This window comes from Undibacterium sp. Ji22W (assembly GCF_049340305.1).
GTDB lineage: Bacteria > Pseudomonadota > Gammaproteobacteria > Burkholderiales > Burkholderiaceae_D > Undibacterium.
The window spans coordinates 1,095,619-1,210,961 of sequence record NZ_JBMPOU010000001.1 but is presented as its reverse complement, the minus strand read 5'-3'; the positions used below and the strand labels follow the sequence as shown (position 1 = coordinate 1,210,961).

Here is a 115,343-nt window from a genome sequence, read left to right as displayed (position 1 = left end):
CCTGCACCAGTCTCTGCAATCACGCGTGGCTTACCCATACGTTTTGCCAACAAAGCCTGACCGATGACATTATTGATTTTGTGCGCGCCAGTGTGATTGAGGTCTTCACGCTTAAAATAAATCTGCGCACCGCCCATGATTTCGGACCAGCGTTTTGCATGGTAGATAGGCGATGGACGACCGACGAAATGTTTGAGCTCATAACGAAATTCTTTTAAAAATTCCGGGTCATGCTGGTATTTAGCGTAAGCGTCCTTCAACTCATTCAAAGCATGAGTCAAAGTTTCTGAGACAAATGTCCCGCCATACATACCAAAGTGACCTTTAGCATCGGGAAAATTGTAGGTTGCGGAATGATAAATTGCTGCTGGCGCTTGTGCGCTGACAGATTGACGTTCGAAATGTGCGTCAAGAGAAGATAATTCTTTCATGAGAATTCCTTGGAAAACTAGTTCTGATTGTCTTGCATGCTATCGGCCAAGCGCACTGCTTGCACAAATGCCAGTACCTTAGCTGCATCCTTCACGCCTTTTGACAGCTCGACACCACTACTGGTATCCACTGCAAACGGCCGTACACCCACAACTGCGTCAGTCGCGTTTTGTACGCTCAAGCCACCACTTAAAACGACCCGAGGCGCGAGTTCTTTTGGGATGAGAGACCAATCAAAAACCTTTCCACTACCACCGAAACTATCTACGAAAGTGTCGAGCAACAAGCCCTGAAATAATGGACTCGCTGCTTGATATTCAGCTTCGCATTCTAACAAATCTGCCGCACTTGTGTCAGGTTTTACCCGAAAAGCTCGGATAAAAGGCCGGTTCACTGCACTGGCGAGAAGATGGCACTCTGACGCTGATTCATCACCGTGAAATTGCAATAATTGTATAGGTGCCAGCTTGATGACGGCTTGCAATTCCTCAAGGCTCGCGTTCACAAACAAGCCGACTGAGGTCACGAATGGTGGCATCGCAGCTATCAAGGGAGCAGCAGCTTCAGGCGTCAGGTAACGCGGGCTTGGTGGATAAAATACAAAACCAAGGGCATCAGCGCCTGCATCGACCACAGCAAGCAAATCTTCCAGCAGCGTAATTCCACAGATTTTTGTTCGAGTTTTCTTAGACAAAGGCATAAAGCACATTCTTTAAAAGATTTACTATCAATTATTCTTCAATCGAAATACTAACCTATCAGACCTTTTTTCGCCCCAAAACCCACCATTAATAAAAAAAGCGGTAGCATCTTTCGATGCTACCGCTCTATTTCAAAACAAATGCCAACTAGACTTAAGCCACTTTTTTAGCATCAAAGAACTGTTCATCCTCAGTAGAACCATGCAAAGCCGTCGTTGAAGACTGACCTTGTTGAATCACTTGAGTGACCGCATCAAAGTAGCCAGTGCCGACTTCACGTTGATGTTTAACTGCAGTAAAACCTTTCTCTGCCGCTGCAAATTCTGCTTCTTGCAATTCGACAAAAGCTGACATTTGGCGGCGCGCGTAGCCGTGTGCCAAATTGAACATGCCGTAGTTCAATGCATGGAAACCTGCCAAGGTGATGAATTGGAATTTGTAACCCATTGCACCCAATTCTTTTTGGAATTTTGCGATCGTTGCGTCGTCCAGATTCTTTTTCCAGTTGAAGCTTGGTGAGCAGTTATACGCCAACAATTTGCCTGGGAACTTGGCGTGAATCGCATCGGCAAAGGCTTTGGCAAATGCCAGATCAGGTTTGCCTGTTTCACACCAAATCATGTCCGCGTATTCTGCGTAAGCTAAACCGCGAGAGATAGACTGTTGCAGGCCTGGATGCGTTTTGTAGAAGCCTTCAACTGTGCGCTCGCCCGTCAAGAATGGTTTGTCGTTATCATCAATATCTGAAGTAATCAAATCAGCCGCTTCGGCATCCGTACGCGCCAATAACACTGTGTGTGTGCCCATGACGTCAGCAGCTAAACGTGCTGCGTTCAATTTTTCTACAGCTTCACGCGTTGGGACCAAGACTTTACCACCCATGTGACCGCATTTCTTTACAGATGCCAATTGATCTTCAAAGTGGACGCCTGAAGCACCCGCTTCGATCATGGCTTTCATCAGTTCGAACGCGTTTAAGACGCCACCGAAACCGGCTTCGGCATCGGCAATAATCGGCGCAAAATAATCAATATCCCCTGAGCCTTCTGACCATTGAATTTGATCTGCACGAGTCAACGTGTTGTTAATACGTTTCACGACCAAAGGTACTGAATTGGCTGGATACAAAGATTGATCTGGATACATTTCACCAGCCACGTTCGCATCACCCGCCACTTGCCAGCCGGAGAGGTAAATCGCTTTTAAGCCCGCTTTAACCTGTTGCATCGCCTGATTACCAGTCAAAGCGCCGAGTGCATTGACGAATGGCTCGTTATTGACCAAGTCCCACAATTTCAAAGCGCCCGTTTTAGCAATGGTGTGCTCAACTTGCAAAGAGCCGCGCAAACGAACCACATCTTCTGCGGTGTAGTTGCGCTTAATACCTATCCAACGTGGGTTGGTATCCCAGTCTTTTTGGATTTCTGCAATTTGCTGTTCGCGGGTGAGTTTCTGCGTCATGGTAGTTCTCCTGTTGTGATTGCTGCGGTTTTTAAATAAATGCTTAAAAAAGTGTTCGTCCTTGAGATCTATAGTAGGACAAACCTTGCAGCGCAACAATGTCTTATATAAGACATAGGAGAAATATTTTTTACATTAAAATCATACACTTATACATTACATTCCATGATACGAAATGACTTTCCTTCAAATGAAATAAATATTTGGTGCGGCACACTATAGAATTTCACGATGTGAAATCGTGATTTCACCATGTAGAATTTGCCAAATTAAATAATCTCGAATCGACTTTGACCGAATAATATTAATGATTGAGGAATGCAACGCTTTGCTTTTGCTAAAAGCCCCTCTTCTATCACTGACACTAAGATCAAACGACAAGGTGGAACAGCGTTGAATTAAATTCGAACCATAGCGGCATCAACTCCGTGCAGGGAGTAGCGAATAGGGAGAAGCTGCAGCAGTCCACTAGTTATCCATATTGCATTCTTCGTTCTAAAACGATGGTACCTATAAAGCCACAGTTCTCGCTCGGGCGGGTATAACATGAAGGTGAGATGAATTCAACTGAACGAAATTTATTGGCGAGGTAAAACTTCCAGAGGACAAGTCCTAACGCAATAGAAAATGATCAAACAAACTCTCGGACATACCGTTGCCGATTACACGATGAACTTGTTTTGCTAGTGGAGAATTTGCTTTCGTATCAAATACAAATAATCGATACACATCGGCCAAAGTGAATGCTGCGGGGTTCATGATCAATACCCACCGTTCAGACCCTGCATCGTGCTTATGCCACCAAGAACGTTTCCTAGCGGGGCCATCGTTCGTCAAACGCGCAACCCAACCAGCCTCTAACATTTTCTCTAACAACCCCTCGATTTCATCGACACCAAAACGTGTGTGCTTGCGAACTTGCAATACATCGACCACTGCATTTGCATCCGAATTCCGTGCCATTATCAAAATGCGCAGCACCGCCATCGCATCTTCAAATGCACTACCCGGCTCTGGAACATGCCACCAACGCTCGAATTTGACGACCGGCAGCGAAGCCGCAATCACGGCGCCTACCAAAGTAATTAGCCAGGATAAATAAATCCAAATCAGGAAAATCGGAACCGCCGCTAGCGCGCCATAAATCACTGTATAAGTTGGAAATTGCTTAATAAAGATTGCAAATAGTCGCTTGGCAATTTCAAACGCCACAGCGGCAAAAACCCCACCCCAAGCGGCATCGCGCCAATCAACGGGACGATTCGGCACAGTCAGATACAGCAAGGTGTAAGCACCGGTTGTAAATGCAATCGAGACTGCGGTGTAAAAGATAGTGCCGATTAAGGGCACCGTTTTCATTAAGCCATTCGTAGCAGTAAACAGACTTGAAGTCGCACTCATGGAAATACCAATGAGCAATGGTCCCAAAGTAACGATTGCCCAATAGACGACTATCCTTTGCACGAGGGGCCTTGACCGCTTTACCTGCCAAATTTGATTGAACGTCTTATCGATCATCGCCATCGTAGCGACAGCAGTGAACATCAAGACCACACCACCGACTGCCGATAACCGTGTCGCCTTGGTAGCAAACTGCGTTAGATATCCCATGACGGTAGTCGATATTTGCTTGGGCATTAAACTTTGCGTGAAGTAAGCCTCAAGAGACACTTTAAAATCTGTGAATAAAGGAAAAGCGGTTAATATCGCTAAACCTATCGTCAAAATCGGCACCAAGGCCAATACTGTCGTAAACGTCAAGCTGCCTGCCACTTGCGGCAAGCGTACTTCTTGTAATCGACGAAGAGCAAATTGAATTAAATTCTTTATTTGCGGCCAACTTAATCCACGCATTGATGTCACGTTCCCAAGTGTAAGAAAGCCAAAAACCTAAAAAACCATCTTGGCATAAAGTCCGGTATTTTACTTGGCTAGGATGCCTGTGTGTGCCTATATGTTCCGATAGATGCCTGAATCAGCTCACTTGAGCAAATTCACACGGAAAATCACTCACGGCATGATTGCCAAGTCTTCAAGCACTGATCGGGATCAGGTATCATGCTGCGGCAGCTAGTGTGAACAATAATGCACTTACCTTCTTACATTTTGATAGCTAGATAAACTACCTTGAACAACAATCACAAAACCGCGGTCTTTACCATCGTTTCGCTCAACTACGGTGCATTTGCAAAAACCTTGATGGAGTCGTTGGCGCAAACACATCCAGAGTGGGACAGATTTGTCGGCCTTGCCGACCGTTGCGACGATGTCGACGCATTTGGCGATCAGCTCTTTCAGCCTGTCTTGGTCGAATCTTTACCTCTTCCCAAGATGAATGAATTCCTGTTCCGCTATGGAATTATGGAGCTCAACACAGCGATCAAGCCCTATATGTTTTCGCATTTGAGGAAACTTGGCTATAGCCACATTGTATACATTGATCCAGATATTTTAGTAGTCGATCGTTTGGCGGATGTGGAACAACTACTGCACGAGGGTGCAGCCGCAGTCGTCACGCCGCATTTGACCGCCCCGCTGCATGATCAATTTGCCCCTACCGAATTAGATATCATGCGCGCAGGCTCCTTTAATTTAGGATTCTTGGCACTCGGCAATCAACCGGAGTCAGATGCCTTTATTAAGTGGTGGGAAGAAAAGCTTGAGCATGGCGCAGTATCCGATCCTGCACGTGGTTTATTCACAGATCAAAAATGGGTAGATCTCGCACCAGGTATGTTTGGCAAATTCGCTATCTTGCGCGACCCAGGTTACAACGTTGCCTACTGGAATCTTGCACATCGTCAGTTGAAAAAAGTAGGCGACAATTATCTGGTCAATGATAAACCGTTGCGCTTCTTCCATTTCAGTGGGTTTGATCCATTGCATCCTAAGCCGTTTTCCAAACATCAAAATCGCTTTGATATTGATAGCATCGGCGATGCTAAATCTTTGGCGCTTACTTATGCGCACAAGGTCATTTCACATGGTTTAAGTGAGTTTAGAAAACGTCCTTATACGTTCGGCAAATTCAAGGACGGTACACCGATTCCAAATGCCCTACGCTACCTGTATCGAGAAGATGAAGATGTGCGATTCCAAGCAGGTGAAAATCCTTTTGATGGAGTCGATTTTTTTGTCAATGGCGAAGCTGGTGATTTACCGGTGATCTTGCGTGCCGTTTGGATGGAACATCAGCATCTGCAACGCGCATTTCCACATCCACTCACCAGCCACCGCCAAGCTTACTGTCAATGGTTCGTCGGTGGTGGCGCCGTCGAAATCGGCATTCCTGACGTTTTTATCAGCCCTATACGCAGTATGCTCAAGACTGAAGACGTCATTAACCAAACTGAGCAAGTATTGCAGGTCTACAAAGCCACTATTTGGGCACGTGGTTTGGTATTCCTACATAGGCGCGCAACCGGTGGAAAAATCAGTCATGAACGAATCAGCCAGTACCAAAAAATCAACAATCCACTAGATTTTTGCCGTTTAGGTTATGCACAATTCCGAGCGTCTCGTTGGGCAAACAAATTAGGATTCCCCCCCAATAAATCGGCCAAATTAGATCCGCTTAATTCGGCGCATGTTGCCATTGAATTAAATAAACCTGCGCGCAAAATACGAAGTCGCAAATTAAAACAGAAATTTTCTGGCATTTATTTTGATAATCAACAAACCGCATGGTGGGTAGGTAAGCAAGCCCGATTTTTGATCGATCAAAACGACACGCCTGTATTAAGTCTGCGTGGCATACATCATCCAAAGCTTGTCGAATTAGCGTCAGGTGCCCGCGACTTAACGATCAGCGTGGGCTTCGACGAACTGCCTAAGCAAGAAATTGTGATAAAAGATATTGAGTTCGATTCGTGCATCGATATTGAATTGCAAAACTTACCTACACGTTGGCCCGCAACTTTATATCTGACCCCGTCTTGTAGCTTTGTACCAAAAACCTTAGGTATCAATGAAGATAGCCGTGAACTCTCATTTCAGCTATGTGAGTTAAGCTTGGGATCGCGCACCATTTTCAGTCCAGAACAAATGCAAAGAGATGCTGCGACCGAAGTCGCTGTACCCGGCATCAATTTAATTGGCTATGCCAGATCAGAGCATGGCGTTGGACAATCTTTACGGCAGTTTGCTGGAGCACTTACAGCCAGCGACATACCCTATGTCGTGATCGATTTTAATCGCAATAATCTGAGCCGTACTGACGACAGCACTGTTGAGAAAAAAATCGTGACCGACATTGCGCATGAGGTGAACGTCTTCCATATCAATGCGGATCAAATGCCGGAAGCCGAAATGCAATTACCTAGTCATTTTTTTGGTCGATACAACATTGGTTTTTGGCACTGGGAATTACCAGAAATGCTGGCCGAGCATCGTGCTGGATTTGATCAGCTTGATGAGGTCTGGGTGCCAACTGGTTTTGTGCAAGAATCGATTGCGAAACATTCACCAGTGCCCGTCATTCGCATACCGCATGCAATTCAATTTTCATTGTCCGCGAATGCTCGTCGCGACTATTTCAATTTGCCGGAAGATAAATTCCTATTTTTGATGATGTACGACTTTTCCTCGTATCAAGAGCGAAAAAATCCGCAAGCTAGCTTAGATGCGTTTGAGCAGGCATTCGGCACCGACAATGAGCGAGCGATTTTAGTGATCAAAACTCAAAATGCACAACATCATGTACAGGATATGAAAGTATTGCAAGAACGCCTGCAAGGACGCCGAGACATTATCTGGATCAACCAGACATTAAGCCGACAAGAAGTTTATGATTTGCAGTCTGTTTGCGATGCGCTGATTTCCTTGCACCGCTCTGAAGGTTATGGATTAGGTCCGGCAGAAGCCATGTTTTTAGGGAAACCGGTCATCGCCACAAATTGGTCTGGAAACACCGAGTTTATGCGCCAGGACAATTCACTCCCTGTCAATTTCAAACTGGTAAAAATCCGCAAAGATGTCGGCGTGTATAAGGCAGGGCAAACTTGGGCGGAGCCAGATGCAGCGCATGCTTCGCACCTCATGCTGGAACTGGTAAACGATCGAGCGCTTTATGACAGAATTTCACACGCAGCACGTCAAACGATGTTGGAGGAATACAGTCCTGCAGCGATCGGAAAACGAATTCAACAACGCCTAAGCTTCATCAAGCACCAGATGATGCCTAAATAAGTAGATACAGTACGAACACGCTTTGAGTTTGTTTTAGCCAGAAAAACTTTACATATCTTTGGATACCGTTATGACTCCGATTTTAGTACTTTATTATTCCCGCCATGGCAGCACCAGGCAATTAGCACAACTGATCGCCCAAGGTATTCATAGTGTCGCAGGGTGTGAGGCACGCGTGCGCACTGTACCTGCTATATCAACTGTGACGGAGGCGACAGAATCAGCGATACCGGACAGCGGTGCGCCGTATGTCGAGTTGAATGATTTTAAGGAATGCGCTGGTTTGGCACTCGGTTCGCCAACCCGCTTTGGCAATATGGCTTCAGCAATGAAATATTTTTGGGATGGCACCGCAGCCGATTGGGTGTCGGGTACCTTAAGTGGCAAACCTGCCTGCGTCTTCACCTCCACCGGAAGTTTACATGGAGGGCAGGAATCGACTTTACTATCAATGATGTTACCGCTGCTGCATCACGGTATGTTGATTTTGGGTTTACCTTATAGTCATCCAGAATTAATGGCGACCAAATCGGGTGGAAGCCCATATGGCGCGACGCACTGGTCAGGTTTGGATGGCAAACTACCGATGACTGAAGACTCTCGCACGCTGAGCATCGCACTTGGTAAGCGCCTAGCTGAAACCGCTTTGAAGTTACAAACAAAATGACACAATCACCGACTCTATTTCATCGCCTGGCAAGTACTAGCTTAATTTGCCTGATTTTTCTCTGCATCGCTTGGGAAATGTGGTTAGCACCGTATAAACCCGGTGGTTCAATCTGGGTGTTAAAAGTATTGCCCTTATTGTTTCCCCTTCGCGGAGTATTGCAAAAAAATATTTATACATTACAATGGTCATCGATGTTTATCATGTTCTATTTTATGGAAGGTGTGGTCAGAGCGATGGGAGATGCTGAATTGATTTCACGCGGCTTGGCGGGTTTAGAAATCGTCTTTAGTGTGCTGTTTTTTATCAGCGCCATTTATTACGTGCGACCCTACAAAAAAATCGCTAAAGCCGCTAAGAAAAAAGCAGAAACTAATTCTTCAGCATCGAACTAAAAAAGATAAATAACCTATGCAAAACTTTCTGAACCTTTGCAATGCAGTTATTGGCGAAGACTATGTTTTGCATGAACCTGCAAAACAAGCACCATATCTGCAAGATTGGCGACAACGCGCCACTGGACAATGTTTGGCAGTTCTTAGACCAGCGAATACTGAACAAGTCGCGCAACTGGTGAAGCTATGCGCAGAATACCAAGTGCCAATCGTACCGCAAGGCGGAAACACTGGCTTAGTGTTAGGTAGCATCCCCGACCAGTCGGGTACTGCAGTCGTCATGTCATTACAACGTTTAAACAAAATCCGTGAAATTGACACGGCAAATAGCACCATCACGGTAGATGCCGGATGCTTACTTGAGGCAATTCAAATTGCGGCAGAACAGGCAGATTTTCTTTTTCCATTATCGCTGGCGTCTGAAGGTAGTTGCACAATAGGTGGCAATTTATCTACCAATGCTGGTGGCACAGCAGTACTAAGGTATGGCAACACACGTGAACTGTGTTTGGGACTGGAAGTTGTGACTGCAGATGGCGATATCTGGCATGGTTTGCGTGGCTTACGCAAAGACAATTCTGGTTACGATTTACGCGATTTATTGATCGGTGCTGAAGGCACATTGGGAATCATTACGGGCGCAGTTTTAAAGCTGTATCCGAAACCAATCAGTCAAGGGACGGCCTTCATCGCCATCAATAGCATTGTGCAAGCTGTAGCGCTATTACATTTAGCTAAACAACAATGCCATGCAAATCTGACTGGATTTGAATTAATCAATCAGTTGAGCTTAGAACTGGTTCATCAACACTTCCCGCAATACCAAAGAATTTTTCAGCAAGCCAGACGTTTTTATGTTTTGTTAGAACTATCTACTTATGACAATGAACAAGTGACTAAACAGTTGTTAGAACACTTGATTACAACAGCAATTGAACATGGCTTAGTAGAAGACGCGGTAGTCGCGAACTCAATTGCACAAGCAAAGAATTGCTGGGCGCTTCGTGAATCAATTTCCGCAGCGCAAGCAAAAGAAGGTAAAAATATTAAACACGATATTTCGATACCAATTTCACAAATTCCCAATTTCGTACAAGATACGGATGCCGCGCTACAGCTGGCTTTTCCCGCGAGCCGCATGGTCACTTTTGGCCACCTCGGTGATGGGAATCTACATTACAACGTTTCACCGCCATGCGGCACAGATCAAGATAGCTTCTTAGAACATCACGCTGAAATCAATCGTATCGTGCACGATAAAACAGATCAGTTTGGCGGCTCGATCTCTGCAGAACATGGCATAGGCACACTCAAAAAACAAGAATTACTGCGCTACAAATCGCCAGTGGAAATCAAACTAATGCGTGCGATCAAACAAGCATTAGATCCACACAACATTATGAACCCAGGAAAAATATTATAGGACAACCCATGAAATTTTTTGTGTCGATGATGCTATTTTTGAGCTTGAACTTAAATTTTCGCTCTGCAACTGCGGACACCCCCGCTTATAAATGTCAAGAAAATGGCAAAACAATTTTTAGTCAAATTCCCTGTAGAGGTGGCACTTCGACTGCGATCGACATCAAGACCATTCGTCCCTCAGAACAAGAACAACATGCCGCGCAAAATGCGCACCAACAACGCCTTAAGACATTGAGTAAACTCGAAAAAAAGCGTCATCAAGACGATGCTAAACAAGATGCAATTAATCGCCACCTTGCCAACCAGGCGGCCGGTGCCAGAAAGCGTTGCGAGGCAAAACAATTACAAACGAAATGGGCCAAAGAAGACTTGAAAAATACACAGCCCAAAGCAGAAATGAAAGCCAGACAAAAGCTTAAGCGTGCTGAAGAAAAAGCAGATTTGGTTTGTAAAAACTAGTATCTGCAAGATTGGATGTTCTACACCGTCCAAATCTGGCCCCATCACATGATGAAGCTTAGCAAACACCAACTATTCCATTGACCGAAGACTTTTCTTCAATTGCCACCGCAACAAAGCGAGACTGATACATGCCTGCAAAGTCACGGTCGCCACGGATAAATACCAGACATGGACAATCTTAAATCCAGGCTGATGTGACAACCATAGGGCTGGAATCACGAAGGAAATCATCCGCGTTCCCATACTAATTAATGAAGGCCAAGTATTGCCCAATGCTTGAAACATACCTGAGCAAGCGAAAATAATCCCTGACGCGACAAAATTCCACGATATCAACTGAAGAAATTCAGCTCCTACCACGACGACTGCCTCATCTTGTGAGAAGAAATGCACAAACCAGCGTGGCTCAATTTGGCAAATCAAGGTCAAGCTGACCATCATTACACTCTCGATGCAAATCGCTTTCCAGACGGTGTCGCGGACGCGCTGCGGCAACCTAGCCCCAAAGTTCTGCCCTGCGATTGGCGCTATCGCAAATGAGATCGCCATGATGGGCAAAAAAATTGCTTGCATGACGCGAGAGCCCAAACCAAATCCCGCCTGCGCCGCAGCACCAAAATCTTTGATGATGGAATAAATCACTGCCATAAAAATGAACATGAACAAAAACTCAGCACCGGCAGGTAAGCCAACATTCAACATCCGTTTCCAAATTGCAAAATCAGGACGTAAAGACCCCGCATGGTAGGCGACATAATGTTCAAGTTTAGCGAAATACACCAGCATGATTAAGACACCTACCAGGGACGCAATGGAAGTAGCAAGACCAGCACCCGCAATGCCCATAGCGTGCCCTGTTCCCCATCCTGCAATCAATACAGGCGCTAAAATAATGTTGACTAGGACCGTCAACATCTGCCCCACCATGGCGGGCTTTACAACACCTGTACCACGCAAAGCCCCACCGGCTGCTGCCAACGCAAATTGCAAAGCAAGTCCTGGAACAAGCCATCGAATAAAAGTATTACCTGCTTCGATCGTAGCTTGATTCGCCCCCAGCGATGACATATAAACTGGTCCTAGCAGATAACCAGCGAACAAAGTAAATATGCCACAGATTGTCGACAAGACAATGGTTTGATTGAACACCATATTCGCTTCCGGCTGATCTTTGCGACCAACCGCATGTGAAATTAAGGTGACAGCACCCACACTTAACATCTGCGTTAAAGCCATCACAATGAAGTTCAAAAGACCAGCTGAGCTGACACCAGCCAAAGCGGCATCGCCTAAACCAGCAACAAAATACAGATCCACGAAGAAATAAAGTGTCTGCACCAACATACCAATGCCGATTGGTGCTGCCATTGCCAGAATATGCCTTGGGATGGATCCTTGCGTCAGATCACGCATAGGCTTTCTTTTGTTTTATCATTATTTTTCCATCGCTGTTTTGTATGCTGTCTGCTGACTCAAGTATTTGATTGCGTTCAGAATTGAGCAATGTAAGACAATATTTCTAAGGAAAATCTTAGAAACACTGCCCATATTACGATCGGTTACGACCGATCTAAAGTGATGTTACTACCGCCTTAAATATAAAATGGCGGAGTTACTAATCCGCCACGATCCTGCACCTAACGTTAAAAATATGGACTAATAAATTGAACGCAACTGCGGATCAGCCAACTTCCAATTATTTTCTAAATCAGTCATCACAAGCCGCGCTTCGCTCTTCTTTCCTTGTCCCAGTAATGCAGCGTTCAAACCTTGCAAAGACCAACCACTATGAGGATGCTCACTGAGGTCTTTCTTAAAACTTTGCTCCGCAGCGGCATAAGCTTTGGTTTGTACTTGCATTTGCCCTAACCTGCGCAAGGGTCCGCCAGCTAAAGTCGGCGGCTCTGTACCTTCTGCATCATAGGCTGCATCGGCCGCCTGGGATTGAAACAAGAGAGCATCGTCCCCACGATTTTCAGCCAATGCTAGTTCCGCACGTAATTGGTACTGTGCAGTCTTGATGATACTGCGAATTAATTTAGCAAAATAATCGTTACCCGCGTTCTTTTTGATGAGGTCCTCAGCTGCGGGCTCTAGTCGTGACAACGCTGCCTTAGCCGGCTCAATTTGTCCAGTACGAGCAAAAGCGATTCCGTGTGACATTTCTCCCAATACTGTTGCAACGCCCTTGCCACCCGTCGGCATTGCTTCTTTTTGCAATGCATCCCAGCGCTGTAAATAGAGCAAAGTCAGCATCGGCAAACTACGCGTGTACTCGCCGAAGGTGTGATCACCTTTGGAATGTTGCGCTGCTGCGCGCGCAGTTTCTAAAGCCAAATCACCACGACCTTCCATCAAAGCCCCATACCATTGAAAATGACGATTATGCCCACGCCAGTCAGACGAAACAGAAAAATTTTGCTTCTTCAATTCGACCATCATTGCTTCATCAGCAGATACAGCCAGTTGATTCACTCGCGTTGCGTCGGCGTATCGTCCTACTTGGGAGTAGGTATGCGAAGGCATATGTAAAAGATGTGGTGATTTGGGTGCGAGTTGACCCAGGCGATCAGCTGCAGCAACCGCTCGGCCAGCGACCTGTACAGCATCGACACTGTGAATCATGTAGTGATTGAGGCCAGTGTGATTTGGAAACTTTTGCAAACCTGTCTCTAATCGGTTCGCTAAATCACCGATTTTTCCTGCGGCCTGTCCGGTTTTTCTGTCCCACCAATCAGCGGTGGTTGCCACCATCTCAGCTTCTGCATAAATCGCCAAGACATCGGCATCGTCTGGAAAGCGATCGGCCAGCTGTTGCATACGCTCAGCATAAGCAACATCTAACGGATTTGCGCGCTCTGCGCCCCCGCCGCCAGCAACCGCGCAAACTTCTCCCAATAAGGGGGCTACATCGCGTGCTACGCTGCCATGCGCATAACGCAAGGCCAAAGACTCAATCAAGGCACGATCACGCTCAGAGGCATTTTGACTATGCTTAAGTGCGTATTCAACATAACGTAATGCTTCGGTCAAATCGCCACGTTGAGGATTATTGATATTAGGACCCATTTCATAGGCAACACCCCATGCACACAAGCCACATTGTGGATCTTGCGCCAACGCCGCTTTGAAAGCGCGAATCGCCTCCACACCATTAAACCCATACACCTGACCCATGCCTTGCGCAAACAAAGCACGAGCTGCTTCGTTCGCTTGAGACGGCCAAAGACTATTTCCACCGAAGCCATCCAATTTAGGTGCGCTTGCTTTTTGATCGATCTGAAATGGTATCAAAGTACAAGCACCAACCGCGAACATGGCGGCAGCAATTGTTACTCGCTTGATCAATAGTGAAGGATGACTATTACGCATAAAATTTCCTAACTTCAAGAATGGATGTACAAGTCTGCATCAATTCGCCCAACCATTTGTAATTTACAAAAAGGCAATCAATGGCATTTACAAACTGAATGTGCGAACAAGTGAGGACTTAATCGATAACATCATCGAAATAATTTCTTAGATTACATGAATTACAATTTGCTGAGTCAAACTTTTGTGATTACCTTCGACAAAATGATAAAGTCTTACAACTGCACGCATATTTTTTTTGAAACTTAAAGCTATTTCACCATGAAAAAAACTACCGGCTCACGGAATGACCTCCTCGCCCTAGACAGCCAATTTTGTTTCGCCCTATATTCAGCATCTCATGCTTTGACCAAAACCTATAAACCCTTATTGGATGAACTTGGACTGACTTATCCTCAGTACTTGGTGATGCTGGTACTTTGGAAAAATGACGATATCCTAGTGAAGGACATCGGTGAAGCTCTTTTCCTGGATTCAGGCACGCTGACGCCACTATTAAAGCGGATGGAAGCTAGTCAGTTTATTTCACGCCAACGTAATCCTCTAGATGAGCGTCAAGTGCGTATTCAGTTGACTGCGATAGGACGTGGTTTGAAGAAATCTGCGGAGGAAATACCACAGAAGATCCTTTGCGCGAGCGGACAAGACCCTGATCAACTCTCTGAGCTCCGTAATCAACTTCAACAAATACGCAATGTACTCCACGTCAACGATTAACTTTTGCTTCTCAATTTACGCAATAGATGAGTGTTTAAATTGGCATTTAGTAGACTGCACTGATAATCGAAATCTTAGAAAATCAACTTAATCACAGCCACTTATCCAACACAAAATTCAGCGGAGTTTGGCAATTAATTATTCCTATCACGTCCATAGAAATATAATTAGCATTATAGATTGCGCACAATTAAATTGTGCACTAATATGTAAATTATCGCATTACACAAGTGTTGTGGCGTGAAAATTCAATCTCTAAAACTTAATTTACAAAGGAAATACGATGCAAGTTCTCTATACCGCACGAGCAACAGCAACAGGTGGCCGCGAAGGTCGCGCCGATAGTGACGACCAACGCTTGAGCATCAGCTTGAGTACGCCGAAAGAACTTGGTGGATCTGGCGGCAGTGGCACCAACCCGGAACAATTATTTGCAGCGGGCTATTCAGCCTGTTTTATTGGCGCGATGAAAGTTGTAGCCTCGGCGGCAAAACAAGCCCTACCCGCCGACACTAGCGTGACCGGTGAAGTCGGAATAGGTCCAAACGGACAGGGTGGATTTGGCTTAAAAGTAAGTTTGACAGTTTCACTACCAGGACTTGATCGCAGCGTGGCGGAAACTATCATCAACAAAGCACATGAGGTTTGCCCGTATTCAAACGCCACAAAAGGCAACATCGAAGTTGATTTAAAATTAGCGTAAGTTTGGGTAAGTTCGGACGTTGATAGTATTAGCGGATAGACTTACAAATCTCGATTTTCATCAAATGCGCAATTCGGACGCACTTACAAAAAAAGGATTGCCCGCTTGGCAGGCAATCCTTTTTCTTTAGATTCAATTGGCGCGTCGGGAGGGGTTCGAACCCCCGACCCATGCCTTAGAAGGGCATTGCTCTATCCAACTGAGCTACCGACGCACACACATTTTTAGCCGTTCAATAATTTACCAACGCACTGAAAATGAGAAGGACGCATATTACAGGGTATCGCTGCTAACTTCAAGAATGATTCCTAATTTGCAGAAAAATTAGCTAATGCAACTAGCTAAGCGACGCGCCATTTTTTGAGCAACATCAGCATCCGAAGTCTCTACCATGACTCGAATTAATGGCTCAGTTCCAGAAGCGCGTATCAATACTCGTCCCTGCCCTGCCAATTCCTTTTCGACCTGAGTTTTTTCTGCAACCATTACTGCATTACTTTGCCAATCGAAACCTGGCGTTACACGGACATTGATCAATACCTGTGGGAAGAGCTTTAGATTTTCAAAACATTGATCTAAAGACTTGCCATTACGTTTTAATGCAGACAAAACCTGTAATGCAGAAACAATACCATCCCCTGTCGTGTGCTTATCGAGACAAAGTAAATGACCTGAGCCCTCACCACCCAAGAGCCATCCTTGTTGCTGCATTTGTTCCAACACATAACGATCACCGACCTTGGCGCGAATGAAACCGACGCCTAAGTCTCTAAACGCAAGTTCGACCGCCATATTGGTCATTAAGGTACCAACCGCTCCTGCGACGGGACCAATTGCCATGCGATCCAGCACCATCAGATATAAAAGTTGATCACCGTCATAAATCTTGCCATTCCTATCGACCATTAAAAGGCGATCCGCATCGCCGTCTAATGCGATACCTAAATCAGCATGGTTCGCCCGAACTGCTAAAGATAAAGCTTCTGGTGCGGTTGCGCCGAATTTATCGTTAATATTAAAACCGTTTGGTTGATTACCAATTGCGATAACTTCTGCACCAAGCTCATGAAAAACATGCGGTGCTATATCGTAAGCTGCTCCATGAGCACAATCCACTACAATTTTTAGGCCACGTAAATCGAGTTCATTCGGATAGGTACTCTTGCAAAATTCAATGTATCTGCCATTCGCATCACCGAGGCGCTTTGCCTTACCTAACTTGTCCGAACTGACGCATTGCATTTCTTTGTCGAGCTCGGCTTCGATCGCGAGTTCGACGTCATCAGGTAGTTTAGTGCCTTGAGCGGAGAAAAATTTAATGCCATTGTCATCATAGGGATTGTGCGAAGCCGAAATCACTACACCGGCAGACAAACGCAGGGCGCGAGTCAAATACGCAATAGCTGGTGTCGGCATCGGTCCTGACAACATCACATCTACACCTGCAGCTGCAAAACCAGCTTCCAATGCCGCCTCCAGCATATAGCCAGACACACGGGTGTCTTTTCCGATCAGAACCGTTGGTCTTGCATGGGTGGCCGTATCCAACTGCGCCAGCACCTTACCTGCAGCGTAACCGAGACGCATAACAAAATCAGGGGTGATTGGGCTTACACCAACTTTGCCACGAATACCATCGGTACCAAAATATTTTCGAGACATGTTTTTCCTTTCTTATTTTTTTATTGGGATGACTGCACAGAGTTGATTACTCTTACCTTGCTTTACTAGTATTGACAGCCTGCCAAACACGTATCGCATCGACGGTTTCTGCGACATCATGCACACGTACAATACGGGCACCTTGCGCCATCGCCGCGAGCGCAGCGGCAAGACTTCCAGCCATACGACGTTCTACAGGCTTACCCGTGATGATTCCGATCATGTTCTTACGTGAAATACCGGCCAATAAAGGCAAACCTAATTGTTCTTGTATAAAACTGATATTTTGCATGAGCTCAATATTGTGCTCCAAATTTTTTCCAAAGCCAAAACCGGGATCAATACTTAGGCGATTTTTTTCTACACCTGCAGCAACCAATTGATCACAACGTTCACGTAGAAATGCGATGACTTCTTGCGTTACATTTTGATAGCTTGGTTGCTGTTGCATCACCTCAGGCGACTTTTGCATGTGCATGACACACAAGCCAACATCACTGTCTGCGACAACCACACGCGCTTCTGGCGAAGCAAAACCGCGAATATCGTTAATCATATCGACACCAGCGATAATCGCTTCACGCATCACTTCTGGTTTGTAAGTATCAATCGATATCGGCTTACCACAGTCGCGTAATGCATAGATCAGTGGAATCACGCGCTTTAATTCTTCATCCAAGGGTAAAGGTGTAGCGCCGGGGCGACTTGATTCGCCACCGATATCGATGATATCAACACCATCCTCTATCATTTGCTCAGCGTGAGTGATTGCATGATCTAAGGATTGAAATTTTCCGCCATCTGAAAACGAATCTGGGGTGATATTCAAAATCCCCATCACCAGTGGTTTAAATACCGTTTTAACCGCATTGGTGTTCGCCACTTTCATCGGAAAACGATATCTTCCACATTCAAAATACGGTGTCAGCATCATCATGTCATTAAGCGATCGCTCTAAAAATGAAGGGTGAGGATTTCTCCTCACCCCCGTAGACTAATTCAATTTCTTAAGACTTAGGCAGGTGCCGTTGCATTCGGTGTTACACCGCCTGGTGGCGTATCTGAAGATGACTTAGGCGTTGCTTTAAATGACTTTGGTGGATGCGGTTCTACACCATTCATAATGTCGTTGATCTGCTCAGCATCAATGGTTTCCCATTCAAGCAATGCTTTCGTCATCACTTCAACTTTGTCACGATTTTCCTCAAGTAAGCGTCTTGCAATCGCATATTGAGTATCCAAAATATGACGAATCTCATTATCGACTTTTTGTTGTGTCGCTTCAGAGATAGTTTTCGATGACCCACCGAAATATCCACTCTCTTGCTCGTCTTCGTACACCATAACGCCAAGACTATCCGACATACCAAAGCGAGTGACCATTGCACGCGCCATCTTCGTCGCACGTGCAAAATCATTTGAAGCACCAGTCGACATTTGACCGACAAAAATTTCTTCAGCGATACGGCCACCAAAAAGCATCGCAATTTTATCCAACATCTTATCCTTGTAATCACTTAACTGATCGTGTTCAGGCAATGACCAAGTTAATCCTAACGCGCTTCCGCGAGGCATGATCGTTACTTTATGTACTGGATCACTGGTCGGCAATAATTTTGCCACTACCGCGTGACCTGACTCGTGATAAGCCGTGTTACGACGTTCATCTTCACGCATGACCATAGATTTACGTTCAGGACCCATGTAGATCTTGTCTTTCGCATCTTCGAAATCTTGCATCTCTACCAAACGCTTATTGCGACGTGCAGCGAACAAGGCCGATTCATTGACCAAATTGGCCAAGTCAGCACCAGAGAAACCTGGGGTACCACGAGCCAATATATCCGCTCGGACATCTGGTGCAATAGGTACCTTGCGCATGTGCACATTGAGAATCTGCTCGCGACCGCGAATGTCTGGCAAACTAACAGTCACCTGGCGATCAAAACGACCTGGGCGCAATAAAGCTTTATCCAATACATCTGCTCGATTAGTCGCAGCGACAACAATCACACCGGAGTTAGGTTCAAAACCATCCATCTCCACCAGCATTTGATTCAATGTCTGTTCGCGCTCATCATTGCCGCCACCCATACCAGCACCACGATGACGACCAACCGCATCGATCTCATCGATAAAAATAATACATGGTGAATGTTTCTTTGCATTGTCGAACATATCGCGTACACGAGATGCGCCAACACCGACGAACATTTCAACGAAATCAGAACCAGAAATAGTGAAGAAAGGCACTTTTGCTTCACCCGCAATCGCACGTGCCAACAAAGTTTTACCAGTGCCTGGTGGTCCCACCATCAAAACACCGCGTGGGATACGTCCACCGAGTTTTTGGAATTTGCTTGGGTCTTTCAAGAAATCAACGACTTCACTAACTTCTTCTTTCGCTTCATCGCAACCAGCAACATCCGCAAAAGTGACATGATTATTGGTGTCATCCAACATGCGCGCTTTAGATTTACCGAATGAGAAAGCACCACCTTTACCGCCACCTTGCATTTGGCGCATGAAGAAAATCCACACAGCAATCAAGAGCAACATCGGACCATAAGACATCAAAATCTGACCGATTAATGATGGCTCTTCTGGTGGTTTGCTATCAAATTTAATACCGTTATCAACCAGATCTTTTGCCAGGCCTTTATCAAAGATCGTCAATTGGGACTTGATTTTCTTGTCATCTATGGTAGTCGCGATGACAGTGCGGCTACTGTCATCAATGATGGCTTCTTTAATGCGTTTGGCACGCACTTCATCCAAAAATTGCGAGTAAGGCATGGAGACAGCACCGGCCGCCAAATTCTTACTATCGAATTTATTGAACACCATAAAGAGCACCAAGAGGACTGCGCCCCACATTGCAATTTTGGTTAACATTGAATTATTCACAAAAACTCCTCAGGTGCATATCTTGCACAAAAAGTCGCGGGTAAAATGACGCGCGAAAATACTGGCACTGGTAAATGTTTATTCTACTCGCATTGAATACAGCTTGCTGGACAAGATATGCTGGCGCGATTGACAATTATCAAGAGTAAAACAGGTGAAATATCAATTTATTTCACTTATTTCCTCATCATGTAGGATGTTTCAAGCCTTTTCCTAACAAAAATATCTCAGATGATTTGTCTTTACTGGCTTTTGGTTTTTTATTTGCAACGGTGGTAAATTCATTTTTGAATAAAGTCACTAAGGTATTGTAGCTAGTACCATGAAAGCATTTTACCAACAGAGCGCCGTTGGGTTTTAAATGCGCCTTCGCAAACTCAACTGCCAATTCAATAATGTATTCAACACGTGCACCATCTACGGTTGCATTTCCGGATAGGTTAGGTGCCATATCCGACAACACAACATCGACTTTTTTCCCATGCAACTTAGCTTCTAGCTGGGATAAGACGTCTTCTTCACGGAAGTCGCCCTGAATAAAATTGACGTCAGCGATCGGCTCCATCTCAAGCAAATCCAGCGCATAGATTTCACCAAGAATGCCGCCCCCCTCTTTGCCAGCTAATTTATTTCTGACATATTGCGACCAACTACCCGGTGTTGCGCCCAAATCGACGATAATCTGACCAGATTTGATCAATTTTTCGGTTTCGTCGATTTCTTTGAGCTTATAAACAGCCCGTGAGCGATAGCCCTCTTTTTGTGCTAATTTCACATAAGGATCATTAATATGATCGTGAACCCAATTTTGATTGAATTTATTCTTGGCCATTGGCGTAAAATACTGCTTTTAAAGGAATTTATATGTCAAACGACGCATCAACTGCAAAAATCAAACCAAAATCAAAACTCACACCAGCTGAACGTAGTGAATTACGTGCTGAAGCGCATGGCCTCAAACCTATCGTTATTATCGGTGAAGCTGGGCTCACACCGGCAGTAAAGAAAGAAATTGATGCCAGCCTGAATTCTCACGGATTAATCAAGGTTCGCGTCTTTGGTGATGATCGTGAAGCACGCGTGGCAATGTACGACACAATTTGCGAAGAACTCGATGCCGAACCAGTTCAACACATAGGTAAATTATTGGTAATCTATCGTCCAAAGATCGACGGTATTAAAGAAACAAAATTTGTAAAACGTGGCAAAGGTTTGCGTGAAGTGACTATTGTGAAGCCTAGCGCAAGTGGCACGAAAAAACCATCTGTTTCTAAAGTTTTAGTCAAAGGCAATGAACGCGTAACCCAAGGTGGCACGATCAAACGTGCTAAACCACGTCAAACCAGCGTCAAGAAAACTGGCAGAGACTAAGTTCGACCTCTTTGGCTAGCTTCAACTAGCGCATAAATTAGGTTAGTTATTATCAAAGAGGGGCGCAAACTTGCGCCCCATTTTTTTGACAGTTTTCAGTGTCTGTCAGCACTTCTTGCTGATCATAGACCAACGAACTGCTTTACGAAATTTAGATGTACAACACATCCAAAATTTCATACTCACGCACGCCAGCTGGCGCCTGTACACCTACCACATCACCCGCATACTTACCAATTAAGGCACGAGCGATAGGTGAAGTGATGGATACTTTATTCAATTTCAAATCGGCTTCATCTTCACCGACGATTTGATACTGAACTTTCTGTCCATTTTCTAAATCTTCCAATTGCACGGTTGCCGCAAAGACTACGCGGCCTTCTGCGTCCAATTCGGTAGGATCAATAATTTGTGCTGCGCTCAATTTGCCATCGAGTTCAGCAATACGACCTTCGATAAAACTTTGACGCTCTTTAGCTGCGTCATATTCCGCATTTTCAGACAAATCGCCTTGCGCACGCGCTTCTGCAATCGCGTTAATCACGTCTGGACGTTCTTTGGTCTTTAATTTGTGCAACTCTTGCTTGAGCAATTCTGCACCAAATTTAGTCAGGGGTACTGTACTCATAGCTATCTACAATATTCAAGTAAAAAATACAGGGATAAAATCCCAAGTTAAAAAAACAAGATGGATTGCCATCATGCCTAAAAGTAGAGAGGTCACAAGAACAATGATGACTCATTGTTGATTGTGACCTCTCGGTGTGCGATTTCCTGTTAGCCAGGATTTCGCAGAATTGCGCTTAGTGTAAAGACTTATGCAGACCTTGTAAATCATAGACATGCAATTCATCCAGATGACGCATACCCTCTACTGCAGCTTCCGCACCTGCAATCGTCGTAATGGTCGTTGCACCAGACGCCAAAGCAGACACGCGAATCGAACGAGAATCAGCGATCGCATTGCGTTTTTCTTCAACGGTATTGATGACCATCACTACTTCACGGTTTTTCAACAGATCGACCACGTGTGGACGGCCTTCCGCAACTTTGTTCACGGAAGCACAAGTCACACCTGCAGCCGAAATAGCGGCTGCAGTACCTTTGGTGGCGACCAATTCAAAGCCCATCGCTACCAGATTCTTAGCAATGTTAATTGCACGTGGCTTATCGGCATTTTTCACCGTCAAGAACACTTTACCGGATCTAGGTAATTTAACACCCGCGCCCAATTGAGACTTAACAAAGGCTTCACCGAAAGTCTTGCCAACACCCATGACTTCACCAGTCGATTTCATTTCAGGCCCCAAAATCGTATCGACACCTGGGAACTTCACGAATGGGAATACAGCCTCTTTGACACTGAAATACGATGGAATCACTTCTTTGTAAATGCCTTGAGAATCCAAAGACTGACCGACCATGCAACGCGCTGCGATTTTCGCCAATTGCAAACCGGTGACCTTAGAAACATAAGGTACAGTACGCGATGCACGAGGATTGACTTCCAACACGTACACAACGTCTTCACCATCTTTTTGTTGGATCGCGAACTGCACGTTCATCAAGCCAACCACGTTCAAACCTTTTGCCATCAAGCTGGTTTGACGTTTTAATTCATCAATCGTTGCTTGCTTCAAGGAGTATGGTGGCAATGAACAAGCAGAGTCACCAGAGTGTACGCCAGCTTGTTCAATATGTTCCATCACGCCGCCGATGAAAGTGCGCGTGCCGTCAGACAAACAATCAACGTCGACTTCAATCGCATCATTCAAGAAGCGATCCAACAATACTGGGGAATCGTGTGACACTTTGACCGCTTCACGCATATAGCGCTCCAGATCGCGTTGTTCATGGACGATTTCCATCGCACGACCACCCAAAACATAGGACGGACGAACCACGAGCGGGTAACCGATTTCTTGCGCCAAAGCGATCGCTTCATCTTCAGTACGTGCGGTACGATTTGGTGGCTGACGCAAACCTAATTCATGCAACATTTTCTGGAAGCGTTCACGATCTTCTGCTGCATCGATCATGTCTGGTGATGTACCGATAATTGGTACGCCATTCGCCTCCAACTCCAACGCCAATTTCAATGGGGTTTGTCCGCCGTACTGCACGATCACGCCAACTGGCTTTTCCAGATCAACAATTTCCAGAACATCTTCCAACGTCAGTGGTTCGAAATACAAACGATCGGATGTGTCGTAATCAGTGGAAACGGTTTCTGGATTACAGTTAACCATAATCGTTTCGTAACCATCTTCACGCATCGCGAATGCTGCATGGACGCAGCAGTAATCGAATTCAATACCTTGACCGATACGGTTTGGACCACCACCCAAGACGATGATTTTTTTCTTATCTGTCGGAGCAGATTCACACTCATCTTCATAAGTGGAATACATGTAGGCGGTCTTCGTTGCGAATTCGCCTGCACATGTATCAACACGCTTATAGACTGGACGAACATTCAAAGCGATACGTTTTTCACGAAGTGCTGTGCCAGTCGATTTCAAGAGTTTTGCCAAGCGACGATCAGAGAATCCTTTTTTCTTCAGCTTCAACAACAAGTCTTTATCGATAGCATCTAAGGACTGTGTTTCCAACCACAATTCGATATCAATGATGTCTTTGATTTGCGCCAAGAACCATGGATCAATGCGCGTCAGCTGATGCACTTCTTCCATGGTAAAGCCTTGCGCGAATGCGTCACCGACATACCAGATACGATCTGGACCTGGCGCACCGAGTTCTTTTTCCAAAACTTCGCGGTCGGTGGTTTTTTCATTCATACCATCAACGCCAACTTCCAAACCGCGCAATGCTTTTTGGAAGGACTCTTGGAAAGTACGGCCGATTGCCATCACTTCGCCAACTGATTTCATCTGCGTCGTCAAGCGATTATCCGCTTGCGGGAATTTTTCGAAAGTGAAACGCGGAATTTTGGTCACAACGTAATCGATGGATGGCTCAAACGATGCTGGCGTTTGACCGCCAGTAATTTCGTTACGCAATTCATCGAGTGTAAAACCAACCGCCAGTTTCGCCGCAATCTTCGCGATTGGGAAACCTGTTGCTTTTGACGCCAACGCAGAAGAACGAGACACACGTGGATTCATCTCAATCACGATCATGCGACCATCGGCAGGATTGATAGAGAATTGTACATTGGAACCGCCAGTATCCACACCAATTTCACGCAACACAGCCAGTGAGGCGTTACGCATGATTTGATATTCTTTATCGGTCAAAGTTTGTGCTGGCGCGACTGTGATCGAGTCACCTGTATGCACGCCCATCGGGTCTAAGTTTTCGATCGAGCAAACGATGATGCAGTTATCTGCTTTATCGCGTACGACTTCCATCTCGTACTCTTTCCAACCGATCAAAGATTCTTCAATCAATAGCTCATTGGTTGGTGACGCTTCTAAACCGCGTTTGCAAATCGTTTCAAATTCTTCTTCATTGTAGGCAATACCGCCGCCAGTGCCGCCCATTGTGAAAGATGGACGAATAATGACTGGGAAGCCGACTGTCTTTTGCACAGCCCATGATTCTTCCATGCTGTGAGCCACGCCAGAACGCGCAGAACCCAGACCAATTTTGGTCATCGCATCTTTAAACTTAGAACGATCTTCCGCCTTATCGATCGCTTCAGGGGAAGCACCGATCAATTCACATTTATACTTTTCGAGCACGCCATGCTTATGTAAATCCAAAGCACAGTTCAATGCAGTCTGGCCACCCATGGTCGGCAAGATTGCATCAGGACGTTCTTTGGCGATGATGCGTTCCACCACTTGCCAAGTAATCGGCTCAATGTATGTGACATCGGCCATTTCTGGATCAGTCATGATGGTTGCAGGATTACTGTTCACCAAAATGACTTTGTAGCCTTCTTCGCGCAAAGCTTTACAAGCCTGTGCACCAGAATAATCAAACTCGCAAGCCTGACCAATGATGATAGGACCAGCGCCGATAATCAAAATACTTTTTATGTCTATACGCTTAGGCATTTGTGTTCTTCTCCAACTTTGCGGTCTTCATCAGTGACGTGAAACGGTCAAACAGGTAGGCAATATCATGCGGACCTGGTGAAGCTTCAGGATGACCTTGGAAACAAAATGCTGGCTTATCCGTGCGGGCAAAACCTTGCAAAGAACCGTCGAACAAAGACACATGGGTAACACGGCAGTTATCTGGCAATGATGCAGCATCCACTGCGAAACCGTGATTTTGCGATGTGATCAACACTTGCTTGGTATCGAGATCTTGTACTGGATGGTTCGCACCATGATGGCCAAACTTCATCTTCAAAGTTTTTGCGCCAGACGCCAAAGCCATAATCTGATGGCCCAAGCAAATACCAAAAGTCGGAATACCTTTTCCGATCAATTCTTTAGCCGCTGCGATCGCGTAATCACATGGCTGTGGGTCGCCTGGACCATTAGACAAGAACACACCATCAGGATTTAATGCCAAAACATCTGCCGCCGTCGATTGCGCTGGCAATACGGTAACTTTGCAACCGCGCTCTACCAACATGCGCAAGATATTACGCTTGACGCCGAAATCAAAAGCCACCACGTGGAATTGGGGATTACTTAATTGGCCGTAACCTTGACCGAGCTTCCATTCGGCTTCTGTCCATTCGTAGGACTGGGACACAGAAACCACTTTCGCCAGATCCATACCGGACAAACCTGGAAAAGACTTCGCCAGCTCTAATGCTTTTGCAGCATCTTTACCAACCAAAATCGCACCGCCCTGCGCACCTTTTTCACGCAAGATACGTGTCAATTTGCGCGTATCGATACCCGCGATTGCAACGATGTTTTGTGATTTCAGATAATCAGACAAAGTCTGCTCAGATCGGAAATTCGACACCAGCAAAGGCAAATCTTTGATGATCAAACCAGCGGCATGAATTTTATCAGATTCGACGTCTTCCGCATTCACACCGGTATTGCCGATGTGAGGATAAGTCAAAGTGACGATTTGGGAACTATAACTAGGGTCAGTCAAGATTTCTTGATAACCAGTCATGGAGGTATTGAAAACAACTTCACCGATCGTATGACCGGAGGCGCCAATGGATACGCCCGTAAAAATCGTGCCATCAGCGAGGGCAAGAATAGCGACGGTATCGGGATTGGTACTTAAGGACTGCGGAATGGGCAGCAAGGGCAACTCCTGTAGTGTTACCGCCGTTGCGCGCCCAAACATCGATCGTTACTTGCTGTTCTCAGAACACCGCTTCAATAACAGAGCGCTATCCGGAGAATGAGAAACAATCAAAGTAGAGAGTGATTTTTTGGATATGCGCTACGACGAGATTTGAATAAGCTAAACCCTCGAATTATAGCGCAAACGAGCCCCTCAGGCAATCGCCAAATTATTTCCAAAAAGTACTTTTCGTTTTTTAGCAGCGATTCAATTGCGCAAACTAAGCGAGCAACTAAAGAATTTCGCAAGAAATTTGCCCAGTGTTTATTGTCCGGCCTCGCCTTTGCGCGGATAATGCAGCCTTTCTCGCTTAAAGAACACAAAGCCGTGGCTCTCACTCTCGCTGATCAAATCAATAATTTATTGCCACAAACGCAATGCACCAAATGTGGATACCCCGCTTGCCAAGCATACGCCCATGCGATTGCTGATGGCAGTGCCAACTACAATCAATGTCCGCCGGGCGGGCAAGAAGGCATCAACAGACTCGCAAAGCTATTAGGCAAAACAAGGATTCCATTGAATTCGGCCAATGGCGCGGAAAAGCCTCGTACCGTCGCCTTTATTGAAGAAGCTGCCTGCATAGGCTGCACACTTTGCATACAAGCCTGCCCAGTCGATGCCATCATGGGCGCAAACAAACACATGCATACGGTGATTCCAGAACTATGTACTGGCTGCGATTTATGTGTGGCACCCTGCCCTGTCGACTGCATCACCATGATTCCAACTGCAAGCATGTCGACTGGTTGGCAAGCTTGGTCACAAGAACAAGCCGACGGAGCCAGGCAGCGCTATCAACAAAGAGAACAGCGCTTGATACGGGAAAAGCAAGAAAACGAAAAGCGCTTACTAGCAAAAGCACATGAAAAACTTAAACTCGTGTCACTTGAAACTGCAGAAACTCAAGCCGAGCTAGACGAAAAAGAGCGCAAGAAAGAAGTCATCGCCAATGCCATCCTGCGCGCCACCGCAAAAAAAGAAGTGCAAGCCAATTAATTGATAAAGATTGCTTAATTCTCATGAATGCCAACAAACGCTTAGAAATCTTTACTCGCTTACGAGCACAAAATCCACATCCGACGACGGAACTCGAATACACGACGCCGTTTGAACTATTAATCGCAGTGTTGCTATCAGCCCAAGCAACTGATGTCTCTGTCAACAAAGCGACAAAACGCCTCTACCCCGTCGCCAATACACCGCAAAAGATTTTTGATTTAGGCGTCGACGGGCTGATTCCTTATATTCAAACGATAGGTTTATTTCGCACCAAAGCAAAAAACACGATTGAGACTTGCCGCATCATATTAGAGCAACACAAGGGTGAAGTACCACGCACGCGCGAAGCTTTAGAAGCGTTACCTGGTGTCGGCAGAAAAACTGCAAATGTAGTCCTCAACACCGCATTTGGTGAACCAACTATCGCAGTCGACACCCATATTTTCCGAGTTTCAAATCGCACTGGCATTGCGCCAGGAAAAAACGTTGATATCGTCGAAGAAAAATTATTGAAGTTTGTACCGAATGATTTCAAGCTCGATGCGCATCACTGGCTAATTCTGCACGGTCGCTACACTTGCATTGCCCGTACACCCAAATGTTGGAATTGCATGATCGCTGACTTATGCGAATTCAAACAAAAAACGCCCTTACCAGACAATGTGTAAGAGCGCTCTTTCACTACGACTTGCACCAGTATTTTGTGGAGTCAAACGATTTGGCAAGCCTCATCAAAGTCCAAACGTGGCGAACGAGGGAATAATTTTTCTGCGTCACCGTAACCAATACTGCAAACAAAATTGACTTTCACAGGTGTGTCAGCAAAAAACGCAGCATTGATTTTGTCCGCATCAAAGCCTGACATCGGACCACAATCCAAACCCAATGCACGTGCAGCTATCATCAAGTACGCACCTTGCAAGCTAGAATTTCTGAAGGCAGTTGCTTCAATATTCGCCTGATTTCCTTCGAACCAAGAGCGAGCATCCGGCGCATGAGGGAATAATTTGATCAATTTTTCATAGAACGCCAAATCCATACCGATAATTACTGTCACTGGTGCTTGACGAGTTTTTTCAGCGTTTCCTGGCGACATGCAGTTTACCAATTTCTCTTTTTGCTCCGCAGATTTTACGAATACAAAACGTGCCGGGCATGAATTAGCGGAAGTAGGCGCCCATTTCATGGCATCATAAATTGCATGGATTTGTTCATCACTCACTGGCTTATCCAGCCAAACATTGTGTGTGCGTGCGGAAGAAAATAATAGATCCAACGATTCTTGATTCAACATGGTGAGATCACTTTCAATTAACGAAGTCGCGATCATAACCGAAAATAGATTTCCCTTCAGTGGGCAACGCCCCGTTACAACAAGACGAAGACAACGCCTACATCAAATTCCCAGTAAAATACTGAAATTCAATATAGATCAGATCAAACAAAGCATGTTCAATCCCAGTCAAGACGATGTCCGTCGTTTTTTTTGCGAGACTTTCCGCAAATACCACGCCAAAGAAATTCTCACGCCATTAGAAACCATCGCTGCCGATTGGATTTCTCAACATCCTGAATATGCCGATGATTTTCGCGATGTCGAGGCAGCATTACAAAGAAATTACAGCGTGGATTCGGGCAAAACCAATCCTTTTCTACACTTGTCCATGCATTTGACGATCGCAGAACAAGTGACAATCAATCAACCGCAAGGGGTTCGCATTGCTTATGAAGTGTTAGCGCACAAGAAAAATTCCATCCATGAAGCCCATCACGAAATGATGGATTGTTTGGGCGAAATGATCTGGAATTCACAGCGAAATGGCGCAGCGCCAGATGGCGAAGCGTATTTATCCGCATTGATGCGCAGAGCCGGAAAATAAATGCAACTGCCAGCATTCAAAAAAAAGCAATAAAAAAGCCACGTAAGAACGTGGCTTTTTTTCGAGCGAAATGCCGAAGAATTACTTCTTCAGGATCAAACTACCTTGCAAGCTATTTAAGTACGCCGCAATGTTTTCGATATCCGCATTACTTAACGCCTTGGCTTGCGCCTCCATGATTGCGTTACTGCGTCCAGAAGTACCTACGGCACCACGTTGATAGGATTTTAAGGCTTGAACCAAATAATCTTTATGTTGGCCCGCTAACTTTGGATAACTTGGATCAATAGGCTCATTAAAATTAGCACCGTGGCATGACGCGCAGTTAAACTTAGCAGCAGCAGCCTTACCGGCCTCTACGTTAGCACCAGCAAAAGCGCCGGCAGATATAAACAAAGCCACTACGGCGAAAGCGATTTTTTTCATAATTTCCCCAGCTTATTTTTGTTGTGAGTAGTATGCAGCCAAGTCAGCGATATCTTGATCGCTCAAGCTACCTGCAATACCGCGCATCGATGGATGCTTACGATCACCTTTGCGATAGGCTTTCAATGCACTTTCAATGTATTTTGCAGATTGGCCACCAATCATCGGTACTTGATACACTTCAGGGAAAGTCGCCTTATAACCTGGGATTGCGTGGCAACCAATGCACATTGCCACTTTGTTTTCTGCGGCTTTCGCGTTACCAACAACTTCAGCCGACACAGCAACCTGTGCGACGCTCGCCAAAGCGAGTAGAGCAAATAATTTTTTCATATTAGCTGAGAGAAAATAATCAGGAAAATCAAAACAGCGATTTGATCGAAGTCAGCATTTTAGCCGATAACCATTAATTTTGCGCAAATTTCATGTGCTTTTCAGACACAAATTGCGATTGTTAAAGAGTTTTCATAAGTCATATGCAAACACAATTCTACAATTTTCGTGTTTCGAGGCTTACTACCAGAACAAGCAAGCACAACTTCGCGATGAGTTTTTTTGTTTATACTCACGGCTCGATCTTTCTAAATGCTACAACACCAATTGACCTTCATGAAAAATCCTCTACGTTTTGACGGTGCGGACAATTACGTCGCTACCGATGACTTAAAACTCGCTGTCAATGCAGCGCTCACTTTACAACGACCTCTATTGATTAAAGGCGAGCCTGGCACAGGCAAAACTATGTTAGCCGAAGAAGTTGCTGCAGCATTAAATATGCCGCTACTGCAATGGCACATTAAATCGACTACCAAGGCGCAACAAGGCTTGTATGAGTACGACGCCGTTTCACGCCTACGTGACTCCCAGTTGGGCGATGAGCGCGTCAAAGACATCCATAACTACATCGTCAAAGGCGTTTTATGGCAAGCATTCAATGCAGATGAACCCGTCGTTTTGCTAATCGACGAAATAGACAAAGCTGACATCGAATTCCCGAATGATCTATTACGTGAGCTGGATCGCATGGAATTTTATGTGTATGAAACACGAGAAATGGTGCGGACTAAACATCGGCCATTGGTGATCATCACATCAAACAATGAAAAAGAATTGCCAGACGCTTTCTTGCGTCGTTGCTTCTTCCATTACATTAAATTCCCTGATAAAGAGACTATGCAGGCGATTGTTAATGTACATTTCCCAAATCTAAAGGTCGACTTGTTAGCGAATGCACTAGAAGCTTTCTATCAATTGCGCGAAGTCAATGGCCTGAAAAAGAAACCATCAACGTCTGAATTGATCGATTGGCTAAAATTATTACTGGCAGAAGATATTCCTGCAGAAGCTTTACTTTCAAAAGAAAACAAACATGTCGTCCCACCACTGCATGGAGCGCTTTTAAAGAATGAACAAGATGTGCATCTATTTGAACGACTAATGATGATGTCGCGCAATCATCGCTAGTATCACAAGCTTTAATTAAAAAAGCCGTCATTTCGACGGCTTTCTTACATTGACACTTAATAAAACAAATTAATTTTTCGATTGATCAACCATTTTGTTCTTCGCGATCCAAGGCATCATCGCACGCAATTTTGCGCCGACTTGCTCAATCTGATGCTCAGAATTCAAACGACGACGTGAAATCAACGTTGGCGCGCCAGCTTTGTTTTCCAAGATGAAACTCTTTGCGTATTCGCCAGTCTGAATATCTTTCAAACATTGACGCATCGCTTGTTTTGTATCATCTGTTACGATACGCGGACCTGTGACATATTCACCATATTCCGCATTGTTAGAAATCGAGTAATTCATGTTAGCGATACCGCCTTCATAGATCAAATCGACGATCAATTTCAGCTCGTGCAAGCATTCGAAGTAAGCCATCTCTGGCGCGTAGCCGCCTTCCACCAAAGTTTCAAAACCAGCTTTGATCAGTTCCACTGCGCCACCGCACAAGACGGCTTGCTCACCGAACAAATCGGTTTCAGTTTCTTCACGGAAGTTGGTTTCGATGATACCTGCACGACCGCCGCCATTAGCCATCGCATAAGACAAAGCGATATCACGTGCAGAACCAGATTTATCTTGATATACAGCGATCAAATGTGGCACACCGCCACCTTGAGTGTATGTTGCACGTACAGTGTGACCTGGCGCTTTTGGCGCGATCATGATCACGTCCATGTCTGCACGTGGAACGACTTGACCGTAATGAACGTTGAAACCATGCGCGAACGCCAATACAGCGCCTTGTTTTGCGTGCGGTGCGACGTTCTCGTTATAGACCTGAGCGATATTTTCATCAGGTAACAAGATCATGATGACATCAGCTTCTTTTACCGCATCATTGACTTCAGCGACTGTCAAACCAGCATTTTTTGCTTTATCCCAAGACGCGCCGCCTTTGCGCAATGCAACCGTGATCTGACAACCAGATTCACTCATGTTTAAGGCGTGTGCATGACCTTGTGAACCGTAACCGATGATGGCAACTTTTTTGCCTTTGATCAAAGAGAGGTCGCAATCTTTATCGTAAAAAACTTTCATTTTGATGTCCTATAAATTTAAATAATTCGAAATTGAAAATGCTTGTCTGATTCACTAATCATGCAACAAGCGATAACCTAGACCGCAGAGACACCGAGAGCACGGAGGAAGAATTTTTCAATTCTCTGTATCCTCTGCGCCTTCGCGGTTTTACTTCTTCTGCTAAATCTGATTACACTTTGAGTATGCGTTCACCACGGCCGATACCAGAACCACCGGTACGAACTGTTTCTAGAATTGCGGTACGTTCGATGGAATCGATGAAGGCATCGAGTTTCCCCTTATTACCGGTCAATTCTATGGTGTAGCTTTTTTCTGTGACGTCGATGATGCGTCCACGGAAGATATCCGCGGTACGTTTCATCTCTTCACGCTCCTTACCAACGGCTCGCACCTTAATGAGCATAAGCTCACGTTCAATATGCGCACCTTCAGTTAAGTCGACAACTTTGACCACTTCAATTAGGCGATTCAGATGTTTAGTGATCTGTTCAATCACATCATCAGAACCAGTGGTGACAATCGTCATGCGTGACAATGTTGCGTCTTCGGTAGGCGCAACCGTCAAAGTTTCGATGTTATAACCACGTGCAGAGAATAAACCAACTACACGTGATAATGCGCCCGCTTCGTTTTCGAGCAATACGGAAATAATGTGTCGCATTACAAATCCTCCGAACCAAGCAACATTTCAGTCAGACCTTTACCGGCTTTCACCATAGGCCAAACCTTCTCGTCTTGATCTGTAATGAAATTCATGAAGACTAGCTTGTCTTTCATAGCAAATGCCTCTTGCAAAGCACCGTCCACATCGGCAGGATTTTCGATTTTCATGCCGACATGCCCATAAGCCTCAACCAACTTGGTAAAGTCTGGCAAAGAGTCCATATAGGATTCAGAATAGCGACCAGCATAATCAATTTGCTGCCATTGACGTACCATGCCAAGCGCACGATTATTCAGCAAAATAATTTTTGGCGTCAGATGGTACTGCTTACATGTGGCAAGTTCTTGAATACACATCTGAATTGACGCTTCACCAGTGATACAGGCGACAGTGGCATCTGGATTCGCCATCTGCACACCCATTGCGTACGGTAATCCTACGCCCATGGTGCCCAAGCCACCAGAATTAATCCAGCGACGTGGTTGATTAAATTTGTAATATTGCGCTGCCCACATTTGATGCTGACCGACGTCAGACGTCACAAATGCATCACCCTTAGTGATCTCACACACTTTTTGAATAATCGATTGTGGCTTGATAATCTCAGAAGAATCTGTATAGCCGAGACAATCTTGTTCGCGCCACTTATTAATCTGCTTCCACCAGTCGGCCAAGGGTTGGGCATTTGGTTTTGCGTCTGATGCAGCCAACTGCGAGAGCATTTCAACCAAAACGTCTTTGACGTTACCGACAATAGGAATATCGACCTTAACGCGTTTAGAAATCGACGAAGGATCGATATCCACGTGAATGATTTTACGAGGATGGGAAGCGAAATGTTTAGGATTACCGATCACTCGGTCATCAAAACGGGCACCGATGGCAATCAACACATCGCAGTGTTGCATCGCCATATTGGCTTCGTAAGTACCATGCATCCCTGGCATACCAACGAACTTATCATCAGTGGCGCGATAGCCACCGAGACCCATCAAAGTATTGGTAACTGGAAAGCCCAATTGATCAACTAATTTATTCAGTTCCGGCGCTGCATTCGCCAAGATCACACCACCACCGGTGTAGATCATAGGACGCTCTGCTTGCAGCAGCAATTGAACTGCTTTACGAATTTGTCCTGCGTGACCTTTATCGACAGGGCGATAAGAACGCATTTCAATTTCTTTTGGATAGTGATAAGTGGTTTTGTGATTGCTGATATCTTTCGGAATATCAATCAATACTGGACCAGGACGCCCGGTGGTCGCGATGAAGAAGGCCTTCTTCACGGTATCGGCCAAATCACGCACATCTTTCACTAAAAAATTGTGCTTTACGCAAGGACGAGTAATGCCGACGGTGTCACATTCTTGGAATGCATCTTCGCCAATCGCATGGCTAGGCACTTGTCCGGAAATGACAATCATCGGAATGGAATCCATATAGGCTGTTGCCAACCCTGTCACAGCATTCGTTACGCCAGGGCCCGAAGTCACTAAAGCGACACCGACTTTATTCGACGAACGTGAATACGCATCCGCAGCATGAATCGCGGCTTGCTCGTGACGGACTAAGATATGTTGGAATTTACTTTGATTGAAAATCGCGTCGTAAATATAAAGGACGGCACCACCTGGATAACCGAATACATGCTCAACGCCCTCTTCTGCGAGACACTTAACGAGAATTTCTGCGCCTGTGTACTCAGTGTTGCGGTCTGATTTTCTCTCAGTACCGCGTTCCGATTGACGATCGGACGGTCGTTCTGAACTCATTTTATTTCCTTTCAAGGTCCATTGGAGATTGATCGGATGTTCTTTCCTGACGAAATTCAAATTTCAAAAGCGGTCAGCTGACGTTCCTTTTTGTGCGGTCACTTTCCCCTTCTACTATCCGTTGGACAATATTCCAGGCAAAGCTTAATGGCGACTCGTGCGGTCAGGGTTAAGGCTAAGAAATGACGAACTTCTCACGCTTGTGGCATGGGTTAGAACAAACTGCTACTAACAATTTACTGATAGTGACTTGCTGACAGAGGCATTGTGAGCCAGATCAAACAAGTGTTGGTACTCCGAGATTTTGGAGCGAGCCTCTAGACTACTGCGATGCAACAATTTGGTCAAGTATATTTAGCGCTCAACAATAAAAAACTCAAAGAAATCCGCAAATTCAAATGCTTATCGCGTATTTATCAGACAAATAAGCGAAGATTTTCATGAAATATGAGGACATCAACAGGCTTTTTTGCTAGCATGTGCGCACTTTTGGTACGTCTGCACAAATTGCATCGCACCGAAAATGTGCAAAAGATGTAAACCAATTTCACGACTTGATCGTTAAGGGACTTACGCTTGCATTTCGCTTTTTCTAACATTTTAGAAATTTTACGTTTTCCAAGGCACCATCCCCCGCATGGCAACCACTAAAGAATTATCCAACTTTCTAGAAGGCGTAGAACGCCGCGCATTCAAACACGCAGTCTACATGGTGCGTAACGAAGAATCTGCGTTAGATATTGTACAAGATGCCATGATCAAGTTATCAGAAAAATATGGTGACAAACCGGCTGATGAACTGCCTCTGCTTTTTCAAAGAATTCTACAAAACACGATTTTAGATTTTTTCCGACGAGAAAAAGTTCGCAATAATTGGGTGAGCTTGTTTTCAAATATTACAACGAATAATCAAGACGACGATAATTTTGATATATTAGAAGTACACTCCGCCGAAGAAGGCAGTGAAGCGGCAGAATCGACCGAACAAAAATTAGAAAGAGAACAAGTTTTAAATATTATTGACGATGCGATAAAAAAACTACCTACACGTCAACGAGAAGCCTTCCTCATGCGTTACTGGGAAGACATGGATGTTGCTGAGACTGCAACCGCCATGGGTTGTTCAGAGGGGAGCGTGAAAACGCATTGTTCAAGAGCTACTCACGCACTGGCAGCGTCACTTAAAGCAATAGGGATACATTTATGACTTACGCAAAAGAAAAAGAGGAAATCGACTTCGCTTATAAAGTGCGGCGTGCGATGACCGAATCAAGCGAAAAACTTCCAGAAGCAACATTGGAACGTTTGGCGACCGCGCGTCAATTAGCCTTATCGCGCAAAAAGGAAGCGGAACCTAGCCGTGCCTTGGCTTTTGGCGGAGTCTTGGCTGGTAGCAATGGTGTTTCCTTTTCTCAAAAGACCTGGTTCAATAAATCATGGTTTGCATTAGCTTTGCTTGTCTTGCTGGCTGGCCTTTATGGCCTTTATGAATACGAACAAGAGCAACAAATTAATGATTTGGCAGAAATTGATGCTGCTGTGCTTGTCGATGAATTGCCACCTGATGCTTATCTCGACAGCGGATTCAATGCTTATTTAAATAAAGAAACACCACCTGCGAAAACAGAGGAATAAGAGTGCGCATTAAGAATTCATCGTTCGCTTTAAATCTTCAAGTAATCGCAACACTATTGGTCATTAATATGACCAATAGTGCCTTTGCGTTTCAATCGCCAACTCAAGCCACACCGTCATCGGCACCCGTCGCTGAGAGTAATGAAAATAACCCCGTCCCATCCGCTGCAAAATTAAGTCCTGTCTTAAAATCTGCTCAAAAAGTAAATAGCACAAACGCTGTTTCAGGCAAAACGACATGGGCACAATTGAGTGTGGAACAAAAAACCGCCCTTGCCCCACTCGCCAAAGAGTGGGATCAAATGGATGCGCTGCGTCAAAAAAAATGGCTGGGCGTCGCCAATAAATACACCGGCATGAAGCCTGAGGAGCAACAAAGAGTTCAGGAGCGGGTCGAGACTTGGGGCAAAATGACACCTGAACAGCGTATGGCTGTCCGTGAAAATTTCGCGAATACTAGCAAAAAATCTCCTGAGCAAAAATCAGCGCAATGGCAGCAGTATCAGCAATTGAGCGAATCGGAAAAGCAGAAATTGGCGAATGAAGCGAAAGTAAAAAAAACGATCACCACAATTCAACCAGAATCTAAACGCACGACTCCAGCGTTAGCACCGTTGAAAAAAGGTCCGCCATCCGTTAATCCAGCAAGCAGCAGCGCATCGCAAGCTAGCATGAAGTAATTTGAAGAAAATAGTGCAAGTGACACAGAATAATTCCGCTCTACATTACCCTACTCCAAGTTTAAAACGCCGTCTCGTATGCATGATGATTTACGAAGCGGCATTGGTTTTTGGCGTCATATTTTTTGCCAGTTTTATCTTCGACGTCAGCACTCAAAGCAAGAGTGCGCTCACCATGCGCCTCGCTAGAGAAATATTCCTCTTTTTCGTCATTGGTAGCTATTTTATTTTTTTCTGGCGACGTAGCGGACAGACTTTGGCAATGCAAACTTGGCGAATCAAGTTAGTGAATGATGATTACCAACGAGTACCTCTCATCAAAGCGGTAGTACGTTATTGCCTCGCTTGGATGTGGTTTTTGCCCGGGTTCATTATCGCTTACCAATTTGGACTAAAGAATGGACAACTCGCCATCCCAGTCGCACTTGGTTTTTGCGGCTGGGCAGCGACAGCCGTATTTATCAAAGACGGTCAATTTTTGCACGACAAATTAGCGAAAACACGTCTAATTGAAATACCCAAACCAACTGAGAGAAATTAAACGAAATCAAATTTGATTTCGTTTAATCACATTTTTACACCTGTAAATTTGGGGTATTGCTTGATTCGATGATATTCTATTGCCAAACGATCGCTACTTGCGATGAGACAAAATCAATAGGCATTCAACATGCAAACCAAAACACCAAGACGAACGCGCGACCGCATATTAGACCTATCTCTAAAGTTATTTAATGACTTTGGCGAACCCAATATTACGACGACGATTATTGCTGAAGAAATGAGTATCTCTCCCGGCAACCTGTATTATCACTTCCGAAATAAAGAAGATATCGTCAATTCTTTGTTCCTACAGTTTGAAGAGGAAATTAATAAAAAGCTTGCTTTCCCTGAAGGTAGGAAAGCCAATATTCAAGACATTTGGACCTATTTACATTTAACGTTTGAATTAATTTGGCGTTATCGCTTTTTTTACCGTGACCTCAACGATTTGTTGACACGCAATCGTAAACTTGAACTCACTTTCAAACAAATTCTCAACCACAAAATTAAAGTCGCGACAGAGTTATGCCTTGGCCTGCGTGCCGATGGTGAATTTGAAGCGGATGACATTACGGTGGAGGCGTTAGCAACCAACATGGTCGTCGTCGCGACTTACTGGTTATCGTACGAATATGTGCGCAATCCGCGTAAATATACAGAGTTACAAACGATGTCGGAGTCACTAGCGCGTGGCTGCTATCAAGTCATCGTACAAATCAGCCCTTATCTACGTGGACACACTAAAGAAGTTTTTGAGAAACTCTCTCATGACTATCTCATGAAAATTAAACGAGAGGCCTAAATTATCCTCATGAAATCAATTTGCGTGTACTGTGGATCGGCTAGTGGTAATTCTCCTGCATTTCATCAAGCGGCGTTGGCACTCGCGAAGCAATTAACTGAGCAAAATCTTGAATTAATCTATGGCGGTGGTGATGTAGGATTAATGAAAATTATTGCGGACGAATGTTTGCGACTGGGCGGTCATGTGACAGGCGTGATTCCTCAAGCATTAATGGATCGAGAAGTCGGACATCGCAATTTAGATAAATTGCATGTCGTTGCGAATATGCATGAGCGCAAAGCTTTGATGGCTGAATTGTCAGATGGTTTTATCGCTTTGCCTGGTGGAATTGGCACACTAGAAGAATTATTTGAGATGTTCACTTGGTTGCAACTTGGTTTCCATCACAAACCGTTAGGCTTGTTAAATGTTAACGGCTTCTACGATCACCTGCTTCGTTTTTTAGAGCATGCCGTTTTTTCTGGTTTTTTAAAACCAGAACATAATGCTTTACTGATCAAGGAAACCGATCCTTCACTTCTACTGAATCGTATGCAACATTTTGAGGATGCGATTAAGGCTTGAATTTAATTGAAACGTTGCAAAAAAAATCAAACTAGATGTCAATAGCCGATCAGCGATTTTGATTTCACCTAAAGATTCGCATTCCAGACACATTATTTTCCAGGAATAAGCGCTCGAATCACAGGAAAGCAAACATTTACGAGGTAAAATGCGGGCTTCGACTGAAACTTTCATGAAAATGTTAAAGCAGTCACCGACTTTTACCTTTCGATTGAAAACCCATGAAATTTTCCAAACAATTTTCTCTCTATCAATCTGAAGCCACGCAATTTCTCAACGGCTTAAAATCAACAAATCCACAATTAGAACAAGGCCAACGTGATGGTCGCGCATTACTCTGGGACAAAGCACCAATTGACCTTGATACACAGCGCCGCACCGCAGAAGCGCGCGTGGAACAGCAGCCTTACGTCTATCAAAATAAAAATTAAGCACGGTCGTAGCTAACCACATAAAAATCGTTAGCAACGAAAGCTTCCGCGCATGCCCACACAAAATTTATCCACGACAGAATTACCTCTCATCGGTGCAACTGATAGCACACCCGATGTCGTGGACGGCTTGGCTTTCGCAAAGCTCTATGGCGAGCCTTTGTTCAAGCTGCCCAACGACCTCTACATTCCACCTGATGCACTGGAAATATTCCTCGAAGCATTTGAGGGACCGTTGGATTTGTTACTTTATTTGATTCGCAAACAGAATTTCAATATTCTTGACATACCCATGGCGCAGGTAACACAACAATACTTGCTTTATGTGGATCAAATTCGCAAACACAATCTTGAATTGGCCGCTGAATATCTGCTTATGGCAGCAATGCTAATCGAAATCAAATCTCGTATGCTGGTCCCAAGCAATAAGGTGCACGAAGGCGAAGAAGCTGACGATCCGCGCGCGGCATTGGTGCGCCGTTTGCTTGAATATGAGCAAATGAAATTGGCAGCCTATGATTTGAACTCCATCCCTCAGTTAGGCCGTGATTTCTTGCATGCACAGGTATTTATCGAGCAAAATACGATTTTGCACTGGCCAGAAGTAAGAGTCGCCGACTTACAGCAAGCTTGGGCCGATGTATTAGGCCGAGCAAAATTGGTGGCGCATCATAAGATCAGTCGCGAAGAATTATCGGTACGCGAACACATGAGTAGTATTTTGCGTCGACTACAATCCAATAAATTTGTCGAATTTGCTGACCTGTTCGACCCAAGTCGTGGCACTCCAGTTCTGGTTGTTAATTTTGTCGCCTTACTCGAGTTGGCGAAAGAAACCCTAATCGAAATCACCCAAGCGGAAGCTTACGCCCCCATTTACGTCAGGTTGGCCTACGCCCCAGTGTGATCTTTTCCCTCACTGTCTTACTTCATATCCAGACCTTAATCACATGAAAATTATTTCCTCCATTGAAGAGCTACGCGATCAATTACGTGGACAATTACGAACAGCTTTTGTTCCTACAATGGGAAACCTGCATGAAGGTCATTTATCGCTGATGCGCTTGGCGCGTAGACATGGAGATCCTGTCGTCGCTTCAATTTTCGTCAATCGCCTGCAATTTGGGCCAAATGAAGATTTTGAAAAATACCCTAGAACTTTTCAGGCTGATATTGAAAAGCTTGAGAAAGAAGGAGTGTATGTTTTATTTGCACCGAGCGAAAAAGATCTCTATCCGGAACCACAAGAATACCGTGTACAACCACCTAATGACTTAGGCGACATTCTCGAAGGTGAATTTCGTCCAGGCTTTTTCAATGGCGTTAGCACAGTTGTATTAAAACTTTTTTCCTGTGTACAACCTAAGGTTGCGGTATTCGGCAAGAAAGATTATCAACAATTAATGATTATTCGCAATATGGCGAAACAATTTGCGCTGCCAACCGAAATTATTGCTGCCGAAACATGGCGCGCAGAGGATGGTCTTGCGTTGTCGTCTCGCAATGGATATCTGAGCAGCAGCGAACGCGAAGAAGCGCCAACGCTCTATAAAATACTCAATCAAGTGGCAGAACAAGTACGCGGCGGTGCAAATAATCTAATCGCAATTGAGCAGCAGGCGATGCAAGAACTGGCACAACGCGCTTGGAAACCGGATTACGTAGCAATCCGTAAGCAATCTAATTTGCAAGCACCAAGTGCAGAGGATCTGGCGAACAAAGAAGCATTAGTGGTACTAAGTGCAGCAAAACTTGGCAATACCCGCTTGATCGACAACTTAGAAATCTAAGTCAATCACTATGCATTTCCTATCGCCCAATCTACGTCAACTAATTAGTTGCAGCATCATTGCGACTTGTGTGAGTTTTTGTTGTTCCTTTGGCGCCCTTGCCGACCTCAAGGTCAGTGATGATGGACAACGGACCGTCCGTCTAGAGCATCCTGCGAGACGCATTATTAGTTTAGCGCCCCACGTAACTGAAATGATTTTTGCCGCTGGCGCTGGGCAGTTGTTAGTGGGAGTGAGTGACTATAGTGATTACCCTGAACAAGCAAAAAAGATCGCATCCGTTGGCAACATATTTTCACTCGATTTAGAACGATTATTAGCACTTAAACCCGACCTGGTAATTATTTGGGGAACTGGCAACGCAAAGCATCTCGCAAAAAAATTGCGAGACAATAAAATCACGGTTTTTGAAAGTGAGCCACGTACTTTTGAAGAAATCGCGAGTTCATTGGAACGGATTGCTGTCTTAAGTGGTACCGAAGCAATCGGCAATGCGGCGGCCAAGCAGTTTAGAGAGCGTCTGCAAAACCTAGGCAGCACCTACCGTTTAAAAGATAAAGAAACCCCGGTCAGCGTCTTCCATCAAATGGTCAAGAGTCCTTTAATGACGGTGAATCAAGAGCATTTCATCTCAAAAATGATCACACTCTGTGGTGGCCGCAATGTGTTCGCTGACTTAAAGGACATCAGTTCCACGATCACGGTAGAAGCATTAATGGGAGCCAATCCTGAATTCATTTTCAGTAGCGGCAAGGACAATCTCAAATTACTCAAAGACTGGGAGAGTTTCCCAACGCTGCAAGCGGTGAAAAAACAAAATTTATACAGCATACCTGGGGATTGGTTACATCGTGCTGGCCCACGTGTCCTAGATGCTACCGAACAATTGTGCAAAGACATCACCGAGGCACGTAGAAAAAATCAGCGATAACTTCAATAAGTTACAGTAAGGATACAGCCACAAATTGTCAGATTATCGTGCTAGAGCCGGCCCCAGTCACTTACCGTACATCGAACAAGGAGTCCCGCGGTGAGGGCTGCCTCCTCACCATCCATCGTTTCTTGATGTATTCAAGACTCCCACAAAGACTTAATGCAAAGGATAGGTACGATACTCGCCATCTTCTTCGTCTTCATCAGGATGCCCGTGTGCACCGTGCACATGACCATGTGCAATTTCTTCAGCAGTCGCCTCACGTACATCAATGACATTCAATGTAAAACGCAAAGCAATACCTGCCAACGGATGATTGCCATCTAAGACTACCTTATCTTCAGCAATTTCGGTGACCGTAAAAATCAAGCCTTCACCCTCTTCGTCATCATCTGGTGTACCTTCAAATTGCATACCGACTTCAATCGGCGATGGCAAGCGACTACGCTCTTCCATTTTCACCAATTCGGCATCATATTCACCGAAGGCATCTTCTGGTTCAACCTGTATTGTTTCATTAAAGCCAACATCCTTACCTTCCAAAGCCTCTTCAATCTTTGGCAAGGTATTTTCGTAGCCGCCATGCAGATATATCATCGGCTCTTGCCCTTGCTCAATCAAATTCCCGAGTGTGTCGGATAAGCTGTATTCGACCGTGACTACAGTGTTTTTGGCAATTTTCATACTATTTCCTTAAAAATTTCAATTCTTTTGTGCTTCCGCGTACATTATACCTTCCTCAACTGGCACCTATGATTTATCCTGCCTGAACTTTTTTATTTCCCTGGAACTTCATCGCACCATGAAAAAATCCTCAGCAGCACTCACACTACTTGGCGGCATTTCTGCGGAAGAATTTTTTGCTACTTATTGGCAAAAAAAGCCCTTACTCATACGTCAAGCAATACCCGACTTTAAACCCTTGTTTAGCCCAGAAGAATTGTTTGAAATGGCTAGTCGCGATGATGTTGAATCTCGCTTGATCTGCTTCTTTAAACAACACTGGGAAATGAAAAATGGCCCAATCGATCAAATTCCGTTGAAAGAAAAGAAGGACTGGACACTTTTAGTTCAAGGCGTCAATTTACATCAAGAAAAAGCGGATGAATTATTGCGCCAATTCCGCTTTGCACCTGATGCGCGTCTCGATGACTTAATGATTAGCTATGCGCGTGAGGGTGGCGGTGTCGGACCGCATTTCGATTCATATGACGTGTTTTTGCTGCAGGCACATGGTCAGCGCCGATGGCAAATCAGCGCGCAAAAAGATCTGAGTTTAATCGAAGGAATGCCATTAAAGATTCTTCGTAATTTTAAATGTGAACAGGAGTTCATATTGGAGCCGGGCGACATGCTCTACCTGCCACCACATTACGCCCATGACGGCGTAGCCCTTGGCGAATGTATGACCTACTCCATAGGATTTCGATCACCTTCCTACCAAGAGCTAGGTGAAGGCTTTCTACAATTTATGACCGACACAATACAATTGCCTGGTCGTTATGCAGATCCTGAACTAGAAGTCAGCAAACACCCCGCTGAAATCAGTAATGCGATGTCCGAAAAAATCATTGCCGAATTGATGAAAATTCGCCTAGATAAAGAAGACATGGCAATTTTTATTGGGGAATACCTAACAGAACCGAAGGCAAGCGTATTCTTTGAATCTCCTGAAAAATTATTAACACCAAAGAAATTCACCCAGACAGCAATCAAAAGTGGTGTACGCCTTGCATTAAAAACACAAATGCTTTATCAGGCAAAACACATATTCATTAATGGTGAATCTTTTAACGTCGACAGGGATGATAAAAAAACTTTGAGCATATTGGCAAATCAACGTAGTTTAACTCCAGAGGAAGTAGCAAAAGCCTCGGATGATGTATTAGAAGCCTTCTGTATTTGGTATGAAGATGGTTGGTTGGAATTAACATCGAAATGACCGTACTTTGACAACAAAAATACCTTTAACAATCAGCAACTCCGGCAATTTAACCGACTTACAACTGACAAAATCACTATTCGTCGCGAAATCGTTCAATTAGTCTGTTTTTTTTGAAAAAAATGCCCACAGGTATATTCGATTGACAGAAAAATCATTATAATTCGCGGTTGGGAAAGTTTCGAAGGAATCGCAAGGTCTTCTTGATTTTTGTACCGACGGCTTAACCTATTGAGCGATAATTACCGGTAATTATTCATCGCAAGTTTGTTGTTTTTTTAGATCTATTTTTTGAAAGTAAAAACATGAAAAAATCACTTTTGCTCGTTTCCTTGTTGGCAGTAGCTTTGGTAGCATGCAACAAACCAGCTGAAACTCCAGCATCTACTCCAGCAGTTGAAGCAGCTCCAGCATCTGCACCAGCATCAGCTCCAGCAGTTGAAGCAGCTCCAGCATCTGCACCAGCAGCTGACGCAGCAGCATCTGCAGCTTCTCCAGCGGCTGAAGCAGCACCAGCTGCAGCATCTGCATCTGCATCTAAGTAATTTTTATTACTTTTAAAGAAAGGCCGGTCTCTGACCGGCTTTTTTTACGCCTATAGGCACCTATATCTTTCGATATTAAAATGATGAACGAAAAAAAACGGATCAAATGAATTGACCCGTTTTTATACAAAGCTACCAATGCCGAGTTATTGCCTATTTCAGCTGCTCATTCAAAACCTTTAAGATTTTTGCAGCAACAGGTGTCGAGGCAACCTTTCCATCTTCGCCATGGACAGTGACGCGACTCACCTCACCAGCATCTCTTACCAAAATACGATACTTCTCACCGTCTTTCGCCGCATCGCTAGCACCCCACGAGAATAATCGCGCAAAGAATCCTTCACTAGCGCCTTTTGTCTTTGCGTCGATATCCTGATCAATATAACGGACAAAGTAAATTCCTTTTGAACGATCTCTATCTTCAATAGTAAAACCAATACGATCCAGCGCTAAACCTACTCGACGCCATGAACGGTCAAATCCTTCATCTGTTTCGAGGTAACTTAACTCATTCAAGCTCAACAATTTAGAACGTGGAGCAGCATTACTATCTGTCACCGGACTGGAAGTGCTGGTTGCCGCAGCAACCACTGACTTTGCCCTGGTTTCGTCAGCACCTAAACGCATCATTAATCTGGATAAAAATTCAGCCTCTAAACCAGCCTCATTTGCACGCGATGTCCAAGCTGTACTCGTTTTATCGCTACCAGTTAATACTTCTTGCGCACCACGGTGGCTTACGTAAACTTCAACTTCGCCATTGGAAGCGCGCTCAACACGGGTACGAAATTTATCTCGTTCACCTGTGGAATAGAGGCCATCAAATACTTTGCCGATCGTTGCACGAATAAAATCTTGTGGGATTTTGCCACGATTCTCGGCCCAGTCAGTTTCCATCACGCCAGTAGATTCATTCTCAACATTGATCAAGAAACCCTGTTCTTGCCAAAAGTCTTTTAACTGTGGCCACAAGACCTCTGGTGCCAATTTCACCACCAAATAGCGCTGAGTACCATTGCGTTCGATACGCATGTCTTTCAATTGATTTGGCGCTACAACACCATTAGCGGTGACAACTGTAGCACCACCAGCACGCTTAGCAGCATACGAAGAAGCCGTTGCACTGCCTTGTTCAGCGTCGGGAATCGAAAAACGGTTGTCACGACGAATCTGGGTCAAATCCGGAGGGACTTCTAAAGATGTCGTTTTGGCTTTGCTTGCACTCTTATAGTCAATACGATTTGATTCAGCAATATTTCCCACAAAACTACAACCAGTAGAAAAAACTAAAAATCCAATTACGCCAGCCAATGCTAAAGCACGAACCATCTTTTTATTAGCAACAACGCTTTTTGCCATGTGAAAATCCCTACAAATTGTAATCAATTAAATATGCATGAAAGCACGAGTGCTTATCTCCAACCATGGCGTAACCATGCGCACTCGTCAATAATTCTTATTGCAATACACCTGCTTCACGTAAAGCGGAACGAACAATATCATGATATTGGCTAGAAAGGCTAACCAAAGGCAAACGAATTCCCGCTGGCATCAAGCCCATTTCCGCCAGAGCCCATTTGACTGGCACTGGGTTTGGTTCAACAAATAACTTAGCGTGCAAGGGAATTAAACCATTGTTAATCTCAACGGCTTTAGCAATATCACCTTGCATTGCCGCTGCGCACAGCTCATGCATAGCACGTGGCGCAACGTTTGCAGTGACAGAAATATTGCCCTTGCCGCCACAAAACATCAGTGTCATTGCAGTTGGATCATCACCAGAATACACGGCAAATGATTTTGGCACCATACGCAATAATTCGAGATCGCGACCTACGTTACCGCTGGCCTCTTTGATTCCAATGATGCCAGGGACTTGTGCCAAACGGGCAATCGTCTCGTTCGACATATCGGCTACCGTACGACCTGGCACGTTGTACAGGATGATAGGAATATCAACGGATTCAGCTATTTTTTTGAAATGCTGGTACATGCCTTCTTGCGTAGGACGATTGTAATAAGGCACTACCTGTAAAGAGGCATCGGCACCAGCCTCTTTAGCAAATTTCGTCAAGGCAATCGCTTCTACGGTCGAGTTACCGCCGGAGCCTGCGATAATCGGGACACGCTTATTCGTGTGTTCCACAGCGATACGTATCAACTCACAATGCTCTTCGACACTGACGGTGGGAGACTCGCCAGTGGTGCCAACAATCACGATGCCATCTGTACCTTCGTCGATATGCCAATCTATCAGCTTACGCAGCGTTGGAATATCGAGACTGCCATCGGCATGCATTGGGGTCACAATCGCGACCAAACTTCCTTGTATCGTTGTCATCTTAGCGCGTGGGAAAAGTAAAGCCATTATTGTAGCGGATGTTACCTACTATGGGAGAGAATCGAAGGCGGATTCGAGAAGAATCCTGTACAAAATTCATTCTGATAGAGGCTTAACCGGCTACAAATCTGACGGGTGGAAAAATAAGTTGAAGTATCAATCAAAACTATCGGTAAATGCGAGAAATTAATCTTTGTATTGAGATCTATTCACATAGACGCCGGACACAAATCCTTTGAACGATAGCTTCCGCGATTTGGTTGACATAAGTATGTTCAAAAGCAAGACATTGTTGGTGCCAGCCCTCGGTTTCAGTGCAAACAAAGTGCTTCAACAATTCATTTTCTTGCAGCAGAAAATCGGGATTCCGTGGCCGACCGTACTTTTCATTCCCTGTTGCAAAAGTTTCATAAATCAACACCCCCTGATCCGCGAGAGACTGCAAAATCCCAGGCATCAACGGGCGATGCAAGTAATTGGTGACGATGATGCCAGCAAACTGCTCTGCCGCAAATGGCCACTTAAAACCTTCTTGTTCAAGATCGATATTGAAACATGTTGCACCTAGCGGCTCGAGCGCGACCAAAGAAGTGGCATCACGATCTACCGCCCACACCTCATAGCCAGCGGCCAGCAACAGTCGCGTATGTCGACCCGCGCCGCAAGCCAAATCAAGCACGGGCCCTTTTGACTTAGGAATTTCCTCAAGAAAGCGCTGCACCCATATTGAAGCTTGACCGTTACTCATAAAGTCACTTTAGCAACATGGTGAACGGCGTCAATACCAACTGTAGGACGTACTGTGCGATATTCATGAGTGGGTACATCCAAAACTGCAATATCTTCAGATAGACCAAGGCCATGACAATGAAAAAACCGTAAGGTTCTATTTTGGCGAATTGATATGCCTGACGATGTGGCAACAAACTCGTCAAGATACGTCCGCCATCCAGAGGTGGAATCGGGAATAAATTGAATGCAAACATCACTAGGTTGGTCAGTAATCCTGCTTGCGCCATACGATAGAAGAATTCGTGTTCAACTTTAAAGGCAAGCAGTAGCACCGCTAAAATCATCCATAAAAATGCCATAATGAAATTAGCACCTGGTCCAGCTAGGGCTACCCAAGCCATATCGCGCTTAGGTTTACGCAAGGCGCCAAAATTGATCGGTACTGGCTTTGCATAGCCAAACAAAAACTGGCCATCGGTTGCTAAATACAAGACGATAGGAATAATAATCGTGCCAAACAGATCAATGTGCACAATAGGATTTAAACTCATACGCCCTTGACTATAAGCCGTCGTATCACCAAAAAATTTCGCAGCATAGGCATGCGCTGCTTCGTGTAAAGTAATCGCCAATATCACAGGTATCGCATAAACCGCGATGGTTTGTATAATCATTGCATCCATGAATTTAATTCATCCTAATTTTTATCAACGATTTATAAACCAAACAAAGCCGCATCACCACGCCCCTGCCGTATGAGTTCTGGCACTTCTTGTGTCATATCGATGACCGTAGTTGGAATCAGGCTGCAAGCACCACCATCAATCACCAAATCAATTTGTTTTTCCAAACGCACACGAACTAATTGTGGATCGGTTAATGGCTCATCTTCGTCCGGCAAAATCAAGGTGGTCCCCAATAGTGGTTGCTTTAACTCTTCCAGCAAGGCATGAGTAATTGGATTTTCAGGTACACGCAAGCCGATGGTTTTACGCGATGGATGACTTAAGCGACGTGGCACCTCTTTGGTCGCCTCCAAAATAAAGGTATAAGCACCGGGCGTTGCTGCCTTCAACATACGGAACTGACGATTATCGACTTTGGCATATTGCGCGATTTCGGATAAATCTCGGCATAACAAAGTCAAATGATGTTTTTCATCAACGCCGCGAATACGGCGTAAACGTGTGACCGCGTCCTTATCGTCGAGGTGACATACCAAGGCATAACACGAATCAGTCGGTAAAGCGACTATGCCGCCTTGATGAATGATCTGCACCGCTTGTTTGATCAAGCGGAGTTGCGGATTATCGGGATGAATTTGAAAAAATTGGCTCATAAATAAAGTGGGCGAATGTGACAACGGAGGCTGAGCCTCCGTTGATGATCTTACTAATTTTTCGATTTATTTCAATTGTTGTAGTGCGGCAATACGCTGTGCCATCGGGGGATGCGTCGAAAACATCTCTGCCCAACCTGGTTTGTCACTAATACCAACAGCTGCCATCGATTGCGGCAATTCACCTGGCGCCATCCCACCTAAACGTGCCAAAGCATTAATCATAGGCTGACGATTGCCGAGCAAGCGTGCTGACCCTTCATCTGCGCGAAATTCGCGCTGACGTGAGAACCAAGCCACGATCAGGGATGCACCAATACCAAACAAGATCTGAAACACAAACGAGGCGATATAGAAACCCAAACCTGGCGTATGGTTTTCGTCATCTTTCGATAAAAAACTGTCGACAGCATAGGCAGCGATTCGAGACAAGAACACCACGAAAGTATTGACCACGCCCTGAATCAGCGTCATGGTGACCATATCGCCATTCGCGATGTGAGCGACTTCATGTCCGAGTACAGCTTCAACTTCTTCCTTGGTCATACTTTCCAATAAACCAGTCGATACAGCGACCAAGGCAGAGTTTTTAAATGCGCCTGTGGCGAAAGCATTTGCCTCACCGTTATATACTGCCACTTCTGGCATGGCGATGCCGGCACGCTCAGACAAGGTCTTAACTGTACTCACCAACCACAATTCTGTGGATGAAGATGGATTATCGATAACACGCGCACCAGTCGACCATTTCGCCATTGGCTTACTGATCAACAAAGAGAAAATAGATCCTGTAAAACCAACTACCAGCGAAAACACCGCCAGTGTCCCCAGATTTAAGCCTTTGGCGCTTAGATAATTATTTACACCCAACATGGACAAAATCACCGTCATTACAAGCATGACAGCAATATTCGTAGCCAAAAATAGGACGATGCGTTTCATATTTTATTCTCCTAAACCTAAATTACGGCAGACTGTACACGTTGCAATATGGTTGTACTTAGAGTGATTTCAAGTGCAGCACAAGCAAATAAAATCACTTTATCCAACTATGCCAAACTGGTGTCAAATTTTTCGACAGTGCGGGCAATTGACCAAGATCAGGCAGGTTCTCATCGGGGGCATGAAAATCCGAACCTCGTGAGGCCATGAAACCATAGCGATTGGCGATTTTAGCGTATTCATCGTATTGATCAGCCGTATGACTACCGGTCACTACTTCAATCGCCTTCCCTCCAAGATTTTTAAACTCGTTAAAGAAGGCGTCGAAAGCCAAAGGCGTTAAATCATAGCGCCCTGGATGCGCCACCACTGCAACGCCACCAGCACCAACTATCCACCCTACTGCTTCAGGCAAAGTTGCCCAGCGATGCGGGACAAAACCCGGCTTACCATCGGCCAAATAGGATTTAAATACTGCTGAAACATTTTCACACACACCAATTTCTACTAAGTAGCGGGCGAAATGGGAACGCGAAATCAAGTCAGGGTTGCCAACATATTTTAAAGCGCCCTCATAGCAATTCGGAATACCAATTCTCGCTAAGTCTGCTGCCATATCTTCTGCCCGACATTGACGCCCAGAACGAGTTTTAACTAAGCCCGCAAGCAGATCGGGATTGGTTTCATCGATATTCAGACCAACTATATGGATAGTTTTATTCGCCCAAGTAACAGAAATCTCCAAACCTGTCACATAATCCATACCCAAATCGGTGGCAGCTTCACGTGCTGCGACAATACCACCCACTTCGTCATGGTCCGTCAATGCCCACACATTGACACCCTGTGCGTACGCGCGCTGCGCGACTTCTGCTGGCGCCAAAACGCCATCCGAAACGGTGGAATGGCAATGCAGATCAACATTAAGATCAACACCTGGGGCTAGGTTTAAGGCTTGGGCAGACATGATAAAACCAGATTTAAAAGATAAGAGTGAACATTGTACTCCTGCACAGCGGGCTTTGCCGCATTGCGGCAATTATGTCATTTAAGCCTATGTAGGAATCTGCTTTAAGGCTTCCCCAACGGTGGGAAACAACAATCTTGCACCCAATTCGACTTTGATCCTTTGGTTAAGCAAACGTCGCGACTCTGACATAAAAGACAAAAGCATCAGTGAAACTTGCTTTTCCAATTCAACACGTGGCAAACGTGGTGCACGCGGCAAATGAAAATGATCAGCAACCTGATCAAAATAATCAGCCATTTTCAAATCACTATCATCCACCGCGTGATAAACACGATTTGGGCGCGCACGAAACATTGCCAGCTTGATCAAACATGCAAGATCTTCCGCATGAATATGATTGGTGAAGACGTCATCCGCTTCGATCAAGGCAGGCGTCGCTTTACGTAAGCGTTCAATTGGCAGGCGATCCTCAGCATAAATCCCTGGCACTCGCAAAATGGATAATTGACCGCCACTTCGTTTTGCCCAAGCACGCAAAATGCCTTCAGCCGAAACCCGACGCTTGGCTCTCGCATTATTTGGATTTAAAGATTTCGTTTCATCGAACTGCGAACCGCCACAATCACCATATACGCCCGTAGTACTGATGTAAACAAGATGCGCCTTCTCGGGTAAAATAGCGGCTAAATGCTGAGTTCTGACATCGTTTTCACCGTCACTACGCGGCGGTGCCAAATGCACAATAAAGTTTGCGAGCCCAGCCAATCGTTTTACTGTAATAGCTTGGTCCAAATCTGCGAATACAGGAACAGCGCCCGCCTCACGCAATTGCGCAAAACGCTCGGAGCTTGCTCCTTGACTGGTGACGGCGAATACCCGAAAGCGATCAACTAGATGTGGCAACAAGCGCATCCCAACATCGCCACAGCCAACAATCAGGCATCGGGGTTTCGCGAATTTGGTGCGACGAACTAGCCCAGAAGTACTTTGTTGCATAAATTTTTATTTTATTTAAGTTTTTTGAATTCAGGAATCGTATGGCGTTTCAGGTAACAATCTCACCGAGTGGTCGCCAATTTAGTTGCGATAGCGATGAAACCGTATTAGCGGCTGCATTACGCGCAGGACTCATTTTGCCATACGGCTGTAAAAATGGTGCATGCGGATCGTGCAAAGGCAAAGTCAGCAATGGTCAAGTTGTACATGGCAATCATCAACAAAAAGCCCTCAACAATGAAGAAGAAGCACAAGGCGGCGCTCTATTCTGCTGTGCGAAACCGCAATCAGACCTCACCATCGAAGCACGGGAAATGCTTGCGGATGATGACTATCCAGTCAAAAAACTACCAAGTCGCATCGCCAAGCTGGAAAAATTATCTGAAGACGTGATGCTCATCGAATTGCAATTGCCTGCAAACGAAAAGCTCAATTATCGCGCTGGACAATATATCGAATTCTTGCTGAAGGATGGGAAGCGACGCAGTTATAGTCTGGCAAACGCACCGCATATCGACGGCCCTTTGTGCTTGCATGTCCGGCATATGCCAGGTGGCTACTTCACCGACCAAGTATTCAGCACCATTAAAGAGCGCGACATCATGCGCTTTGAGGGTCCACAAGGCAGCTTCTATCTACGTGAAGAATCTGATAAACCGATAGTATTATTAGCGTCCGGGACCGGCTTTGCGCCAATCAAGGCAATCGTTGAACACTTGATTCACATTGATTCTAAGCGCCCCGTGCATTTATATTGGGGCGGTCGTCGCCCGCAAGACCTCTACATGCATACCCTGTGTGAAGAATGGGCGAGCAAGCTTAAAGGCTTCCAATACACGCCTGTCATCTCCGACGCGAAGACCGAAGACAATTGGAATGGCCGTACAGGTTTCGTACATCAAGCTGTAGTCGATGATTACACGGATTTATCGACCTACCAGGTCTACGCCTGCGGTGCACCTATCGTCGTGGAATCAGCAAAACGCGATTTTTTAGCGAAATCACAATTGCCCTCAGATGAGTTTTTTGCCGACTCTTTCACTTCAGAAGCGGATTTGTCAGAAAACTAATTTTTTTAAATCGATGAAATTATTTTTCATTTTTTTCGATTTTTTTCAGTATTGCAGTGCGCAAAACTACAAAAAAACCGTTACACTACGCCCATGAAAAATTTTACCGACATGTCTTCCCCAAATATCGCTCGACGCCGCTGTTCGCACACCGAGCCTGGGAAGTCTTGCGCGTAAGAAAAGCAAGGTCACGATAAAACCACAGGCTCAACCCCTGTGGTTTTTTTTTGCGCTACAGTTCTTTTGTTCTTCTGCTGTATTCTTTATTTTTTGCATTAATCTTTGAGGAGTTTTGAAATGGAATTTAGTCAGTACAACGTCGACGCCCTAATGTACATCACACCACGTCCTGAATTGGTGTTTACGGAAGGTCGAGGCATGTGGATGACTGACCATAAGGGCAAACGCTACCTCGATTACCTACAAGGCTGGGCCGTCAATTGCCTCGGTCATTCACCAAAATGCATAGAAGATGCGATCGTCGCACAAGCGGGCAAATTACTGAATCCTTCGCCTGCTTTCTACAATGAAAACATGATCAAGCTGGCTGATCAACTCACACAACACTCCTGCTTTGATCGCGTATTTTTTGCCAATAGCGGCGCAGAAGCCAATGAAGGTGCCATCAAACTAGCGCGTAAATGGGGTCAGAAAAATAAAAACGGCGCATTTGAAATCATCACCTTTGATCACGGCTTTCATGGCCGTACTTTAGCTACCATGTCGGCCTCAGGCAAACCTGGCTGGGATACGATATTCGCACCGCAAGTCACAGGTTTCCCGAAAGCAGATTTGAACGATATCGCTTCCGTTGAAAAACTGATTAACGAAAAAACTGTCGCTGTGATGCTGGAACCAGTTCAAGGCGAAGGCGGCGTGATTCCGGCAAGCCGTGAATTCATGCAAGCTTTGCGCGCACTGACGACCAAGCATAATGTTTTGTTGATCGTCGATGAAGTTCAAACTGGAATGGGTCGCACGGGTGAATTGTTCGCCTACCAGCTCTCTGGGATTGAACCAGACATCATGACTTTGGGCAAAGGCATAGGCGGTGGCGTTCCACTCGCTGCCCTGCTCGCAAAAGAAGCAGTGTCTTGCTTTGTACCTGGAGATCAAGGTGGCACATACAATGGCAACCCATTAATCACCGCGGTTGGCATCGCAGTATTGAACGCATTAACAGCGCCCAACTTCTTAGAAGAAGTGAAAGCAAAGTCTGTCTATTTGAGTCAAGCACTCATTAAACTTTCCAACCAATTCGGGATGGAAGGCGAACGCGGCGAAGGTTTGCTGCGTGCACTAAAACTGGGGCGCGACATCGGCCCACGTTTAGTTGAAGTGGCACGCGATCTGGAACCAATCGGTTTACTGATTAATTCTCCACGCCCAAATTTACTCCGTTTTATGCCAGCATTAAATGTCAGCTACGAAGAAATCGACACCATGATTTCTATGTTAAGTAAAGTCATCCAACAGGTGATAGACGAAGCTGCTGCAGCATAAGATCTCATACGCATTTTGCAGAAAAATTGACTATGGCTATCAAACATTACTTACAGGTTTCCGACCTGACTCTCGATGAATACGACTATCTGATGCAGAGAGCCCGTATCATCAAAGAGCGCTTTAAAAAATACGAACCTTATCATCCGCTCTTGGACAGAACGCTGGTGATGGTATTTGAAAAGAACTCCACCCGTACTCGTTTAAGCTTCGAAGCAGGCATGCACCAACTGGGCGGTGCGGCGATTTATTTGAATACACGTGACAGCCAACTCGGTCGTGGCGAGCCGGTTGAAGATGCGGGTCAGGTCATGTCTCGGATGTGTGACATCATCATGATCCGCACTTTTGAACAAGAGATGATAGAAAAATTTGCGGCGAATTCCCGTGTACCTGTCATCAATGGTTTAACCAATCAGCATCATCCTTGCCAAGTATTTGCCGATGTCTTCACGTTTATTGAACATCGTGGCTCTATCGCTGGCAAAAAAGTGGCATGGATCGGTGATGCCAATAACATGCTGTACTCATGGATGCAGGCAGCGAAAGTCTTTGGCTTTCATCTGCATATCTCTACGCCTAAAGGCTATGACATTGATCCTGCGTGCGTGACAGTAGAACCAGAACATTTCACGGTGTTTGAAAACCCATCCGATGCTTGCGTTGGCGTGGATGCCGTGAATACTGACGTATGGACTAGCATGGGTTACGAGGCCGAAAATCAAGCACGTTTAAAAGCCTTTGATGGCTGGATCGTGGACGAAGCAAAAATGGCGCGCGCCAATCCAGAGGCGATTTTCATGCATTGCTTGCCCGCTCATCGTGGCGAAGAAGTTTCGGCAGGCGTTATCGACGGACCGCAATCGGTAGTTTGGGACGAAGCAGAAAATCGTCTACACGTACAGAAAGCTTTGCTTGAATACTTAGTCATCGGCAAAGTCGATAATTAATTATTTCAGCTGAATTTAAAAATTTTGAAATTTTCGTTTACATACTTTAAGCAAATAGAAAGCACATTATGAGCGACGTTAGAAAAGTGGTTTTAGCCTACTCCGGCGGTTTGGATACTTCCGTGATTTTGAAGTGGTTGCAAGACAACTACCAGTGCGAAATCGTTACCTTCACAGCGGATTTAGGCCAAGGTGAAGAACTCGAACCAGCGCGTGCCAAGGCTTTGAAATTTGGCATCAAACCAGAAAACATTTTCATTGATGACGTACGTGAAGAATTCGTACGCGATTTCGTCTTTCCAATGTTCCGTGCGAACACGGTATATGAAGGTGAATACTTATTAGGCACCTCGATTGCGCGTCCTTTGATCGCAAAACGCCTGATCGAAATCGCCAAACTAACTGGCGCTGACACGATCTCGCACGGCGCAACCGGCAAAGGGAATGATCAGGTACGTTTCGAACTCGGTGCTTACGCTCTGATGCCGAACGTCAAAGTCATCGCACCATGGCGCGAATGGGATTTATTGTCCCGTGAAAAACTGATGAAATACGCTGAAGATGCTGGCATCGAAATCGATCAAAAACACAAAAATGGTGGCGCGCCCTACTCCATGGATGCCAACCTTCTACACATCAGTTTTGAAGGCCGTCATTTGGAAAACCCTAGTGCGGAAGCAGAAGAATCCATGTGGCGTTGGACCGTCAGTCCAGAAGCGGCACCAGACCAAGCTGAGTATCTCGACATCGAATACGAAAAAGGCGATATCGTGGCGTTGAACGGCGTCCGTATGTCGCCAGCAACAGTGCTGACAGAATTGAACCGCCTTGGCGGCAAGCACGGCATCGGTCGTTTAGATTTGGTTGAAAACCGTTTCGTTGGTATGAAGTCACGCGGCTGTTACGAAACGCCCGGCGGCACCATCATGTTGCGCGCGCATCGCGCCATCGAATCCATCACTTTAGACCGTGAAGTCGCGCATTTGAAGGATGATTTGATGCCACGTTACGCTAGCTTGATTTATAACGGCTACTGGTGGTCACCAGAGCGCTTGGCATTGCAAACTTTGATCGACCACACACAACAAAATGTGAACGGCTGGGTACGGGTCAAGCTGTACAAAGGCAATGTAATTACGGTGTCACGTGACTCCAAAACCGACTCATTATTCGACATGAATATCGCGACCTTCGATGAAGATGGTGGCGCTTACAATCAAGCCGATGCAGGTGGTTTCATTAAGCTTAATGCCTTGCGTATGCGCATCGCAGCGAATGCAAAATTAAAACGCGGTTAATGCAATAACGGTCGAAAAAAATGGTCAAATTAGCGTTCCTAATTTGACCATTTTTCAATCTCACTTCTAAAAAATTTCAACTCTTCATTCAATATGTCCACTCAATTCGATCATGTCAGTGTCGTCAAGAAAGCAAATATTTACTTTGATGGCAAATGCGTTTCTCACACTGTTATTTTTGCTGATGGCACAAAGAAAACCATTGGTGTAATTTTCCCTTCATCGCTTACCTTTAACACCGCTGCAGCAGAGATCATGGAAATCAACGGCGGCAAATGTAGAATCACTTTGGCGGGCGAAACCCAAGTTCAGGAATATCAAACAGGACAGCAGTTTTCTATTCCGGCCAACAGCAGCTTCCACATTGAAACATTAGAAACGTTGGACTACGTCTGTCACTTTATTGCTTAATGCATCTCTATACTGCTGAAGGCCGACATGGCCTTCAGCTTTTTTTGCCATTCGTCACCCATCAAAGCCATTCGGCACCTTTTTTACTTTAGTACGTAAGCCCACCTCACAATCTCACCATGCAACAAAGAAAATCTTAGCTGCTACCGGCGGGTTCTTTTGTTTTTTATTAAATATTGTGAGGTCAATATGCGCTCCCATAAACTTTCAGCTTCTGCTTTACTCCTAGCTCTTTGCCTTTCATCAAATCTGTATGCGCAAAACAGCGGCATCAAAATACAAGATCTCGATTCCAGTGTTCGCATACAGGACGATCTATATCAGGCTGCAAACGGGACTTGGTTAAAACGCGCCACAATCCCGTCAAGCAAGAGTGAACTCTACGCCGTCGAAACGACAGAAATTGTTAAGCAAAGAATACAAAACATCGTCACCAAATTAGCTAAACATCAGCACGAAAAAGGCAATATAGAACAAAAAATAGGCGACTATTTTCATAGCTATGTCGATCTAAAAACGATCGATACAAAAGGTACGAAAGCCTTGTTTACCATCCTCAAAGAGATCGATGCAATACAAAACCTAGAACAACTCGCCGCTTGGCAAGGACGTACGCATGGCATCATTAAAACACCCATTTGGCTATGGGGTGGTTTCGCTGATCTTCGCGATCCGAATTTAAACCGTGCATTTGGCATGCAAGGTGGTTTGGGCTTACCGGATCGTGACTACTATCTAAATTTACAAGATACGCGGTTCGCAACAGCCCGCGCTGCTTACCTGAATTATCTAATCCAAATGGGACAACTGATTAAGCTCGCCCACCCGAAACAAACTGCGCAAGCCATTCTGAATCTCGAAAGCAAAATTGCACAAGCCCACACGGCAAGCCAGGATGCGATGAATCCGGCAAATATACAAACACTCACAGCACAACAATTAGAAACGTTAGCACCTGGTTTTCCCTGGGCAAAATTTCTTGCTGACGCAAAAATCCCTGAGCAAGACAGCATCAACTATATGCAAGCCAAGACTGCCATTGGCATCGCAAAGCTGTACCAAGAAATACCTTTAGAGGATTGGAAAAATTATTTCAAAATGCGAATTGTGAACGAAGCCGCTCCGGTCCTGCCTAAGCCATATCGAAGCGCCCACTTTACTTTTCAGCAGCAAAATCTGCAAGGAATTAGCCACGAAGAGGCTCGTACTACGAGCGGTATCACAGTGGTAAGTGAGGCTCTAAACGAAGCACTGAGCAAAACCTACGTCGAACAGTATTTTCCAGCCGAAAACAAAACAAAAATCAGCCGCATGTTTGACCAATTGAGACAATCCGCCAAACAAAATATAGAGCAAGTTCAGTGGATGAATGCATCCACCAAACAAGAAGCATTGGCGAAACTAGATAAGCTGAAAGCGAAGATCGCCTATCCGGACAGTTGGAGAGACTATACGAAATTGGAGATTATTGCTGGTGATACTTTGGGCAATCAACATCGTGCCAAACGTTTCAAATGGGAACGTCAAGCTGCGATGTCAGGAACCAAAGTAGACAGAAGCCTATGGATGATGGCGCCAATAGAAGTGAATGCGTATTACGATCCAAGCTTAAATGAAATCAATCTGCCTGCTGCATTTTTGCAAGCCCCATTCTTTGATCAAAATGCGGATGACGCCAGTAACTATGGAAAATTAGGTGCTTTCATCGCGCACGAAATTTCTCATGGCTTTGATAGCAACGGTTCGCAGTTCGATAGTCTGGGTGTCATGCGCAATTGGTGGACTAAAGAAGACAGTGAGCACTATCATTCGAAAGAACTTGGGTTGATTGATTTTTACAATAAGTTGGAAATATTGCCAGGGAAAAATGTCAACGGTAAGTTGACTTTACCTGAAAACATGGCGGATATACTGGGTTTGCAAATCGCATTTCGCGCTTACCAAAATACCTTAAACGGCAATACTTCAAAAACGATAGATGGTTTATCAGGCGAAAAAATATTCTTCCTTGCCTATGCGCAAACTTGGGCGGTTTTACGCCGTGACGAGCGTAGTCTACAACTATTAACCAGCGATCCTCATTCACCAAATCAGGTACGTAGCAATGCGACAGTCATGCATGTCGATGGCTTCCACACTGCCTTTGGCACAAAAGAAGGTGATAAACTGTACCTCAAACCCGAGCTCCGTTTTCATCTTTGGTAAATGCAATCAAGTCCGAAATATGTTTTTTCAATAAGCGAATACCTAGCGCAATGAAACTCCATTTCTTTCCTCGCGAACGCGAATTCTGGCTTTATCATCTGATTGCGAGCGGCATCGTGGCGGCCATCACAGCTATGAGCGCTTTGCTTTGGAGTCGTCACGCGCACTTCAACGCCACGCTGGCTCTGGTCTGGATCATTCCATTCACTTTTGCTGCGCTGGTTTTTCGTTGGCATTACAAAACACGGCAATGGGATAAATTGTCTATGGGGCGACTGGTGCCCTTAGTGCTGATTTATGCCGCTATCGTTGCTGTGTTAATGATGTCGCTACTCGCATTAATTGTCATGCCTTTTTTCTGGCACGGTATGGTGCAAGAAGACAATGCGTTGACAAATAACGCGATTGGCTTCATTTCACAATTTATTTTGACTGGTAGCTTGCAATTGCACATCACCGTCTGTGCGTGGTTCATTCTCTATATCAGCTTCTCCAAAAATAAAGAAGTCAAAGAGCGAGAGCTAAGCAATTTGCAATTGCAAGCGCATTTGAAAGACGCACAACTCAGCAATTTGAGCAATCAATTAAATCCTCATTTTCTGTTCAATGCACTCAATAACATTCGCTTCTTAATGCATGAAAATGTGCCGATGGCAGATGACACATTAGTCGCACTATCTGAACTTTTGCGCTATTCACTGGAGAGTGCCAAGCACGAGAAAGTCAGCGTGGCACAAGAGATAGAAATCGTTGAGCGCTATATGCTAATCGCTAAAATTCAGCACGAAGACCGCTTGCAGTTCACGATGTCGATTCCTAGTGCGATGTACACTTGCCTATTGCCACCGATGCTGCTGCAGATGTTGATTGAAAATGCGGTGAAGCACGGGATAGAAAATTTAAGTGAGGGTGGTCGCATTACATTGCGTGGAGAACTTGGGCAGGGAGAAATCCATTTTCATATAGAAAATGATATCCCTCAAGAGTCGTCATCACAAAAAGTTGGTTTCGGCATAGGACTGCAAAATATAGCCAAACGTCTGCGGCTGTTGTATGGAGATAAAATGCACTTAACAACGACTACCAATGCGCACTCATTTATCGTGCAATTGAGCATGCCGCAGGAGAAAGAACCATGAAAGCCATCATCGTTGAAGACTCACGCCTAGCCCGTGAGGGGCTAACGCGCATGCTAGGACAGTTTCCTGAAATTGAATTATTAGGGGCGGCCGATCACCCCAAGCAAGCCCTGCCAATGATAGAAGAAATGCAGCCTGGTTTGCTGTTCCTCGATATCCATATGCCGGGAGAAGACGGTTTCGAATTGCTGGCGAAGTTAAGCTATCAGCCCACCATTATTTTCACGACTGCCTACAGCGAATATGCGATACGTTCCTTTGATTTTGATACCATCGATTATCTGGTCAAACCGATTAGTCAGGAACGATTGACGCAAGCGATCAAAAAATTATTTAATAAATCCCCTGACGATCACGATTCCAAGGAAGGCATCGCCGCGAACAAAACAAGGCTGGAAATCAACAGCAAAATTTTCGTCAAGGATGGCGAAAAGTGTTATCTGATTTCACTTGATTCTATTCGTTATATTGAAAGCTGCAAGAATTATGTACAGCTTTTCTTTGGCGACCAACGTGCCTATGTCAAAAAGTCTATGAACACCATAGAAGAACGATTACCGGCAGGCTATTTTTTTCGCGCGAATCGACAACACATCATCAATTTGCAAGCGATAAAAGCCATCGAAGAATCCATGCAACAGGGCTATTTGGTGACACTCAGCGATGGCAAAGTATTAGAAATATCACGCAGAAATGCCATCGAGCTCAAAGAACGCTTAAGCTTTTAAAGATTTGCCACTATATGTCTGCTCCAATTGCGCATGCAATAAATGGCGCGTTCGGTGTAGGGACTAACAAGAACTGACAAATCTCTAGTTGATTTTCCAATTCTTGCGACCACTCCTGCAAGACTAAGCCACAGCACTTTAACTTGGCTTCATGGCGCAGCCAATGTGAGAGAAAAACGTTAGCCTGCTGTTGAAGATTTTCATGTGCACTGCGCTTTTCTATCGCCAGCACAAGATCCTCCCCCAAATACAGTTGCGCAACGGCTCGCCAGTCGAAATCGGCCAAGCTGGCGGCAATATCGATACCTATACGACGATGTAGATGGAGCGCAGCGATGGCATAGTCTTCATCGTAACTCATTGAAATGGCAAGCTCTTTGCCCTCAACAAAAGCTGATGGCGCCTCACCTGGTATGGAGCTAATTTCTACTGCTGAAAGCGGCACTTGAAACGCAGCAGAAAGAAAATCACAGACAACTAAGCGTAGATGACGACGAGCTTCAATTCGATCCAGATTCTGCACACCTTGTGAAATAAGAATCACATAGGAATGGTCACGGAGGAAAGCCAAAGCCGCCTGATGTTGATCAGGTTGAGAAAATACCGGCGGCGTGACTTGCAACATCAAGACTTAGGCCATCGCAGCAGGGCAACCGCGCCAGCTGGACTTAGCTGGAATGAATTCGCCTTTCATCACTAGGGTGAGCGCACCAAGATTGGCATGATCACCAACTACGGCGCTATACAAAACAAAACTACGTGGTCCCAGATACACATGTTCACCGATAATCACATGATCCACTTTCATCACTCTATCTTCAAACAAATGAGTTTGCGGGCAAGCTGCGGCATTGATTTCGCTATATGCACCGATAGTCACACAATCAAATTCCGTAATATCAGTCGTATCCAAATATACGCCCTTACCAATTTTTGCACCTAGCAAATTAAACGCCAATGGCAACCAAGGTGTCCCTTTCAGATAGCGCATAAAGTTCGGCACTGCGATACCTTCGTACAGATTGGTAATCGCCTCAGACGACCAGACGAACCATGTCCACATAGGATGACTGCTTTTCTTGTAACGACCTATGAATATCCATTTCGCTAGGAAGATAAACACGAAACATCCTGCGCCATACAGTAAACCAGAAATGACGAGGTAGTATAAAACTTCTAGCCAACGTTCTTCTGCGGCCAGTGGCATCAGATCAAGCACAATGGTGTAACCAATGGCAATCACGAGTGCATGCGGTGCGATGATACGGAAGGCTTCGATTAAACCACGCGCGACACGTCGCCATAGTGAGGGTTTGAAGGTCAGGTTTTCAGCAAAACCTTTGACCTCTTCGCGCGCAGGCAAATTCATAGCGGGTGAACCTATCCAAGTATCACCACTGCGCATCGCTGAATTCACTGGGGCACTCGTATGGACGCCAATCAAGACGTTTTCAGGTATCACCGTACCATCAGGAATATACGCACCATTTCCGACAAAACTACGGCGTGACACTTCCGTCGCTTGCACCGACATCCAGCCTTGATCGATCTCTTCATCGCCTAGCATCACCGCATCGGCAATGAAACATTCTTCGCCCAAAGTCAGCATATCTGGCACCACGCCCAAGGCGGTAGAAACCTCCGCGCCCTTCCCCACTTTTGCACCTAACATGCGATACCAAAATGGCGAATAAATCGTTGCATAGACGCCATGTAAGACATTCAGACTTGACTCTTGAATTTGATTAACTAACCATTTTCCACAATACACATTGCTGTGTACGGCATAACGTCCTGGTGCCATTTTCGGCAACAAGCCCCAACGTATTCCTGCCGACAAGATCGCCGTGCAAACGATTAACACTGCGGTCGCTGGGAATGCAAAGACGAAATATTCGCTTAACTGTAAAGCCACATCTGCATTCTGTGTGCTTGGTAACAACTCTAAAGTATCTAACCAATCAATTAGAATGAACGTCGGAAAAACAGGTAGGAAAAACAGGGCGGAAATACTTAAACTTCCTAAGATAAAAAACAGCGCTTCACCAAATTGACGCACACGACTCACTATTGGGCGCGCTGGCAAGGCCAGCGCGTCAAATATACCAACATCAAGCGCCGGAGAGCCTTCCCACAGACGTTGCGCTGGAATACTTTGGCCATCTACCAGACAAGATTGTCCAGCCAAATGGGCATGCGCTTCCATCCGTGTGCCTCCTTCAACAACCGCATACGAACCGACGTAGGCATTCGAGTCTATATCGATACAGCCTAAAAGCAAGTAGCCTTTTTCTACCCTTGCATTCTCAAAGTTACAGGCATTTCCGATGCTGACGCCATCCGCTATACGAAGTAAGTCTGGAACACGTATGGTGATCGAGCCTATCAATACTTCATCGCCGATTTTTGCACCTAATGCTCTTAGCCACCAAGTGTAAATCGATGAGCCGCTAAGCATGTAAGCAGGTGCTGCTTCGATAATTCTATCGACCAACCACCACCGAAAATAAGTCACACCCCATAAAGGATATTTACCAGGTTTCAATCTTCCGAGAATCAACCACTTGGCCGCAATCGCGAGAAAAAACTCAGCGATGGTTACCAATAAAAAACACACAAGTGATAGAGCAACTGCTCGCGGGATTGAATCTTCACTATCCCCAGTAAAGAAATGATAGGCAAAAAATGGCGTCAGCCACTGCAACATACGGAACGCAACCAGGCAAGGAATCATCGTCGCCTGCGCAAGACCACATATCCAACGCTTTACCGAAGATGGTGGAGTCCATGCTTCAGTCGATTGTGTTTGATCTGTTGCTTTGATCAAGCCTTCTTGCATCACTGTGGCGATTTGCCCTAAACGCCGTTGTTGATAAATATCACTAATTTTGAAATATGCGAAGCGGGGGTCAAGTCGCAGGGACGAAACTAGGCGCGCCGCCATTAATGAATGGCCGCCGAGATCAGTAAAAAAATCAGCATCACGACGAATTGCTTGGCCCGGAAACAAGCGTGTCAAAGCTTCAAACAGACAAGTTTCGGCTTCTGTTTCGGCAGTATCACTTTCAGACGACAATGCCTGTGCCGCCAACTCTTGTGCTTTTAACGTTTTACGATCAATTTTGCCTGAGCTCAGGCGCGGCATTTCATCCAAAAATTCATAGCGGGTTGGCACCATATAAGCTGGCAAACTTTGCGTCAATGCATGGCGTAAGTTGCTGGCATTCACCGACTCGAGATCAGCACCTGTTTCACGAACTATGAAGGCGATTAGTTGATCAATGCCCTGCTCAGAACGCAAAATCACAGCGACGGTACCGACACCATTTTGCTTCGCCAATACTATTTCAATTTCGCCCAGCTCGACCCGAAAACCGCGTATCTTGACTTGATCGTCAGCACGTCCCAAACATTGCACAGTGCCGTCTTCACCGATCTTGGCCAAGTCACCTGTACGATAAATCGTATCGTTGATGGGACTATTCGCCCAAGGATTTGCCAAGAATTTTTCAGCCGTTAAATCAGGGCGGCCTAGATATCCCGCCGAAACACCCGGCCCGAAAATACATAGTTCACCCGTTTCGCCACGCTCCAATAAGCGCAAGCCTTTTTCAACTTCTGGGTCAATAACTAGCAAACCATAATTCGGTAGAGGAATGCCAATTGTTACTGGCTCACCAGCGCGCAAAGCTGCCAAACTGGCAGATACCGTTGCCTCGGTTGGGCCATAGGTATTGAACATCTGGCGTCCATTCACAGCCCAACGATCAACCAAACTAGCTGGACACATCTCACCACCGAGATTAATCAAACGTAGGCAAGGCACATCTATGCTGAACAAAGCAAGCAAGGTAGGAACTGCATGTAATACCGTAATCTGATTTGCGATCAATGCACGTGGCAAGGCATCCGGATCGAGTGCGACTTCTTTTGGCGCTATCCATAAACTTGCGCCGACTAAATAACTGATCCAGATTTCTTCAAATGACATATCAAATGCCACCGAAAATCCTTGATAGACACGATCATTCCCAGTGATCCCTAAGACGCTATTTTCGCTGCGCAAGAAGTGGCAAATACTGCCTTGATTGATAACGATGCCTTTTGGTTTGCCGGTCGAACCCGAGGTATAAATCACATATGCAGGATCATTCGCATTAACCGCGCCGCGTTGGCGCAATTCAACATCCGCCGCACGTAACAAGTTCGCCGCTGTGAAAATAGGTGCATCTAAGTGCGCGAGTTGCGGCAAAAATTCATCCGCCGTTAGTAGACCGACCGCTTGCGCATCGTTCAGGCAAACTGCGATGCGATCCACCGGCACTTCCGCATCAAATGGCAACCAAGCCGCCCCGCTCTTCGCGATACCAGCTTGCATCACCAACAGCTCTATACCACGTGGCAACCACAATCCGAGTATGTCACCTGGCTTGACGCCCGCTTGAATCAGATGATGAGCAACTAGGTCTGCGCGAACACCTAAATCCGCGTAGCTGAGCTGTTCATGATCGCTAGAAAGTGCGATTTTTTCTGGCGATGCCTGAATAGTCGCTTCCAGCAAATCTGCTAAACACTCTGCTCGAATTAATTCAAGCTGTACATTGCCGTACAAAATATTGCTGTCAGATTTCATTCGTTTTTCTTGGATGGGGAAAGACCGCATCATCTACTTTATTTTTTGATTGAAGGTTTATACAAATACAGGTTCGACTTCAAGCGCTACGCCGAACTTCTTTAATACATCAGTCTGAATTTCTTGCGCCAAAGTTCTTACATCTGCTCCCGTCGCGCCACCCAGATTAACGAGTACAAGCGCTTGTTTATCGTAGACACCGACGGTCTCACAACGTCGACCTTTCCAGCCACATTGCTCAATCAACCAGCCCGCAGCCAATTTAAAATCGCCACTAGCTTGCGAATAGCTGACGCAATTCGGATATTGTTGCAATATTTGGTTTCGACGTTCTGCTGACACGATAGGATTCTTAAAAAAACTCCCTGCATTACCGATCACCGCAGGATCTGGCAATTTACTCTGTCGTATCGCAATAATCGCATCGCTGACGTCTAGAGGCGTTGGCGCAGAAATATCACGATCTTGCAGATACTTCGCCACATCACCATAAGCCAAACGTGGCTGCCAATGTTTGGGCAAAGCAAAACTAACATCGAGAATCACAAAACGATTTTGCTCGCCACTTTTGAAAATGCTATCGCGGTAGCCAAAGGCACAATCCTGTTTTTGAAAAGTCTTGAGCTCGCCAGTCACAAAATCAAAGACGGTCAGGCTATGAAAGTAGTCTTGCATTTCTAGACCATAAGCGCCAATATTTTGTATCGGCGAAGCACCTACCGTTCCAGGAATTAAGGAGAGATTCTCTAATCCACCATAGCCTTGCGCTACGGACCATTGCACGAAGTCATGCCAGTTTTCACCAGCACCTGAACGGACAATAAAATAATCATCGGTCTCGTCCACTAATTCACGTCCCATAATCGCCATCAGTAAAACGAGATGTGGCAAGTGATCTGGCAAAATGACGTTACTGCCACCACCAAGCACTAGGCGAGGCAGGGCCGCAAGCTCAGCATCGGTTTGAGTTTGCTCCCAAACTGCTTGTAACTGCGATAGATTTTCAATACGTAAAAATCGATGGGCTCGCGCGTTAATTCCAAAGCTGTTTAAGCTTAGCAGCGAGACATCTTGCTCTAGTGTAAATTCAGGTTTCATAGACACAAGATTATAGTCGGGAATAAGCTGTTTCCCTTCTGTTTCACCTCAAATTGCCTGCAAAGTTAAGCAAAGTTTTTGTTAAAATAGCGCTACCGCAGAAAAATCCTCAAATTTCCAGATTTTTCACTCGCTCCTGCATTATTACTTCAAATTTTTCTATTAGGAAAACCCATGCCATCATTTGATACCGTCTCCGAAGCCAATATGGAAGAAGTCAAAAACGCGATTGCACAAACCAATAAGGTTGTGACGAATCGCTTTGATTTAAAAGGTACTAGCGCCAAAGTAGAACTGAAAGACAAAGAACGCGAAATTACAATCTTTGGTGACTCTGATTTTCATCTCGACCAAATCATGATCGAAGTCACACAAACTATGGGTAAACGCGGAGTCGACGTACGCTTCCTCGACATTGGTGACGTACAAAAGATAGGCGGTGACAAGGTAAAGAAAGTCATCAAAGTTAAAAATGGCATACAAACTGAAGACGCAAAAAAGATCGTTAAAGTCGTCAAAGACAGCAAAATGAAAGTTCAAGCTAGCATCCAAGGCGATGCGGTTCGTATTACTGGTGCTAAGCGCGATGACTTGCAAGCTGCGATGGCAATGTTGCGCAAAGAGATTAAAGATTTGCCACTGGAATTTAATAACTTCCGAGATTAAGCGCAATAACACTCGCGAGAATGAGAAATGCAAGAAAACGCCTCAAGTATCGGTCTTAATAACCTTAAAACTTAGTTTTCAATTTTAGCTTTTCATCTTCTCTCATCGATTACAGAATCTGGATCTGAATAATGAGCGATAAAATTTTCAACAAATTGTCGGTAGCAATTCGATCTATATTGCTGATTGGCCTTGCGATCTTCGGGAGTTCACTTGTTTCACACGATGTTCAAGCGAGTGAATTTAGCTTAGTTGCTCTAAGTAATGGCAAAGCGATGCTGGTAGTCGATGACAAGCCGCCCAAGATGTATGCGGTAGGAAGTATGATTACGGCGACAAGTAAACTGATTTCGACCAATAGCAACAGTGCTACCATTGAAGCAGATGGAAAACGGCAAACCGTATTTCTGGGACATGCCGTGCTCCGCGCTGAGCCAACCAAAAATAGCAGTGTCACGTTGCAGGCCAGCGAAAACGGTCATTTTTTCACAGATGGAAAAATCAATGGCGGCAGCAATATTCGTATGCTCGTTGATACCGGTGCTAGCTTTGTTTCAATGTCTGCCAACGATGCTCGCCGGTTGGGGATTGATTATAAAAAAGGGACACCATCACGCACCAGTACCGCGAATGGAATTGTTCCAACCTATCTTGTGAGACTCGATTCCATCAAAATTGGCGACATTGAATTATTTCAGGTAGATGCTTCTGTCCAAGAAAATGATCTTGGTGTCTGTTTGCTCGGGATGTCATTTCTCAAACGGGTGAGTATGGTTCGTGAAGGTCAACAAATGATCCTGACCAAAAAATTGTAAAACACACTGATCGTTTGAAATTTTTTCAAAAAAAATAGGTGGATAGTTTATTCAGATCAGAGCTGAGAAGTTACAGTCTCAGCTCCACCTAACGCATCGTCTTTTTCAGCCTTATTTGATGGTCAAACGACGTTGTTTCACCGCATCAGCCAATCCCTGCAATACCGATTCACTATCATTCCAATCTATGCATCCATCTGTAATCGATTGACCATAAACTAAGTCTTTTCCTGGCACCAAATCCTGACGCCCAGCCACCAGATTAGATTCAATCATAACACCCACGATACGTTGGTCACCATTCGCAATTTGCGTCGCGATGTCGGCGCAAACCGGAATTTGATTTAAAGGATTTTTTGAACTATTCGCATGGGATGCGTCGATCATGATGCGTGGTTGTAAACCATTCGCCGCAATATCTTTCGCCGCAGCGTCAACATTCGCAGCATCGTAATTTGGTGTCTTCCCACCGCGTAAAATGATGTGACAATCTTCATTACCGTTAGTCGAGACAATCGCAGAATGGCCACCTTTTGTCACGGATAAAAAATGATGTGGTTGTGACGAAGCTTTGATCGCATCGACCGCGATTTTGACGTTGCCGTCGGTGCCATTTTTAAATCCAACTGGACATGACAAACCCGATGCTAACTCACGGTGTACTTGCGATTCAGTAGTCCTCGCCCCGATAGCGCCCCAGCTAATTAAATCTGCGATGTATTGCGGGCTAATCATATCCAGATATTCAGTACCTGCTGGCAAACCAAGTTCATTAATGTTCAATAACAATTCACGCGCAATACGCAGACCGTCATTAATGCGGAAACTATTATCCATATACGGATCATTGATCAAACCTTTCCAGCCAACCGTGGTGCGCGGCTTTTCGAAATACACACGCATAACGATTTCTAATTCGCCAGCAAATTTGACGCGAGCTTCTGCGAGTTTTTTGGCATACTCTAGGGTCGCCTTCGTATCGTGAATCGAGCATGGACCAATCACTACCATGACCCTATCGTCTTTTGCTTGCAGAATATTATGTAATGCTGAGCGCGCGTTCGCGGTAACTTCTGAAGCTTTATCTGAGCAGGCAAATTCGCGAATCAAATGCGAAGGTGGAAGCAGCTCTTTCATTTCCCTGATACGTAAATCGTCTGTACGTTGCATAATGTTTTCCTGAAGTTTCAGTAAGATAAAAATGTGTTTATAAATTGTGCCAAAAGTTGTTTGATCAGCCTTACCTATCCACTTTGTATTTACCTTGCGAATTGAATTCATCAGGCAAAAAAAAACCGCCAAGACTGGCGGTTTTTCTGGATCGGTTGGGTTCTATGTACGTCGATTTTTCTTCTACGTGAACTTACCGCTTCTCCACCGCCTTAGGGTTGGAATAGCTAAAGTAAAAGTGAAAGTAAAATCGTGCAAAATTCATGAAAACCTCGTGATCGAATGCAACGACTATAACAACATCAACGCCCAATTGGCAAGCAATTTATCTCATTATGCGCGTAATTTTACAAAAGCCTTGAGCCAACACACTTGCTGCGACATAAGCTTATATTCAATTATCTATAAGCATTTATAGAAAACTCGCGATTTCACTCAAAGTTTTCTTGCGAATATTCGGTACCATGCAATGCGCGGCAGGATATCCAACCACTAGCAAGATGTAAGGCTTTTCGTTGTCCGGACGATCTAGTAACTCATTCAAAAATCCCATTGGACTAGGTGTGTGCGTTAGCGTTGCTAGGCCTGCATGATGTAAGGCCGCGATCAAAAAACCCGTCGCAATCGAAACCGATTCGGGTACATAATAATTTTTAACGGCGGTACCATCATCCATCAAGGTGCTTTTTTGGCCGAAGATCGCAATCAGGTAAGGTGCATCTTCTAAGAAGGGCTTTTCAGAGTCCGTGCCCAAGGGAGCCAACGCATCTTTCCATTCTTGCGGCGCACGACGTTCATAAAACTCGCGCTCTTCGATTTCTGCCTCCACTCGAATCCGATGTTTCAACTCTGTATCACTCACCACTGCGAAATGCCACGGTTGATGATTCGCACCCGATGGCGCTGTGCCAGCGGCTAACAAGCATTGCTCGATCACTTTGCGTGAAACAGGTTCAGTAGAAAATTCTCGGATAGTTTTGCGACGGGAGAGTTCTTGATAGAACGCTGAAGCGCGCGTCTCCATTTCACTTTCTGGATACGCGCGATAAGTACTCAAGGGGATAAACTGCGGAGAGCCTTGATTGAAGGAAAGTTTAGACATGCTGATCCTTTCGTAGAAAAAGACACTGTAATCACAATATCTAAACTACTCAAGATGCACAATCACATTCAATACAAGTAATAAAAATAAAAGCTTTTTAACAATCAATCGACGGCTAAAAGATGTATAGACAATACGAACTTTTGCGGTCGATTTTCTATCGGCACTATTTCAACTTAGGTTCAAGCAGTTCCGCCAACGACAAGACCATCGATGCGTAAAGTTGGCTGACCAACACCTACAGGAACGCTCTGGCCTTCTTTACCACAAATACCGACACCTGAATCTAAGCGCATATCATTGCCTATCATCGATACCCGATTTAAAACATCTGGTCCATTACCGATCAGAGTTGCCCCTTTCACTGGATAAGTGACTTTACCATCCTCGATCATGTAAGCTTCACTGGCAGAAAAAACAAATTTGCCGTTGGTAATATCTACCTGCCCGCCACCGAAATTCACCGCATACAATCCATTTTTAACAGAAGCTAAAATCTCGGCTGGATCTTTGTCTCCACCAAGCATATAGGTATTCGTCATACGTGGCATCGGCAAGTGTGCAAAAGATTCTCGGCGTGCATTGCCTGTAACAGGCATTTTCATTAGTCGCGCATTCATCGTATCTTGAATATAGCCTTTAAGTATGCCGTCTTCAATCAGGGTCGTACATTGCGTAGGATTACCTTCGTCATCTATATTCAAGGAACCGCGACGATTTTCCAAAGTACCATCATCGACCACTGTCACACCTTTAGCTGCAACACGATCACCAATGCGACCAGCAAAAGTGCTAGAACCTTTCCGATTGAAGTCGCCTTCCAAACCATGTCCAATCGCTTCATGCAAGAGCACACCAGGCCAACCAGAGCCGAGTACCACCGTCATCGGACCCGCTGGTGCGGGGCGCGCATCTAGATTAACCAAAGCGGATTTCACCGCATCTTCCGCGTATTGCTCCAAAATCGCATCAGTAAAATACGAGAAGTTATAGCGACCACCGCCACCACTTGATCCCGTCTCACGACGTCCGTTTTGTTCGGCGATAACGGTCAACGACATTCGCACCAATGGACGGACATCCGCAGCAATCACACCATCACTGCGCGCCACCAAAATCACATCGTACTCCCCAGCTAAACTTGCCATCACTTGTACGATGCGTGGATCTTTAGCACGCGCGATTTTCTCAATGCGTTCCAATAGGGCGACTTTTTGTGTTGCATCCAATGAAGCTAAAGGATCATCCTGCAAGAACAAATTATGGCCTTGTATGCCTTGCATAGAGGAAGCAACTTGAATCTTGCCCGAACCTGCGCGAGCGATTGTACGGGTGGCTGCTGCAGCTTCTAGCAACGCATGCTCAGAAATCTCATCAGAGTACGAGAATGCGGTTTTATCACCAGATACAGCCCGCACGCCAACGCCTTGATCAATTGAAAAGCTGCCGGTTTTAACGATGCCTTCTTCCAAACTCCAGCCTTCATTTTTGGTGAACTGAAAATACAGGTCGGCATAATCAATTTTATGCGTGAACATCGTTTTCAGTGCTGAGGCTAATTTAGCTTCATCAAGCCCGAAAGGTGTCAGTAGGATGTTGCGCGCGATCGCGAGATGTTTCAAATTTGAATCAAATGGTGTCATGTTTTTCAGTCTTTATTGGCTGCCATTTCGGCGAATTAACGAAGGTATTGTAGTCCATATCCCATGAATGTTTGTATTGGAAATATGACCCTAACAAGTAAAGCGCCTGTGCTTTAATGCAGGCAAGTTAGTACGAATTTTTTGCATTACATCCACATCCAAATCAGCGCTCACTACGCCCTCGCCCTCATCCAGACAATTTATTATCTTGCCCCAAGGGTCGATGAGCATACTGTGCCCCCAAGTGCGGCGACCACTATCATGAGTACCACCTTGCGCGGACGCTAATACATAACATTGATTTTCAATTGCACGGGCACGCAATAAAATCTCCCAATGTGCTTGACCGGTCGTATAGGTGAACGCTGCTGGCAACACTATCAGGCTACATGGTCCCATATTGCGAAATAACTCTGGGAAGCGCAGGTCATAGCATACACCTAGTCCTATCTTACCTATCTCACTATCAAAACTAACGATGTCATTACCTTCTTGTATGGTATTTGATTCTTGATAGCTTTCTTCGCCATTTATAAATCCGAATAAGTGGATCTTATCGTAACGCGCAATTTGAGAACCGTGACGATCAAATGCCAGACAGGCATTATAGATTTTACTACTATCACCAGACTTCAGTGGGATAGTCCCACCGATGATTGCCATCTGCAGTTCTTGAGCAATCTGCTTTAAAAAATTCTGTAAAACACCATTCCCAGGCTCCTCTGCAAAGGCAATTTTATCGGTATCACGTAACCCCATAATCGACCAATATTCTGGCAGAACTGCCAAATTCGCACCTTCTGCTTTTGCTTGTTGCAACAGACGGTGCGCCGTTTGTAAATTGGCGTCTGGGTTCGATGCCGACACCATTTGGATTGCAGCGACTTTCATTTCTTATCCTTATTTGACTTCAGCCTTTACTTTATTCTGTTCCGTTTTTTGTTTCTCTAAAATTTGCTGGCGTTCTTTATTTTCAATTTTATTCACGATAGGATTCGTCCACGGGCCGGTTATTTGATACTCATATGTGAACGCTCGTTTCAGAGGATCTCTAAAAAATAGTTGCGCTAGAAAAGTACCCAGGCCAATCACCGGATTGACGGCCAATCCGTACACCACAGAGGCGGCGCCAGCATTAAAATCAGGAATCACAGCGACATGTAAATCTTGCGATTCTTTAGCAATATCAGCGTGTCCTTCCATTAGCACGGCGGCATTTACGCTACTCATTTTGAGATTATCGGTCGTCGCGATTCCATGCAAAATTTTTGCCGTACCGACGATACTATCGAATGCAAAACCATCCGAAAAAACGTCACGAAAATCCAAGGTAAAACGTCGTGGCAAGGACTGCATACTCAGTACGCCCAATAATTTCGCTGCGCCGGGATCTACTTTCAAAAATTGACCTGCCGCCAATTTTAATTGCAATTGTCCACTCAAGCTCGGAATATCCAAATCAAACGGCAATCCTGTCCACTGCAGATCTCCTTCGAGTTTACCTTTCCCGCCACGCAGCACGTCGGCAAAGTCGAATCGATCAAGTAATTTTCCTGAATTTGCAATATCCAACACATACTGCAACTTTGTCTGACTATCAGTTCCACGAGCAGTCCATTGACCAGTTGCACTTAACTCAGCATCATCATTTTTCAAAATCAATTTATCAATATTCCATTCACGCCCTTGCGTCGCCAATGTATTGCTCGCGTTCAAGGCGAGGTGTCCGAGCTTTTTATTAAACAACTCGAAATTCTCAACTTGAATATCCAAGCTTGGAATTTGTTTAGTGGTGTTTTTCGCTTCGAGTAAATCTCCCACATCACCGGCTGCAGATTTTGGTATCATCAAACGACTCAAGCGCGCACTAATTTGCCCCGGATTTTGCGGCTTACCGAAACCATTCCAACTAATGAATCCCGATGCCTGTGTCGAATCTAGATTGGCTTGCCACAAGCCTATTTGATTCGAGGCACCTAAGACAATGTTATCCATCTTTTTACCGAACAGATAGATCTCATCCGTCACAACCGATAGACTTGTCGGCTCGACATATTGTGCAAAATCTACGGCGGGATTTGGCTCAGCAATATTACCTTTGGCGATGTTTTTGCTGGCATGATTTTTCGCTTGAGCATCGATGAGTCGACGCCATTCATCGACATTCAACGACTTTGATTGCACATGTAAATTAAGACCAGAATCAGGCAAAATTGCGGGGGCATTCACCGCGACAGCGGCTCGCACTACACTCCATTTTGCGTTTTTCTCTAAGGTTTTTTTGCGTTGATAATGCGCGTTAAAACGGTTACCCACACTGAGCTTGATCTGTTCACGCAAATCGTTTTGATCGGTAGAAGCCTCGGGTAATATTTCAAAGCGCATAGACGCAAGCTCATTGGCTGCTTTCGTCAACGGCGCTGGAAGATTCCAAGCGAGTCCCTGCAAATCTGATTCAACGACAACCTCTGTCTGACGCTTTTTAACATAAATTTGCGTAGTATATTTTGCTTCGCCTTTTAGGCTATCTAACAAATTACTCACATCCACATTCGCCAAGTGTTTTTGGATTCCTTCTGCCGTTGCCAGCCCCTCCAGCTTTATTTTTATCGTTCCATCTTTTTGGCTACCGCCATTGGCCTGCACCGCGCCACCTAACAAATTAGCTTTCAGATTATTCAGACTCAAACCATGCTCGTTGAACTCTAACTTACCGTTAAGCATACTTATCAAAGGCAAATCAGGTTGCAAAATAGTTTCGGCATTATTTAATTGCAGCAAGCCATTCACCTTTGAATCGTTAATACTATTCAAAGGCAAATTTAGTTTTAGATTTAGTTGTCCATTTCCAGTCGCTGCTGTGTCATGCAAAAAATTCGCCAGCCAGTCATCCACCGGACTAGCTTTCAGATAATTCAACATTATTTGCAAATTGCCGCTAGCATTTCCATCAATCTGCAATACCGGATTGTGCTCTAGCAAATCAGGAATAATTGCCCTCACCTTATTTAAAGGAACACTATTCGTCAGGGCAGTGTCCGCCCGGATTTCCATACGTCCACGTTCAAAAATGAAGTTACCTTTGATACTGTCGATCACCGGCCAAAACGGCGCCAACCCATCTTTGGCAAACACGCCTGGTAAGAAGTTTAATTTCCCGTTACGAAGATTCCCTTTAACGTAAAATTCGCCCTGCTTTCCTGACTCTGGATCTTTTTGCTGGAACGGGAAATGTGCAAGAGAACCTTTCAAGCGAAATACCACATCATTCGCCTCACCATCCAACAAAGCATGGCTTAACCAATCGCGTAAATGTTCGGGTGCCTGCACAGGGATGTAGCGATTGATAGTCTTGATATCGAAACCTTGCAAGTGCCCGTTTAAATCAACTTCACCCAAATCAGATTGGCGCATTGACAAACTATGTTTTCCACTCAAGCTACCGATCGCACCATCCTGCTCAAATTCCATCTGCTGAATCTGTAACTGCAATTGATCATTTTGTTGAAACTGCCAGCGTGCTTGCATTTTCAAACGTTTGAAAGGCATGAGGGGATCAACAAAATAACTTGGCAGCTGCAACAATAAATCTATCGAGTCTAAAGTAAAGCTACCGCCTTTATCATTCGCATCGATGTATCCTGACAAATTATCAAAGCCAGGAATTGCGGGCACAGCCGCTTTTGCGGGCAGCTTGCCAGTCTTTGGTCTGCCCAGTTGTGCCTTTAACGCTTGCATTTCCAGATTGCTAAATTGCCCCTTAATGCTATAACTAGATATTTCAGGGAAACTTCCTTGCCACCGAGCCGTGAAATCTTTCAGAATACCTTTTGGTGCGACACTAATTAATAGGCGTCGTTGATCTGCGGGAATTGGCAAATGCTCAGCAAAATTTGCTAGGGAATGCAAGTCTAATGATTGCGTGTAGAGCTCAACCTTCTCTCCCTGACCATTTTCACCTGGCGTGAACGTTTCCTTCAAGGTCGTCGCTGGCAACACTAATCCATCTCGAGTTTTCATGGAAAAGTTGACCAAAGCCAAACTATGACCAGATTGACCCGGTAGCCAAGATAAATATTTGTAATTCGACTTAATTTGTTCAGACGCGATGATACGTCCGCTCACTTGCGCCATATCGAGCACGGGCAAGTCTTTGCGGAACTTACCGATCACATCTTGCAAATGCACGTCTGCAGTGAAATCTTCGAAACGCCCTTGCTTCACCTTAATCCAAGACTTGACGCTCCCCACGCCTTTATCCAATGTAAAAGGAAAAGGGAAATATTGGTGTATTGCGGGTAAATCGGCATGTTTTAGATCGGCATACAGCTCACCGGACCACGACGACAATTCGGACTTCTTAGTTGCAAATACCGAGTGCTGAAATTGTCCCCGAATATCGACCGGTGCAGCCACATTTGCAGGTGGGATGGCTTGCATTGCAAAATTGTGTTGACGCCAATGATTGGTCAACACAAAATTGACATCCGTTAAACGGAGAGGTGGATTTGCGCGCAACTGGTCATTCCACTCGACATGCCCTCGTACTATTTTTATTTGATGTTGGGCTAACACCCAGTTTAAACCGGTTTCTCCCCCATCAGTATGTCCATTCAATTGCAATGGAAAACCTGCCACCTCAATAACACCATGCAAATCACGATGGATATTCAACTGAGGGCTGACGATTTCTATTTCAGAAAAACGCAACTCAAGGGCAGCCAGTGACCACCATGACAATGTGGTGTTAATCTCAGGCAGGGTCAATGCGACCCGAGAGTTCTGATCTTGAATAAGAATTCCTTGCAAAGCAATTTGAGGATTAAATCCTTGCCAGTTAGCCTGCAGGTTCCGAATGCTAAGTTGTCGCCCCAGTTTGACACTCGCATACTGTTCGATCTCTGTTTTGTAATTTTCCAGATTAGGTAAAACAACATAGCGCAACAACAAGAACAAGGCTGCAAATATGAAATAGCAGACGAGCAGCGTCTTCAGGAAAACCCTTAAAGTCTTGCGCAACCCTCGGCCGCCATGAAACGCGGCCAATACGCACGCAGCCCGACCGCTGTGCAATGTCTTACGCCATCCGCTCAATGTCTGTGCATGATGCCCGCAGGCCTGATCATGGTCATCAGACGGGAGATGTTGTTTCAATGAATTTCCCACTTTCAACGTGGATCAATTCGTATTGGCAAATAGCCAATATGGGGGCAGGCGCGCTCTGACGGCTGTATCAAGATTACTTCAAACAACAACATACTCCCCCGAAAAAACTCTAAACTGAGAAATCAACCGACAAAAAATGACGCTAAAAAAAAGCATACAAAATATACCGTGATCAACGCCAAATTCAAAGCAGATTTGTGATTTCTCGGCTTAAGCTTACAATGTCCTCAATGTCTGAAAGCCCGTCTTAGAAACTTCTGCCCAACTTCCTTAACAAAATCCATGAATATTAGCGCCATCCCTGCATCCGACATCTATCGATCACGTTTCTTGAACCGATGGTTAAATGCAAAATCCAGTAGGTCACAAGAGCTTGAGAATATATCGCAATTCGCCCTCAGCAAAGCGAGTTTTACCGAAATCTTACAAAAAGAAATAACTCAAGGGGCAACGCTCAATGCAGCAATGAGACGCTTGCGTAATTTGGTTCTAGCCTGTCTGATTAAACGCGATTTGAATGGAACAGCCAATTTGCACGAAGTGATAAGCACTATCAGCGACTTTGCCGATTTTGCAATTCAAAGCCATTTGCAATATTTGATGAAAGAAATGTTAGAAAATCATGGGCAACCGTATGGCGAAGAAAGCGGCGAAGCGCAAGAATTGATCGTACTAGGCATGGGAAAGTTAGGTGGCCACGAACTAAATGTATCTTCCGACATTGATCTGATTTTCTGCTATAGCGAAGACGGGGATACTCAGGCAAATAACCAACAACGAAGCTTATCGAATCATGAATTCTTCAGCCGACTAGGAAAAAAATTAATCGCGGCCATATCAGAAATCACCGAAGACGGCTTTTCTTTCCGTGTTGATATGGCACTTCGTCCGAATGGAAACTCTGGCCCACTAGTAGCAAGCTTTGGCATGGTGGAGGACTATTTTTTAGTGCAGGGTCGCGAATGGGAACGCTACGCATGGGTCAAAGCGCGCGCGATTACTGGCCGACCCGAACAGATTTCCATCCTCGAGAAGATTATTTTCCCCTTCGTGTACCGCCGCTATCTTGATTATGGTGTGATCGAATCACTGCGCAATATGCACCACCAAATCCGTGCAGAAGTAGTACGTCAGGAAACTCGCCACCCTGAACGTGGCATCAATGTAAAACTTGGGCGCGGCGGAATTCGTGAAGTCGAATTTTTGGCACAAGTATTTCAACTAATACGTGGCGGTAGAGAATCTGTCTTGCGCGATCGCTCTACTCGCGCAACGTTGTTAACGCTTGCAGAAAAAGGAATTTTGGATCAAGGCATTGTCGATCAACTCATGACGGCCTATATATTCTTACGCGATGTTGAGCACCGCCTGCAATATCTCGATGATGCACAAACCCATATCTTCCCTGCGAATATTGATGATCAACATATCGTTGCGCATATGATGGGTTTCACGAATGTACACAGCTTAAATGCGGTACTCATCCCGCACATGCACTTTGTCGCAGAGCAGTTTGACGAGATATTCAAAGACAAATCAGGTCAAAAGGATGATGCACTTAATACCAATAATATGTCCGCACCCGATGCAAACGAAACCATCGTCGCACATTTACAAACATTAGGCTTTTTAGAAATTGAGGAAGTCGCACAGAGACTTTCAAGCACATGGCAGTCCGCCAAAATGCAAGCACTACCAGAGGCAAGTCAACAAAAACTTGCAGCGCTAATCCACAGCGCATTGAAAACAATTTCGACTCAAAGTGATGGTCAAGCAGTCACAGTACATCGCCTCTTAGATTTCATGGAACACATTGCGCGGCGCACAGCATATCTCTCTCTACTCAGCGAATTTCCACATGCCCTGCAACGTGTTATTCGCATGATGCACGCCAGCGATTGGGCTGCCAAATTCTTAAACCGTCATCCAATTTTGCTCGATGAATTATTGGACGAATCTGTATTGCATCAAGCGCCCGATTGGAACGTCTTTTCAAACGAAGTGCGAACGCTGATGGAAGAGCAAACTGGTGACATCGAGGCGCAACTTGATAGCTTGCGCGAACTCCATCACGCGCTTCTCTTTCGATTACTGGCCCAAGATCTAGAAGGTAAAGTGAGCGTTGAGCACTTAGCTGACTCGCTCTCGCAATTGGCCGACGTTATGGTCGAGGCAGTAGTTCAGGCTGCATGGAAGACCATCGCTAGCCGGCACTGTGAGATTCCCAAATTTGCGGTGATTGCCTACGGAAAATTAGGTGGCAAGGAACTCAGCTATGCCTCTGACTTGGATTTGATTTTCCTCTACGATGATGACAATCAAGACGCTCCGGCCTCTTACGCAAAATTGGCTCAACGCTTCATTACTTGGATGACGACCCATACTTCTTCTGGGGTTTTATTTGACATCGATATCGCTTTGCGCCCCGACGGAGCGAGCGGCTTAATGGTTTCATCGGTACAAGCCTTTGAACGTTATCAAGAAAAGTCGGCGTGGTTATGGGAACATCAAGCGCTGACCCGAGCACGTTTTTGCGCAGGCGATCCCGAGATAGGTGCACGATTTGAAGCAATACGCGAACACGTATTACGCTTGACCAGGGAGCCAGAGCAACTCAAACGAGACGTCGTTTCTATGCGCAAAAAGATGCGCGATGCTAACGTGAATCGGAGTGAATTATTCGACTTAAAACACGACCATGGCGGCATGATCGATATTGAATTTATAGTGCAATATCTGGTCTTGCGCCATTCTCATGACTATCCTGAACTCACCGGCAATATCGGCAATATCGCTTTGCTCAAACTATGCGGCAATTTGGGGCTAATCGATACCGACTTGGCAAATGAGACCGCAAATAGCTATCGTCTCCTGCGCAAGTATCAACACAATATACGCTTACAAGGCGAAGAGCGAGCGCGAGTGCACATCGACAAAATCGCAGCCGCGGTTGGATGCAGCGAAGCCTTGTGGGACTCTTTGTTTAAAACTGAAATGTAAGTTTGCGCGTAGCTTGTCCTACTTGCCTATGCATCACACCCAAAGTTCGTGCGCAACTTGACTTCATCCTCAATGAATCAAATTCAAATTTCTTTTATTTGCTCAATACGTAAAAAAGGCTTTGCAGTTGCAAAGCCTTTTTATACGTTCAGTTTAGATCGACCTAATTCACTGACGTCATTTCATTATGCCTGCGGACGCATTCCCTGTATCCACTTTTTGATCCGTCCAGCATCAGCTAGACGAGAATATTTTCCTTTGGAATCCAAGAACACCATTACTACCGCGCGACCTTCAATAATTGCCTGCATTACCAAACAACGTCCTGCTTCAGCGATATAGCCTGTCTTCTGCAAACCGATATTCCAATCGGATTTTTCAACTAGATGATTAGTTGTTCCGTATTCCAACAGGCGCTTTCCTTTTGGATTGACTACGTAATGACTGTCCGTTGAATATTCACGAATCAAAGGAAACTGATAGGCAGCATTGATCAATTTAACCAAATCTCGCGCACTTGCTACGTTCTTACTTGAAAGACCACTAGAATCTACGTAGTAAGTATCGTTCATACCCAATTGTTTAGCCTTTGCATTCATCGCAGCAACAAACGCTGGCAGGCCACCTGGGTAGCTACGACCCAAGGCAGATGCGGCACGATTTTCAGAGCTCATCAATGCGATATGCAACAAATCCGCACGAGAAAGTTTCGCGCCTATTGTTAGGCGTGATCCAGTGCCTTTTTCCTTATCCAAATCTTCATTCGTAATTTCTATAACTTCGTCCAAATCTAACTTGGATTCCACGACAACTAAGCTCGTCATTAACTTCGTGATGGACGCGATAGGTAAGGATACCTCTGCATTTTTTTCAAACAAGACTTTTGAACTATCCTGATCTACTACAAACGCCGCGTTAGACGCCAAAGACAAGGCATCCTTAGAATGTTTCAATCCAACCGCGTCACCAATACTTGGACCTTCATTGATCTCAACGGCATGACGTATGCCACGCTTGGCCTTCGCTGATTTTTGCGATTTTGCCGCGAGAACATGTTTTTTGCTATGCTTAGTCGCATGTTTAGGCGCGTGCTTTGAAGGGGCCTTAGCATGCACTAAACTAGATTTTTTTGAGTTGGATTTCTTGCTGCGATGACTTTCGCTAGCGACACTTACTTGAGCAACAGCAAAAACAGAAGCAAGAGCGAGAGTAGATAAAACGGTTTTATTAAAAGAAAAACTAAACATCGATTTCACCATGGACTTCAAGCGTAGTGCAACCATGTATTACTCCTAGAGACGAAAAATTTCTTAATGGAACGAAGTGTAGCAAATTATTGATAATTCGCAAGAGAATTAAAGACTTAGCGCCATTTCCTCATTAAAATTCTCGGAATTTGAACCAAAAATAAGTAAATGATATAAATTTTTAATATTGAACATACTAATTCAACATTAATAGTCAGATTTTCGACACTTCTTTCGCTTCAATCGAAAAATTTTGCAAAAGCATTCACCTCAGCCCTCTCAGTTTGCAAACTATTTTCTATCTTGCTCATATCTGCAAACCCCAAAGACATACCGCACACCACCATTTCTTGCTCAGGCAATGATAACTCTTCCGCGATAATTCGATGAAACTGTGTAAATGCTGCTTGCGGGCAGGTATCTAAGCCACGTGCTCGCGCAGCAAGCATGATATTTTGCAAGAACATTCCGTAGTCTAACCAGGAACCTTGTTCCATCACGCGATCTATCGTAAATATTAACCCGACTGGCGCATCAAAAAATTGATAGTTTCGACCGTGTTGAGCATGCATGCCAGCTTTGTTTTCACGTCCTAAGCCAAGCAAGCTGTACAGATCCCATCCCACTTTACGACGACGATCAATATACGGGCTATGCCATTCGACTGGATAATATTTGTATTCTTCAATATGCGACTTCGCACTGTCGGGATTATTGTGCGCAGCCAATATCTTCGAGGATAGCTTTTGCAAAGTATGTCCCGTCACCACGTAGACCTTCCATGGTTGAGTATTGGTGCCTGAAGGTGCACGTGCGGCGATGTCCAAAATGGCCCGAATATCCTCCTGCGCAACTGGCGTATCTAAAAAAGCGCGCAATGAGCGGCGAGAACGAATCACTTGATCAACAGTTTCTTGTACAGAATTAGAAATCATCTTTACTCCATATTTCTCAAGGCAATTCTTTGCCTTCATAAAATAAACCAAATTAAATTTGAAAGCATTTACTTATTCGCAGGACTCGCCCGTTCTAGCTCAAGTTCTGCAAAAAATTTCAATACCACTGGCAATTCGCGAGTGCGTGAAAAAGCAGGCAAACTCTGCCAGATACGCTTACCATAAGGTTTAGAAATCAATCGAGGATCACAGATCATCAATACGCCACGATCTGTTTCATCGCGAATCAAGCGCCCTGCTCCCTGTTTTAAATTGATAATTGCTTCAGGCAATTGATGGTGCACAAAGCCATTCAAACCCTTCTTCTCCATCGCCTCTATACGTGCGGCCAAAACAGGATCATCAGGTGGTGCGAACGGCAATTTATCAATAACGACCAATGACAAGGCCTCACCACGTACATCAACACCCTCCCAAAAACTTTGAGAGCCAATCAACACACCATTGCCGGAAGCCCGAAAGCGATCTAGTAGCTCTGTACGGCCAGCATCACCTTGCACAAAAAGTGGAAAATCTAAGCTGTGCCTTGCGAACTCTTCCTTCAGTCGCTCAGCACAATGTTTAACAGCTTTATTTGTTGTGCATAGCAAGAAAGTACGCCCTCCAGCAGCTTCTATCACTGGCAGCGCAGCATCCACTACCGCATCCGTATATTCCCTGGAGTTGGGTTGCGGCATGCCATCTGGCACATACAGTATGCCTTGATCTGCATAATTAAACGGGCTTGGCCAGGTTCTCGCTGGCTCATCCCACAAACCCATTTGCGACACATAGTGGCTGAAATCATTTTTCACTGCCATCGTTGCCGAAGCGAAAATCCAAGTACGCGGCACGCCTTCTCGTTGCTTATTGAAAATCGGCGCAATCGACAACGGTGTTCGATGTAATTGCAATGAAACAGAATAAGCCTCTACCCAAAGGACACATTCCGGTTTCCCTTTTGCCTCTTTCGAATTTGGATCTATTTCACGCCAATCATCAAGCTGGTCCTGCAAACCAATCGCCCGGACGCGGCATTGTTCTATCGTCTCAGCTCTTTCCGCTTGTTTTTCCAGCACTTTAATCAAATCACCTAAATTATTTTTTAGGTTTTCCAAGTTTGGAAAGAATTCACTTGATGGTGCAATTTGTTGCAACGATAAACGGATTGAGTCTTGGGGAAACGAAAGTCGCAAATCGCGCGCTGCACGCTCGACTGGCGCAACAATTTTGGCCCATTCAGCACCATCTCGGGCATGAGATAAGCCTTCGGCCAAAGTATCACGACACAATTCCAGAATCTGTGAAGTAGACACCGAATCACCAAAGAACAAAGTAGCAGTTTCCGGCAACTGATGAGCTTCATCAAATATCACGGTGTTAGCCGAGGGTAATAATTCAGCGATACCAGTATCTTTGAGAGCTAAATCGGCGAAAAACAAATGATGATTGACAACCACGACATCCGCTTGCTGTGCTTCTTTACGCGCTTTCATAACGAAACAATCTTGATAATACTGGCACTCAGAGCCCATGCAATTATCTTTGGTTGAAGTCACTAGACTCCACACCGCTGCGGTCTCCGGCACGCGAGCCAACTCTGCTTTATCGCCACTACTCGTAGTCTTAATAAAGCGTGAAATGTCGCGTAAATAGCCGACATCTTCTCTTGAAGTCAAACGCCCATTTTGTAGAGTCCTCTCAAGATGAAAATGGCAAAGGTAATTCGCGCGTCCTTTCAGCAAAGCAACCGATACCGGTGCTTTTAATACTTTTTTGATCGTGGGAATATCGCGCAGATACAATTGATCTTGCAAATTCTTGGTACCAGTTGATACGATGACTTTGCCGCCCCAAAGCAATGCGGGGATCAAATAAGCAAAAGTTTTTCCGGTACCAGTGCCAGCTTCTGCCAATAAGGTCTTTTGTCCAGCGATCGCTTGTGCAATCGCCTGCGCCATCTCAATCTGTGCTTGTCGCGAGCGATAACCTGGTATCGTGGAACTTAGCAGTCCAGTATCCCCAAAGATTTTCTCGACCTCTGAATCGTGGATTGTAAGTGCAATTGAAGTTAAATTATTTTCAGTCAAAATATAGTGCAATAAGATACAACAAAATCGTTCCGGCGCAGGTTGCGACCGGCACTACTGGGATTTCGGACAATGGCAGTGCTGCCCGACATCATTTGCGATTCACTTCGACGCTTCTTAAAGAAGTACACATCAAGGTGCGCCGACAGCTTGATTAAATTAATTAAGCAGGAATGTCCGGGGATAATTGCATCTTAAGCAATGCAATATAGTCCTTTAGCTGCAATTTGCGTTTTTTTAGACGACGTAACTGTAACTCATCATGGTTCGGATCCTTAATAATTGCCTCAATCACCGTATCAAGATCACGATGTTCTACTTCTAATTCACAAATGCGCATTCGAATTTGATTTGTATGGTCCATAAGCTGTAAGAACGAGTAAAATGCAACGTGTTTATTTAAAAAGAATTCGGAATATCCGACTAGTGTAATCTACCACGACGTATGAGCCAATATAAGATCGAAGCAGGCACCGCTCAACATATCGGTGATCGTAAGGAACAACAAGACCGCGTAGCACTTTTCGCCGCGCCACATGCCCCCGGCCATATCATGGCGGTGGTTGCTGATGGCATGGGAGGAAAAAGTGGTGGCGCTATTGCGGCCGAGCAGGTAGTACGTTCTGCCAAAATGCTCTTTGATGAGTTCTCACCAGGTAATGATATCAAGAAGATGTTGGAAGCTATTGTGCATGAAGCCCATACCGTCATTAAGTTGTCCGCGGTATCGTCTGAAAAAGAACCTCACAGTACTTTTGTTGCGCTAGTCATTTCCCCACAAAAAGCAGTCTGGGCGCACGTCGGGGATTCAAGACTTTATCGATTTGATGGTCCCAATTTTGCTGAGAAAACCAAAGATCATTCTTATGTTGAACGTCTAGTTGACGAAGGTGTCATTACTGCCGAAGAAGCAAAAAACCACAAAATGTCGAATGTCCTTGTCAATGTATTAGGATCAAAAAACGCAATTCCTTACGTGAGTTTTGGGGAAAAAGATAATTTAGCGGATGGCGATTCTTTTCTATTATGTTCAGATGGCTTATGGCACTATTTTGCAGACATCGAGTTATCAGTAGCAGTGGGTGCAAGTACGCCACGTCAAGCATCTGAGTTATTAGTGAAAAAGGCTCGTGAACGTGCTAATTCACAAGGTGATAATGTGTCTTTTGCCATTGTTAAGCTGGTACCACCACCAGTCGAACAAAAAACGTATATCGCAGAAAAAATGATTCGTGCGGTATAGAGCACTGTCGATCTGAATTTCTTCGTTGATTGCCAATTTAGAACAATAAAAAAATGCCCAATGAAGTACTTTTGGGCATTTTTTTCGACCGAATTAAGCAGTCAGCGTTCCGTAAAATCTCAAGGTAAAGGAATATAACCCCACAACTCTCGATTTTCGATTGAAAAATAGATTAATTTAGATAATTAAACAAAGATAGCGATGATGTTTTTACAAATGATTGCTGAGCAGCCTGTAACACCACTTGATTCTGATTCAACTCGGTAATCGCTTTTGCATAGTCAAGATCCTGCAAAGCCGACAATTCTTGTTTATAAATAAGACCCAAACTATCACCAGCACTATTAAGATTTTCCAATTCTTTTAGCGATGTTCCAAAATTTGTGCGTGCAAGCAAAACATTAGAAAGTGACTTATCAATATTGAAATTTGCCTGACTTAAATTAGCAGTCAACTCCAATTTTTGAGGCACGTTACCTGCTGGGGTTCGTAAGGTGTTTATGAGATCAGTCAGTGTCTCGAAAATATTTTGATTGCCAGGTTGAATCGAAAACTTATCACCGGGAGCTGGAGCACCTGGCGTATTAGTCAAGGTGATATCCATGCCGTCTATCGTGACTGTTTGTGGGCTGGTGTAAGCAGTACTGGGTACAACAACAACGCCCGTCGTCTTATTAGTAACCGTAAAATTAGCGCCCGTATTATCAAACGCTACTTCATAATTATTGCCAGTTAGATTAGCCGTTGTAGGGACATTAATGGAAGCAGTTGCAACTGCTTGACCAATATTTGAAGGATTTGAGCGAACATTAAATTGCGAATTGGAGGTTTTAATGTTTCCAAAAATTGCCGAGCCAACCTCATTTATGGGTATTTGTCGCGAAGTATCAACCTGTAATAGGCGCCCACCTTGATCACCATTATATTGCGCCCCACCCTGAGTTTTTGTATAGGGTGCGACACTTGATGAAAAACCCGAAAATAGGTAAGCATCCGTGCCGTCAGTAGCGTTAGCAAAACCAAACAATTGATCGAGATTACCCTGCAATTCATTCGCAATATAGCCTCGCTCTTGATCAGATAGGGTGCCATTTCCTGCGCTAACGACTAATGTCTTTACGTTGTGCAGCACGTTGGTGACATTGCTTAAAGTATCCTCAGCAATACTTAAAGTATTCGTCGCATTCTTTCGATTCACTGCAAACTGTTCATTCACTGCATCAGTTTGTGTAATTACGAGGGCGCGTGCCGAGCCAATTGGATCGTCACTCGGATTTAAAATTCGGCGACCTGAAGCGATCTGTTGCTGAGTACGATTTAGACTCACTTGCAGGTCACTGATGCGAGCGCCACCAGACTCATAGATTGTATTGGTACTAATACGCATGATTTTCTCTCTTATCGACCTAAAGCAAGTAAAGCATCGAATAATTGGCTCGCAATTTGCATGAGTTTTCCTGCTGCTTGATATGCTTGCTGATAGCGCAGTAAATTCGCAGCTTCCTCGTCCAAATTCACGCCAGATTCAGATTGTTGTGCTTGTAAAGCTTGGGACAACAGCTTGGTTTCAGCACTTTTGCTTACTTCCATTTCATGCGCTTTGTTACCGACATTACTAACGAATTGACCGTAAGCACCTTGAAAACTAGTAGTTCCAGATGCCATTGTGTTTTTCGTCTGTAATCCGCCAAGCAATGTAGCGTTTCGATTATCTCCAGTGCCAGTCGGATTCCCAGCAATTTTAACGACATCGCCATTTACGTATGCGCCTGATACTGTGAAACTTAAGCCATTAAAACTAATCGTAGAGCCCTCTACATATGGAATCGCAGATCCCGCCACGTAAGAGGTGGTTGTATTTCCGTTCTTAACAGTTACGTTTGCATTAGCAGGAAATCCGGTGAAATTATTCCCTGCAGAGTTGTACGTCAACGTTGCCGATGTGACAGGCAGAGCACTTCCAAGCGTAAAAGTTTCGCCTGCAGCGGGTGCCGTAGGATTATCTTTAATCACAAAACTGACGCCACCATAGGTAACTGTCGCACCGCTGGTGTAAGGAACATTGACAACTTTCGGCGGAGTTGCAGCTGGAGCTGCGGCCGCGGCGACTTCATAGTTAGAGGTCACACCACCAGTCGTTACAGATACCAAGGCTCCCACCGGAAACCCTGCGAAACTATTAGGCGCTGTCGCAAATGTCAAACTCAATGGAGGTGTCAACGTTGAACTATTAAATGAATCACCCACAGATACAGAGCCAATGACGGCATTGGCAGAGTTACTGGTTGATAAAACCGTAGAATTTACAACACCAGAACTTATTTTTCCGCTTCCCAAATTCGTGCTCGGCAAACTTGTTGTGACAGGTGCTGCAGCAGCGATTTTTGCAATATCGGTAATTGCCACGCTGATCGACGATGCGGCTAACGCAGTTGGGCGCACCAAAAACTCATCATTCACAGAGGGAGGCACCACTGCGGGCGGTGCACCAGTTGCTGCCAAATTAAGACTAAGGCCATCAATCACTGCCGGCAAGGTGTTAGATGTCTGAACATTGCCATCAGAGACTCGCGTGATCTTATAGTAATTAGGTGCAGGACCAACCCCAGCCAAATACTGCACGCGATAATCACTTGTAGTTAATGCGCCAACATCCGAGAAAGAAACCGCTAAGTTAGCATCGCTAAGATTTGTGCCGCTAGGAGTCGACGTTGGACCTGAAATGGTAAAAAAATCTTTACCTATCTGACCGTTTAAGTCTTGTCCTAATTTATGCTGATCATTAAACTCTGTAGCAATTGACACTGCAACGCGTCCTAAGGAATTACGAGAAACATCTAGTGAATTGGATCTAAAAGCAAACAATCCACCTAACTCGCCGCCAGTAATACTTTGTTCGTTTATCTGGACCAGTGAACCATTATTTTCATAAGAAACCTGTAAACGTGTTGGATCTGTAAGAGAGCTGGTCGGCTGAAGAACACTTACCTTGGCACCAAGCACAAGTGGTTGGCCGGTCCCCATAAAAACATTATATTTTCCGCCTTGGTTCACCACGGAGACGCTCACCAATTTACTCAACTCAGTGACTGCATTGTCACGTTGATCCAACAGGTCGTTGGGTGCTGCACCACCAGATACTGATTGTGCAGTTTCAATAAAATCATTTAGATCTGCAATTTGTTTCGCATATCCATTAATGCCCGTAACCGTTTGTGAAATGCGATTATTCACGTCATCAGAAACTTGATCTAACCGTGCCCCCATGCTCTGTATGCGCGACACAAGGGATGATGCATTTGACAGGACAGCCTGTCTGGCGGCAGAACCGGCTGTACCGTTGGGACTCGTCGCTAAATTCTGTATAGAGCTAAAAAACTCTTGTAATGCCGGAGAAATACCTGCCGATTGATCTGCAACCAAATTACTAATTTGTTGCACTTGATTAAGATAGGCAGATGCGTAATTTTGCGATGATTGTGTGGAATTGACTTGTTGTGCAATAAATTCATTATAAACGCGTCTAACTTCGCCAACTTGCGTTCCCTGACCAATAAAACTACCGCCGACATTTTGCGCGGCCGCGGCGCTTTGAAGCAAAATCTGCCGACTATAACCCGGTGTATTGACGTTGGATATATTATGCCCTGCAGTCGCAATACCCATTTGCGCCGCTGCCAAGGCACTCTGCCCAATTCCAAGAATATTGGTACCCATAATTCAACCTATTCACTCAAATGTCGATGCTACACAGCCCGCTTTGAAAGCCATTTCCAGCTTCCGTCTTCTATTTTAACGGGTCATAACAGGAAAACTTTAATCTCTCAGCCAAGCTTGCTCAGCCAGAAAATGACTGTTGTATTACTTTCGTCAACTTTTGGGCATATTGTGGGTCGGTGGCATAACCTGCTTTTTGTAAAGCTCGAGCGAACTGCGCGGCATCGCCGCCGTTTTGCAGTACAGACTGATAGCGAGGATTATCTTGAATAAGCTTTGCATAGTCTTTGAAGGCGTCGCCATAGTTATCATAGGCGCGGAATTTTTCCACTTTCTGATAAGCTACACCGTTGGTATATTCAGTAGTCAAAGCATCCACCGTCCGGCCTTTCCAGTTACCGCTTGCCTTTATGCCAAATACATTATGGCTGGTCGAACCATCTAAGGCTTTGATTTCATGCTTTCCCCAACCAGATTCTAAGGCTGCTTGACCCAACATGAATTTGGCAGGAATACCCGTTCCTTGGCTCGCCAATTCGGCATGCAAACCCAACTTTCGAGTGAACTCTTGCACATGAGGCATGCTCGAGTTTGACTCAATACTGCTAGTAGACTTAAGTAACTGCTCTGCGTTTGTTGCGTACTTTTGCTGAAGCATATATTGCTGCGCACCGCCCATCCCACCGATTGCAGCAGGAGGCGAAGCTTCAGACTGCAAAGCCTGCGACATTGCATTATTTGATAACTGCCGCACCATAGCGTCAGCCAAACCAATTCCGCGACTTGCCATTTTTTGCGACAATTGTTGATCTAACATCGAGGTATACATCCGGCTTTGTTCGTTATCAAACATGCCTTCTTGACCACCTGCCTGGCGCATAGATTTAAGCATCATGCTCACAAACAAAGCTTCAAATTGAGTAGCTGCCGCTTTTAAAGCCTCGGGTGAATTTTCCTTTGACGATTGACGCAATGCATCAAGCCCCTTGCTGTCAAAAGCAAGTTTGTCTGATATATCCGCACGACCAATCATCTTTTCACCATTTAGCCAAGTTCAACAAACCAATACCGCCGATATTTAGATAATTTCTAGTTCGGCGCGCAAAGCACCGGAAGATTTCATCGCCTGCAAGATTGCTAACAAATCTTGTGGAGTTGCTCCAATTGAGTTGAGTGCTTTGACGACATCAGCTAAAGAGGCGCCCGCTTTCAACATGAGTAATTGTCCGCCCTCTTTTGTAATGGATACATTCGAATTTGGCGTGGCCGTAGTTTGTCCATTACTGAGTGCATTAGGTTGACTGACTGCGTTATCTGTATTGATCACTACACTCAAATTCCCGTGTGCGACTGCGCACGCTTCTAGACTCACCGATTGATTCATCACAATTGATCCGGTGCGGGCGTTCAAGATAACTTTTGCTGCAGTTTGAGCGGGCGTCACTTCTATGCTTTCCAATGCACCCAAAAAGGCGACGCGTTGATCGTTCATTTGCGGCGCTTTAACTTGTATCACTCGCCCGTCGACCGCGGCTGCAGTTTCCGCACCAAACTTTTTATTAATCGCTTCCACGACACGACTCGCGGTAGAAAAATCAGCAGTATTTAATTCCAGTTGTATCGAATTTCCATTCCCGAGCGGCGACGGAACAGCCCGTTCAACGGTGGCGCCACCAGAAATTTTTCCAACGCTCAGGTGGTTTACCTGCACCTGACTACCATTTGCCGATGCGCCCACACCACCGACCAATACATTACCTTGAGCCATTGCATAGATTTGATTATCAGCGCCCTTTAGTGGCGTCATCAGCAAAGTACCACCCTTCAAACTTTTCGCATTTCCCATCGACGATACCGTGATGTCCAAAGTTTGGCCAGGCTGGGAAAATGGCGGCAAGGAAGTTGTCACCATCACCGCAGCGACATTCTTGAGTTGCAAACTGGTTCCGACTGGGATCGCCACTCCCATTTGCTGCATCATACTGATAATACTTTGCACCGTGAATGGCGTTTGCGTGGTCTGATCACCGCTACCATCCAAACCAACCACCAAGCCATATCCCATCAGCTGATTTTGCCGGACGCCTTGAATCCCAGCGAGATCTTTCAGCCGTTCTGCCTGCACTGGCATGGATAGAGAGGCAATGACCAGCATGCAGATCACTTTGCCGAAAGATCGCAGTGCTTGGCTTAATATAAATCGTCGGTGCATCAGCATATCCATAACGTTCTCTCAAATTAGAATGGCAAGACACTCAAAAAGAATCTTGTCAACATGGAACTTGCTTCGGCCAAATCAATGTGCGACGTTGAACGATACTCAAAACGTGCCTCAGCTACTTGTGTCGACGACACTTGATTTGCAGCAGTAATGGTGCGTGGATTAACGACACCCGAAAAGCGCACATATTCGGCCCCCTTATTAAAGGCAATCTGTTTTTCTCCGCTAACGAGTAAATTACCGTTTGGGAGAACTTCTATGACGGTTGCAGCGATCGTCCCTGAGAACGAATTACTGGCGGTCTCCGCACCTTTTTCGTCAAACTTGGAAGAAGCTGTTGTGGAGAGCGACGCTTTCGCGCTTGTGCTTGAAGGCACGCCGAAAATTGTTGGTGCAGCAAAGGCAGCACTACCTGCTTTGCTGCCGGAAGCGCCAGCTGCCTTAGTAGCGGAAGTATTCTCACTGATTGCGATTGTCAGCACATCACCCACCATCCTCGCTTTTACATCTTCAAACAATGGACGGTAACTGGCCGCTTGAAAAATTGCGCCATTTGCTTCACGTTGATTTTTAGCACTCTGCGCCTGAACAATCCCTGATTGATGCACGATTGCTGGCGGCGCTGTACCACAAGCGCTCAATCCCATGGCACTGGCTGACAATATAATGGTATTCAGAGTTTTCATTTCAAATATTCCACAATGACGAAATCAGACAAATTCAGACAAAAATCAGGGTGCTTTTATTGGGCGTCACAGTTGTGACAGGCGTTGCAACATTTGATCCGATGTGGTGATTGCTTTGCTATTGATTTCGTATGCACGCTGAGTTTGTATCATGCTGACCAACTCCTCCGCCACGTTGACATTGGAGGTTTCAATAAATGACTGCACTATCAGTCCCGCACCGTTTGTGCCTGGCGCATTTGTACCAGGGTTGCCTGATGCCGCTGTTTCAACATATAAATTTTCACCGAGCCCCATTAGTCCAGCCGGATTGATAAATGTTGCTAATTGAATTGAGCCAACCTGAACCGCTGCGGTCGATCCTGGTTGAGTAACAGAAACTGTGCCATCGCGTCCGACGGTGATTGATTGCGCGTTCGCTGGTATGGTGATTGCCGGCTGAATCACGAAACCACTGGAAGTGACCATTTGACCTTGGTTATCAACCTGAAATGAACCATCTCTGGTGTAGCCCGTTGTGCCATCGGGCATTAGTACCTGAAAAAAGCCTTGACCGTTAATAGCCAAGTCTTTGTTATTGCCTGTTTGTTGTAAATTACCTTGGGTAAAAATACGCTCTGTTGCCACTGGGCGAACACCAACCCCCAATTGCAAGCCTGAAGGCAACTGAGTTTGCTGCGAACTCTGCGCTCCAGGTTGACGCATTGTTTGGTACAAGAGATCTTCAAACACAGCACGTGAACGTTTAAAGCCGGTGGTACTGACATTCGCCAGATTATTGGTAATGACATCCATCTGCGTTTGCTGGGCATCAAGCCCAGTTTTCGCAATCCATAATGAGCGTATCATGTCTTTCTCCTATTCACTTGCTATGCAATGTATCGGCATCACATCAAGGCAATTTTAAGTGGTTTGCACCGATTCAATTAATACCTCATTGTGCAATGTTATGCCTTAAGTTAATGCGAGGATTTGACTAGCTTTTGTAGCGTTACTCTCGGCATTGGTGAGTAACTTCATCTGCATTTCAAACTGACGAGATAAATTGATCATTGTCACCATAGATTCCACCACATTCACATTACTACCTTCGAGCATTCCTCCGGCGATCGACACTGAGGCATCAACATCAGGAACTACACCGTCTTTAGTTTTAAACAGTCCGTCAGCATCACGAACAATATTTGTCTCAGGTGGATTCACTAATTTCAAGCGGCCCAACACTTGTACTGCATTCGGCTTAGTGCCCATAGGAACGCTAGAGACAGTCCCATCTTTAGCGATCGCAATGGTAACCTCGGGTGGAATCGTAATCGGCCCCGAATCACCCATTACGATCAAACCGCTGTGTGTTTGCAAGACGCCGTTTTCACTGATTTTCAAACTGCCATGTCGGGTCATTTTTTCCGTGCCATCCTCGGCCTGCACAGCCAGCCAGCCTTTTCCTTGAATAGCAACGTCCAATTCACGTCCAGTATTTTGCAAACTGCCACTAGAGAAATCTGTTCCCACCGTTGCATCGACTACAAAGGCACGCGTTGCGAGTCCTTCACTGATCACAGGCACAGCGCGAAACGAATCAATCTGCGCCCGAAAACCCGTTGTCGAGGCATTTGCAAGATTATGCGATGTGGTCGCTTGCTGCTCCAGGATGTGTTTCGCTCCTGTCATCGCGGTATAAATTAATCGATCCATCGCATACTCCCAGCCTCAACGATTACAAAACTATAGAAAGATAAAATACTTCACTAGCAATATTCAAATTAGAAATGCTTAGCGCAAATTCACCAAGGTTTGTAGAACCTGATCTTGTGTTTTAATGGTCTGCGCATTCGCCTGATAGACACGTTGTGCAGTAATCATATTCACCAACTCGCCAGTCAAGTCCGTATTCGAGTCTTCTGTCGCATTTGACGTCAGAACTCCCATACTGCCTGATCCTGGTGGGCCAACCAATGCTGGGCCAGATGTCGACGTTTCCGTCCATTGATTGTCACCTAAAGATTGCAAGCCATTGGCATTCGTGAAGTTAGCCAAAGCAACTTGACCCAATACAGAAGTTTTACCATTGGTGTAGCTACCGACAATCGTGCCATCTTTTGATGTATTAAATTTTGATAATTTCCCTGATGTATAGCCATCTTGCTTGATCGCATTCACACTAAATGCAGCACCGAATTGCGTCGTCCCCGTCATATCGTACTTAACCGTGAATGGAGAAGCGGCACCGGTTGCAACGGTCACCGGAATCGACAAGGCATTCGGATCAGTCAAAGCGAAAGGAGGGGTCGCACCGGTCAATTTACCCACATTATCAAACCCAACCGTACCGATCGGAACTGGAGGCGCAGGCAAGACAGAACCGACCGATAGTCCGTCAACCGCCGCATAAACATTCCATTCCGCTGTTGCTGGTGCAGTTGGCGGCGTTGCGACCGGATCAATGCGCACAAAGAAGGTCTGTAAAACGTGAGAATTTCCCAAACTATCAAATACAGCCACTGAGGTAGCATTGTTGTAAGAGAGTGGATCTGTCAATGAAAAGGCAATCGGTGTGATCACTGGTGGCGATGCCACAGGCAATTGCGTACCAGGAACGAGTGCACGAGAATCTAAGTTCAACAAAGAAGTCACTGAGTTTGTCTGTTTAGGCGCAATATCACTAGTATTGATATTCAATGGGACAGCTGATCCAGTTGAAAGTACACCATTAGAATCTGCCGCATAGCCAGTGAGTTTAGCTCCTTGCGCATTAACGATATTACCTTCTTTATCTAATGAAAATTGTCCGTTACGGCTATACGTGATTGCTCCATTTGTCGACATTCTAAAAAAACCCGCTCCATTAATCGCAATGTCCAGCGGATTGTTCGTCGATGTGATGTTACCTTGCGTAAAAAGCTGTGCGACGGTTTGCACTTTGACACCGATACCAGCGCCACCACCACCCGCACCACTCAATGAATTCGCGTACACATCTGCAAATTGCGCCTGTGCCATTTTGAATCCAACTGTATTTGAATTGGAAATATTATTACCAATCACATCAAGCGATTTGGATGCGGCATTTAATCCGCTTAAGCCTTGTTGAAAACCCATGATACGTCTCCTTTACAATAGATATAACACCTATATAAACTACCTAATAACGACTAGCTGTGCGAATCACAGACAAGCATCTTGCACAATTACATTAAAAAATTTGTTTCACATCCGACATTGCCACATCTCCCGCATTCGATATGCTTAACATGGTTCCTTGGCTCCCAAAAGAAACACTAGTTACCAAGCCAAAACTTAATGGCGTCACAGTCAATTTTGTGTCCGCTGCACTGGCGCTTACCTCAAAATTGTAATTTCCATTGGCAGCAACCGTTCCAGACTCATTTTTCCCATCCCATGAAACCGAGTTAAAACCACTTGTCATATTGTTGAAGTTAAGCGTTTTGACTAAAGCACCACTCTCATCTCGAATCATGACTTGTATCTTGTCCGCGTTCTGCGGCAGATCAAATCCCAGCACCGACTTGCCATCCTTCAGTTCCACATTCGATCCCGGTACGACAACGCCATGGCCGATCATTGATGCTGCTTGCAAATTTTGGCTGCTCTTAAAACTACCGCTCATCGCCGCCATTGTTTCATTCAATTTATCAATCCCAGTGACAGTTGAGAGCTGTGCCAATTGACTCGTGATCTGAGCGTTGTCCAGCGGATTCAAAGGATCTTGATTTTTCATTTGTGTCACCAACAAAGTCATAAACCGATCTTGGGCATCTTGTGCCGTACTTTTCGTACCTCGCGTACCATTCATCGATGCTAGTAGACTGGGATCAACGGTTGAAGTTGTATTAACGGTGCTCATATTTGTAACCTCTCTGCAGTAGCTAAATGATTTAGCTCAGTAATTTCGATTTGTTTTTAAATTGAACCAATGACCTATTGACCAATACTTAAAGTTTTCAGTAACATCGCCTTCGCTGCATTCATCGTTTCTACATTCGTTTGATATGACCTTGAAGCCGAAATCATGTTAACCATTTCTTCAACCACGTTAACATTAGGCATAGATACATAGCCCTTTTCATCAGCCAATGGATGTTTCGGGTCATACATTAATTTGGGCGGGTTGGGATCTTCGACGACTTGTGTCACCTTCACGCCAGTCGAAGCGGGATCATTTGTCTGCATCGCGGTAAATACGACTTGCTTGGCTTTGTAAGCTTGCCCATTTGAACTTGTAACACTGTCAGCATTCGCCAAATTGCTGGAAACCACATTCAGACGTTGTGCTTGCGCACTCATCGCAGAGCCAGAAACATCAAAAATTTTAAATAACGACATGATGACTACCCCTGTATCGCAGAAAGCAAACCTTTGATTTGCATATTAATCATGGTTAAACTCGCTTCATATTTCAGCGCGTTTTCGGTAAATGCATTGCGTTCAACATCCATATCCACCGTATTACCATCAACATTTCCTTGGACTTCTTTACGGTATGCTGGCGGCATACCTGCCACGGTTCCGGCTTGAGAAAAGTGTGCCGCAGAGGTCTTTGCCAAATCATGTGCACTGTCTGTCTTGCCCAAAGCAGCACTCATTGCCGCATTAAAATCGATATCCCGTGCTTTATAGTTAGGCGTATCGGCATTCGCAATATTCGATGCCAATAATTGCTGACGTTGCCCACGAACGGACAAAGCAAGCTGATGAAAGCGCATATAGTCGTCCAGCTTATTCATTGTTCATCTCCGTTCTGATGTTGATGCCGTTATCTAGTCAGTGATGAGGTATCAATCAATTCCTATCAAGCCGCCCCAACCCAATTCAATTCAATTAAACCAAACGGTTTTCGTTAATGTGCATATTAGGCTTAGCAAGTCCAATTCGATCTGCCAATAAAGAACCGAAAAACCCATCTATTCGTGCAATCAATCTCAATCCTCAAGACTACAATTCACCCATAGCAGGATCGATCAAATGTAAGGGAGTTGTGCAGTGAATAAGAAATTCCAAAGGTTGTTGCTAAGCTTCTTGCTAGGAATATCTGCATTTACTTCGGCCATAGCCCAAGATTCTGATCAACAGCCAGTGTTGATTGAACTTGGGAATCTATCTAAGGAAGTTGAGAAGTTTTTACGATCGCAAAGCAGTAGTTTGCAAGACGATATTGAAATCAATGTCAAACCGATCGATTCACGTCTTAAATTGTCAGCGTGCGCACAATTAAGCCCCTTCTTCCCTCCCGGTAGTAAAGCCTGGGGTAAAGTGACAGTAGGAATGCGATGTACAGCTCCCAAACCATGGACAGTTTATATCGCCGCCCAAGTACGAGTTTTTGGCGATTATTTCGTAACCAAATCTGCAATAAGTGCGGGACAAGTTCTTTCGGAGTCGGACATCGTCAAAGTGCGTGGTGAGTTAAGTAGTCAGTCGCCTGGAACGATAGTCAACAGTGGTACTGCAATAGGAAAAACGATGATTGCAGCCTACCCTGCTGGGATTGGCATTAGACAAGACATGTTTAAAATGGTCCCCATTATTCAACAGGGTCAAAGCATCAAGATTGTCAGTCAAGGAAACGGTTTTCGTGTCTCGAACGATGCTATCGCATTAAATAATGCATCTGAGGGACAACTCACCAGAGCCAAAACCAACTCGGGGCAACTAGTGAGTGGAATAGCACGTGCCGGTGGTTTTATAGAAGTTCAATAAGACAAGATTAAGAAGTAATTAAAAAAATAAGCCAGCGTTTTCCACAAATAGAGTTAAAGTTTAAAAATAGCGCGCCGTTATAATGGTTGTAGATGAATGTAAATCCAACCTCAGAGGTACCATCGTGAAAATCAATGACTCGCTCAACTCAACCCAAGGGCTACCACCAAGCAGTCCATCAACGCCAAGAGCGGATAAGGCTGGGGATAATGCGAAAACTGCAACAGCACCATCCATAAACGTTCAAATTTCACCTCTTTCTGTGCAGTTACAGACAATGCAGCGTACTCAAGCAAGTGGCGCGGTATTTGAAGCCAAAAAGGTTGAAGAAATTAAATTAGCGATTGCCGAAGGTCGCTTTCAAGTTGACGCGGAAAAAGTGGCGGATGGACTATTAGAAACAGTCAAAGATTTACTTAACTCCAGAAGACAACCAACATGAATCTCGCATTGACCAATACTGCACAGCTACAACAACTCATCGATCAAGAAATTATCGTCATGCAGTCATTGACGCAGTTATTAGATGAAGAACAGCAGGTTTTGGTTGATAACGAGTCAGAAAAACTCGAAAACATTACGCCGAACAAAAATATGCTGCTGGCGAAAGTGATCGAACTAGAAAAAAATCGCAGTGAGTTACTATTAAAATCTGGGTACAGCAATGATATTAATGGCATGCGCCAACTATTGGCAGCGAATCCAAGCATTCAAGTATTAGAATTGGAAAATACTTGGCAATCATTGTTGGACATTTCCAGTTTAGCGCAAGAAAAAAACAGGACGAACGGCCTGTTAATTAATCGCCACTTAAACAAAAACCAAGCTGCACTTAATGTCCTTCAAAGTGGAAGTGGGCACCAAGCAGGTTCAATGTATGGCGCAGATGGCCAATCTAAACTCAAACCGAATGCTGGTCGCGGCATAGTTGCTGGCTAAGTGTAGTGGTTTTGAACCTACAAACCATGCTCATGAAGATTTCGCCTACCTAGTTGCAAGCCTCTCAAATCGGGGAAAATTGCACTCAGCGAACCCGGCAATGCTAATCAATTCAAAGTCACTCGGACCACACCGAATAGAATCAAACTGTCGACGTTCAAGTTGTCGTTAAGGTTTGGAACTCGGCACGACTGGGATATCAATGGGCATTTCTGGCAACACGGAAAGTATTGTGACAGTTACTCGCCGGTTTCTTGCCCGACCCTCAGGGTTCTCATTGGAGCCCACTGGAAATTTGGGGCCCTGTCCGACGGCGGTTATTCGATTCTCATCAACGCCATTTTCCATGAACAAACGAGCAACTGAACTAGCTCGCACCGCAGACAACTCCCAGTTCGATGGAAATGTTGAGTTCTTGATTGGCAAATTATCTGTAAATCCCTCCACTTGAATCGCATGATTATCAATTTTGAGAACTTCAGCAATGGCTTTTAGCGCCTGGATTGAATCAAGATTAAGCTTCGCCTCTGCTTGTGCGAATAATAAGCTCGCATTAATTTCAATTGAAACACCGCGGCTCGTTTGCGTTACCCTTACTTTTCCTTCACGCACCAAAGGCTCTAAAACGCTCATGATGTCACGTGCAACATGAGTCATCTTTTCGCGTTCTTTCCTTAGTGGTTCAGTATTTTTTGGTTTAATCACTGGAAGGGCGTCAATGACGGAATTCTGATTTTTCTTTATCTCCGGAATCTCGCCTCCAGATACCATTACAGTACCAAAAGCACCATTAAGTGCATTTGATAAAACACGGTATTTACCTTCATTTAAAGAAGAGATTGCGTACATGACTACAAAAAAGGCAAATAACAAGGTCATAAAGTCGGCATAGGAAACGAGCCAACGATCGTGATTATCTGGTTCTTCCTGATATTTTTTTCGTGCCATAAATAGAGTAAATTTATCTCACAATTTTGCGCGATGATTAGATAAGCGCTCTTCTACTATTCTTGGACTATCTCCTTGCGCAATACTATAAAAAATATCCGCCAACATTTCTCTCCTGACGACTTCTTTGCCAACAATTTCTTTTAACTTATTGGCGACAGGCAAGAAGAATAAATTTGCCAAGCCAACACCATATATCGTCGCGACAAAAGCAACGGCTATCCCCCCACCGAGCTTATTTGGGTCTGTCAAATTTTCCATGACATGAATTAATCCCAATACAGCACCTAGAATTCCTATGGTAGGAGAATATCCTCCAGCCGCATCCCAAATTTTTATAGCTTGTCGCTGTTCCATTTCATAGAAAGAAATATCAACATCTAACACATCTTTAATTCGTTCAGGATCAATGCCATCAATCACAAGTTTTAATCCTTTCTCGATAAAAGGATCCTTCACCGTATCGATATAACGTTCAAGACTTAAGAAGCCTTCACGTCGCGCAACAACACTCCACACCATTGCATCCTGTACATTCTTACGGCTTTTATCCTCAGGCATCATCACTATCCATTTCAGCATTTTGATACCACGGATAAATGTTGGCATGCGACTTTGCAGAAGCACAGCGCCGATCGTACTTACGACAACGATGACAAATGCCGCGGGTTGCATTAGCGAAGATAGGTGACCACCTTCGAGTACTTGCCCCGAAAGTATCCCCACAACAACGAGAATTATCCCTATTAAGCTAGCCCGGTCCACGCCCGCTCCCTCAATGATGCACGTAGCCTGGCAACTGCCTGGCTATGTAATTGCGAAACTCGAGATTCAGAAACACCCATGACAGCACCAATCTCTTTCAAATTGAGCTCTTGCTCGTAATATAAGCCCATCAACAGTTTTTCTCGCTCTGGGAGACTATTGATCGCATGAATCACTGCGTCGCGAAAGTCACCATGTAACAAGTCTTGCAAAGGATCGCCAGAGCGTTCGTCGCTACAGAAATGATCAAGAAAATGCTCTTTAGTATCGGCATCATGGAAATCTTCGTAGTACAGCAATTGATGCCCACCGCTTTCGCCTAGCAACTCCTGATAATCGATTAAAGTAAGCTTGAGGTGTTTTGCTAACTCAGTCTCTAAAGGTGGGCGGCCTAACTTTTGCTGCATTTCATTCATCGCATTTTCGATTTTGCGCATATTCTGGCGCACGCCGCGTGGTAGCCAATCACTGCTCCGCAGTTCGTCTAACATTGCACCACGAATTCGTTGAATCGCATAAGTTTCAAATTGTGCGCCGTGATTATCCTCGTAGCGATTAACCGCATCCAGCAAACCTATCATACCAGCCTGCACCAAATCATCGACTTCTACACTAGGCGGTAGTCTTGCTTTCAGTTGATAAGCCAAACGCTTCACCAGAGGAGCATGCTCGGTGAGTATTGAGTTCTTATCTGATTTACCACTCGCTGTGTACATAAACAAATTTATACTCTAATTAAGTATTCAAAGCACTTCTAAATCGACATTGCTTCGAATCGTAAACTTTGACTGGCGGTAGATACCAATTTTTCTGCCATACGTACAAAAGCATTTGCAGCTTTTGATAATGGAAACGCATCAATAACTGTGCGTCCCGACTCGGTGGCGCGGGTCAAATGAATATCCGCCGGTACATCACCAATAAACTTGATTTCTACTGCCATATAACGTCTTGCTGTTGTGGCGAGATTTGAGAAAATACGCTGTCCCTGCGCATGATCGACTCCAGAAACAACTATGCCATACGAACGACGGCCAAATCGATTATTCAAACGTTTAATCAATGCGTATGCTGCTGTTATCGTTTTTGGATCTGCAGACACATGAATAATCAGTTCACTGTCCTCAAAAGAAGACAATAAAAATGTATCATCGTCTCTTAATTCACAATCGACTACTACCAAATCTGAACGACTGGCGGCGATGTCAAATGCTTTTGATAGCTCTCGAAATCCTGCCGCAGGCAAACCTAAAGTTTTCTGCATTCCGTGCGCAACCTTGGTAATCGACAGCCCGGGCGAAACTTGTTTAATCACGGCATCCATTGTACGCTGTTGTCGTGCGACATCCAACAATGTCTGATCTGATTTCAGGTTTAACCACGCACTCAAGCTAGAGTTCGATGGTTTGGCGTCCACCATTAAAGTATTTCTACCTTGTCTTGCGAAGCTAGCCGACAAATTAATCAACATCCCATTTCTTTCTGCATCTGACAACATAGAAATGAACGTCAAAACCTTTGATTTGGGCATTTCCAACATACGACGCAGCCCTTCCGCCTGATCGTAATTAACCAAAGAAGGCCTCCGCTTTTCCCATGTCAGCTACTTGTACTGCCGCCATATTTGACATCAACAAAGGTAACTCATCATTTTGAAACTTATACGCAGAAGTCTCGCGTTTCAACTTAAATGCACGATCTACTAAATATTGTTTATTTGCGATATGTAGATCTTCGGGCACCCGTTGCCCACTGGCGACGTAATAGAGATTGAGTTTTTGTCGAATCGCGATGTCTAAAGCGCCACCTATCGTCGCGGCCTCATCCAATTTGGTCAAAATACATCCTGATAGTCCACTACCTTGATAAGCACGAACGACTTCACTGAGGGTTTCACCGGTTGACGTCGCATTTAAGCACAGCAAGCGTTTTACTTCTGTTCCAGAGCCAGACAACATTGCCACTTGTTGAGTCACCATTTTATCGCGCTGACTTACACCGACCGTATCAATCAGAACGGTGTGCTTATTTTTCAATTCAGCCAATGCAATCTTTAAATCAGCTTCGTCTTTGACCGAGTGCACCATCACACCGAGAATTTTTCCATAGATACGCAATTGTTCGTAGCCACCAATACGATAGCCGTCAGTTGTGATCAATGCCAATTTTGAAGGGCCATGACGCATCACACAACGCGCTGCCAGTTTTGCTGTAGTCGTGGTTTTACCAACGCCTGTTGGCCCTACTAAGGCATAGACTCCACCTTGCTCAAGGATTTCGTTTTCATTTGTGATGGTCGATAAATTCCTGACCATAATCGACTTGATCCACTCGAGACCCGCTTCAGCATTACCTAATTCAGGCATTTTTTCAATTAAGTGGCGGCATAAACTGGCGCTCAAGCCAGTTGCCAGCATTTCGCGCATCACATCTGCTTTATATGGTGTTTTTTGCTGGGTAGAGTTCCATGCCATTTCTGACATTTTACCCTCGAGCATCCCGCGCATTGAACGAATTTCGTTCATCATCAATGTGAGTTCGGCCTGGCTAGGCAATATTTCATCTCGCTTAGGCAATTCACGAACTGACGCTTTCATGCTCGCTTCCGGCTCTATGAAGGATTTAGCATTTGGATTGAATTGTGCTAGGCCTACCACTCCATCGCCAGCAACATCACTCTCGGCTACCAATTGATCGTTCATAGCCAAAATTTCCACCTGACCATCAACGTTACGATTGGACAAGATCACCGCATTCTCACCTAGCATTGCCTTTACTTTACGTAAGGCTTCTCGTGAGCTTGGTGCTACAAATTTTTTGACGTTCATAATTGCCCTCCAACTAGGCTAGTAACTCTTATTGTCTTATTCTCAGGCAGCTCTGCATGTGAAAGTACTTTTACTTGCGGCAACGTGCGCCGTAAGAATCGCGCCAGCAATGCGCGCAACGGTCCGGGAACCAACAAAACAGGCGTTAATCCAAGCTGTTGCTGATGCTGCGCAGCAGCCTCTGTTTGCAATGCTAGAGTGTCAGCTAAGCCTGGCTCCATACTTCCGCCGTCTGAGCCATGTCCTTGTAGGGTCTGCATCAATAGACGTTCTAACTTATTATCTAATGTCATCACAGCCAATTCGTTTCCACTTGGGAAGATCTGTTGCACGATGGCCCGCCCTAGGGCAATTCGTACCTGAGCAGTCAATTCATTCGCGTCTTGAATTTGAGGTGCCAATTCTGTCAGCGTTTCAACTATGGTACGCATGTCCCGAATATGTACACCCTCTACTAACAAATTCTGTAAAACCTTTTGAATAATGGACAAAGACAACAAGCGAGGTGTCAAATCTTCAATTAACTTTGGTGATTCTTTACCCAAATGATCAAGCAATTGCTGGACCTCGTGACGGCCCAATAACTCAGTAGCGTTTGAAGTAATCAGATGATTGAGATGTGTCGCTATCACGGTACCGGCGTCTACAACCGTATATCCCATCGACTGCGCCTGATCCCTCATACTTGCTTCAATCCAAACAGCAGGCAATCCGAATGCAGGATCGACAGTCGGTGTGCCCGGTAAGGGACCAGATACCATACCGGGGTCAATTGCCAAAAACTGCCCCATATTGGCATCTCCACTTCCGATCTCAACACCCTTTAATGCGATGCGATATGAGCTCGGCCTTAATTCCAAGTTGTCGCGAATATGGACTGGTGGTGATAAGAAGCCGATATCCTGTGCAAATTTTTTACGGATACCTTTGATACGTCGCAACAACTCGCCCCCCTGATTTTTGTCAACCAACGGGATCAAGCGATAGCCGACTTCAAGACCTAAAGTATCAACCGGTAAAATATCCTGCCATGTTGCCTCTTCCATCTCAGGCGCCTGTGGCACCGTTGCTGCAGCCGCTGCGGCAGCCGCTTCTTTCGCTGGGGCTTCGGCAGCGCGCTTTTTCAATAAATAGCCCGCACCGCCCAAACTGCCTGCAAGCAAAATAAAAGCAACGTGTGGCATGCCTGGGATAATTCCCATTCCACCGATAATGGCGGCGGTGATGTACATCACTTCAGGCTTGGCAAACAACTGATTAATGAATTGATTCCCAATGTCTTGATCACTAGCGACGCGCGACACCACAATACCAGCAGCAGTGGAGATGATCAGGGATGGAATTTGTGCCACCAAACCATCACCGATTGCCAACAAGGCGTAAATCTTAGATGCGGCAGAAAAATCCAAATCGTGCTGCACCATACCAACGATTAAACCACCGACTACGTTGATAATTGTTACCATAATGCCAGCTACCGCATCGCCTTTCACGTACTTACTCGCACCGTCCATAGCCCCATAAAATTCAGCTTCTTGAGCAACCTCAGTACGACGGCGACGTGCTTCATCTTCTGCAATCAAGCCTGCATTCAAATCAGCGTCAATCGCCATTTGCTTACCTGGCATCGCATCTAAAGCAAAACGGGCGCCGACTTCGGCAATACGCCCAGCACCTTTGGTAACAACAGTAAAGTTAATAATCGTCAATATAACGAAGACAATGATACCAATTGCGTAATTTCCACCAATCAAGAAATGCCCAAATGCTTCAATCACTTTACCAGCCGCATCAGGGCCGGTATGCCCCTCAGTCAAAACAACCCGTGTGGAAGCCACGTTTAAAGACAAACGCAACATCGTACTAATCAGTAAGACTGTTGGAAAAACCATAAAGTCGAGTGGTCGCACCGTGTACAAACTGGTCAACAAAACAATGATCGAAAGTGCAATATTAAAGCTAAAGAAAATGTCAAGAGCAAAGGCAGGCAACGGTAATATCATCATTGCCAGCATCATCACGATGAGGATAGGGCCCGCCAAAGCCCTACTTCCCATACCTTTTAGCCATGCAGGCAGTTTCAGCGAATTCATACTTGTACTCCTACATTATTTGACAATGGATCAAGGCCTGTCGGGACAGGTATATTTTTTGGTTCCACTGGTGGCAATCCGCCTGTTTTTCGATAGCTCCTCAATTGAAATACATAAGCAAGAATTTCCGCGACAGCTGCATAGAGTGCCTCTGGAATCTCATCGCCCAATTCAGTATGTTTATATAGCGCACGTGCCAGTGGAGGCGCTTCTAGAATTGGCACGTTATTTTCCTTCGCCAACTCACGAATTTTTGCTGCAACGGCATCTGCACCTTTTGCCACAACACGAGGCGCACCGTTACTTCCATCGGCATACTTTAATGCAACAGAAAAGTGCGTCGGGTTAGTGACAACAACATCAGCTGTTGGCACTTCAGACATCATGCGGCGGCGTGCCATTTCTCTTTGTTGCTGGCGAATTTTCGCTTTGATTTGTGGATTACCATTTGCTTCCTTTGACTCTTGCACGACTTCTTGGTGCGTCATCATTAATTTGTCAGCATATGCCCACATTTGATACGGGGCATCAATCGCTGCAATTAATACCAAACCGCCGACGATCGCCAAAAAGCAAACTCCCAACATATGCCCCAGGTGCGCACTAGCTTGATTAAGTGGTTCGAAGACTAGGCCAAAAATAGCGTCTTTCTGCCGTGAGACAACCATCCAAGCAATCACACCGACCAGAATTGTTTTCAAAATAGCCTTAACCAATTCGATTCCAGCTCTGGAAGAAATTAAGTTCCCCAATCCAGCTATCGGATCCATTCGTGAAAATTTCGGTTCCAAAGACTTGAAACTAAACAACCAACCACCTATTAATAATGGCGACCCAAGAGCTGCAAGTAAAACAAGACAGACAATTGGCAAAAACGCCCACATCACATCGATCACTGAATCAAGCACTTGCATCGTCAAAAAATTGGGATCAAACGCGGCACTCCGATCAAATGTCAAACCACGTGAAAAATTCTTGGCCAAATTATTGAATAAGGTTTCACCATAGAAATACAAGCCGCCACCCGCCGCCAACAATACTGTGCAGGTTGAAAGCTCTTTGGAGCGTGGAACATCCCCCTCCTCCCGAGCTTTCTCAAGCCGCTGGGGGGAGGCTGGTTCGGTCCGTTCTAGTCCGCTGTCATCAGCCATTTATCATCCAATTAGATCGAGATCTAAATTAATTTCCTTAGGACAAATTATTCACGAAATTAGTCCCATGACATCGCATGAATAGAGTGGGATTCACCCCTCATTTCGGGGGAAACCTTGCAAGATGCGTGGGAAGGTGAAGATGAGTAAAAAAAACCACTAAGATTTAGTGGCTTTTTTTTCTGTAGTGATTGAATCAGGCTGAAATTAAGCAGCGGAAGAAATATTCTTTGCCCAAACTAAAGCGGATAAATGCGCTTTATTAACATCCACTGATGACACTTTTAATGTCTCGGCAATTGAAGAAACCAGCATACTGTTGAGTTCACATGCCTCTGCAAGCGCAAGGAACGGTCCAAATATACCACTTCTCGACACCAGTGCATCAACAACGGCTTCTGGCAATTGGATGGTCGACAGAACCTCTTCCATCGGTATTCCTAGCAATCGATCTAAGAGTGAAAACATCCCGGCAACAAACAAATTTTCCGCATCACTCTTGGACATGAATGGTTGCCCAAGAATTTCAGCAAATCGACCACGGACAATAGCCGTTTCCAGAAGAACTGGAGAATTGCCACTTGTACTCGCAGTGGCAAGTAATAAGGAGAGCCACCGATAGAGAGGACTGTACCCTAGAATTGTTACGGCATGCTTAAGTGATTGCACTTCAGTGCGCAAACCAAACCCAGCGGAATTAATATACCTCAACAATTTGTAGGCGAGCGCGGCGTCGCGTTTTACGACAGTTTCTAATTGCTGAATATCGGCATTCTTACGAATCATCTCCATCAATTGCAAAATTGTGGTTTGCGTTGTATCCAAACCTTTTTGCGCAACATTTGGGCGAGGAGTTAAATGAAGCTTACCGACAAAGCTAGACAGTCCGAGGGCTGCACAAGCATCAAAGTCCTGCCAGTTACCAACATTGCGGGCAACCATCTGCACATTCGACTGTTTCAGTGCGGCATACATCTTCGCCTGAGCCGTCAAATTACTCGCATCAAGCTGCACTTCAAAATGTGTAATCAGCGAAAAGAAAGACCGCTCTAAAGCAGTAATATCGGCGTTTCTTAAACAAATACCGAACCCCAGAGCACGCAGCTCTTTAATTGTATCAAGCGTAGCTGCATCACCGAAATAACGCTTAGAAAAAATCAAGACAGTATTTTTGGGAGGCAATTGTCGCAGGCCTTCTGCTTGCAATAAGCCTGGTACTGCCTCAAGAAAAATGACACTATCTCCAAGCAAGAAACCCTTTTCTTCATCATTAAATTCTGATGCCACAAACGACATCAAGAAGCTCAACGCTGCAACATCTGGTTCAGCATCCTTTGCATTGTTCTGCCATGACAATTGAAAACCTATCACACGTTGTGAAGGATCAAGCAAAGGCTCCCTAACGATGAACTTTACATCACTCATAAAATTTATTTATCTAATTATTAAGTCAATATCAAAAATTAAAGCCATTGCACAATTTAATTGCCACGTGCTCAATCCAAACAATATTCAAATTAAATTTGGTAATTTTTTGCGTCAACATGGGCGAATTGCGTCTTAACAATCTGGCTGCAAATTCGACTATTAGAAATTGACGATTCAAGCATTTTGCTTTTTCAAGCCAATCTCGAAATTGTCATTAAAAATTAAGACGGCTTACCTAACTTTTCGAAGATCTTTGAAAGTTTCTCATCCAGCGTCGCAGCAGTAAATGGTTTAACAACATAGCCATTAGCACCAGCCTGCGCTGCAGCAATAATATTTTCTTTTTTTGCCTCCGCAGTCACCATCAATACTGGCAACTTTGCCAGAGCAGGATCGGCACGGATATGTTGAAGCATCGTGAGTCCATCCATATTGGGCATATTCCAATCCGAGATAACAAAATCGAAATCGCCGCTCTTTAATTTTGCTAAGCCTAATGCACCGTCTTCGGCTTCGTCGACATTTGAATATCCAAGTTCCTTCAACAAATTACGTACAATGCGGCGCATTGTCGAAAAATCGTCAACTACTAAAAATTTGAGGTTTTGATCAGCCATAACTTACTCCATAAAATCACAAAGGACGGTAGTGCATATTATCGGTTATATAAACTTGTTTTGATACTGCATTTACATTCATTACTACATTTCATACATTAAACACGCAACGCACGACTGCCATGTTGGTCCAAGTACTGTAAAACACGATGAGGCAATTCATTTAGCGGTGCAATTTCATTAACTGCGCCAATTGCAATAGCCTCACGCGGCATCCCAAATACTACACAGCTAGCCTCATCTTGCGCGAAATTAAAAGCCCCTGCACTTTTCATTTCTAACATGCCCTCAGCGCCATCTTTTCCCATGCCTGTCAATATGACGCCGACTGCATTTTTCCCAGCATATTTTGCTGCGGATCGAAACAAAACATCGACCGAGGGTCTATGTCGATTGACTGGTGGGCCATCATTAATTTCGGTGACATAGTTTGCCCCACTACGTGCCAACAATAGATGCGAATGTCCTGGGGCAATATACGCATGTCCTGGCAAGATCCGTTCACCACCTTCAGCTTCTGAAACAGAAATTTTGCATAAGCCATCCAATCGTTTCGCAAATGACTTTGTAAAACCTTCAGGCATATGCTGGGTAATCAAAATTCCCGGACAGTCAGAAGGCATTTGACTTAAAAAATTCTTAATAGCTTCAGTGCCACCCGTTGAAGCACCAACAATAATAAGCTTTTCACTACTAACTAGTGGATTTCTGACCGATGGCAAAACGGATGTCGCATGAGCTCCAGAAACTCCAACTGCATGTGCTCTAGCACGAATTTTCGCTTTAGAAGCAGCACGTATTTTGTCAGTAATTACATGGGCATATTCCAGCATACCACTTTGAATCGAAAGTTTTGGCTTCGTCACGAAATCAACCGCTCCTAACTCCAATGCACGCATCGTTATCTCTGACCCACGTTCAGTCAACGACGACACCATGATCACTGGCATAGGGCGAAGACGCATCAATTTCTCAAGGAAATCGAGCCCATCCATTTTAGGCATTTCTACATCTAAGGTCAAAACATCAGGGTTGCATTGTTTAATTAACTCCCTCGCAACCAACGGATCAGGAGCAACCCCCACGACTTCCATATCACTTTGTTGCCGAATAATTTCGCTCAAGATACTTCGTATCAGCGCAGAATCATCAATAATTAATACTTTAATTTTCATTCTGCCCTCACCGCACACAATTTCCTAACATAGGAAAGATTTCGGTTTAATCATTAAGCAATCACTATCGCGTCAAAACAAGTCGACATCACCACCAACTGGAGCACTTTTCAATCGACTTGCGTAATCGAGCTCTCGTTTCTTCAGGGTGTCGTTATGCTCTACTTTGAGTTTCTTCACTAGCACCTTACCAGTTCGCGGAAAAAAATATACTTTACGCGGATAAATATCATTTAAATCTTCAGCAATAACCCGCATTCTTTCCATTCGCAAATAATCAAGCACGAATTTAGCATTTCTTTCGCCTACATTAATTGCCGTAAATCCACGCAGCACATTACCGCCCCCAAACACTTTAGCTTCCATATTCTCCCGACGAGCACCGGCTTTCAATAATTCATTGATCAGCACTTCCATTGCGTATGTGCCATATCGCATGGATGCAGACACCGGATTATCTGAATTTTCGCCGCCATCAGGAAGCATAAAATGATTCATTCCACCAACGCCTGAGACTCGATCACGAATGCAGGCTGAGACGCAAGATCCCAAGACAGTTACAATCAACATGTCTTTCCCAGTAAAATAAAATTCCCCTGGTAAGATCTTTGCCGCATCACAATCAAAAGTGCGATCATAATAAACGTTAGTGGCAAAGTGTTCTTCACTAAACTGACTCATGGATCACCCTTTATTTAAGTCATAAGAATTCAATTTCTTACGTTTATCTTCCTGACTCGCCAACACATAGACCGTTTTGCCACGCAACTTAAAATCATCTGAAACATAAAGAAAATTTTCAGAATGCCCTGCGAACAACAATCCATCTGACTTTAACAAAGGCACGAATTTCTTCAAAATGCTCGATTGGGTTGGTTTGTCAAAATAGATCATTACATTTCTACAAAAAATTGCATCAAATTCACCGCTGAGGCCCCAACGATCATCTAATAAATTCAACGATTCAAAATTAATCAAACTTCTTAATTCTGGCCGCACCATAACCGACCCTTCATTCTTACCACGGCCTCTCAAAAAATATTTGCGTACAATATCGTTAGGCAATTTCTCAATTCGATCAGCGTTATAAACACCTCGAGCAGCTACTCCTAATACATTTGTATCAATATCAGTCGCAATGATTTCCAAATTTGGTTTAATTGTCCCTAATGCCTCACAAATACATATCGCAATCGAATAAGGTTCTTCACCAGTCGAACTAGCAGAACACCAAACTCGCAGGTGTCCGGACTTCTTTTTTATATGTTCTGCCAGAATAGGAAAGTGATGCTCCTCACGAAAAAAAGAAGTTAAATTAGTCGTCAAGGCGTTTGTAAAAGCCTCCCACTCTCCACTATTACTCTCACGCTCGAGCATATCGAGGTAGACCGAAAAAGAATTTAAACCAGTCGCTCTCAATCTTCTTGCCAGACGACTATAAACCATCTCTTGCTTACTATCAGAGAGTGAGATTCCAGCGCGTTGATAAATCAAGCCGCGTACCCGATCGAAATCTTTATGATTAAACGTGAATTCTTTTTCCCCGTCAGATCGTTCAGCAGGCTTTACCATGCGAATTCCCAATCTTGATGTAAACTACTCTTTTTCATTGGACTTTAACTTAATCTGCGTGGTCTAGTAATCCCATTTCTGGACTCGACATCAACTTCTCGATGTCGACCAAAATCAGCATACGTTCCTCTAGCGTGCCTAAACCGATCAAAAAATCATTATTAAATGTCGTATTCATTTCTGGCGCTGGCCGGACTTGTGCAGGCAGGAGCGTCATTACATCGGAAACGCTATCGACTACCATGCCGACAACGCGCACACCAATATTGAGGATAATGACCACCGTCAATTGATCATAAGTTGGTGTCCCCAAATTAAATTTAATCCGCATGTCAACGATAGGAACGATGATGCCGCGGAGATTAATTACGCCTTTCAAAAAATCTGGCGCATTGGCGATCCTAGTGACTGCCTCGTAACCACGAATCTCCTGTACTTTTAGAATATCAATTCCATATTCTTCATTCCCAAGAGTAAACGCCAAGAACTCGTGTGTTGAAATTTCACTACCGTCAGATTGCGTCTTCTTACTCAGGTTTTCAGAGTTTTGCATCATGATCTTTCCTCTTAAATCTTGTTAAGTCTAAAATCTATCTAACCGAACGCAACAACGCTGCCACGTCCAAAATAAACGAGACACCGCCATCGCCCAAAATCGTTGCTCCTGAAATTCCAGGTATTTTCCGATAATTGGATTCGATATTTTTCACGACCACTTGTTGCTGTCCAACCAAATCATCAACAAATAACGCAGCTTTTTTGCCGTCGACTTCAACTATTACAGTAATCCCTTTCGAAGGGTCCGTATGCATTGGCGTAATGTTAAACGTTTCAAATAACGGTATTAGTGGCAAGTACTCCTGCCGAATTTTGATGACTCTTCCCTTACCTTTTATTTCTTTTATATCCTCAGGCTCAGGCTGTAGAGATTCCACAACGAAACCGAGAGGCAATATATAAATTTCCTCGCCGACTTTGATCGACATACCGTCCAAGATCGCCAGTGTAAGCGGTAACGAAATTGTGATTGTGGTTCCAAAGCCTTTTGCTGAACGGATATCTACAACCCCACCCATGTGGGTAATATTTCTCTTTACGACATCCATACCAACACCACGGCCAGACACATCAGTAACTACTTCTGCGGTAGAAAAACCAGGCGCAAAAATAAGCTGCCAAACGTCCGAATCAGACATCGAATCAGAAACGGCCAAGCCATTTTGCTTTGCTTTTGACAATATACGTTCACGATTTAGACCGCCACCGTCGTCGCACACTTCAATCACAATATTGCCACCTTGGTGAACTGCAGAGAGTGATAATTTCCCCACTTCACCCTTCCCATTTTCAACACGGGTCGCAGGCATCTCAATTCCATGATCGATACTGTTACGTACCAAATGCGTCAACGGATCAACGATTCTCTCAATTAGTCCCTTGTCTAATTCTGTAGATGCACCATATGTTACGAACTCGACCTTTTTGCCCAATTTATTTGCTAAATCGCGCACCATTCGTGGAAACCTCGAAAAAACATAATCCATAGGCATCATTCGAATTGACATGACTGCTTCCTGCAGGTCTCGCGTATTCCTCGTCAAATGGGCGACGCTACTCAATAAGCGCTCATTAGACACAGGATCAAGATCCTGCGTTCGTTGTGTCAACATCGCTTGCGTAATAACTAATTCACCAATTAAATTGATGATTTGGTCGACTTTCTCTATCCCGACCCGAATAGTCGTCGATTCCTGATTTCCGACAGGTTTTTCCGCTTCTTTTTTGGTGGCTGGCTTACTGATTCTTCCCTGCACTTCGTGCGCAGAGGAGTCGTCGATTTTAGTAACGAGTGGGAGATTTTTTTCCTCAAGCGGAGGGAACATCGAATCAATCGGCTCAAAGAATCCATAACCTAATTCATCGTCACTTGCTTCTTTTTTTCCAGCAGAATCATCAGGAAGTACTTCATGTGTAATCGTCATTTTGTCAGCATCGACAATGAAAGAGCAGACAGCAAGAATATCTTCTTCTGTACCGTTTGTTTTCAAGGCAATAGAATCTTGTCCATCCGCTGTCTTTTCGCTCCAAGCCAAACCAAGCAAACCTAATTCGGAATTTAAAACTGACAAGTCTGACGAACTTACCTCTTTAAAACTCACGCGAAAACAATGATGAAATTTCTCCTTGATGTCACTCATCTGATTAATAGGCGACAAGCTGATAGATGGCGCTATTTTGGGTGCAATTTCATCCCGGACAAATGATTGCAACAACATCCTGACATCACCGACTGCATCTAAATCAACCGCGGTTCCCAAACGATGTCCATCTAGCTGCATCTTAAGAATATCTTTTGCAGCCAAAAACGCGTCAACATGCTCCGCAGTTAAATGCATTTCTCCCTTACGAATTTTATCTAGCAATGACTCTAGAATATGCGTTACTTCGGTCATATCGGTGAGACCAAAAGTAGATGCCCCGCCCTTAATTGAGTGAGCAGCGCGAAAGATAGCGTTCAAATCTTCGGGATCTGGGGACGAAATATCAACACCTAGCAGCAACTTCTCTTTTTCTGCGAGAAGTTCTTCAGCCTCATCAAAAAAAACCTGAAAAAACTGACTCATGTCAATCGTCATTATTTCACCCCATTTTTTACACAAATACCTGACCGATATTAATTGAAATCAGCCGATCACTTTTTTCACAACTTCAGTGAGCTTCTGAGGGTCAAAAGGTTTAACCAACCAGCCATTTGCACCGGCCGCACGCCCCTTAGCCTTCATATCATCGCTTGATTCAGTTGTCAGCATTAAAATTGGGACGCGTTGATAGGTCGACAGCGCTCGCAATGACTTAATCAAAGTAAGTCCATCCATTCTTGGCATGTTTTGGTCCGTAAGAACTAAGTCAACGACTTGGTTCTTCGCTTTCTCCAGTCCATCCTGACCATCAACAGCCTCGATCACTTGATATCCAGCTGCCTTCAAACTAAACGCAACCATTTGACGCAGCGATCCAGAATCATCTACCGCTAAAATTGTTTTGGCCATCATTACTCCATTCAGAAAAATCGTGAAAAACTCTCTGCTCTATTCATTTCTAAAATAATTCAATATCACCACTATTTAAGTGTTGCTGGTTTACTGTTTTACGCAACAAACTTTTCAATTCAACACTCTGTTGTTCTAATTTT

Annotated in this window: 106 protein-coding genes and 1 tRNA gene (2 of these 107 only partly in view); 38 read left to right on the top strand and 69 right to left on the bottom strand. The window is 44.8% G+C overall.

Annotated elements, in window-relative coordinates; all coding sequences use genetic code 11:
* From trpB to ACO0KW_RS05150, 4 genes are all read right to left on the bottom strand, one after another.
* A protein-coding gene (gene trpB / locus ACO0KW_RS05165) for a tryptophan synthase subunit beta (RefSeq protein WP_423051276.1) crosses the window boundary here: on the bottom strand, positions 1-431 show its 5' end (the start). The gene continues 850 nt to the left of window position 1, outside the view; the window shows 431 of its 1,281 coding nt (coding positions 1-431); its start codon is at positions 429-431; the stop codon falls past the left edge of the window.
* A 17-nt stretch (positions 432-448) separates the two neighbouring features.
* Entirely contained in the window at positions 449-1,132 is a 684-nt protein-coding gene (locus tag ACO0KW_RS05160; RefSeq protein ID WP_423051274.1) for a phosphoribosylanthranilate isomerase, read from the bottom strand.
* 154 nt (positions 1,133-1,286) lie between these two features.
* The gene (aceA, locus tag ACO0KW_RS05155; RefSeq protein WP_423051272.1) at positions 1,287-2,594 is read right to left on the bottom strand and encodes an isocitrate lyase; all 1,308 of its coding nucleotides are present in this window, start codon (positions 2,592-2,594) and stop codon (positions 1,287-1,289) included.
* 612 nt (positions 2,595-3,206) lie between these two features.
* Entirely contained in the window at positions 3,207-4,448 is a 1,242-nt protein-coding gene (locus ACO0KW_RS05150; protein WP_423051270.1) for a YihY family inner membrane protein, read from the bottom strand.
* A gap of 273 nt (positions 4,449-4,721) precedes the next feature.
* Between ACO0KW_RS05150 and ACO0KW_RS05145 the strand changes: the two genes are divergently transcribed.
* The 5 genes from ACO0KW_RS05145 to ACO0KW_RS05125 all read left to right on the top strand — a co-directional run bounded on the left by ACO0KW_RS05145 (position 4,722) and on the right by ACO0KW_RS05125 (position 10,727).
* A complete protein-coding gene (locus ACO0KW_RS05145; RefSeq protein ID WP_423051268.1) occupies positions 4,722-7,781 on the top strand; it encodes a glycosyltransferase in 3,060 nt (1,019 codons plus the stop codon).
* A gap of 70 nt (positions 7,782-7,851) precedes the next feature.
* Entirely contained in the window at positions 7,852-8,448 is a 597-nt protein-coding gene (gene wrbA, locus ACO0KW_RS05140) for an NAD(P)H:quinone oxidoreductase (protein ID WP_423051266.1), read from the top strand.
* Positions 8,445-8,843 (top strand): DUF2069 domain-containing protein, encoded by a 399-nt coding sequence (locus ACO0KW_RS05135; protein ID WP_423051264.1) that lies wholly within the window; start codon positions 8,445-8,447, stop codon positions 8,841-8,843. The genes wrbA and ACO0KW_RS05135 overlap by 4 nt, the downstream gene beginning before the upstream one ends.
* Before the next feature lie 16 nt (positions 8,844-8,859).
* Positions 8,860-10,266 (top strand): FAD-binding oxidoreductase, encoded by a 1,407-nt coding sequence (locus ACO0KW_RS05130; RefSeq protein ID WP_423051262.1) that lies wholly within the window; start codon positions 8,860-8,862, stop codon positions 10,264-10,266.
* 8 nt (positions 10,267-10,274) lie between these two features.
* The gene (locus ACO0KW_RS05125; protein ID WP_423051260.1) at positions 10,275-10,727 is read left to right on the top strand and encodes a hypothetical protein; all 453 of its coding nucleotides are present in this window, start codon (positions 10,275-10,277) and stop codon (positions 10,725-10,727) included.
* Between the two features lie 72 nt (positions 10,728-10,799).
* Here the strand turns inward: ACO0KW_RS05125 and ACO0KW_RS05120 are convergent, their stop codons facing one another.
* Both ACO0KW_RS05120 and ACO0KW_RS05115 read right to left on the bottom strand, forming a co-directional pair.
* Positions 10,800-12,143 carry an MATE family efflux transporter gene (locus ACO0KW_RS05120; protein WP_423051258.1) on the bottom strand — a complete coding sequence of 448 codons (1,344 nt, stop codon included), beginning with the start codon at positions 12,141-12,143 and terminating at the stop codon, positions 10,800-10,802.
* A gap of 243 nt (positions 12,144-12,386) precedes the next feature.
* Positions 12,387-14,102, bottom strand: a complete 1,716-nt coding sequence (locus ACO0KW_RS05115; RefSeq protein ID WP_423051256.1) for a hypothetical protein — start codon at positions 14,100-14,102, stop codon at positions 12,387-12,389.
* Between the two features lie 261 nt (positions 14,103-14,363).
* Between ACO0KW_RS05115 and ACO0KW_RS05110 the strand changes: the two genes are divergently transcribed.
* Both ACO0KW_RS05110 and ACO0KW_RS05105 read left to right on the top strand, forming a co-directional pair.
* Positions 14,364-14,819, top strand: coding sequence for a MarR family winged helix-turn-helix transcriptional regulator (locus tag ACO0KW_RS05110; protein ID WP_423051254.1), 456 nt, complete (start codon positions 14,364-14,366; stop codon positions 14,817-14,819).
* Positions 14,820-15,102: 283 nt separating this feature from the next.
* Positions 15,103-15,522: an organic hydroperoxide resistance protein gene (locus ACO0KW_RS05105; protein ID WP_423051252.1), complete on the top strand. Its 420-nt coding sequence runs from the start codon at positions 15,103-15,105 to the stop codon at positions 15,520-15,522.
* A 137-nt stretch (positions 15,523-15,659) separates the two neighbouring features.
* On the opposite strand, the gene ACO0KW_RS05100 is transcribed toward ACO0KW_RS05105, so the two are convergent.
* From ACO0KW_RS05100 to ACO0KW_RS05080, 5 genes are all read right to left on the bottom strand, one after another.
* Positions 15,660-15,736, bottom strand: a tRNA-Arg gene (locus ACO0KW_RS05100).
* Between the two features lie 110 nt (positions 15,737-15,846).
* Positions 15,847-17,184 (bottom strand): phosphoglucosamine mutase, encoded by a 1,338-nt coding sequence (gene glmM, locus ACO0KW_RS05095; protein ID WP_423051250.1) that lies wholly within the window; start codon positions 17,182-17,184, stop codon positions 15,847-15,849.
* Between the two features lie 52 nt (positions 17,185-17,236).
* Positions 17,237-18,115, bottom strand: coding sequence for a dihydropteroate synthase (folP, locus tag ACO0KW_RS05090; protein WP_423051981.1), 879 nt, complete (start codon positions 18,113-18,115; stop codon positions 17,237-17,239).
* Positions 18,116-18,198: 83 nt separating this feature from the next.
* Positions 18,199-20,079 (bottom strand): ATP-dependent zinc metalloprotease FtsH, encoded by a 1,881-nt coding sequence (ftsH, locus tag ACO0KW_RS05085; protein ID WP_423051979.1) that lies wholly within the window; start codon positions 20,077-20,079, stop codon positions 18,199-18,201.
* Between the two features lie 199 nt (positions 20,080-20,278).
* Complete coding sequence (locus tag ACO0KW_RS05080) at positions 20,279-20,923, bottom strand: RlmE family RNA methyltransferase (RefSeq protein ID WP_315481169.1); 645 nt, start codon at positions 20,921-20,923, stop codon at positions 20,279-20,281.
* A 32-nt stretch (positions 20,924-20,955) separates the two neighbouring features.
* Here ACO0KW_RS05080 and ACO0KW_RS05075 point away from each other — a divergent pair, with 32 nt between their 5' ends.
* Positions 20,956-21,462, top strand: coding sequence for a YhbY family RNA-binding protein (locus ACO0KW_RS05075; RefSeq protein ID WP_423051247.1), 507 nt, complete (start codon positions 20,956-20,958; stop codon positions 21,460-21,462).
* A gap of 151 nt (positions 21,463-21,613) precedes the next feature.
* Here ACO0KW_RS05075 and greA read toward each other — a convergent pair whose 3' ends face one another.
* The 3 genes from greA to carA all read right to left on the bottom strand — a co-directional run bounded on the left by greA (position 21,614) and on the right by carA (position 26,652).
* Positions 21,614-22,090, bottom strand: a complete 477-nt coding sequence (greA, locus tag ACO0KW_RS05070; protein ID WP_186920596.1) for a transcription elongation factor GreA — start codon at positions 22,088-22,090, stop codon at positions 21,614-21,616.
* Positions 22,091-22,265: 175 nt separating this feature from the next.
* The gene (carB, locus tag ACO0KW_RS05065; RefSeq protein ID WP_423051244.1) at positions 22,266-25,484 is read right to left on the bottom strand and encodes a carbamoyl-phosphate synthase large subunit; all 3,219 of its coding nucleotides are present in this window, start codon (positions 25,482-25,484) and stop codon (positions 22,266-22,268) included.
* Entirely contained in the window at positions 25,477-26,652 is a 1,176-nt protein-coding gene (gene carA, locus ACO0KW_RS05060; RefSeq protein ID WP_423051242.1) for a glutamine-hydrolyzing carbamoyl-phosphate synthase small subunit, read from the bottom strand. Before carA ends, carB begins: the two co-directional genes overlap by 8 nt.
* A gap of 336 nt (positions 26,653-26,988) precedes the next feature.
* Here carA and rsxB point away from each other — a divergent pair, with 336 nt between their 5' ends.
* Positions 26,989-27,693: an electron transport complex subunit RsxB gene (rsxB, locus tag ACO0KW_RS05055; RefSeq protein WP_423051240.1), complete on the top strand. Its 705-nt coding sequence runs from the start codon at positions 26,989-26,991 to the stop codon at positions 27,691-27,693.
* Between the two features lie 23 nt (positions 27,694-27,716).
* Positions 27,717-28,364: an endonuclease III gene (gene nth, locus ACO0KW_RS05050; RefSeq protein ID WP_423051238.1), complete on the top strand. Its 648-nt coding sequence runs from the start codon at positions 27,717-27,719 to the stop codon at positions 28,362-28,364.
* Positions 28,365-28,405: 41 nt separating this feature from the next.
* On the opposite strand, the gene ACO0KW_RS05045 is transcribed toward nth, so the two are convergent.
* Positions 28,406-28,990: a malonic semialdehyde reductase gene (locus tag ACO0KW_RS05045; protein WP_423051977.1), complete on the bottom strand. Its 585-nt coding sequence runs from the start codon at positions 28,988-28,990 to the stop codon at positions 28,406-28,408.
* A 154-nt stretch (positions 28,991-29,144) separates the two neighbouring features.
* Here ACO0KW_RS05045 and ACO0KW_RS05040 point away from each other — a divergent pair, with 154 nt between their 5' ends.
* The gene (locus ACO0KW_RS05040; protein WP_423051236.1) at positions 29,145-29,576 is read left to right on the top strand and encodes a DUF1841 family protein; all 432 of its coding nucleotides are present in this window, start codon (positions 29,145-29,147) and stop codon (positions 29,574-29,576) included.
* A gap of 81 nt (positions 29,577-29,657) precedes the next feature.
* Here ACO0KW_RS05040 and ACO0KW_RS05035 read toward each other — a convergent pair whose 3' ends face one another.
* A complete protein-coding gene (locus ACO0KW_RS05035; RefSeq protein WP_423051234.1) occupies positions 29,658-30,002 on the bottom strand; it encodes a c-type cytochrome in 345 nt (114 codons plus the stop codon).
* Between the two features lie 12 nt (positions 30,003-30,014).
* Complete coding sequence (locus tag ACO0KW_RS05030; protein WP_423051232.1) at positions 30,015-30,335, bottom strand: c-type cytochrome; 321 nt, start codon at positions 30,333-30,335, stop codon at positions 30,015-30,017.
* Positions 30,336-30,611: 276 nt separating this feature from the next.
* Here ACO0KW_RS05030 and ACO0KW_RS05025 point away from each other — a divergent pair, with 276 nt between their 5' ends.
* Positions 30,612-31,466 (top strand): AAA family ATPase, encoded by an 855-nt coding sequence (locus tag ACO0KW_RS05025; RefSeq protein WP_423051230.1) that lies wholly within the window; start codon positions 30,612-30,614, stop codon positions 31,464-31,466.
* A 69-nt stretch (positions 31,467-31,535) separates the two neighbouring features.
* On the opposite strand, the gene ilvC is transcribed toward ACO0KW_RS05025, so the two are convergent.
* The 3 genes from ilvC to ACO0KW_RS05010 all read right to left on the bottom strand — a co-directional run bounded on the left by ilvC (position 31,536) and on the right by ACO0KW_RS05010 (position 34,991).
* The gene (ilvC, locus tag ACO0KW_RS05020) at positions 31,536-32,552 is read right to left on the bottom strand and encodes a ketol-acid reductoisomerase (RefSeq protein WP_423051228.1); all 1,017 of its coding nucleotides are present in this window, start codon (positions 32,550-32,552) and stop codon (positions 31,536-31,538) included.
* A gap of 172 nt (positions 32,553-32,724) precedes the next feature.
* On the bottom strand, positions 32,725-33,216 hold the full coding sequence (gene ilvN / locus ACO0KW_RS05015; RefSeq protein WP_186889435.1) for an acetolactate synthase small subunit: 492 nt from the start codon (positions 33,214-33,216) through the stop codon (positions 32,725-32,727).
* Entirely contained in the window at positions 33,216-34,991 is a 1,776-nt protein-coding gene (locus ACO0KW_RS05010) for an acetolactate synthase 3 catalytic subunit (protein ID WP_423051226.1), read from the bottom strand. The genes ilvN and ACO0KW_RS05010 overlap by 1 nt, the downstream gene beginning before the upstream one ends.
* 637 nt (positions 34,992-35,628) lie before the next feature.
* Between ACO0KW_RS05010 and ACO0KW_RS05005 the strand changes: the two genes are divergently transcribed.
* From ACO0KW_RS05005 to ACO0KW_RS04960, 10 genes are all read left to right on the top strand, one after another.
* Positions 35,629-36,198 (top strand): RNA polymerase sigma factor, encoded by a 570-nt coding sequence (locus ACO0KW_RS05005; RefSeq protein ID WP_423051224.1) that lies wholly within the window; start codon positions 35,629-35,631, stop codon positions 36,196-36,198.
* A complete protein-coding gene (locus ACO0KW_RS05000) occupies positions 36,195-36,626 on the top strand; it encodes a DUF3619 family protein (RefSeq protein ID WP_423051222.1) in 432 nt (143 codons plus the stop codon). Before ACO0KW_RS05005 ends, ACO0KW_RS05000 begins: the two co-directional genes overlap by 4 nt.
* 68 nt (positions 36,627-36,694) lie before the next feature.
* A complete protein-coding gene (locus tag ACO0KW_RS04995) occupies positions 36,695-37,306 on the top strand; it encodes a DUF3106 domain-containing protein (protein WP_423051220.1) in 612 nt (203 codons plus the stop codon).
* Positions 37,307-37,319: 13 nt separating this feature from the next.
* Entirely contained in the window at positions 37,320-37,847 is a 528-nt protein-coding gene (locus ACO0KW_RS04990; protein WP_423051975.1) for an RDD family protein, read from the top strand.
* 129 nt (positions 37,848-37,976) lie between these two features.
* Positions 37,977-38,651, top strand: coding sequence for a TetR/AcrR family transcriptional regulator (locus ACO0KW_RS04985; protein ID WP_423051218.1), 675 nt, complete (start codon positions 37,977-37,979; stop codon positions 38,649-38,651).
* A gap of 9 nt (positions 38,652-38,660) precedes the next feature.
* Positions 38,661-39,218 (top strand): TIGR00730 family Rossman fold protein, encoded by a 558-nt coding sequence (locus tag ACO0KW_RS04980; protein ID WP_423051216.1) that lies wholly within the window; start codon positions 38,661-38,663, stop codon positions 39,216-39,218.
* A 221-nt stretch (positions 39,219-39,439) separates the two neighbouring features.
* Positions 39,440-39,649, top strand: a complete 210-nt coding sequence (locus ACO0KW_RS04975) for a DUF3460 family protein (RefSeq protein ID WP_423051214.1) — start codon at positions 39,440-39,442, stop codon at positions 39,647-39,649.
* 52 nt (positions 39,650-39,701) lie between these two features.
* On the top strand, positions 39,702-40,556 hold the full coding sequence (locus ACO0KW_RS04970) for a segregation and condensation protein A (RefSeq protein ID WP_423051212.1): 855 nt from the start codon (positions 39,702-39,704) through the stop codon (positions 40,554-40,556).
* A gap of 43 nt (positions 40,557-40,599) precedes the next feature.
* Complete coding sequence (gene panC / locus ACO0KW_RS04965) at positions 40,600-41,439, top strand: pantoate--beta-alanine ligase (protein WP_423051210.1); 840 nt, start codon at positions 40,600-40,602, stop codon at positions 41,437-41,439.
* A gap of 10 nt (positions 41,440-41,449) precedes the next feature.
* The gene (locus ACO0KW_RS04960) at positions 41,450-42,370 is read left to right on the top strand and encodes a cobalamin-binding protein (RefSeq protein WP_423051208.1); all 921 of its coding nucleotides are present in this window, start codon (positions 41,450-41,452) and stop codon (positions 42,368-42,370) included.
* Between the two features lie 159 nt (positions 42,371-42,529).
* Here the strand turns inward: ACO0KW_RS04960 and ACO0KW_RS04955 are convergent, their stop codons facing one another.
* A complete protein-coding gene (locus tag ACO0KW_RS04955) occupies positions 42,530-43,057 on the bottom strand; it encodes an FKBP-type peptidyl-prolyl cis-trans isomerase (protein WP_423051206.1) in 528 nt (175 codons plus the stop codon).
* A gap of 118 nt (positions 43,058-43,175) precedes the next feature.
* On the opposite strand from ACO0KW_RS04955, the gene ACO0KW_RS04950 reads away from it, so the two are divergent.
* The gene (locus tag ACO0KW_RS04950; RefSeq protein WP_423051204.1) at positions 43,176-44,315 is read left to right on the top strand and encodes a JmjC domain-containing protein; all 1,140 of its coding nucleotides are present in this window, start codon (positions 43,176-43,178) and stop codon (positions 44,313-44,315) included.
* Between the two features lie 384 nt (positions 44,316-44,699).
* Here ACO0KW_RS04950 and ACO0KW_RS04945 read toward each other — a convergent pair whose 3' ends face one another.
* The 9 genes from ACO0KW_RS04945 to ACO0KW_RS04905 form a co-directional block, all read right to left on the bottom strand.
* Positions 44,700-44,852, bottom strand: a complete 153-nt coding sequence (locus ACO0KW_RS04945; protein ID WP_423051202.1) for a hypothetical protein — start codon at positions 44,850-44,852, stop codon at positions 44,700-44,702.
* A gap of 161 nt (positions 44,853-45,013) precedes the next feature.
* Positions 45,014-46,219, bottom strand: a complete 1,206-nt coding sequence (gene bamC / locus ACO0KW_RS04940; protein WP_423051200.1) for an outer membrane protein assembly factor BamC — start codon at positions 46,217-46,219, stop codon at positions 45,014-45,016.
* A 97-nt stretch (positions 46,220-46,316) separates the two neighbouring features.
* The gene (gene dapA / locus ACO0KW_RS04935) at positions 46,317-47,228 is read right to left on the bottom strand and encodes a 4-hydroxy-tetrahydrodipicolinate synthase (protein ID WP_423051198.1); all 912 of its coding nucleotides are present in this window, start codon (positions 47,226-47,228) and stop codon (positions 46,317-46,319) included.
* 178 nt (positions 47,229-47,406) lie between these two features.
* The gene (locus ACO0KW_RS04930) at positions 47,407-47,949 is read right to left on the bottom strand and encodes a class I SAM-dependent methyltransferase (protein WP_423051196.1); all 543 of its coding nucleotides are present in this window, start codon (positions 47,947-47,949) and stop codon (positions 47,407-47,409) included.
* A 4-nt stretch (positions 47,950-47,953) separates the two neighbouring features.
* A complete protein-coding gene (locus tag ACO0KW_RS04925) occupies positions 47,954-48,616 on the bottom strand; it encodes a site-2 protease family protein (RefSeq protein ID WP_423051194.1) in 663 nt (220 codons plus the stop codon).
* Between the two features lie 32 nt (positions 48,617-48,648).
* Complete coding sequence (locus ACO0KW_RS04920; RefSeq protein WP_423051192.1) at positions 48,649-49,272, bottom strand: L-threonylcarbamoyladenylate synthase; 624 nt, start codon at positions 49,270-49,272, stop codon at positions 48,649-48,651.
* 66 nt (positions 49,273-49,338) lie between these two features.
* On the bottom strand, positions 49,339-50,214 hold the full coding sequence (gene htpX / locus ACO0KW_RS04915) for a protease HtpX (RefSeq protein WP_423051189.1): 876 nt from the start codon (positions 50,212-50,214) through the stop codon (positions 49,339-49,341).
* Positions 50,215-50,308: 94 nt separating this feature from the next.
* A complete protein-coding gene (locus ACO0KW_RS04910; RefSeq protein WP_423051187.1) occupies positions 50,309-51,181 on the bottom strand; it encodes a 3',5'-nucleoside bisphosphate phosphatase in 873 nt (290 codons plus the stop codon).
* A gap of 87 nt (positions 51,182-51,268) precedes the next feature.
* Positions 51,269-52,180 carry a sugar nucleotide-binding protein gene (locus ACO0KW_RS04905; RefSeq protein WP_423051185.1) on the bottom strand — a complete coding sequence of 304 codons (912 nt, stop codon included), beginning with the start codon at positions 52,178-52,180 and terminating at the stop codon, positions 51,269-51,271.
* Between the two features lie 41 nt (positions 52,181-52,221).
* On the opposite strand from ACO0KW_RS04905, the gene ACO0KW_RS04900 reads away from it, so the two are divergent.
* The 8 genes from ACO0KW_RS04900 (at position 52,222) to ACO0KW_RS04865 (ending at position 61,484) form a co-directional block, all read left to right on the top strand.
* Positions 52,222-53,250, top strand: a complete 1,029-nt coding sequence (locus ACO0KW_RS04900) for a CDP-6-deoxy-delta-3,4-glucoseen reductase (RefSeq protein ID WP_423051183.1) — start codon at positions 52,222-52,224, stop codon at positions 53,248-53,250.
* Between the two features lie 297 nt (positions 53,251-53,547).
* Positions 53,548-54,753, top strand: coding sequence for an acetylornithine transaminase (locus ACO0KW_RS04895; RefSeq protein WP_423051181.1), 1,206 nt, complete (start codon positions 53,548-53,550; stop codon positions 54,751-54,753).
* A 32-nt stretch (positions 54,754-54,785) separates the two neighbouring features.
* Positions 54,786-55,703 (top strand): ornithine carbamoyltransferase, encoded by a 918-nt coding sequence (gene argF / locus ACO0KW_RS04890; RefSeq protein ID WP_423051179.1) that lies wholly within the window; start codon positions 54,786-54,788, stop codon positions 55,701-55,703.
* Between the two features lie 68 nt (positions 55,704-55,771).
* Positions 55,772-57,001 carry an argininosuccinate synthase gene (locus tag ACO0KW_RS04885; protein ID WP_423051177.1) on the top strand — a complete coding sequence of 410 codons (1,230 nt, stop codon included), beginning with the start codon at positions 55,772-55,774 and terminating at the stop codon, positions 56,999-57,001.
* Between the two features lie 93 nt (positions 57,002-57,094).
* Entirely contained in the window at positions 57,095-57,412 is a 318-nt protein-coding gene (locus tag ACO0KW_RS04880; RefSeq protein WP_423051175.1) for a pyrimidine/purine nucleoside phosphorylase, read from the top strand.
* 189 nt (positions 57,413-57,601) lie between these two features.
* Positions 57,602-59,617, top strand: a complete 2,016-nt coding sequence (locus ACO0KW_RS04875; RefSeq protein ID WP_423051173.1) for a M13 family metallopeptidase — start codon at positions 57,602-57,604, stop codon at positions 59,615-59,617.
* Positions 59,618-59,667: 50 nt separating this feature from the next.
* Positions 59,668-60,756, top strand: a complete 1,089-nt coding sequence (locus ACO0KW_RS04870) for a sensor histidine kinase (RefSeq protein WP_423051171.1) — start codon at positions 59,668-59,670, stop codon at positions 60,754-60,756.
* On the top strand, positions 60,753-61,484 hold the full coding sequence (locus ACO0KW_RS04865) for a LytR/AlgR family response regulator transcription factor (protein WP_423051169.1): 732 nt from the start codon (positions 60,753-60,755) through the stop codon (positions 61,482-61,484). The genes ACO0KW_RS04870 and ACO0KW_RS04865 overlap by 4 nt, the downstream gene beginning before the upstream one ends.
* Before the next feature lie 10 nt (positions 61,485-61,494).
* Here the strand turns inward: ACO0KW_RS04865 and ACO0KW_RS04860 are convergent, their stop codons facing one another.
* Genes ACO0KW_RS04860 through murB form a run of 3 tightly spaced genes read right to left on the bottom strand, consistent with a single transcriptional unit; the run spans position 61,495 to position 67,215 of the window.
* The gene (locus ACO0KW_RS04860; RefSeq protein WP_423051167.1) at positions 61,495-62,112 is read right to left on the bottom strand and encodes a hypothetical protein; all 618 of its coding nucleotides are present in this window, start codon (positions 62,110-62,112) and stop codon (positions 61,495-61,497) included.
* A 3-nt stretch (positions 62,113-62,115) separates the two neighbouring features.
* Positions 62,116-66,117 carry a Pls/PosA family non-ribosomal peptide synthetase gene (locus ACO0KW_RS04855; RefSeq protein WP_423051166.1) on the bottom strand — a complete coding sequence of 1,334 codons (4,002 nt, stop codon included), beginning with the start codon at positions 66,115-66,117 and terminating at the stop codon, positions 62,116-62,118.
* A 57-nt stretch (positions 66,118-66,174) separates the two neighbouring features.
* Complete coding sequence (gene murB, locus ACO0KW_RS04850) at positions 66,175-67,215, bottom strand: UDP-N-acetylmuramate dehydrogenase (RefSeq protein ID WP_423051164.1); 1,041 nt, start codon at positions 67,213-67,215, stop codon at positions 66,175-66,177.
* 174 nt (positions 67,216-67,389) lie between these two features.
* Between murB and ACO0KW_RS04845 the strand changes: the two genes are divergently transcribed.
* Positions 67,390-67,881: a YajQ family cyclic di-GMP-binding protein gene (locus tag ACO0KW_RS04845; RefSeq protein ID WP_423051162.1), complete on the top strand. Its 492-nt coding sequence runs from the start codon at positions 67,390-67,392 to the stop codon at positions 67,879-67,881.
* 131 nt (positions 67,882-68,012) lie between these two features.
* Complete coding sequence (locus tag ACO0KW_RS04840) at positions 68,013-68,696, top strand: retropepsin-like aspartic protease family protein (RefSeq protein WP_423051160.1); 684 nt, start codon at positions 68,013-68,015, stop codon at positions 68,694-68,696.
* 111 nt (positions 68,697-68,807) lie between these two features.
* Here ACO0KW_RS04840 and aroG read toward each other — a convergent pair whose 3' ends face one another.
* The 5 genes from aroG to ACO0KW_RS04815 form a co-directional block, all read right to left on the bottom strand.
* Positions 68,808-69,866, bottom strand: coding sequence for a 3-deoxy-7-phosphoheptulonate synthase AroG (gene aroG / locus ACO0KW_RS04835; protein WP_423051158.1), 1,059 nt, complete (start codon positions 69,864-69,866; stop codon positions 68,808-68,810).
* Positions 69,867-70,278: 412 nt separating this feature from the next.
* On the bottom strand, positions 70,279-70,968 hold the full coding sequence (locus ACO0KW_RS04830) for a nitroreductase family protein (RefSeq protein WP_423051156.1): 690 nt from the start codon (positions 70,966-70,968) through the stop codon (positions 70,279-70,281).
* 182 nt (positions 70,969-71,150) lie between these two features.
* On the bottom strand, positions 71,151-72,611 hold the full coding sequence (gene tldD, locus ACO0KW_RS04825) for a metalloprotease TldD (RefSeq protein ID WP_423051154.1): 1,461 nt from the start codon (positions 72,609-72,611) through the stop codon (positions 71,151-71,153).
* 90 nt (positions 72,612-72,701) lie between these two features.
* Entirely contained in the window at positions 72,702-73,502 is an 801-nt protein-coding gene (locus tag ACO0KW_RS04820) for a carbon-nitrogen hydrolase family protein (protein ID WP_423051152.1), read from the bottom strand.
* Positions 73,503-73,511: 9 nt separating this feature from the next.
* Positions 73,512-77,765: a YhdP family protein gene (locus ACO0KW_RS04815; RefSeq protein WP_423051150.1), complete on the bottom strand. Its 4,254-nt coding sequence runs from the start codon at positions 77,763-77,765 to the stop codon at positions 73,512-73,514.
* Positions 77,766-78,059: 294 nt separating this feature from the next.
* Here ACO0KW_RS04815 and glnE point away from each other — a divergent pair, with 294 nt between their 5' ends.
* Complete coding sequence (gene glnE / locus ACO0KW_RS04810) at positions 78,060-80,777, top strand: bifunctional [glutamate--ammonia ligase]-adenylyl-L-tyrosine phosphorylase/[glutamate--ammonia-ligase] adenylyltransferase (RefSeq protein WP_423051148.1); 2,718 nt, start codon at positions 78,060-78,062, stop codon at positions 80,775-80,777.
* 185 nt (positions 80,778-80,962) lie between these two features.
* On the opposite strand, the gene pbpG is transcribed toward glnE, so the two are convergent.
* From pbpG to ACO0KW_RS04790, 4 genes are all read right to left on the bottom strand, one after another.
* Positions 80,963-82,060, bottom strand: coding sequence for a D-alanyl-D-alanine endopeptidase (gene pbpG / locus ACO0KW_RS04805; RefSeq protein WP_423051146.1), 1,098 nt, complete (start codon positions 82,058-82,060; stop codon positions 80,963-80,965).
* 203 nt (positions 82,061-82,263) lie between these two features.
* Positions 82,264-82,959: a nitroreductase gene (locus ACO0KW_RS04800; protein ID WP_423051144.1), complete on the bottom strand. Its 696-nt coding sequence runs from the start codon at positions 82,957-82,959 to the stop codon at positions 82,264-82,266.
* Between the two features lie 68 nt (positions 82,960-83,027).
* On the bottom strand, positions 83,028-85,049 hold the full coding sequence (locus tag ACO0KW_RS04795) for an ATP-dependent DNA helicase (protein ID WP_423051142.1): 2,022 nt from the start codon (positions 85,047-85,049) through the stop codon (positions 83,028-83,030).
* A 163-nt stretch (positions 85,050-85,212) separates the two neighbouring features.
* The gene (locus tag ACO0KW_RS04790; protein WP_423051140.1) at positions 85,213-85,389 is read right to left on the bottom strand and encodes a YdcH family protein; all 177 of its coding nucleotides are present in this window, start codon (positions 85,387-85,389) and stop codon (positions 85,213-85,215) included.
* A 105-nt stretch (positions 85,390-85,494) separates the two neighbouring features.
* On the opposite strand from ACO0KW_RS04790, the gene ACO0KW_RS04785 reads away from it, so the two are divergent.
* Entirely contained in the window at positions 85,495-86,292 is a 798-nt protein-coding gene (locus ACO0KW_RS04785) for a PP2C family protein-serine/threonine phosphatase (RefSeq protein WP_423051138.1), read from the top strand.
* A 172-nt stretch (positions 86,293-86,464) separates the two neighbouring features.
* Here ACO0KW_RS04785 and flgL read toward each other — a convergent pair whose 3' ends face one another.
* From flgL to flgB, 11 genes are all read right to left on the bottom strand, one after another.
* Complete coding sequence (gene flgL, locus ACO0KW_RS04780) at positions 86,465-87,679, bottom strand: flagellar hook-associated protein FlgL (protein WP_423051136.1); 1,215 nt, start codon at positions 87,677-87,679, stop codon at positions 86,465-86,467.
* Positions 87,680-87,690: 11 nt separating this feature from the next.
* Positions 87,691-90,009, bottom strand: coding sequence for a flagellar hook-associated protein FlgK (flgK, locus tag ACO0KW_RS04775; RefSeq protein ID WP_423051134.1), 2,319 nt, complete (start codon positions 90,007-90,009; stop codon positions 87,691-87,693).
* Between the two features lie 121 nt (positions 90,010-90,130).
* The gene (gene flgJ, locus ACO0KW_RS04770) at positions 90,131-91,042 is read right to left on the bottom strand and encodes a flagellar assembly peptidoglycan hydrolase FlgJ (RefSeq protein ID WP_423051132.1); all 912 of its coding nucleotides are present in this window, start codon (positions 91,040-91,042) and stop codon (positions 90,131-90,133) included.
* Positions 91,043-91,087: 45 nt separating this feature from the next.
* Positions 91,088-92,164, bottom strand: coding sequence for a flagellar basal body P-ring protein FlgI (locus ACO0KW_RS04765; protein WP_423051973.1), 1,077 nt, complete (start codon positions 92,162-92,164; stop codon positions 91,088-91,090).
* Between the two features lie 83 nt (positions 92,165-92,247).
* The gene (locus tag ACO0KW_RS04760) at positions 92,248-92,916 is read right to left on the bottom strand and encodes a flagellar basal body L-ring protein FlgH (protein ID WP_423051130.1); all 669 of its coding nucleotides are present in this window, start codon (positions 92,914-92,916) and stop codon (positions 92,248-92,250) included.
* Positions 92,917-92,982: 66 nt separating this feature from the next.
* Complete coding sequence (gene flgG, locus ACO0KW_RS04755; RefSeq protein ID WP_423051128.1) at positions 92,983-93,765, bottom strand: flagellar basal-body rod protein FlgG; 783 nt, start codon at positions 93,763-93,765, stop codon at positions 92,983-92,985.
* A 105-nt stretch (positions 93,766-93,870) separates the two neighbouring features.
* Positions 93,871-94,611, bottom strand: coding sequence for a flagellar basal body rod protein FlgF (locus ACO0KW_RS04750; RefSeq protein ID WP_423051126.1), 741 nt, complete (start codon positions 94,609-94,611; stop codon positions 93,871-93,873).
* Positions 94,612-94,689: 78 nt separating this feature from the next.
* Positions 94,690-96,015: a flagellar hook protein FlgE gene (flgE, locus tag ACO0KW_RS04745; RefSeq protein ID WP_423051124.1), complete on the bottom strand. Its 1,326-nt coding sequence runs from the start codon at positions 96,013-96,015 to the stop codon at positions 94,690-94,692.
* 94 nt (positions 96,016-96,109) lie between these two features.
* The gene (locus ACO0KW_RS04740; RefSeq protein ID WP_423051122.1) at positions 96,110-96,781 is read right to left on the bottom strand and encodes a flagellar hook assembly protein FlgD; all 672 of its coding nucleotides are present in this window, start codon (positions 96,779-96,781) and stop codon (positions 96,110-96,112) included.
* Positions 96,782-96,855: 74 nt separating this feature from the next.
* Positions 96,856-97,260 carry a flagellar basal body rod protein FlgC gene (gene flgC, locus ACO0KW_RS04735; protein WP_186942969.1) on the bottom strand — a complete coding sequence of 135 codons (405 nt, stop codon included), beginning with the start codon at positions 97,258-97,260 and terminating at the stop codon, positions 96,856-96,858.
* 5 nt (positions 97,261-97,265) lie between these two features.
* Positions 97,266-97,661, bottom strand: coding sequence for a flagellar basal body rod protein FlgB (gene flgB, locus ACO0KW_RS04730; protein ID WP_423051120.1), 396 nt, complete (start codon positions 97,659-97,661; stop codon positions 97,266-97,268).
* Between the two features lie 256 nt (positions 97,662-97,917).
* Here flgB and flgA point away from each other — a divergent pair, with 256 nt between their 5' ends.
* The 3 genes from flgA to ACO0KW_RS04715 all read left to right on the top strand — a co-directional run bounded on the left by flgA (position 97,918) and on the right by ACO0KW_RS04715 (position 99,573).
* Positions 97,918-98,634, top strand: coding sequence for a flagellar basal body P-ring formation chaperone FlgA (gene flgA / locus ACO0KW_RS04725; RefSeq protein WP_423051118.1), 717 nt, complete (start codon positions 97,918-97,920; stop codon positions 98,632-98,634).
* 124 nt (positions 98,635-98,758) lie between these two features.
* On the top strand, positions 98,759-99,076 hold the full coding sequence (gene flgM, locus ACO0KW_RS04720) for a flagellar biosynthesis anti-sigma factor FlgM (RefSeq protein ID WP_423051116.1): 318 nt from the start codon (positions 98,759-98,761) through the stop codon (positions 99,074-99,076).
* Complete coding sequence (locus ACO0KW_RS04715) at positions 99,073-99,573, top strand: flagella synthesis protein FlgN (protein WP_423051114.1); 501 nt, start codon at positions 99,073-99,075, stop codon at positions 99,571-99,573. The genes flgM and ACO0KW_RS04715 overlap by 4 nt, the downstream gene beginning before the upstream one ends.
* A gap of 168 nt (positions 99,574-99,741) precedes the next feature.
* Here ACO0KW_RS04715 and motD read toward each other — a convergent pair whose 3' ends face one another.
* From motD to ACO0KW_RS04635, 16 genes are all read right to left on the bottom strand, one after another.
* The gene (motD, locus tag ACO0KW_RS04710; protein ID WP_423051112.1) at positions 99,742-100,521 is read right to left on the bottom strand and encodes a flagellar motor protein MotD; all 780 of its coding nucleotides are present in this window, start codon (positions 100,519-100,521) and stop codon (positions 99,742-99,744) included.
* An 18-nt stretch (positions 100,522-100,539) separates the two neighbouring features.
* A complete protein-coding gene (locus ACO0KW_RS04705) occupies positions 100,540-101,286 on the bottom strand; it encodes a flagellar motor protein (protein WP_423051110.1) in 747 nt (248 codons plus the stop codon).
* Complete coding sequence (locus ACO0KW_RS04700; protein ID WP_423051108.1) at positions 101,268-102,002, bottom strand: RNA polymerase sigma factor FliA; 735 nt, start codon at positions 102,000-102,002, stop codon at positions 101,268-101,270. Before ACO0KW_RS04700 ends, ACO0KW_RS04705 begins: the two co-directional genes overlap by 19 nt.
* A 38-nt stretch (positions 102,003-102,040) precedes the next feature.
* Positions 102,041-102,862 (bottom strand): MinD/ParA family ATP-binding protein, encoded by an 822-nt coding sequence (locus tag ACO0KW_RS04695; RefSeq protein ID WP_423051106.1) that lies wholly within the window; start codon positions 102,860-102,862, stop codon positions 102,041-102,043.
* Entirely contained in the window at positions 102,855-104,114 is a 1,260-nt protein-coding gene (gene flhF, locus ACO0KW_RS04690) for a flagellar biosynthesis protein FlhF (RefSeq protein WP_423051104.1), read from the bottom strand. The genes ACO0KW_RS04695 and flhF overlap by 8 nt, the downstream gene beginning before the upstream one ends.
* Positions 104,111-106,207 (bottom strand): flagellar biosynthesis protein FlhA, encoded by a 2,097-nt coding sequence (flhA, locus tag ACO0KW_RS04685; protein WP_423051102.1) that lies wholly within the window; start codon positions 106,205-106,207, stop codon positions 104,111-104,113. Before flhA ends, flhF begins: the two co-directional genes overlap by 4 nt.
* The gene (gene flhB / locus ACO0KW_RS04680; RefSeq protein WP_423051100.1) at positions 106,204-107,358 is read right to left on the bottom strand and encodes a flagellar biosynthesis protein FlhB; all 1,155 of its coding nucleotides are present in this window, start codon (positions 107,356-107,358) and stop codon (positions 106,204-106,206) included. The genes flhA and flhB overlap by 4 nt, the downstream gene beginning before the upstream one ends.
* 207 nt (positions 107,359-107,565) lie before the next feature.
* Positions 107,566-108,783 carry an EAL and HDOD domain-containing protein gene (locus ACO0KW_RS04675; RefSeq protein WP_423051098.1) on the bottom strand — a complete coding sequence of 406 codons (1,218 nt, stop codon included), beginning with the start codon at positions 108,781-108,783 and terminating at the stop codon, positions 107,566-107,568.
* 224 nt (positions 108,784-109,007) lie between these two features.
* Positions 109,008-109,403 (bottom strand): chemotaxis response regulator CheY, encoded by a 396-nt coding sequence (gene cheY / locus ACO0KW_RS04670; RefSeq protein ID WP_186942956.1) that lies wholly within the window; start codon positions 109,401-109,403, stop codon positions 109,008-109,010.
* Positions 109,404-109,501: 98 nt separating this feature from the next.
* Complete coding sequence (locus ACO0KW_RS04665) at positions 109,502-110,578, bottom strand: protein-glutamate methylesterase/protein-glutamine glutaminase (RefSeq protein ID WP_423051096.1); 1,077 nt, start codon at positions 110,576-110,578, stop codon at positions 109,502-109,504.
* A gap of 72 nt (positions 110,579-110,650) precedes the next feature.
* Positions 110,651-111,259 carry a chemoreceptor glutamine deamidase CheD gene (gene cheD, locus ACO0KW_RS04660; RefSeq protein ID WP_186942954.1) on the bottom strand — a complete coding sequence of 203 codons (609 nt, stop codon included), beginning with the start codon at positions 111,257-111,259 and terminating at the stop codon, positions 110,651-110,653.
* Positions 111,260-111,262: 3 nt separating this feature from the next.
* A complete protein-coding gene (locus ACO0KW_RS04655) occupies positions 111,263-112,150 on the bottom strand; it encodes a CheR family methyltransferase (RefSeq protein ID WP_423051094.1) in 888 nt (295 codons plus the stop codon).
* A gap of 49 nt (positions 112,151-112,199) precedes the next feature.
* Positions 112,200-112,703 carry a chemotaxis protein CheW gene (locus ACO0KW_RS04650; RefSeq protein ID WP_423051971.1) on the bottom strand — a complete coding sequence of 168 codons (504 nt, stop codon included), beginning with the start codon at positions 112,701-112,703 and terminating at the stop codon, positions 112,200-112,202.
* 37 nt (positions 112,704-112,740) lie between these two features.
* Positions 112,741-114,786 carry a chemotaxis protein CheA gene (gene cheA, locus ACO0KW_RS04645; RefSeq protein ID WP_423051092.1) on the bottom strand — a complete coding sequence of 682 codons (2,046 nt, stop codon included), beginning with the start codon at positions 114,784-114,786 and terminating at the stop codon, positions 112,741-112,743.
* 48 nt (positions 114,787-114,834) lie between these two features.
* Complete coding sequence (locus ACO0KW_RS04640) at positions 114,835-115,200, bottom strand: response regulator (RefSeq protein WP_212674470.1); 366 nt, start codon at positions 115,198-115,200, stop codon at positions 114,835-114,837.
* A 49-nt stretch (positions 115,201-115,249) separates the two neighbouring features.
* Positions 115,250-115,343, bottom strand: the 3' portion of a protein-coding gene (locus tag ACO0KW_RS04635) for a chemotaxis protein (protein WP_423051090.1). 455 nt of this gene lie beyond the right edge of the window; the window shows 94 of its 549 coding nt (coding positions 456-549); its start codon lies beyond the right edge, outside the window — the gene reads right to left on this strand; the stop codon is at positions 115,250-115,252.

Coding starts and splice junctions, on each gene's coding strand:
- pbpG (WP_423051146.1), bottom strand. CDS start 82,060: ATGGTTGCACTACGCTTGAAGTCCATGGTGAAATCGATGTTTAGTTTT.
- ACO0KW_RS05045 (WP_423051977.1), bottom strand. CDS start 28,990: ATGTTGAATCAAGAATCGTTGGATCTATTATTTTCTTCCGCACGCACA.
- panC (WP_423051210.1), top strand. CDS start 40,600: ATGAAAATTATTTCCTCCATTGAAGAGCTACGCGATCAATTACGTGGA.
- glnE (WP_423051148.1), top strand. CDS start 78,060: ATGAATATTAGCGCCATCCCTGCATCCGACATCTATCGATCACGTTTC.
- greA (WP_186920596.1), bottom strand. CDS start 22,090: ATGAGTACAGTACCCCTGACTAAATTTGGTGCAGAATTGCTCAAGCAA.
- argF (WP_423051179.1), top strand. CDS start 54,786: ATGGCTATCAAACATTACTTACAGGTTTCCGACCTGACTCTCGATGAA.
- ACO0KW_RS05030 (WP_423051232.1), bottom strand. CDS start 30,335: ATGAAAAAATTATTTGCTCTACTCGCTTTGGCGAGCGTCGCACAGGTT.
- rsxB (WP_423051240.1), top strand. CDS start 26,989: ATGCAGCCTTTCTCGCTTAAAGAACACAAAGCCGTGGCTCTCACTCTC.
- ACO0KW_RS04925 (WP_423051194.1), bottom strand. CDS start 48,616: ATGGATGCAATGATTATACAAACCATCGCGGTTTATGCGATACCTGTG.
- carB (WP_423051244.1), bottom strand. CDS start 25,484: ATGCCTAAGCGTATAGACATAAAAAGTATTTTGATTATCGGCGCTGGT.
- ACO0KW_RS05160 (WP_423051274.1), bottom strand. CDS start 1,132: ATGCCTTTGTCTAAGAAAACTCGAACAAAAATCTGTGGAATTACGCTG.
- flgK (WP_423051134.1), bottom strand. CDS start 90,009: ATGGGTACCAATATTCTTGGAATTGGGCAGAGTGCCTTGGCAGCGGCG.
- ACO0KW_RS05010 (WP_423051226.1), bottom strand. CDS start 34,991: ATGAGTTCAGAACGACCGTCCGATCGTCAATCGGAACGCGGTACTGAG.
- flgC (WP_186942969.1), bottom strand. CDS start 97,260: ATGTCGTTATTTAAAATTTTTGATGTTTCTGGCTCTGCGATGAGTGCG.
- ACO0KW_RS04885 (WP_423051177.1), top strand. CDS start 55,772: ATGAGCGACGTTAGAAAAGTGGTTTTAGCCTACTCCGGCGGTTTGGAT.
- murB (WP_423051164.1), bottom strand. CDS start 67,215: ATGAAACCTGAATTTACACTAGAGCAAGATGTCTCGCTGCTAAGCTTA.
- ACO0KW_RS05025 (WP_423051230.1), top strand. CDS start 30,612: ATGAAAAATCCTCTACGTTTTGACGGTGCGGACAATTACGTCGCTACC.
- ACO0KW_RS04880 (WP_423051175.1), top strand. CDS start 57,095: ATGTCCACTCAATTCGATCATGTCAGTGTCGTCAAGAAAGCAAATATT.
- flgL (WP_423051136.1), bottom strand. CDS start 87,679: ATGCGTATTAGTACCAATACAATCTATGAGTCTGGTGGCGCTCGCATC.
- folP (WP_423051981.1), bottom strand. CDS start 18,115: ATGCTGACACCGTATTTTGAATGTGGAAGATATCGTTTTCCGATGAAA.
- tldD (WP_423051154.1), bottom strand. CDS start 72,611: ATGACACCATTTGATTCAAATTTGAAACATCTCGCGATCGCGCGCAAC.
- ACO0KW_RS04840 (WP_423051160.1), top strand. CDS start 68,013: ATGAGCGATAAAATTTTCAACAAATTGTCGGTAGCAATTCGATCTATA.
- ACO0KW_RS04855 (WP_423051166.1), bottom strand. CDS start 66,117: ATGAAATCTGACAGCAATATTTTGTACGGCAATGTACAGCTTGAATTA.
- ilvN (WP_186889435.1), bottom strand. CDS start 33,216: ATGCGACACATTATTTCCGTATTGCTCGAAAACGAAGCGGGCGCATTA.
- flhA (WP_423051102.1), bottom strand. CDS start 106,207: ATGAATTCGCTGAAACTGCCTGCATGGCTAAAAGGTATGGGAAGTAGG.
- ACO0KW_RS04895 (WP_423051181.1), top strand. CDS start 53,548: ATGGAATTTAGTCAGTACAACGTCGACGCCCTAATGTACATCACACCA.
- aroG (WP_423051158.1), bottom strand. CDS start 69,866: ATGCAACGTACAGACGATTTACGTATCAGGGAAATGAAAGAGCTGCTT.
- ACO0KW_RS05075 (WP_423051247.1), top strand. CDS start 20,956: ATGTCAAACGACGCATCAACTGCAAAAATCAAACCAAAATCAAAACTC.
- ACO0KW_RS04905 (WP_423051185.1), bottom strand. CDS start 52,180: ATGCAACAAAGTACTTCTGGGCTAGTTCGTCGCACCAAATTCGCGAAA.
- ACO0KW_RS04665 (WP_423051096.1), bottom strand. CDS start 110,578: ATGAAAATTAAAGTATTAATTATTGATGATTCTGCGCTGATACGAAGT.
- ACO0KW_RS04740 (WP_423051122.1), bottom strand. CDS start 96,781: ATGAGCACCGTTAATACAACTTCAACCGTTGATCCCAGTCTACTAGCA.
- ACO0KW_RS05105 (WP_423051252.1), top strand. CDS start 15,103: ATGCAAGTTCTCTATACCGCACGAGCAACAGCAACAGGTGGCCGCGAA.
- ACO0KW_RS04750 (WP_423051126.1), bottom strand. CDS start 94,611: ATGGATCGATTAATTTATACCGCGATGACAGGAGCGAAACACATCCTG.
- ACO0KW_RS05150 (WP_423051270.1), bottom strand. CDS start 4,448: ATGCGTGGATTAAGTTGGCCGCAAATAAAGAATTTAATTCAATTTGCT.
- ACO0KW_RS05000 (WP_423051222.1), top strand. CDS start 36,195: ATGACTTACGCAAAAGAAAAAGAGGAAATCGACTTCGCTTATAAAGTG.
- ACO0KW_RS04920 (WP_423051192.1), bottom strand. CDS start 49,272: ATGAGCCAATTTTTTCAAATTCATCCCGATAATCCGCAACTCCGCTTG.
- ACO0KW_RS04765 (WP_423051973.1), bottom strand. CDS start 92,164: ATGCTGGTCATTGCCTCTCTATCCATGCCAGTGCAGGCAGAACGGCTG.
- ACO0KW_RS04715 (WP_423051114.1), top strand. CDS start 99,073: ATGAATCTCGCATTGACCAATACTGCACAGCTACAACAACTCATCGAT.
- ACO0KW_RS05135 (WP_423051264.1), top strand. CDS start 8,445: ATGACACAATCACCGACTCTATTTCATCGCCTGGCAAGTACTAGCTTA.
- ACO0KW_RS04830 (WP_423051156.1), bottom strand. CDS start 70,968: ATGTCTAAACTTTCCTTCAATCAAGGCTCTCCGCAGTTTATCCCCTTG.
- ACO0KW_RS05130 (WP_423051262.1), top strand. CDS start 8,860: ATGCAAAACTTTCTGAACCTTTGCAATGCAGTTATTGGCGAAGACTAT.
- ACO0KW_RS04640 (WP_212674470.1), bottom strand. CDS start 115,200: ATGGCCAAAACAATTTTAGCGGTAGATGATTCTGGATCGCTGCGTCAA.
- ACO0KW_RS04985 (WP_423051218.1), top strand. CDS start 37,977: ATGCAAACCAAAACACCAAGACGAACGCGCGACCGCATATTAGACCTA.
- ACO0KW_RS05115 (WP_423051256.1), bottom strand. CDS start 14,102: ATGCGTAATAGTCATCCTTCACTATTGATCAAGCGAGTAACAATTGCT.
- glmM (WP_423051250.1), bottom strand. CDS start 17,184: ATGTCTCGAAAATATTTTGGTACCGATGGTATTCGTGGCAAAGTTGGT.
- flgE (WP_423051124.1), bottom strand. CDS start 96,015: ATGGGTTTTCAACAAGGCTTAAGCGGATTAAATGCCGCATCCAAATCG.
- ACO0KW_RS04865 (WP_423051169.1), top strand. CDS start 60,753: ATGAAAGCCATCATCGTTGAAGACTCACGCCTAGCCCGTGAGGGGCTA.
- ACO0KW_RS04970 (WP_423051212.1), top strand. CDS start 39,702: ATGCCCACACAAAATTTATCCACGACAGAATTACCTCTCATCGGTGCA.
- cheY (WP_186942956.1), bottom strand. CDS start 109,403: ATGGCTGATCAAAACCTCAAATTTTTAGTAGTTGACGATTTTTCGACA.
- flgG (WP_423051128.1), bottom strand. CDS start 93,765: ATGATACGCTCATTATGGATTGCGAAAACTGGGCTTGATGCCCAGCAA.
- flgB (WP_423051120.1), bottom strand. CDS start 97,661: ATGAATAAGCTGGACGACTATATGCGCTTTCATCAGCTTGCTTTGTCC.
- ACO0KW_RS04955 (WP_423051206.1), bottom strand. CDS start 43,057: ATGAAAATTGCCAAAAACACTGTAGTCACGGTCGAATACAGCTTATCC.
- dapA (WP_423051198.1), bottom strand. CDS start 47,228: ATGGCTTTACTTTTCCCACGCGCTAAGATGACAACGATACAAGGAAGT.
- ACO0KW_RS04820 (WP_423051152.1), bottom strand. CDS start 73,502: ATGAAAGTCGCTGCAATCCAAATGGTGTCGGCATCGAACCCAGACGCC.
- ACO0KW_RS04945 (WP_423051202.1), bottom strand. CDS start 44,852: ATGCAGATGCAGATGCTGCAGCTGGTGCTGCTTCAGCCGCTGGAGAAG.
- ACO0KW_RS04875 (WP_423051173.1), top strand. CDS start 57,602: ATGCGCTCCCATAAACTTTCAGCTTCTGCTTTACTCCTAGCTCTTTGC.
- ftsH (WP_423051979.1), bottom strand. CDS start 20,079: ATGTTAACCAAAATTGCAATGTGGGGCGCAGTCCTCTTGGTGCTCTTT.
- ACO0KW_RS04930 (WP_423051196.1), bottom strand. CDS start 47,949: ATGAGTAACGGTCAAGCTTCAATATGGGTGCAGCGCTTTCTTGAGGAA.
- flhB (WP_423051100.1), bottom strand. CDS start 107,358: ATGGCTGATGACAGCGGACTAGAACGGACCGAACCAGCCTCCCCCCAG.
- flhF (WP_423051104.1), bottom strand. CDS start 104,114: ATGAACGTCAAAAAATTTGTAGCACCAAGCTCACGAGAAGCCTTACGT.
- bamC (WP_423051200.1), bottom strand. CDS start 46,219: ATGGCAAAAAGCGTTGTTGCTAATAAAAAGATGGTTCGTGCTTTAGCA.
- ACO0KW_RS04785 (WP_423051138.1), top strand. CDS start 85,495: ATGAGCCAATATAAGATCGAAGCAGGCACCGCTCAACATATCGGTGAT.
- ACO0KW_RS04950 (WP_423051204.1), top strand. CDS start 43,176: ATGAAAAAATCCTCAGCAGCACTCACACTACTTGGCGGCATTTCTGCG.
- ACO0KW_RS04975 (WP_423051214.1), top strand. CDS start 39,440: ATGAAATTTTCCAAACAATTTTCTCTCTATCAATCTGAAGCCACGCAA.
- ACO0KW_RS05120 (WP_423051258.1), bottom strand. CDS start 12,143: ATGCGTGATCTGACGCAAGGATCCATCCCAAGGCATATTCTGGCAATG.
- ACO0KW_RS04845 (WP_423051162.1), top strand. CDS start 67,390: ATGCCATCATTTGATACCGTCTCCGAAGCCAATATGGAAGAAGTCAAA.
- ACO0KW_RS04675 (WP_423051098.1), bottom strand. CDS start 108,783: ATGAGTGATGTAAAGTTCATCGTTAGGGAGCCTTTGCTTGATCCTTCA.
- ACO0KW_RS04995 (WP_423051220.1), top strand. CDS start 36,695: ATGACCAATAGTGCCTTTGCGTTTCAATCGCCAACTCAAGCCACACCG.
- htpX (WP_423051189.1), bottom strand. CDS start 50,214: ATGAAACGCATCGTCCTATTTTTGGCTACGAATATTGCTGTCATGCTT.
- flgJ (WP_423051132.1), bottom strand. CDS start 91,042: ATGATTGGTCGTGCGGATATATCAGACAAACTTGCTTTTGACAGCAAG.
- ACO0KW_RS04700 (WP_423051108.1), bottom strand. CDS start 102,002: ATGTACACAGCGAGTGGTAAATCAGATAAGAACTCAATACTCACCGAG.
- ACO0KW_RS04655 (WP_423051094.1), bottom strand. CDS start 112,150: ATGGTAAAGCCTGCTGAACGATCTGACGGGGAAAAAGAATTCACGTTT.
- ACO0KW_RS05080 (WP_315481169.1), bottom strand. CDS start 20,923: ATGGCCAAGAATAAATTCAATCAAAATTGGGTTCACGATCATATTAAT.
- ACO0KW_RS05125 (WP_423051260.1), top strand. CDS start 10,275: ATGAAATTTTTTGTGTCGATGATGCTATTTTTGAGCTTGAACTTAAAT.
- ilvC (WP_423051228.1), bottom strand. CDS start 32,552: ATGAAAGTTTTTTACGATAAAGATTGCGACCTCTCTTTGATCAAAGGC.
- ACO0KW_RS04900 (WP_423051183.1), top strand. CDS start 52,222: ATGGCGTTTCAGGTAACAATCTCACCGAGTGGTCGCCAATTTAGTTGC.
- nth (WP_423051238.1), top strand. CDS start 27,717: ATGAATGCCAACAAACGCTTAGAAATCTTTACTCGCTTACGAGCACAA.
- ACO0KW_RS04760 (WP_423051130.1), bottom strand. CDS start 92,916: ATGAAAACTCTGAATACCATTATATTGTCAGCCAGTGCCATGGGATTG.
- ACO0KW_RS05005 (WP_423051224.1), top strand. CDS start 35,629: ATGGCAACCACTAAAGAATTATCCAACTTTCTAGAAGGCGTAGAACGC.
- ACO0KW_RS04650 (WP_423051971.1), bottom strand. CDS start 112,703: ATGCAAAACTCTGAAAACCTGAGTAAGAAGACGCAATCTGACGGTAGT.
- cheA (WP_423051092.1), bottom strand. CDS start 114,786: ATGACGATTGACATGAGTCAGTTTTTTCAGGTTTTTTTTGATGAGGCT.
- ACO0KW_RS04960 (WP_423051208.1), top strand. CDS start 41,450: ATGCATTTCCTATCGCCCAATCTACGTCAACTAATTAGTTGCAGCATC.
- wrbA (WP_423051266.1), top strand. CDS start 7,852: ATGACTCCGATTTTAGTACTTTATTATTCCCGCCATGGCAGCACCAGG.
- ACO0KW_RS05040 (WP_423051236.1), top strand. CDS start 29,145: ATGTTCAATCCCAGTCAAGACGATGTCCGTCGTTTTTTTTGCGAGACT.
- ACO0KW_RS04910 (WP_423051187.1), bottom strand. CDS start 51,181: ATGTCTGCCCAAGCCTTAAACCTAGCCCCAGGTGTTGATCTTAATGTT.
- ACO0KW_RS05110 (WP_423051254.1), top strand. CDS start 14,364: ATGAAAAAAACTACCGGCTCACGGAATGACCTCCTCGCCCTAGACAGC.
- ACO0KW_RS04790 (WP_423051140.1), bottom strand. CDS start 85,389: ATGCGCATTTGTGAATTAGAAGTAGAACATCGTGATCTTGATACGGTG.
- cheD (WP_186942954.1), bottom strand. CDS start 111,259: ATGAGTCAGTTTAGTGAAGAACACTTTGCCACTAACGTTTATTATGAT.
- aceA (WP_423051272.1), bottom strand. CDS start 2,594: ATGACGCAGAAACTCACCCGCGAACAGCAAATTGCAGAAATCCAAAAA.
- ACO0KW_RS04870 (WP_423051171.1), top strand. CDS start 59,668: ATGAAACTCCATTTCTTTCCTCGCGAACGCGAATTCTGGCTTTATCAT.
- ACO0KW_RS05035 (WP_423051234.1), bottom strand. CDS start 30,002: ATGAAAAAAATCGCTTTCGCCGTAGTGGCTTTGTTTATATCTGCCGGC.
- ACO0KW_RS04980 (WP_423051216.1), top strand. CDS start 38,661: ATGAAATCAATTTGCGTGTACTGTGGATCGGCTAGTGGTAATTCTCCT.
- ACO0KW_RS04800 (WP_423051144.1), bottom strand. CDS start 82,959: ATGATTTCTAATTCTGTACAAGAAACTGTTGATCAAGTGATTCGTTCT.
- motD (WP_423051112.1), bottom strand. CDS start 100,521: ATGGCACGAAAAAAATATCAGGAAGAACCAGATAATCACGATCGTTGG.